The sequence below is a fragment of the Arthrobacter hankyongi genome (assembly GCF_022012395.1).
Classification (GTDB): domain Bacteria; phylum Actinomycetota; class Actinomycetes; order Actinomycetales; family Micrococcaceae; genus Crystallibacter; species Crystallibacter hankyongi.
Genome location: NZ_JAKLTQ010000021.1, coordinates 1 through 88,932, shown reverse-complemented (window position 1 = coordinate 88,932; position 88,932 = coordinate 1). Strand labels below are relative to the sequence as shown.

At 69.5% G+C, this 88,932-nt stretch carries 76 protein-coding genes; 40 read left to right on the top strand and 36 right to left on the bottom strand.

What is annotated here, in order from left to right; translation table 11 throughout:
* A partial coding sequence (lipB, locus tag LVY72_RS20165; RefSeq protein ID WP_237825856.1) for a lipoyl(octanoyl) transferase LipB occupies positions 1 to 655 on the bottom strand: 655 nt, incomplete at its 3' end.
* A 127-nt stretch (positions 656 to 782) separates the two neighbouring features.
* Between lipB and LVY72_RS20160 the strand changes: the two genes are divergently transcribed.
* Positions 783 to 2,336, top strand: coding sequence for a protein kinase domain-containing protein (locus tag LVY72_RS20160; protein WP_237825855.1), 1,554 nt, complete (start codon positions 783 to 785; stop codon positions 2,334 to 2,336).
* A 23-nt stretch (positions 2,337 to 2,359) separates the two neighbouring features.
* Here the strand turns inward: LVY72_RS20160 and LVY72_RS20155 are convergent, their stop codons facing one another.
* The gene (locus LVY72_RS20155; protein WP_237825852.1) at positions 2,360 to 3,250 is read right to left on the bottom strand and encodes a TIGR01777 family oxidoreductase; all 891 of its coding nucleotides are present in this window, start codon (positions 3,248 to 3,250) and stop codon (positions 2,360 to 2,362) included.
* A 75-nt stretch (positions 3,251 to 3,325) separates the two neighbouring features.
* Here LVY72_RS20155 and LVY72_RS20150 point away from each other — a divergent pair, with 75 nt between their 5' ends.
* Positions 3,326 to 6,823, top strand: coding sequence for a S41 family peptidase (locus LVY72_RS20150; RefSeq protein ID WP_237825850.1), 3,498 nt, complete (start codon positions 3,326 to 3,328; stop codon positions 6,821 to 6,823).
* 77 nt (positions 6,824 to 6,900) lie between these two features.
* On the opposite strand, the gene LVY72_RS20145 is transcribed toward LVY72_RS20150, so the two are convergent.
* From LVY72_RS20145 to LVY72_RS20125, 5 genes are all read right to left on the bottom strand, one after another.
* Entirely contained in the window at positions 6,901 to 7,332 is a 432-nt protein-coding gene (locus LVY72_RS20145) for an OsmC family protein (RefSeq protein ID WP_237825842.1), read from the bottom strand.
* Positions 7,333 to 7,486: 154 nt separating this feature from the next.
* On the bottom strand, positions 7,487 to 7,840 hold the full coding sequence (locus LVY72_RS20140) for a hypothetical protein (protein ID WP_237825840.1): 354 nt from the start codon (positions 7,838 to 7,840) through the stop codon (positions 7,487 to 7,489).
* A gap of 152 nt (positions 7,841 to 7,992) precedes the next feature.
* Positions 7,993 to 9,747, bottom strand: coding sequence for a 2-oxoglutarate dehydrogenase, E2 component, dihydrolipoamide succinyltransferase (gene sucB / locus LVY72_RS20135; protein WP_237825838.1), 1,755 nt, complete (start codon positions 9,745 to 9,747; stop codon positions 7,993 to 7,995).
* A 114-nt stretch (positions 9,748 to 9,861) separates the two neighbouring features.
* The gene (gene lpdA / locus LVY72_RS20130) at positions 9,862 to 11,244 is read right to left on the bottom strand and encodes a dihydrolipoyl dehydrogenase (RefSeq protein ID WP_237825836.1); all 1,383 of its coding nucleotides are present in this window, start codon (positions 11,242 to 11,244) and stop codon (positions 9,862 to 9,864) included.
* A 231-nt stretch (positions 11,245 to 11,475) separates the two neighbouring features.
* Positions 11,476 to 12,999, bottom strand: a complete 1,524-nt coding sequence (locus LVY72_RS20125) for a leucyl aminopeptidase (RefSeq protein ID WP_237825834.1) — start codon at positions 12,997 to 12,999, stop codon at positions 11,476 to 11,478.
* A gap of 245 nt (positions 13,000 to 13,244) precedes the next feature.
* Between LVY72_RS20125 and LVY72_RS20120 the strand changes: the two genes are divergently transcribed.
* The 5 genes from LVY72_RS20120 (at position 13,245) to LVY72_RS20100 (ending at position 19,208) form a co-directional block, all read left to right on the top strand.
* Positions 13,245 to 14,177 (top strand): proteasome assembly chaperone family protein, encoded by a 933-nt coding sequence (locus LVY72_RS20120; RefSeq protein ID WP_237825832.1) that lies wholly within the window; start codon positions 13,245 to 13,247, stop codon positions 14,175 to 14,177.
* Between the two features lie 52 nt (positions 14,178 to 14,229).
* On the top strand, positions 14,230 to 15,603 hold the full coding sequence (locus LVY72_RS20115) for an MFS transporter (protein ID WP_237825831.1): 1,374 nt from the start codon (positions 14,230 to 14,232) through the stop codon (positions 15,601 to 15,603).
* Between the two features lie 92 nt (positions 15,604 to 15,695).
* Entirely contained in the window at positions 15,696 to 16,928 is a 1,233-nt protein-coding gene (locus LVY72_RS20110; protein ID WP_237825830.1) for a DUF4192 family protein, read from the top strand.
* A 54-nt stretch (positions 16,929 to 16,982) separates the two neighbouring features.
* Positions 16,983 to 17,645 (top strand): pentapeptide repeat-containing protein, encoded by a 663-nt coding sequence (locus LVY72_RS20105; RefSeq protein ID WP_237825829.1) that lies wholly within the window; start codon positions 16,983 to 16,985, stop codon positions 17,643 to 17,645.
* A gap of 243 nt (positions 17,646 to 17,888) precedes the next feature.
* On the top strand, positions 17,889 to 19,208 hold the full coding sequence (locus LVY72_RS20100) for an RNA polymerase sigma factor (RefSeq protein WP_237825828.1): 1,320 nt from the start codon (positions 17,889 to 17,891) through the stop codon (positions 19,206 to 19,208).
* 228 nt (positions 19,209 to 19,436) lie between these two features.
* On the opposite strand, the gene LVY72_RS20095 is transcribed toward LVY72_RS20100, so the two are convergent.
* On the bottom strand, positions 19,437 to 19,655 hold the full coding sequence (locus tag LVY72_RS20095) for a DUF7455 domain-containing protein (protein WP_237825827.1): 219 nt from the start codon (positions 19,653 to 19,655) through the stop codon (positions 19,437 to 19,439).
* Between the two features lie 257 nt (positions 19,656 to 19,912).
* On the opposite strand from LVY72_RS20095, the gene LVY72_RS20090 reads away from it, so the two are divergent.
* Positions 19,913 to 22,024: a DNA gyrase/topoisomerase IV subunit B gene (locus tag LVY72_RS20090; protein WP_237825825.1), complete on the top strand. Its 2,112-nt coding sequence runs from the start codon at positions 19,913 to 19,915 to the stop codon at positions 22,022 to 22,024.
* Between the two features lie 129 nt (positions 22,025 to 22,153).
* Here the strand turns inward: LVY72_RS20090 and rlmC are convergent, their stop codons facing one another.
* From rlmC to LVY72_RS20075, 3 genes are read right to left on the bottom strand one after another with little or no spacing between them, the layout of a single operon-like run.
* On the bottom strand, positions 22,154 to 23,278 hold the full coding sequence (gene rlmC, locus LVY72_RS20085; RefSeq protein ID WP_237825823.1) for a 23S rRNA (uracil(747)-C(5))-methyltransferase RlmC: 1,125 nt from the start codon (positions 23,276 to 23,278) through the stop codon (positions 22,154 to 22,156).
* A gap of 47 nt (positions 23,279 to 23,325) precedes the next feature.
* Complete coding sequence (locus tag LVY72_RS20080) at positions 23,326 to 24,285, bottom strand: M56 family metallopeptidase (RefSeq protein WP_237825822.1); 960 nt, start codon at positions 24,283 to 24,285, stop codon at positions 23,326 to 23,328.
* A gap of 7 nt (positions 24,286 to 24,292) precedes the next feature.
* Entirely contained in the window at positions 24,293 to 24,679 is a 387-nt protein-coding gene (locus tag LVY72_RS20075) for a BlaI/MecI/CopY family transcriptional regulator (protein WP_237825821.1), read from the bottom strand.
* Positions 24,680 to 24,885: 206 nt separating this feature from the next.
* Between LVY72_RS20075 and LVY72_RS20070 the strand changes: the two genes are divergently transcribed.
* Genes LVY72_RS20070 through LVY72_RS20055 form a run of 4 tightly spaced genes read left to right on the top strand, consistent with a single transcriptional unit; the run spans position 24,886 to position 31,982 of the window.
* Positions 24,886 to 26,481 (top strand): cytochrome ubiquinol oxidase subunit I, encoded by a 1,596-nt coding sequence (locus tag LVY72_RS20070; protein ID WP_237825820.1) that lies wholly within the window; start codon positions 24,886 to 24,888, stop codon positions 26,479 to 26,481.
* A 56-nt stretch (positions 26,482 to 26,537) separates the two neighbouring features.
* The gene (gene cydB, locus LVY72_RS20065) at positions 26,538 to 27,557 is read left to right on the top strand and encodes a cytochrome d ubiquinol oxidase subunit II (protein ID WP_237825819.1); all 1,020 of its coding nucleotides are present in this window, start codon (positions 26,538 to 26,540) and stop codon (positions 27,555 to 27,557) included.
* Positions 27,554 to 30,982 carry a thiol reductant ABC exporter subunit CydD gene (gene cydD / locus LVY72_RS20060; RefSeq protein ID WP_237825818.1) on the top strand — a complete coding sequence of 1,143 codons (3,429 nt, stop codon included), beginning with the start codon at positions 27,554 to 27,556 and terminating at the stop codon, positions 30,980 to 30,982. Before cydB ends, cydD begins: the two co-directional genes overlap by 4 nt.
* Before the next feature lie 4 nt (positions 30,983 to 30,986).
* Positions 30,987 to 31,982 (top strand): GNAT family N-acetyltransferase, encoded by a 996-nt coding sequence (locus LVY72_RS20055; RefSeq protein ID WP_237825816.1) that lies wholly within the window; start codon positions 30,987 to 30,989, stop codon positions 31,980 to 31,982.
* A gap of 81 nt (positions 31,983 to 32,063) precedes the next feature.
* Here the strand turns inward: LVY72_RS20055 and LVY72_RS20050 are convergent, their stop codons facing one another.
* The 4 genes from LVY72_RS20050 to LVY72_RS20035 form a co-directional block, all read right to left on the bottom strand.
* Positions 32,064 to 33,578 (bottom strand): DHA2 family efflux MFS transporter permease subunit, encoded by a 1,515-nt coding sequence (locus tag LVY72_RS20050; RefSeq protein WP_237825801.1) that lies wholly within the window; start codon positions 33,576 to 33,578, stop codon positions 32,064 to 32,066.
* Between the two features lie 58 nt (positions 33,579 to 33,636).
* Entirely contained in the window at positions 33,637 to 34,200 is a 564-nt protein-coding gene (locus LVY72_RS20045; RefSeq protein WP_237825796.1) for a PadR family transcriptional regulator, read from the bottom strand.
* A gap of 164 nt (positions 34,201 to 34,364) precedes the next feature.
* Positions 34,365 to 34,883, bottom strand: a complete 519-nt coding sequence (locus LVY72_RS20040; RefSeq protein WP_237825794.1) for a DinB family protein — start codon at positions 34,881 to 34,883, stop codon at positions 34,365 to 34,367.
* A 137-nt stretch (positions 34,884 to 35,020) separates the two neighbouring features.
* The gene (locus tag LVY72_RS20035) at positions 35,021 to 37,519 is read right to left on the bottom strand and encodes a DNA gyrase/topoisomerase IV subunit A (protein ID WP_237825793.1); all 2,499 of its coding nucleotides are present in this window, start codon (positions 37,517 to 37,519) and stop codon (positions 35,021 to 35,023) included.
* Positions 37,520 to 37,567: 48 nt separating this feature from the next.
* Between LVY72_RS20035 and LVY72_RS20030 the strand changes: the two genes are divergently transcribed.
* The 4 genes from LVY72_RS20030 to LVY72_RS20015 all read left to right on the top strand — a co-directional run bounded on the left by LVY72_RS20030 (position 37,568) and on the right by LVY72_RS20015 (position 42,959).
* Positions 37,568 to 40,273 carry a bifunctional acetate--CoA ligase family protein/GNAT family N-acetyltransferase gene (locus LVY72_RS20030; RefSeq protein WP_237825792.1) on the top strand — a complete coding sequence of 902 codons (2,706 nt, stop codon included), beginning with the start codon at positions 37,568 to 37,570 and terminating at the stop codon, positions 40,271 to 40,273.
* 116 nt (positions 40,274 to 40,389) lie between these two features.
* Complete coding sequence (locus tag LVY72_RS20025; protein WP_237825791.1) at positions 40,390 to 41,001, top strand: TIGR00645 family protein; 612 nt, start codon at positions 40,390 to 40,392, stop codon at positions 40,999 to 41,001.
* A 63-nt stretch (positions 41,002 to 41,064) separates the two neighbouring features.
* On the top strand, positions 41,065 to 41,730 hold the full coding sequence (locus LVY72_RS20020) for a DUF5998 family protein (protein ID WP_237825790.1): 666 nt from the start codon (positions 41,065 to 41,067) through the stop codon (positions 41,728 to 41,730).
* The gene (locus LVY72_RS20015; protein WP_237825785.1) at positions 41,730 to 42,959 is read left to right on the top strand and encodes an alkaline phosphatase family protein; all 1,230 of its coding nucleotides are present in this window, start codon (positions 41,730 to 41,732) and stop codon (positions 42,957 to 42,959) included. The genes LVY72_RS20020 and LVY72_RS20015 overlap by 1 nt, the downstream gene beginning before the upstream one ends.
* A gap of 21 nt (positions 42,960 to 42,980) precedes the next feature.
* On the opposite strand, the gene sepH is transcribed toward LVY72_RS20015, so the two are convergent.
* Positions 42,981 to 44,324, bottom strand: a complete 1,344-nt coding sequence (sepH, locus tag LVY72_RS20010; RefSeq protein WP_237825783.1) for a septation protein SepH — start codon at positions 44,322 to 44,324, stop codon at positions 42,981 to 42,983.
* A gap of 313 nt (positions 44,325 to 44,637) precedes the next feature.
* On the opposite strand from sepH, the gene LVY72_RS20005 reads away from it, so the two are divergent.
* Positions 44,638 to 44,937 (top strand): DUF4193 domain-containing protein, encoded by a 300-nt coding sequence (locus LVY72_RS20005; RefSeq protein WP_237825782.1) that lies wholly within the window; start codon positions 44,638 to 44,640, stop codon positions 44,935 to 44,937.
* Between the two features lie 68 nt (positions 44,938 to 45,005).
* On the opposite strand, the gene LVY72_RS20000 is transcribed toward LVY72_RS20005, so the two are convergent.
* Complete coding sequence (locus LVY72_RS20000; protein WP_237825781.1) at positions 45,006 to 45,509, bottom strand: DUF3093 domain-containing protein; 504 nt, start codon at positions 45,507 to 45,509, stop codon at positions 45,006 to 45,008.
* Between the two features lie 166 nt (positions 45,510 to 45,675).
* Here LVY72_RS20000 and dut point away from each other — a divergent pair, with 166 nt between their 5' ends.
* From dut to LVY72_RS19980, 4 genes are all read left to right on the top strand, one after another.
* Entirely contained in the window at positions 45,676 to 46,143 is a 468-nt protein-coding gene (gene dut / locus LVY72_RS19995; RefSeq protein WP_308190851.1) for a dUTP diphosphatase, read from the top strand.
* Positions 46,144 to 46,204: 61 nt separating this feature from the next.
* On the top strand, positions 46,205 to 46,927 hold the full coding sequence (locus LVY72_RS19990; RefSeq protein WP_237825780.1) for a DUF3710 domain-containing protein: 723 nt from the start codon (positions 46,205 to 46,207) through the stop codon (positions 46,925 to 46,927).
* Positions 46,928 to 47,012: 85 nt separating this feature from the next.
* Positions 47,013 to 47,255: a PIN domain-containing protein gene (locus LVY72_RS19985; RefSeq protein WP_237825779.1), complete on the top strand. Its 243-nt coding sequence runs from the start codon at positions 47,013 to 47,015 to the stop codon at positions 47,253 to 47,255.
* A 4-nt stretch (positions 47,256 to 47,259) separates the two neighbouring features.
* A complete protein-coding gene (locus LVY72_RS19980) occupies positions 47,260 to 48,012 on the top strand; it encodes a DUF3159 domain-containing protein (RefSeq protein WP_237825778.1) in 753 nt (250 codons plus the stop codon).
* On the opposite strand, the gene LVY72_RS19975 is transcribed toward LVY72_RS19980, so the two are convergent.
* Positions 47,932 to 48,651, bottom strand: coding sequence for a potassium channel family protein (locus LVY72_RS19975; RefSeq protein ID WP_237825777.1), 720 nt, complete (start codon positions 48,649 to 48,651; stop codon positions 47,932 to 47,934). The genes LVY72_RS19980 and LVY72_RS19975 overlap by 81 nt on opposite strands.
* Positions 48,648 to 49,322, bottom strand: a complete 675-nt coding sequence (locus tag LVY72_RS19970) for a potassium channel family protein (protein WP_237825775.1) — start codon at positions 49,320 to 49,322, stop codon at positions 48,648 to 48,650. Before LVY72_RS19970 ends, LVY72_RS19975 begins: the two co-directional genes overlap by 4 nt.
* 220 nt (positions 49,323 to 49,542) lie before the next feature.
* Between LVY72_RS19970 and LVY72_RS19965 the strand changes: the two genes are divergently transcribed.
* The 5 genes from LVY72_RS19965 to LVY72_RS19945 all read left to right on the top strand — a co-directional run bounded on the left by LVY72_RS19965 (position 49,543) and on the right by LVY72_RS19945 (position 58,631).
* Entirely contained in the window at positions 49,543 to 51,516 is a 1,974-nt protein-coding gene (locus LVY72_RS19965; RefSeq protein ID WP_237825774.1) for an APC family permease, read from the top strand.
* Positions 51,517 to 52,908 (top strand): class I SAM-dependent RNA methyltransferase, encoded by a 1,392-nt coding sequence (locus tag LVY72_RS19960; protein ID WP_237825772.1) that lies wholly within the window; start codon positions 51,517 to 51,519, stop codon positions 52,906 to 52,908.
* 202 nt (positions 52,909 to 53,110) lie between these two features.
* Positions 53,111 to 55,900 carry an aconitate hydratase AcnA gene (gene acnA / locus LVY72_RS19955; protein WP_237825768.1) on the top strand — a complete coding sequence of 930 codons (2,790 nt, stop codon included), beginning with the start codon at positions 53,111 to 53,113 and terminating at the stop codon, positions 55,898 to 55,900.
* Positions 55,901 to 56,085: 185 nt separating this feature from the next.
* The gene (dxs, locus tag LVY72_RS19950) at positions 56,086 to 58,071 is read left to right on the top strand and encodes a 1-deoxy-D-xylulose-5-phosphate synthase (RefSeq protein ID WP_237825765.1); all 1,986 of its coding nucleotides are present in this window, start codon (positions 56,086 to 56,088) and stop codon (positions 58,069 to 58,071) included.
* Positions 58,068 to 58,631, top strand: a complete 564-nt coding sequence (locus LVY72_RS19945) for a hypothetical protein (RefSeq protein WP_237825759.1) — start codon at positions 58,068 to 58,070, stop codon at positions 58,629 to 58,631. The genes dxs and LVY72_RS19945 overlap by 4 nt, the downstream gene beginning before the upstream one ends.
* A gap of 32 nt (positions 58,632 to 58,663) precedes the next feature.
* On the opposite strand, the gene mug is transcribed toward LVY72_RS19945, so the two are convergent.
* Positions 58,664 to 59,242, bottom strand: a complete 579-nt coding sequence (gene mug / locus LVY72_RS19940; RefSeq protein WP_237825757.1) for a G/U mismatch-specific DNA glycosylase — start codon at positions 59,240 to 59,242, stop codon at positions 58,664 to 58,666.
* A gap of 118 nt (positions 59,243 to 59,360) precedes the next feature.
* Positions 59,361 to 60,788, bottom strand: a complete 1,428-nt coding sequence (argG, locus tag LVY72_RS19935; protein WP_237825755.1) for an argininosuccinate synthase — start codon at positions 60,786 to 60,788, stop codon at positions 59,361 to 59,363.
* 119 nt (positions 60,789 to 60,907) lie between these two features.
* Here argG and LVY72_RS19930 point away from each other — a divergent pair, with 119 nt between their 5' ends.
* The 5 genes from LVY72_RS19930 to LVY72_RS19910 all read left to right on the top strand — a co-directional run bounded on the left by LVY72_RS19930 (position 60,908) and on the right by LVY72_RS19910 (position 66,074).
* Positions 60,908 to 61,882 carry an aldo/keto reductase gene (locus LVY72_RS19930; protein WP_237825745.1) on the top strand — a complete coding sequence of 325 codons (975 nt, stop codon included), beginning with the start codon at positions 60,908 to 60,910 and terminating at the stop codon, positions 61,880 to 61,882.
* A gap of 2 nt (positions 61,883 to 61,884) precedes the next feature.
* Positions 61,885 to 62,910, top strand: a complete 1,026-nt coding sequence (locus LVY72_RS19925) for a nucleoside hydrolase (RefSeq protein ID WP_237825741.1) — start codon at positions 61,885 to 61,887, stop codon at positions 62,908 to 62,910.
* 113 nt (positions 62,911 to 63,023) lie between these two features.
* A complete protein-coding gene (locus LVY72_RS19920) occupies positions 63,024 to 63,821 on the top strand; it encodes an ECF transporter S component (RefSeq protein ID WP_237825738.1) in 798 nt (265 codons plus the stop codon).
* A gap of 13 nt (positions 63,822 to 63,834) precedes the next feature.
* Positions 63,835 to 64,572: an energy-coupling factor transporter transmembrane component T family protein gene (locus tag LVY72_RS19915; protein WP_237825735.1), complete on the top strand. Its 738-nt coding sequence runs from the start codon at positions 63,835 to 63,837 to the stop codon at positions 64,570 to 64,572.
* A complete protein-coding gene (locus LVY72_RS19910) occupies positions 64,572 to 66,074 on the top strand; it encodes an ABC transporter ATP-binding protein (RefSeq protein WP_237825733.1) in 1,503 nt (500 codons plus the stop codon). The genes LVY72_RS19915 and LVY72_RS19910 overlap by 1 nt, the downstream gene beginning before the upstream one ends.
* 354 nt (positions 66,075 to 66,428) lie before the next feature.
* Here the strand turns inward: LVY72_RS19910 and LVY72_RS19905 are convergent, their stop codons facing one another.
* The 4 genes from LVY72_RS19905 to LVY72_RS19890 all read right to left on the bottom strand — a co-directional run bounded on the left by LVY72_RS19905 (position 66,429) and on the right by LVY72_RS19890 (position 69,334).
* Positions 66,429 to 66,821: a hypothetical protein gene (locus LVY72_RS19905; protein WP_237825731.1), complete on the bottom strand. Its 393-nt coding sequence runs from the start codon at positions 66,819 to 66,821 to the stop codon at positions 66,429 to 66,431.
* Complete coding sequence (locus LVY72_RS19900; RefSeq protein WP_237825730.1) at positions 66,814 to 66,972, bottom strand: hypothetical protein; 159 nt, start codon at positions 66,970 to 66,972, stop codon at positions 66,814 to 66,816. Before LVY72_RS19900 ends, LVY72_RS19905 begins: the two co-directional genes overlap by 8 nt.
* A gap of 245 nt (positions 66,973 to 67,217) precedes the next feature.
* The gene (locus LVY72_RS19895; RefSeq protein WP_237825728.1) at positions 67,218 to 67,754 is read right to left on the bottom strand and encodes a DoxX family protein; all 537 of its coding nucleotides are present in this window, start codon (positions 67,752 to 67,754) and stop codon (positions 67,218 to 67,220) included.
* Between the two features lie 221 nt (positions 67,755 to 67,975).
* Positions 67,976 to 69,334 (bottom strand): MFS transporter, encoded by a 1,359-nt coding sequence (locus LVY72_RS19890; RefSeq protein ID WP_237825726.1) that lies wholly within the window; start codon positions 69,332 to 69,334, stop codon positions 67,976 to 67,978.
* A gap of 151 nt (positions 69,335 to 69,485) precedes the next feature.
* Here LVY72_RS19890 and LVY72_RS19885 point away from each other — a divergent pair, with 151 nt between their 5' ends.
* The 5 genes from LVY72_RS19885 to LVY72_RS19865 all read left to right on the top strand — a co-directional run bounded on the left by LVY72_RS19885 (position 69,486) and on the right by LVY72_RS19865 (position 75,059).
* Positions 69,486 to 71,201 (top strand): thiamine pyrophosphate-binding protein, encoded by a 1,716-nt coding sequence (locus LVY72_RS19885; RefSeq protein WP_237825724.1) that lies wholly within the window; start codon positions 69,486 to 69,488, stop codon positions 71,199 to 71,201.
* A 150-nt stretch (positions 71,202 to 71,351) separates the two neighbouring features.
* Positions 71,352 to 72,182, top strand: coding sequence for a cyclase family protein (locus LVY72_RS19880; RefSeq protein WP_237825722.1), 831 nt, complete (start codon positions 71,352 to 71,354; stop codon positions 72,180 to 72,182).
* 181 nt (positions 72,183 to 72,363) lie between these two features.
* Positions 72,364 to 72,846, top strand: coding sequence for a flavin reductase family protein (locus LVY72_RS19875; RefSeq protein WP_237825720.1), 483 nt, complete (start codon positions 72,364 to 72,366; stop codon positions 72,844 to 72,846).
* A gap of 39 nt (positions 72,847 to 72,885) precedes the next feature.
* Positions 72,886 to 73,989, top strand: a complete 1,104-nt coding sequence (locus LVY72_RS19870; protein ID WP_237825719.1) for an LLM class flavin-dependent oxidoreductase — start codon at positions 72,886 to 72,888, stop codon at positions 73,987 to 73,989.
* Between the two features lie 68 nt (positions 73,990 to 74,057).
* On the top strand, positions 74,058 to 75,059 hold the full coding sequence (locus tag LVY72_RS19865; RefSeq protein ID WP_237825717.1) for an AraC family transcriptional regulator: 1,002 nt from the start codon (positions 74,058 to 74,060) through the stop codon (positions 75,057 to 75,059).
* Between the two features lie 156 nt (positions 75,060 to 75,215).
* Here the strand turns inward: LVY72_RS19865 and LVY72_RS19860 are convergent, their stop codons facing one another.
* Together LVY72_RS19860 and LVY72_RS19855 are read right to left on the bottom strand one after the other, a co-directional pair.
* A complete protein-coding gene (locus LVY72_RS19860; protein WP_237825716.1) occupies positions 75,216 to 75,617 on the bottom strand; it encodes a type II toxin-antitoxin system VapC family toxin in 402 nt (133 codons plus the stop codon).
* Between the two features lie 100 nt (positions 75,618 to 75,717).
* Entirely contained in the window at positions 75,718 to 75,864 is a 147-nt protein-coding gene (locus tag LVY72_RS19855; protein WP_237825714.1) for a type II toxin-antitoxin system Phd/YefM family antitoxin, read from the bottom strand.
* A gap of 196 nt (positions 75,865 to 76,060) precedes the next feature.
* Between LVY72_RS19855 and LVY72_RS19850 the strand changes: the two genes are divergently transcribed.
* Positions 76,061 to 77,386: an ammonium transporter gene (locus LVY72_RS19850; protein ID WP_237825712.1), complete on the top strand. Its 1,326-nt coding sequence runs from the start codon at positions 76,061 to 76,063 to the stop codon at positions 77,384 to 77,386.
* A 17-nt stretch (positions 77,387 to 77,403) separates the two neighbouring features.
* Here the strand turns inward: LVY72_RS19850 and LVY72_RS19845 are convergent, their stop codons facing one another.
* Both LVY72_RS19845 and LVY72_RS19840 read right to left on the bottom strand, forming a co-directional pair.
* Positions 77,404 to 77,691: a hypothetical protein gene (locus LVY72_RS19845; protein WP_237825710.1), complete on the bottom strand. Its 288-nt coding sequence runs from the start codon at positions 77,689 to 77,691 to the stop codon at positions 77,404 to 77,406.
* A gap of 149 nt (positions 77,692 to 77,840) precedes the next feature.
* A complete protein-coding gene (locus LVY72_RS19840; protein ID WP_237825708.1) occupies positions 77,841 to 78,140 on the bottom strand; it encodes a DUF4193 domain-containing protein in 300 nt (99 codons plus the stop codon).
* A gap of 256 nt (positions 78,141 to 78,396) precedes the next feature.
* Here LVY72_RS19840 and LVY72_RS19835 point away from each other — a divergent pair, with 256 nt between their 5' ends.
* Positions 78,397 to 80,193, top strand: a complete 1,797-nt coding sequence (locus LVY72_RS19835) for an alpha-amylase family glycosyl hydrolase (protein WP_237825706.1) — start codon at positions 78,397 to 78,399, stop codon at positions 80,191 to 80,193.
* Between the two features lie 46 nt (positions 80,194 to 80,239).
* Here the strand turns inward: LVY72_RS19835 and LVY72_RS19830 are convergent, their stop codons facing one another.
* Positions 80,240 to 81,577 (bottom strand): HRDC domain-containing protein, encoded by a 1,338-nt coding sequence (locus LVY72_RS19830; RefSeq protein WP_237825698.1) that lies wholly within the window; start codon positions 81,575 to 81,577, stop codon positions 80,240 to 80,242.
* 92 nt (positions 81,578 to 81,669) lie between these two features.
* Between LVY72_RS19830 and LVY72_RS19825 the strand changes: the two genes are divergently transcribed.
* Positions 81,670 to 82,137: an SRPBCC family protein gene (locus LVY72_RS19825; RefSeq protein ID WP_237825691.1), complete on the top strand. Its 468-nt coding sequence runs from the start codon at positions 81,670 to 81,672 to the stop codon at positions 82,135 to 82,137.
* Here the strand turns inward: LVY72_RS19825 and LVY72_RS19820 are convergent.
* The 6 genes from LVY72_RS19820 to LVY72_RS19795 form a co-directional block, all read right to left on the bottom strand.
* Positions 82,134 to 82,736, bottom strand: a complete 603-nt coding sequence (locus LVY72_RS19820; RefSeq protein WP_237825689.1) for a DUF3000 domain-containing protein — start codon at positions 82,734 to 82,736, stop codon at positions 82,134 to 82,136. The genes LVY72_RS19825 and LVY72_RS19820 overlap by 4 nt on opposite strands.
* A 74-nt stretch (positions 82,737 to 82,810) precedes the next feature.
* Positions 82,811 to 83,875 (bottom strand): threonine aldolase family protein, encoded by a 1,065-nt coding sequence (locus tag LVY72_RS19815; RefSeq protein WP_237825860.1) that lies wholly within the window; start codon positions 83,873 to 83,875, stop codon positions 82,811 to 82,813.
* 38 nt (positions 83,876 to 83,913) lie between these two features.
* Positions 83,914 to 84,663 carry an SDR family NAD(P)-dependent oxidoreductase gene (locus tag LVY72_RS19810; RefSeq protein ID WP_237825687.1) on the bottom strand — a complete coding sequence of 250 codons (750 nt, stop codon included), beginning with the start codon at positions 84,661 to 84,663 and terminating at the stop codon, positions 83,914 to 83,916.
* Positions 84,660 to 86,108, bottom strand: a complete 1,449-nt coding sequence (locus LVY72_RS19805) for a DUF6421 family protein (RefSeq protein WP_237825680.1) — start codon at positions 86,106 to 86,108, stop codon at positions 84,660 to 84,662. The genes LVY72_RS19810 and LVY72_RS19805 overlap by 4 nt, the downstream gene beginning before the upstream one ends.
* Before the next feature lie 197 nt (positions 86,109 to 86,305).
* The gene (gene msrB / locus LVY72_RS19800) at positions 86,306 to 86,737 is read right to left on the bottom strand and encodes a peptide-methionine (R)-S-oxide reductase MsrB (RefSeq protein ID WP_237825859.1); all 432 of its coding nucleotides are present in this window, start codon (positions 86,735 to 86,737) and stop codon (positions 86,306 to 86,308) included.
* Positions 86,738 to 86,751: 14 nt separating this feature from the next.
* Complete coding sequence (locus LVY72_RS19795) at positions 86,752 to 87,240, bottom strand: hypothetical protein (RefSeq protein ID WP_237825672.1); 489 nt, start codon at positions 87,238 to 87,240, stop codon at positions 86,752 to 86,754.
* 97 nt (positions 87,241 to 87,337) lie between these two features.
* Here LVY72_RS19795 and LVY72_RS19790 point away from each other — a divergent pair, with 97 nt between their 5' ends.
* Positions 87,338 to 88,585: an alpha/beta hydrolase family protein gene (locus LVY72_RS19790; protein WP_237825670.1), complete on the top strand. Its 1,248-nt coding sequence runs from the start codon at positions 87,338 to 87,340 to the stop codon at positions 88,583 to 88,585.
* Positions 88,586 to 88,932 lie beyond the last annotated feature (347 nt).

The following is an 88,932-nucleotide window of genomic DNA, read 5'->3' as shown; positions in this document are numbered from 1 at the left end:
TGGGGGCTGCCTTGGCCAGGCGGTCCTCGAATTTGCGTAGTTCTTCTTCCACCCGGTCGGCGATGGCCTCAGGCCGTACCGTGGTGCCGGTCTCGGCCTCGATGGTGGTGGTGCCGGCATCGGTGATGCCGCAGGCGATGATTTGGGAGTAGGGGGACAGATCGTTGCTGCAGTTCAGGGCGAAGCCGTGCATGGTCACACGCTTCTTCACCCGGATGCCGATGGCGGCGATCTTGCGGTCCGGGCCCTTGGCGTCGGCCTCGATCCAGACGCCGGCCCGGCCTTCGATCCGGGTGGCTGTGATGCCGTAGTCGGCCAGAACGTTGATCAGCACCTGTTCGAGGATGTCCACGTAGTCGGCAACGCGGGTGGGGTCCGGCAGCGCGACAATCGGATAGCCGACGAGCTGGCCCGGTCCGTGCCACGTCAACTTGCCACCGCGGTCCACATCGACGACGGGTGTGCCGTCCAGCGGACGTTCGTGGTCCTCGGTCCGCTTGCCGGCCGTGTAGACCGACGCGTGTTCGAGCAGCAGGACCGTGCTGGGTGCCATGCCGGCCACCACGTCCTCGTGGATGCGGCGCTGCAGGGCCCATGCCTCCTCATAGTCGACGTAATCGGGGGCAAATCCAACCCGGGAAAACTCAAGAGTCATGCGCCAAGCCTACGCCTCGGCATCCCGCCGTCTCCATTCGAGCCGGCGAATGTGTACAACCGCACTCTTCCGCCGGCCTGTGGATAACTTCTGCGCCGCGGCCGCAGCCGGTGTAGAACAAAGGTCCATGAACACCGAACAGTCCTGGTCCCGGTCCGCGGGTGCACCGGATGGCCCGGAACCGCCGCGTCCTGTGGTCGAAGGCCTGCAGATCGTGCGCTGGCTGGGCAGTGGAGCGACGGCGTCGGTCTGGCTGGCGGTGGCCGCCGACGGCACGGAGTACGCCCTGAAGGTCTTTCCGCCCGCTCCAGCTGCGGCCAGTCTGGATGGGTCCAGCACGGGTGCGGCCGATGCCGGCAGCCCGGCCCGGGAACTGGGGCTGCTGGCAGGCGTCGAGCACGAGCATCTGGTGCGGGCCTACCGCCGCGTGGCCACCAGTCTGGGTCCGGGCCTGCTGCTGACCTTTGCGGCCGGCGGCTCGCTGGCCGCCCTGCTGGCGGCCCGCGGTCCGCTTTCGGCCGGTGAGGCGGTCACGGTCCTGACGCCGCTGGGGCAGGTGCTGGCCTTCCTGCACGGCCAAGGCGTCATCCACGGGGATCTCGCGCCGGGCAACGTGCTCTTCACCGCTGCGGGCAAGCCGTTGCTGGCAGACCTGGGCGGCGCCTGGGTGGCCGGCACGGCGCCGGCCGGTCAGGCCGCCACGCCCGGGTTCGGGCCGCCCGCGGCCGAATCCTCCGGACCGGAGACGGACGTCTACGCGCTGTCCGCGTTGGGCTGGTTCGCGCTGACCGGACGGGTCCCGGCGGCGGCCGAGGCCAGGCCGCCGCTGAACCTATTGAGTCCTGCGGTGCCGGCCGAACTGGTCCAACTGCTGGAGGAAGGACTGGACGAGGATCCGGTCCGGCGCCCGTCCGCCGCGGACTTTGCCCGGCGGGCCTACCAGGCCGCTGCCGCCGAGCCGCTGGACCTGGCTGCGGCGGTCCATCCCAGCGTGGTGCCGCAGCTGCTGACCCGGCGGCCGCCGCCCCGGCGGCAGGCTCGGACCGGGCGCCGGGTACGGGCCGGGACCGCCCGGCCGGGATTCCTGCGGCGGCTGGATCCGGCCCGGCTGCTGCTGGCCGGTACGGCCCTGACCGCCGCGCTTGGACTCGTCATCGCCTTGGCGGGGATGCTGGCCGGCCCGCCGGTTCCGCAGGGCAGGGCTGCCGCGGTGGCTCCGGCGGCTGCCGCCTCCGCCCCAGCGGCTCCGCCCACCCAGCGGCCGGTGCCGGGACGGATCACGGCTGCGCTCGGTTCCGGGGATCCGATGGCGGCGCTGCCTGGTCTGGCCTGGCTGCGCACCGAAGCCCTGCGGACCCGCAACCCGGCGCTGCTTGCGGACGTCAACGCACACGGTTCTGCCGCCATGGCAGCGGACCGGAAGATTATCGGCACCCTGCGGGAGCAGGACCACTGGTTCGCCGGCCTGGAGGCCACCGTGGCGGAACCGGAGCTGGCGGCGGAAGCCGGCGCCGAGGCCGTTGTGTCGGCTGTGGTGACCACCTCCGGGTTCCGGCAGTACAGCCGGACGGCGGGCCTCGTCCGCGAGGTGGCCGGCGCGAAGACGCAGCGGCTGCGGTTCCGGCTGGAGCAGGAGGGTGGACGGTGGCGGATCAGCGAAATCCTGGCGCCGGAGGGTTGAGCGGCCGGATGAGCAGCCGGAGGTCAGTGGAGTTGCTGCGCCACCCAGCGGGCCATCTCCCGCACCGTGGGTTGGCCGAATGCGAACCCGGCCTCCTCCAGCCGCCGCGGCAGCATCCGGTCGCTGACCAGGACCATGTTCGTCGCCAGATCGCCCAGCACGGCCTTCAGCAGCTGCTCCGGCACGCGGAACCGGGCCGGTTTGCCCAGTTCCTCGGCCAGCGCCGCAATCAGGTCCCCGGCCGTCGCCGGTTCCGGGGCGCACAGGTTGACCGGGCCGGACAGGTCGGATTCCAGCAGGAACGCCAGCGCCGCGGCTTCATCCTCCAGCGTGATCCATGGCCACCACTGCTTGCCGCTGCCCAGCGGGCCGCCGACGCCGAGCCGGAGCGGGACCAGCAGCCGCGGCAGGGCACCGGCACGCGGAGTCATGACTATCCCGGTGCGGGTGATGATGGTCCGGCAGGGAGCACCAAGGGCCGCCTGCTCCCATTTCCGGCAGACGTCCGCCATGAAGATGTCTCCAGTGGAGGACTCTTCGGTGAGCAATTCATCGCCGCGGTTGCCGTAGTACGCGGAACCGGACTGGCTGACAAAGACGCCGGGCGGCTGTTCGGCGGCGGCAATGGCTGTGGCCAGCGTCCGCGTGCTCGCGATCCGGGAGGAGGCCAGGTTCTCCTTGAAGGACCGGGTCCATGGCCGCAGTCTCAATGCGGAGCCGGAGAGGTTGACCACAGCGTCCTGGCCGCTCACCGCCTGCGGGTCCAGGATGCCGGCCGCCGGGTCCCAGGCATACTCGCCGGCGGCCCGTGCCGGACGCCGGACCAGCCGGGCGACGTCGTGGCCGCGGGAGCGCAGCAGTTGGGACAAGGCGCTGCCGATCAGCCCGGAGGCGCCGGCGATGAGGATCTTCATGGCACCATCCCACCATGCAACGCGCAGCGAGGGAACAGAGGCCGTCGACTGCCGGGGCGTGGCTAAGATCGATCCATGACCTTTTCGAGCTACTTCCGCTATCCGCATTTGCATGAGGACCTGCTCACGTTTGTTGCCGAGGACGACGTCTGGGTGGCGCCGCTGGCCGGCGGCCGGGCCTGGCGGATTTCCTCGCTGCAACTGCCGGTACGAAATCCGAGGTTCTCCCCGGACGGGCGGAACCTGGTTTGGAGCGTGGTGCAAGGCAGTGCTCCCGAAGCCGTGACGGCGGCCGTCGACGGCGGCGGTTTCCGCAGGCTGACGTACTTCGGCCACCCGTCCACGCGGGTGAAAGGATTTACCCCGGCCGGCGAGGTGATGGTCACCAGCGCGTTCCAGCGTGAGGAATCCCGCCACACCTGGGCGCATGCGGTCCCGCTGGACGGTTCACCGGCCCGCGTGCTGCCGTTCGGTCCGGTGGATACGATCGCCTTCGGCCCGACCGTGGGGGACGAGCGCCCGGTGGCCATCGGCAGCGTGTTCTCCCGCGAACCGGCCTGGTGGAAACGCTACCGGGGCGGAACTGCGGGCAAGCTGTGGCTGGACCGGGACGGCTCGGGGGATTTCGAGCGGCTGGTCCCGGAGCTGGCCGGAAACCTCACCGATCCGATGTGGATCGACGGGCGGATCGGCTTCCTGAGCGACCACGAAGGCTACGGAAACCTCTACTCGGTGGCCCCGGACGGCAGCGGCCTGCGCCGCCATTCGGACCATGAGGACTTCTACGTCCGCCATGCTGCCAGCGACGGCCGCCGTGTGGTCTTCGAGTCGGCCGGTCAGCTGTGGCTGCTCGAGGACCTCGACGCCGAGCCTCGGCCGCTGGAGCTCACCCTCGGTTCGGCCTCCACGGCCCGGCGGCCGGCGCCGCTGAACGCCGCCCGGCACCTGGCCGCGGCGGTCCCGAATGACGATGGCACCGCCTCCGTCGTCGAAACCCATGGCACCGTGCATTGGCTGACCCATCGGGACGGGCCCTCCCGCTCGGTGGAATCCACCCCCGGCGTGCGGGCACGGCTGGCCAGGCCGCTGGGGGCGGACAAGGTCGTTTACGTTGCGGACCACGGCGGCGAGGAAGCGCTGTATATCCGCAATGTCTTCGACGCGCTCGGCTGGCTGCCAGCCGCCCCGGGCCCGACCCGGCCTGCAATCGAACCGGCCGGCGACGGCGGCCTGCCGCGGCCGGTGTCCGCGACCGCCGTCGTGGCGGCCGACGGCGTGCCGGCCCGTCCCGTAGCGAAGGCCGCCGGTCAGGAACCTGCCGCCGACAGCACCGGGGACGCGCGGGAAGCCGAGCCGTCCGGCACCGCCCCGCTGCGGCGGGTGGACTTTCCCGCCGCCACCCGCGCCAGCGCGATCTGCCCCAGCCCGGATGGCACGTTCGCCGCCGTCGCCACCGAGTTCGGCCAGGTTTTCGTCGTGGCCGCCGGGACCGGCAAGCTGACCCAAATCGCTGCCACGGACCACGGAGCCATCGAGGAGCTGGCAGTCTCCCCGGATTCGCGCTGGGTGCTGTGGGCCGAACCTGTCACCACCGAGGGGACCCGCACCCGGCTGCGCCTGGCTCCGGTGTCGGGCGGGAACGGTGCCGTGGACCTGACGGACGGCCGCTTCCGCGACCATGGTCCGGCCTTCACCCCGGACGGGAAGTTCGTTGCCTTCCTGTCCGACCGCAGCTTCGACCCGGTCTATGACACGCACCGTTTCGATCTGAGCTTCCCGCAGTCCACCAAGCCGTTCCTGGTGGCGCTGGCGGCCGGCACGCCGTCGCCGTTCGGCCCGGCCGTGCACGGCACGGCACCGGCCGCGGCCAGTGGCACGGCCATTGGCGCGGGCGACGGCGGGGACGCCGGCGGTGCGGCGCCGGACGTCGTCGTGGACGCTGAGCGGATCGTCGAGCGGATCATCCCGGTTCCCGTCCCGCAGGGCCGCTACAGCCGGCTCCGGGCGGTGGACGGGGCGCTGCTGTGGCTGGCGGCAGACACGGCCGGGGTCACCGGCGAAGGCCGTGCCAGTGCCGAGGATCCGGCCCAGCCGTTCCGACTGGAGCGGTTCGACCTCACCCGTCGCGAGGTGTCCATCCTGGTGCCCGCGCTGACCTCCTACGAGGTGTCCGGGGACGGCAAGCGCCTGGTCCATATCAACAAGCAGCAGATGCGTTCCATCCCTGTCGGCGGAAAGGCCGAGGACGATTCGCCCGACAGCGTCGCGGTGGACCTGGGCCGGATCCGGGTGATGCTGGATCCGCTGAAGGTCTGGGAACAGGCTTTCGACGAAACCTGGCGCCTGCAGCGGGACTTCTACTGGGATCCGGACATGGCCGGGCTGGACTGGGAAGGCGTCCGCCGGCGGTACCGGCCGCTGGTGCAGCGGCTGGGCTCGCACGACGATCTGGTGGACCTGCTTTGGGAAGTGCACGGGGAGCTGGGCACGTCCCACGCCTACGTCACGCCGTCCGCCGACGTCGAGCCGGGTGCCGGCAGGCAGGGGCTGCTGGGCGCGGACCTGGAACGCACTGCGGAAGGCTGGGCGGTGCGGAAGATCCTGCCCGGGGAGTCTTCGGATCCGCTGGCCCGTTCGCCGCTGGCCGCGCCGGGCGCTGCGGTGCGCGCCGGGGACATCATCGCCGCCGTCGACGGGCTGCCGGTGGATCCGGCCGCAGGTCCCGGGCCGCTGCTGGTCGGCGCCGCCGGCCGGACCGTGGAGCTGACCATCATCAACGGGCCGGGCGAGCAACAGGGCCTGCAGCGCCGGATCGCGGTGGTGCCGATCGCCGATGAAGAGCGGCTGCGCTACCAGAACTGGGTCGCGGTCAACCGCCGGGCGGTGCGCACCGCGTCCGAGGACAGGTTCGGCTACCTGCATATTCCGGACATGGTCGCCCGGGGCTGGTCCCAGCTGCACCGGGACCTGGACGTCGAAACCACCAAGGACGCGCTCATCGTCGACGTCCGGCGCAACCGTGGCGGCCACACCTCGCAGCTGGTCGCGGAGCTGATCGGCCGGAAGGTCACCGCCTGGAACCTGGCCCGCGGCGAACAGCCCGGAACGTACCCGGCCCACGCACCGCGCGGGCCCATCGTCGTCCTGACGGACGAATATGCCGGCTCCGACGGGGACATTATCACCCAGGTCTGCAAGCTGCGCGGGATCGGGCCGGTGATCGGCGTGCGCACCTGGGGAGGCGTGGTCGGTATCGACAACAAGTTCAAGCTGGCGGACGGAACATCGGTGACGCAGCCCCGGTATGCCTTCTGGTTTACCCGGGGGATCGGCTGGTCCGTGGAGAACTACGGCGTGGAGCCGGACATCGAGGTGCCCTTTCCGCCCCACGCCTACGCAGCCGGTGCGGACCCCCAGCTGGAGCACGGCGTCGGCATCCTGAAGGAAATGCTCCAGGAGCTGCCTACGGACCGTCCGCCGCGGCTGGCCGGCCATCCCTCGCTGCGGCCGGCACCTTTGCCGGAGCGGCCGCAGGCGTCCGGCCTGCAGCGGACCGGGCAGGCCGGAGCATAACCGAAGGTTAAACGGCAGCTGCCGGGGCCCGCGGGACGGGCCCCGGCAGCTGCCGCACTCTTAAGCCGTGCAGGCCGTCAGCTGTTCAGCGTGGCCTGCAGGGTGATGCTCGGGACCGAGGCCAGGGCCTGGGAAACCGGGCAGCCCTTCTTGGCATCCTCGGCCAGGCGCTGGAAGTCCTCCTCGCCGATACCGGGGACCGAAGCGTTGACGTTGAGCCGGATCTCGGTAATGCCCTGGCCCGGCACGAAGTCCACCTCGGCGCGGGTCTCGATGGTGTCCGCGACGTGGCCGGCATCCTTGAGCATGTTGCTGAAGGCCATGGAGTAGCAGGCCGAATGCGCGGCGCCGATCAGTTCCTCGGGGCTGGTCTTGCCCTCGGCCTGCTCCGCGCGGGCCTTCCAAGTCACGTCGTAGGTACCGAGGCCGGAGGTGTCCAGTGTGGTCTGGCCGCTGCCGGTGAACAGGTCGCCCTTCCAGACGGTGTGGGCCGAGCGTGTGGTGGCCATGCGTACTCCTTTGGTGCAGGGAATGTGATGGTTGCGGGTACCCGGCGGTGCCGGGGCCTCCGGGTTCATCCTAGGCGGGCTCCGGCGTGCTGGCCACCGGACGCCCAGCGGCCGGCCTCCCTGGCGGGAAGCCGGCCGCTGGGTTCCCGGAGGATTAGTGCCAGAGGGTGGCGACGGCAACGTTGATCAGCGCCATGCCGCCGACGGCGTGGGCCAGCCCGGTGCTGACCGGCTCGCCCTTCTTCTGCTTTCGGTAGCCGATGAAGGCGGCGATGAACACGATCAGGGCGATGATCAGCTTGACGGCGATCTTGATGTTGTTGACCTGGCCCAGATCGCCCATCTCGATAATCCCGACCAGCAGCAGGCCCGTCACCAGCTGGACCCAGGCGCCGTGGAACTGCCAAGGACTCACACTGGGCTTGCGGAAGTTGGCGAACCACACGCCGACGATGGCGGCCACGCCGAGGATGTGGAAGAAAAGAAGCACGTACCGAAAGAATTCCATACGCTTGATCCTATCGACTCGGCCCCGCCGTCCCGGGCCGTCCCGACGGGAGCACGGGTAACTTTTCTACAACACGTAGTAGTGTTTCGGCCGGAAACAGCAACGGCGGGCGGGCACCCGAGGTGTCCGCCCGCCGCCGTACCCGCGGCCGGTCAGAGGCCGAGGTCCGCCTCGAAGGCGCCTTCTTCCAGCCGTGCCTTCAGCGTCTGCAGGAAGCGTCCGGCATCCGCACCATCGACCAGACGGTGGTCGTAGGTCAGCGACAGGTAGACCATCGAGCGGATGGCGATCGTGTCGTCGCCGTCCTCGTTGGTGACCACCACGGGCCGCTTGACGATGGCGCCGGTGCCCAGGATGCCCACCTGCGGCTGGTTGATGATCGGAGTGTCGAACAGGGCGCCGACGCTGCCGATGTTGGTGATGCTGAACGTGCCGCCCGAGAGCTCGTCCGGGGCGATCTTGTTGCTGCGCGTGCGCGCGGCGACGTCCGCGATCCGGGCGGCGAGGCCAGCCAGGTTCAGGTTGCCGGCATCGCTGATCACCGGGACCAGCAGGCCCTTGTCGGTGTCCACCGCAATCGCCAGGTGCTCGGCGTTGTGGTACGTGATTTCTTGCGTGGACTCGTCGTAGGACGCGTTCAGCTTCGGGTGCTGCTTCAGCGCCTCGGCCACGGCCTTGGCAAAGAAGGGCAGGAAGGTCAGCTTGACGCCGTTCTGGGCCAGGAACTTGTCCTTGGCGGCCGTCCGCAGCTTGGCGACCCGGGTCATGTCCACCTCGATGACCTGGGTCAGCTGGGTGGAGATGTCCAGGGACTCGCGCATGCGGCGGGCGATAACCTGGCGGATGCGCGAGGCCTTCTCCACGGTGCCGCGCTTGCCGTGCTCCACCACGGCGGGGGCACCGGCCGACGGCGCTGCGGCGGGGGCCGCCGCAGCGGTTGCCTTGGCCGCGGCGTCCAGGACGTCCTGCTTGCGGATGCGTCCGCCGACGCCGGTGCCGGCCAGCGTGGCCAGATCGACGCCGTGCTGGTTGGCCAGCTTGCGCACCAGTGGGGTGACGTAGCCGGCTTCGGCCGACTCGGCCGGTGCGGCGGCGGAAGAGGCGGCAGCCACGGGGGCTGCGGCCGGAGCCGGAGCCGGGGCTGCGGGTGCCGGTGCGGCGGCCGGGGCCGGTGCCGCGGCCGGCTGCTGCACAGGTGCTTCGCGCTCTTCCGACGGCGCGGCGGCTACCGGTTCGGCCTGTGCCGGTGCGGCGGGGGCGGTGGGGGCCGCCGCCGGTGCGGCACCGGAGCCGACCACGGCCAGGACGGAGCCGACCTCGGCCGTCTCGTCTTCCTGGACACGGATCTCCAGCACGGTGCCGGCAACGGGGGACGGGATCTCGGTATCGACCTTGTCCGTGGAGACCTCCAGCAGGGGCTCGTCCACGGCAACTTCCTCCCCGACCTGCTTCAGCCAGCGGGTGACGGTGCCTTCGGTGACGCTCTCGCCCAGGGCCGGCAGGGTGACCTCGGTGCCTTGGGCTGCGCGTGCCTGCGGGGCCGGTGCGGCCGGAGCCTCTGCGGCGGGCGCTGCGGCCGCCGGGGCCGCCGGGGCTTCCTCGGCCGGGGCCGGTGCAGTGGGGGCCGCCTCTGCGGCGGGGGCAGCCTGCGGGGCCGGTGCGGCGCTGTCACCGGTGCCGATCCGGACCAGCGGGGCTCCGACGTCGGCAGTCTCGTCCTCCGCGACCAGGATTTCCTCGATCACGCCGGCAACCGGGGACGGGATTTCCGTGTCGACCTTGTCGGTCGATACCTCCAGCAGCGGTTCGTCTACTGCCACCCGGTCACCGACCTGCTTCAGCCAGCGGGTAACGGTACCTTCGGTGACGCTCTCACCGAGGGCGGGCAAGTTCACGGTTTCAGACATTTCGTCCCCGTTCTCCTTTTCGTGTGTTCTCCAAGCAGCGCGCGGCTGCGGAATCTTTTGGGCCTGTTGCGCCCGGCCCGGGACGGGACGGGCGCAACAGGCGGGGATCGGATGCTAGCCGTGCAGCGGGCGGCCGGCGAGGGCCATGGCGGCCTCGCCGAGGGCTTCGTTCTGCGTCGGGTGCGCGTGGATCAGGGCGGCGACGTCTTCCGGGTAGGCTTCCCAGCTGACGATCAGCTGCGCCTCGCCGATCTGCTCGCCGATGCGGCCGCCGATCATGTGCATGCCGACGATGGGGCCGTCCTTCTGGCGGACCATCTTGATGATGCCGCTGGTGCCCAGAATCGAGCTCTTGCCGTTGCCGGCCAGATTGTACTCGGCGGTCTCCACGTTTTCCTTGCCGAACTTCTCCTCGGCCTGGGGCTGGTTCAGGCCCACCGAGGCGATCTCGGGCTCGCAGTAGGTAACCTTGGGGATGTTGATGTCTTCGATCACCTTCGGGTTCTGGCCGGCGATTTCGTCGGCGACGAAGATGCCCTGCTGGAAGCCGCGGTGCGCCAGCTGCACGCCCGGGACGATGTCGCCCACGGCGTAGATGTTGCCCACGCCGGTGTGGCAGCGCTCGTTGGTGATGACGAAGCCGCGGTCGACGGTGACGCCGGCTTCCTCGAAGCCCAGCCCGGCGGTGACCGGGCCGCGGCCCACGGCCACCAGCAGCAGGTCGGCCTCGAAGGTCTTGCCGTCGGCCAGGGTGACGACGACGCCGGAGTCGGACTGCTCGACCTTCTGGAAGAAGACGCCGGTGTTGAACTTGATGCCGCGCTTCTTGAAGGCACGCTCGAGGTTCTTGATGATGGCCGGGTCCTCGTTCGGAACCAGCGAGGGCAGGCCCTCGACGATGGTCACGTCCACGCCGAAGGACTTCCAAACGGAGGCGAACTCGACGCCGATGACGCCGCCGCCGAGGATGATGGCGCTCTTGGGCAGCTCGGTCATCTCCAGTGCGGCATCGGAGGTGATGACCCGGCCGCCGATTTCCAGACCCGGCAGCGTCTTGGAGTAGGAGCCGGTGGCCAGGATGATGTTCTTGCCCTTGTAAGCGGTGCCGTTGACCTCGATGGTGTCCTGGCCGACCAGCTTGCCTTCACCCTCGATGACGGTGATGCCCTTGGCTTTGATCAGGCCGGACAGGCCCTTGAACTTTCCGGCGACGATGCCGTCCTTGTAGGCCTTGACCGCATTCATGTCGATCGAGTCCAGCGTGACGTTGACACCGTATTTGGCGGAGTCACGCGCGTGGTCGGCCAGTTCGGCCGAGTGCAGCAGTGCCTTGGTGGGAATACAGCCGTTGTGCAGGCAGGTGCCGCCCAGCTTGCCCTTCTCGACCAGGCCCACGGTAAAGCCCAGCTGCACGGCACGCAGGGCTGCAGCGTATCCACCGCTGCCGCCGCCGAGTACCAGGATGTCGAATTCTTGCGCAGTTGCCGAATCGGCCACTTGGACGCTCCCTCGCGTAATCAGGACGTGCCTCTCGCACGCCGCCTGTTGGGCAGAAGAGATCTTCTGGTGCTAACTGATCACCTTAGCCCCACCCTTCCACCATCATCCACTTGGTTAAGGCCCCTCGGGAGCGGATGTGCCCGGTTTCACGCTGCCGGCGGACTGCCGCGGAGCCGGGTGGCTCCCGGGCCCCACGCCTGCACCTGCGGCGGGGACGGGCGGGCGCACCTAGCGGGCCCGGGCGGCCACGTCCTCGGCATAGGCCAGCAGCGTCCGGACCGCCATGCCGGTGCCGTCCTTGGGGGTGTAGCCGTAGGCCTGGCCCTCGTTGAAGGCCGGTCCGGCAATGTCCAGATGGGCCCAGGGAATCCGTTCGCCGCGGACTTCGCCCACGAACTCGCGCAGGAACACGGCGGCGGTCATCATGCCGCCGAACTTTTCGCCCATGTTGGCCAGATCCGCCACCTGGGAGTCCAGGCTCGGGCGCAGCTCCTCCGGCAGCGGCATCGGCCAGAACAGTTCGCCGGCGCGGTCCGCGGCGGCCTTGACCGCATCCCGCACGCCGTCGTCGCCCATCACCGCGCCCATCCGGCTGCCCAAGGCCACCATCTGGGCGCCGGTCAAGGTGGCGACGTCAATCAGCACGTCCGGTGCCTCTTCGCTGGCCGCGGCCAGACCGTCGGCCATCACGAGCCGGCCCTCGGCGTCGGTGTTGAGCACCTCCACGGTTTTGCCGCCGTAGACGGTCAGCACATCGGAGGGGCGCTGGGCCGTGCCGGAGGGCATGTTCTCGGCCAGGCACAGCCAGCCGGTGGCCTTGACCGGCAGGCCTAGTTCGGCGATCGCCAGGATCGTGTTCAGCACGACGGCGGCGCCGGCCATGTCGGACTTCATGGTGACCATGCCGGTCGGCGGCTTCAGCGACAGGCCGCCTGAATCGAAGGTGATGCCCTTGCCGACGAAGGCGAGCTTGGCCTTGGGCCGGGTGGGGGAGTACTCGAGCTTGACCAGCCGCGGCGGCCGGGTGGATCCCTTGCCGACGCCGACCAGGCCGCCGTAGCCGTCGGCTGCCAGGCGCTTTTCGTCCAGCACCGTGAGCTTGACCGGCAGGCTGCCGGCCAGTTCCTTCGCAGCCTCCGCGAAGGACTCCGGATACAGATGGCTGGGCGGACGGTTGACCAGCGTACGGGTGGCATTGACGGCCCGTCCGATCAGCCGGGCCCGGTCCAGGGCGGCCGGCAGGGACTTTTCCGCCGCCGCCGGGGTCAGGACGGTGACTTCCGCGACCACGGGGCGGTCCTTGGCGCCGGGGCGGCTGCGGTGTTCGGTGTAGGCGTAGGCGCCCAGGGCCGCGCCTTCGGCCACGGCGGCCGCCGCATCGACGGTGGCCGCCGGCAGGGCCAGGGTGACCTTGCCGAGTCCGGCCAGCTGGCGCACGGCCGAGCCGGCGGCGCGGCGCAGGTCTTCCGCAGCGGCGGACCCGTTGGCGGCGGCCTTGCCCAGTCCGGTGAGGACCAACACGTCGGCATTCATCTCGGGCAGACCCGGGAGCCGGCGTACTTCATCGCGGGCGCCGGTGATGCCCAGGGCGCCGAGCGAGTCGTTCAGCGCCTTGGCGGAGCCGGCCGCCAGCGGACTGTCGAGCAGGACAGGTCCGTTGGCTCCCTCCGCGACACCGACGACCAGCGCATCCGACCGGACCTTCCTGTCCTTGGCAGCGGCGCTGATTTTGAGCTCAGGGGTTATGGCCACGCAGATCTGTCCTCACTTCGTTCCGTCCGGGGCGGCAGCCGTCCGATACATACCCCGGCAACAGCCGTCCAATAATTACCGCGGCAACAGCCGTCCAATAATGTTGTCTACAGTAGTGCCGACGAAGATGCTTCGGAATTATTTCGGACCCCCGGGCGCTATGCGGGAACAGAAATCGTCATCGCGGCCGGCGAGCGCCCGGATCCAGGGTCCGGGCCGTCCCGGCTGCCGGAATGGAGAAAGTGATGCTGGACCCCCTATCGCTGGTCAGTACCAACCCGGAGCTCATCGACGCGGACGAGCTGCGCGGCCTGGACATGATCATGGGGTTCACCGGCGTCGCCGAGGCCGGCCATGTGGTGTCGCAGATCCGCAGCGAGCTGCTGGACCAGCTGGACGCGGACCGGGTGGCACGCTTCGACACGGACCAGCTGGTCGACTACCGCGGCAACCGACCGCGGATCGCTTTCGCCGGGGACCATTTCGGGGACTACCAGGCCCCGGAGATCGACTTGTACCGGCTCCGGGACGGCCTGGGCAGGCCCTTCCTGCTGTTGACCGGAGTGGAGCCGGACTACCAGTGGGAGCGGTTCTGCCGTGCGGTGCTGCGCCTGGTGGAGCGGCTGGACGTGCGCCTGGTGGCCTGGACACAGTCCCTGCCGCTGCCGGTGCCGCATACCCGCCCGATCGGTGTCACCGCGCACGGCAACCGGCGTGACCTGATCGAGGGGATCACCACCTGGCAGCCGACGGCGGAACTGCAGGCAGCCATCGCGCCCCTGCTCGAACTGCGGCTGGCGGAGGCCGGACGCGACGTCGTCGGCTATTCGATGCACGTGCCGCACTACCTGGCGGACTCGGTGTACCCGCAGGCGGCCGTGGCGGCGCTGGAATACCTTGGCGCGGCGATGTCGCTGGTGCTGCCCACCGACCGGCTGCGCGAAGCCGGCCGCGACGTCGGCGTCCAGATTGCCGAACAGGTCAGGGATTCGGCGGAAGTGGCCCGGATCGTGGGCAAGCTGGAACAGCGCTACGACGAGCATGCGGAGACGACCTCCCGCCGTTCCCTGCTGACCAAGGAAAACGACCAACTGCCGGACGCGGACGAGATCAGCGCTGCCGTCGAGGCTTTCCTGGCCGCCCAGCCGCTGCATCCGGAAGACGGGCCCGGAACCTAGCCCGATCCGGCCGTTTTCCGTTCGGCGGCCACCGCTGCCGATAATGGAGCCTATGGATACGCGGCGCGCATGGTGGATTTGGGGAATCGCAGTCTTCGCGTACCTGGTGGCCATCACGCAGCGGACCTCCTTCGGTGTGGCCGGTCTGGCAGCCACCGAGCGGTTCGATGCCTCCGCCGCCGCGCTGTCGGCCTTCACCGTGGTCCAGCTGCTGGTCTATGCCGGCCTGCAGATTCCCGTGGGCGTGCTCGTTGACCGGTTCGGATCGCGCTTCATGATTACCGGCGGGGCGGTGCTGATGTGCCTGGGCCAGGCGCAGCTGGCTTTCGCCGCCTCGGTGCCCGAAGGCCTCGTCGGGCGTCTGCTCGTCGGGGCAGGCGATGCGATGACCTTCGTCTCCGTCATGCGCCTGCTGCCCACCTGGTTCCGGCCGCTGCGGATTCCGCTGCTGACGCAGCTGACGGGCATCTTCGGGATGCTGGGCCAGATCCTCAGTGCGGTGCCGTTCGTCGCGGTGCTGCACCTGAAGGGCTGGACGAGCGCCTTCCTTTCCGCCGCCGCCCTGTCCATACTGGCGGCGGTGCTGGCCGGGATCGTCATCCGGGATGTTCCCGCCGGTGTTGTCCGGCCGGTGCCGCCGACGCTGCGGCAGACCGGCCAGTCCCTTTCGGGAGCCTGGCAGCAGGCCGGCACCCGGCTGGGGCTGTGGTCCCACTTCACCGTCCAGTTCGCGGGCAATGTCTTCGTCCTGGCCTGGGGGTATCCGTTCCTGGCCTCGGCTCAGGGCCTGGACCCGGCCATGGCCTCGGCGCTGATGACGCTCTTTGTACTGGTGGCGCTGGTGTGCGGGCCGTTCGTGGGTACCTTCGTCTCGCGCCATCCGATGCGCCGGTCCAGCATGGTGCTGCTCATTACTGCCGCCACGGCCGCGGTGTGGCTGGCCGTGATCCTGTATCCGGGCCGGGCTCCGCTGTGGCTGCTGGTGGTACTGGTGATGGTGCTCGCGGTCGGCGGTCCGGGCTCGATGATCGCCTTCGACTTCGCGCGCACCTTCAATCCGGTCAGCCGGGTGGGCACGGCCACCGGCATCGTCAACGTCGGTGGTTTCGTTTCCGCACTGCTGGTGATGTTCGGGATCGGCGTGATCCTGGACGCGCTCAAATCCAGCGGTTTCTCGGGCGGAAACCTGTATGACCTGCAGGCTTTCAAGCTGGCCCTGTGCCTGCAGTTCATCTTCCTCGCCGGCGGTGCCGTGGCGCTGCTGGCCACACGGCGGCAGGTCCGGGACGAGATGGCCGTGCAGGGTGTGGTCGTGCAGCCGCTGTGGCGGGCCGTGCTGCAGCGCAGGCGCACTGCACGGGTGGAACCCGGCACCGGGCCGCACAGCCATACCAATGATGCGGGGGACCAGGCCGGACGCGGCTGACTGGTCCTCCACAGCCGGATGCGGGACCGGAACAGTGCACAGCAAGGCCCGGCGGCCTGTCCCGGCCCGGTGGCCGCGGCCAGACTCGGTGCATGGACACCACACCGCTTGAGCCGGCCCCCGCTCCGCCACCGGTCCCGTTCAAGGCCAGGCAGGCCCGGGACATCCTCGGCTACGTGCCCCATGCCCTGGGCTTTGTCCCGGAGGAAAGCGCAGTGCTGCTCTCGCTGAGCGGCCGGCAGCTTGGCGCCACCCTCCGCCTGGACCTGCCGCAGTGCCGGGACGCCGCCGGGCTTGCCGCATTCGCGGACGCCGCGGTCGGCTACCTGCGCAGGCACCGGGCCGCGGATGCATCATTGCTGGTGATCTACACGGCGCACGGTTGGGACAGCAGGCCTCCGGCCTACGCGGCCCTGGCCCGCCCGCTGTGCGCGGCACTGGCCGCTGCCGGCCTTCCGGTCCGGGACGGCTGGGTGGTGGGGCGGCGGCACTGGCGCGGGCTGTACTGCACCGACCCTGCGTGCTGCCCGGACCCGGGCCATAGCATCGAGCGGATCGCCGACAGCGTGCTCAATGCCGAGCTGGTCTATCGCGGCAGCAAGGTGGCCGCCTCTCCGGAGGCGGCGCTCTGCCTGCCGGAGCCGGCACCGGGCTGGGACGTGGACCGGCTGCGGGCTGCGGCGGCGAGGTTTGGCGGGGCTTTTTCCCGATGCTGGACGCATCCTGAAACCTTCCGGCGGACCTTGTCCTGTTGGGAAGGAGCCATCACCGGCCCCGGCCTGCCGGGCCAGGAGCTGGCGGCCTTCCTGCTGGCCAGCCTGGGCTGCACCTCCGTCCGCGATGCACTGGTGGCACAGATCTGCTTGGGGCAGGATGCGGCCTACGGCGGCGCCCTCAGCTGCGGCCTGCTCACGGCGCCCGGACCCGGCGGGGACTTTCCCGGCGAGGCGCCGTCCGGGCTGCCGCCGTGGGAGCCGGCCCGGTCCCGGCAGGCCTATGGCCGGGACTTTGCCCGGATCCTGTCCGGCGGCAGCGCCTCGCCCCCGGACTGGCCCCGGGTGGATACGGCGGCCAGGTTGCTCGGCACCCTCTACGCCGCCGCCGAGGACTCGCCACGGGCCGCCTGTGGAACCGTGCTCGCCTGGCTCGAGTGGGCACGGGCACGCGGATCGAGGGCGCAGTCGATGATCAACGCCGTGCTGGCCGAATCCGCCGGCTACCGGCTCGCCGTGCTGGTCGAGGGCCTGCTGGCCACCGGAATCCTGCCCGAATGGTCCTTCGATCCGGCCACGGCCTGGCCGGGCACCGGCCCGCGGGCGGCCTGATGCTGCCGGCCGTGTCGGGCGGGAGCCTCCGGCGGCGTGCAGCATACTGGAGCCATGCCTGCATCATCTTCGGAACCGGCGGCGCCCCGGATAGGAATCCCGGAACTGCCGGATCTGGCGGACGCCCTGGGGAACCCCGAACCGAGGCAGGAGTACGAGGCCGTGCGGTTCGGGGGCATTAGCGGTACGTTTCTCGACGCCACGCGGTGCGCGTTCTATGAATGCAGCATCGAGCACCTCAGCGTCGGGACCCTGGTGACCGCGCCTGCGGCGTTCGTCGACGTCGCGGTGGCCGGTCCGGACGCTATCTCCTGGACCGCCCCGTCCTCGCGCTGGCGCCGGGCGGAGATCACCCAGGGCAGGATCGGGTCGTTGGATTTTGCCGGGGCCACCCTCGACAGCGTCCGATTCGCCGGCGTCAGGTTCGGGCACGCGAATTTCCGTGCGGCCACGCTGACCGACGTCGAATTCCTCGACTGCACCTTCGAGTCCCTGGACCTGGCCGGCGCGGTCCCGGCCAGGGTTGGCTTTCGCTCCTGCCGGGCCGGCGAGGCGGAGCTGAGCGGCTGCAGCGGGGCGGACCTGGACCTGCGGGGATTGGATTTCGAGGCCGTGGAGGGTCTTGCCACGGCCCGCGGCGCCACCATATCCGCCGTCCAGCTCGCCCTGGCGGCACCGGTGCTGGCACGCGCGGCCGGGCTGCGGGTGCTGGACTAGCCCCGGGGCCATTCACCGGGGGCAGGAAATCGTGAGACAATGGGAACCGAGACCCGGTCGGGTTCGTGTTTCAGATAGTATTTCCCCAATCTTCACGGATACGGGAATACCTGTACCGCGGCACAGGTTCTGCATTGCAGACCCTGCGTCCGCGGAACGATTTTGAATCAAACACGGACTTGACAGGGTCATAGTGGTGTTACCCGCAGGTAGCTCCACAGAACGCCGTATGAAAGGTTCTCTGTGTCACCCGACAAGAAGACTGCAGCAGCTCCTGCTGAGGAGACTGCAACCTCTGCGACAACGTCGTCGACCCAGACCGCGGGCGCCAAGCAGACCGCCCGGTCCGGAGCCAAGGGCCGTGCGGCCGCTGGACCGGAGGAGGCTCCCAAGCGCCGCGGGCGCAAGCCTGGTGCCGCCGCCGCCAAGAAGGGCTCGTCCAAGGCTGCCGAAACCGAAGAGGAAGCCGATGAGCTCGAGGACGAGAATCTGGACGCAGAGCCGGATCTGAGCGAAGTCGAGGAAGTCGAGGTAGCCGAGGACACCGAGGAGGAGACCCCGGCCAAGAAGGCTTCCGAGACCGGCACCGGCTTCGTCTACTCCGATGCCAGCGACGACGACGCTCCCGCCCAGCAGGTCGTCTCGGCCGGTGCTACCGCGGACCCGGTCAAGGACTACCTGAAGCAGATCGGCAAGGTCGCGCTGCTCAACGCCGAGCAGGAAGTGGACCTGGCCCTGAAGATCGAGGCCGGCCTGTTCGCCGAGGAGAAGCTGGCCAAGGACGACGGCAGCATGGAAACCCGGATGCGCCGGGACCTGGAGCAGATCGTCCACGAGGGCAAGCGGGCCAAGAACCACCTGCTCGAGGCCAACCTGCGCCTGGTCGTCTCGCTGGCCAAGCGGTACACCGGCCGCGGCATGCTCTTCCTGGACCTGATCCAGGAAGGCAACCTGGGCCTGATCCGCGCGGTCGAAAAGTTTGACTACACCAAGGGCTTCAAGTTCTCCACCTACGCCACCTGGTGGATCCGCCAGGCCATCACCCGCGCCATGGCGGACCAGGCCCGCACCATCCGCATCCCGGTGCACATGGTCGAGGTCATCAACAAGCTGGCCCGCGTCCAGCGCCAGATGCTCCAGGACCTGGGCCGCGAGCCCACCCCGGAGGAGCTGGCCCTGGAGCTGGACATGACTCCCGAGAAGGTTGTCGAGGTCCAGAAGTACGGCCGCGAGCCGATTTCGCTGCACACTCCGCTGGGCGAAGACGGTGATTCCGAGTTCGGTGATCTGATCGAGGACTCGGAGGCTGTTGTCCCGGCGGACGCGGTCAGCTTCACCCTGCTGCAGGAGCAGCTGCACTCGGTGCTGGACACCCTCTCCGAACGCGAGGCCGGGGTGGTGGCCATGCGCTTCGGGCTGACCGACGGACAGCCGAAGACTTTAGACGAAATCGGCAAGGTCTACGGCGTGACCCGCGAACGCATCCGCCAGATCGAATCCAAGACCATGTCCAAGCTGCGCCACCCTTCGCGGTCGCAGGTGCTCCGGGACTACCTGGACTAGGCAGGCCAGCGGCTCCGGTAGCCGGCCGCACCTTGGACAAGGCGGTGCCCCTTTCCCCGCTGGGAGGAAGGGGCACCGCCTTTTTGCTGCCGGTGGTCCCGGAGGACAGGTGCGTGCCCGGAACACGTGTGAAGGAGGGGACCGGATCTCCGGTCCCCTCCTTCACAGGCTTGTTATTTGGCTATCCCGCGGCGATCGTCCGCAGGGTGGGGCGGAAGCCCCCGGACCCTAGTCGTCGGCCAGCGCCGGGCTCTTCTCCTGCAGCCGGCCGGTCTCGTCCTGCCATTCGGCGGCAATTGGGCGCAGCTGCGCTTCGTGCTGGCGGGCGTGGTGGCCGCAGAAGAGCAGTTCCCCGGAGCCCAGCACAACGCGGACGTAGGCCTGGGCTCCACAGCGGTCGCAACGGTCCATAGCGCTTAGTTCGCGGGTGGCTACTGCTGTTGTCATGACGACCTCCTTCAAGTGCGTATGCCTATATAACCACCCGGAGGCCGGAAACCTTCACGGGAACGGCCCCACTTTCGCTCTACGCGTATTCGCCGTCAGCCCCGGGCCGCGGAACTGTGACCGACGCGCTGGACCGCCTGTGCATCCGGGCGCGGCAAGGGGGACTAGCCTAGTAGTGGCCTGCTGTCCGTTTCAGCACGCCGCCCCGGGGCCTGCCATTGCGGTCCCCACACCCGCTATAAGGAGCAGCTTTACCCGTGACGCCACCGAGTTCCGACTACACTGCCCGGCACCTGTCCGTTCTGGAAGGCCTGGAGGCCGTGCGCAAACGGCCCGGCATGTACATCGGGTCCACGGATTCGCGCGGCCTGATGCACTGCCTGTGGGAAATCATCGACAACTCGGTCGATGAGGCCCTGGCCGGCTTCGGGCAGAACATCAAGATCATCCTGCACCCGGACGGCTCGGTGGAGATCCACGACGACGGCCGCGGCATTCCCGTCGACGTCGAGCCGAAGACCGGGCTGAGCGGCGTCGAGGTGGTCTTTACCAAACTGCACGCCGGCGGCAAATTCGGCGGCGGCTCCTACACGGCCTCCGGCGGTCTGCACGGCGTGGGCGCCAGCGTGGTCAACGCGCTCTCGGCCAGGCTTGACGTACAGGTGGACCGCGGCGGGAAGACCTACCAGATGAGCTTCCGGCGCGGCGAGCCGGGCAACTTCGCCGATCCCGGCAAGAACCTCAGCCCGGAGTCGTCCTTCGAGCCGTTCGTGGACAGCTCGCGGCTCGCCGTCGTCGGAACCGCCAAGCGCGGGGTGACCGGGACGCGGATCCGGTACTGGGCGGACCGGCAGATCTTCACCCAGGATGCCAAGTTTTCCTACGAGGAACTGCAGGCCCGCGCACGGCAGACGTCCTTCCTGGTGCCGGGCCTGCGCCTGACGCTGCGGGACGAGCGGCGGCTGCCCGGAACCGCCGGCGAAGAGGGGCCGGTGGAGGAGGTCTTCCACCACGACGGCGGGATCTCCGAGTTCGTCGAATTCCTCGCCGCGGACAGCGCGGTCACCGATGTCTGGCGCCTGCACGGTGCGGGCAAGTTCAAGGAGACCGTGCCGGTGCTGGACGAGAAGGGCCACAGCCGGATTGCCGAGGTGGAGCGCGACTGCGAGGTCGACGTGGCGCTGCGATGGGGCGTGGGCTATGACACCAACGTGCGCAGCTTCGTGAACATCATCGCCACGCCCAAGGGCGGCACGCACCAGAGCGGCTTCGAACAGGCGCTGCTGAAGACGTTCCGCAAGGTCATCGAGGCCAATGCCCGCAAGCTGAAGGCAGGCAACGACAAGATCGAGAAGGACGATGTGTTCGCGGGGCTGACCGCCGTGCTCACGGTGCGCCTGGCCGAGCCGCAGTTCGAGGGCCAGACCAAGGAGATCCTCGGGACCTCCGCGGTCCGCGCCATCGTCTCCCGCGTGGTGGAGAAGGAGATCACCGCGAAGCTGAACTCCACGGCGCGCTCGGACAAGGCCCAGTCCGCGCTGCTGCTGGAGAAGGTCGTCAACGAGATGAAGTCCCGCATCTCCGCCCGCGTGCACAAGGAGACGCAGCGCCGGAAGAACGCGCTGGAAACCTCGACCATGCCGGCCAAGCTGCTGGACTGCCGCACCAACGAGGTGGGACGTTCCGAGCTGTTCATCGTCGAGGGCGACAGCGCGCTCGGCACCGCACGGCTGGCCCGGTCCTCGGAGAACCAGGCCCTGTTGCCGATCCGCGGCAAGATCCTCAACGTGCAGAAGGCATCGGTGGGGGACATGCTCTCCAATGCCGAGTGCGCCGCGCTGATCCAGGTGGTCGGGGCCGGGTCGGGGCGCAGCTTCCAGCTGGACGCGGCCCGTTACGGCAAGGTGATCCTGATGACGGACGCCGACGTCGACGGCGCGCACATCCGCACGCTGCTGCTGACGCTGTTCTTCCGCTACATGCGTCCGATGGTCGAGGCCGGCCGGGTGTACGCTGCCGTTCCGCCGCTGCACCGGGTGGAAGTGATCAATCCCGGTGCCAAGGCCAACGAGATGATCTATACCTATTCCGACGCCGAACTGGTGCAGCTGCTGGCCACGCTCGAAAAGGACGGGCGCAGGTACAAGGAACCGATCCAGCGTTACAAGGGCCTGGGCGAGATGGACGCGGACCAGCTGGCGGAGACGACCATGGAACCGCGCCACCGGACACTGCGCCGGGTGCGGATCGAGGATGCCGAGGCTGCCGAGCGTGCCTTCGACCTGTTGATGGGGTCGGACGTGGCCCCGCGCAAGGAGTTCATCATCGCCGGCGCCGCCATGCTGGACCGGGAGCGGATCGACGCCTGACGCCCCCACCCCACCCCGATCGACTGGACCGATAACTCCCTTTTCACCACTGGGAAGGGCGTTATTTGTCGAGTCGATGCGGGGTGGGTGGGGAGGCTGGATGGGGTGGTTGGGCGCGGGCGGGCCCGGTCAGGTGCGTTCGAGCAGGACCATGACCTCGTAGTGTGCGGACTGCGGGAACATGTCCAGCACCCGGGCGCGCTGCGCGGTGAATGAGGGCATGGCTGCCAGATCGCGGGCCAGGGACACCGCGTTGCAGCTGGAATAGACCACGTGCTGCACGGAGGAGGACTCCAGCCAGCCGCTCAGCTCGCGGCCGATGCCCCGCCGCGGCGGATTGACGATCACCAGGTCCGGTTCCGCCTCCGCCGCCAGGGCGAACGCGGTGGCGTCGCCGGTCTGGAAACGTACCCGGTCCAAGCCTGCCTCCCGGCTGCTCAGTTCGGCGCTGGCCACGGCCTCCGGGCTGGTTTCGATGCCGACGACGTCCCGCGACCCGGCAGCGCAGTGCAGGGCGAAGCCGCCCACCCCGCAGTACAGGTCCCAGACCGACGACGGCGCGAGCTCCTCGACCCACGCCCGCCCCTGGCGGTAGAGCTCGGCAGCAATGGCGGTGTTGGTCTGGAAAAAGCTCTGCGGGCGCAGATGCAGGTCCAGTCCGTTGAGTCCCATCCGCAGCGTGGATTGTTCGGTGAGCAGGATTTCGCGCTCGCCTTCGACCACTGCCTTGTGCTCGGGATGCAGGTTGACCGAGACCACCTTCAGCTGCGGCAGCGCCTGCAGCAGTGCAGGCAGGTGGCCGCGGATGCGCCCAACGAGCTGCTCGGAGCGCAGCACCAGGCGCAGCATCAGTTCGCCATCCGGCGATTCGGTCACGATCAGGTACTTGAGCTCGCCGCTGCGCCGCGGGACGTCGTAGGGCGTGAGCCGGGCCTGCCGGATGAACGCAGCCAGTACCGGGAAGACGGCCTGCAGCCCCGGCGCGCACAGGCCGCAGCCGCTGAGGTCCACGCCCCGGCCCTGGTCATCGAGAATGCCGATGGTCGGGTTCCGGCTGGTGCCGCCGACCACCATCTTGGCCTTGTTGCGGAAGCCCGCCTCGCGGCTGGCAGCCGGCGGCAGCCACTGCAGGTCCGGGTAGCCGGCCAGCAGCGTGCGGCAGTGCAGCTCTTTCCCGGCCAGCTGCTCAGGATAGGGACGGTCGAGCAGTGTGCAGGAGCGGCAGCGGCCGGCATCGAAATAGGAACATTGCATGACCGGTCAATTCTACCGGGCCGTCACCGCGCTGCCGCGGGCGGGCCTTAGCCGGCCAGGCCGGGGGCGATGAGCAGGATGGTGGGCACCGAGAGCAGCAGCAGAGCGACGAGCGCCACCAAATATTGAGCGGCAGTGGACAGTGCCGGCTGCGGCGTGAGCAGGCGGCGCAGCCGGTGGGCGGTGCTCAGCGCGTCGCTTTCCGCGCCGCCGGGCAGGCCCGCGCCCGCGGGATCGGCGGTTCCGGCGGGCCGCTCGCCGGAGGCGACGACGGCGATGGCGCGGATCAGGGTCTCCCGCCGGGCGGTGTGCAGGGCGGCGTCGTCGGCCAGCATTTCGGTCAGCTCGCTGACCGCGCGCTGGGCGAGCTGGGAAGTGGGCAGCCACGGCAGCGCGGTCCGCCAGGCGGCGAAGGCCAGCAGCAGCAGGTCGTGGCGCTGGGCCAGATGCGCACGCTCGTGCGTCATGACCGCGTCCAGTTCCGCCGGCGAGAGCAGCTCGAGCAGGCCCTCGGAGAGCACCGTCACCGACCCCTCGCCGCCGGGCAGGCAATAGGCTACGGGCGCCGGATGGCTGATCACCAAGGTGGCCGGGGAATGCTCTGCGGGTGAGCTGAGCAGGTTGAGCAGGTCCCGGTGCCGGTTGCGCTGCTTGCGGATGCGCAGGTAGGTCAGCAGCAGGGTGAAGACCAGGTGGACGGTCAGCAGCAGGGCGGCGCTGAGCGCGAACACGTGGACGGGATCCAGCCCGCTATCGGCGGGGTTGTTGTCGAATATCAGCGCGGCCAGGCCGCGCAGGCCTGCCAGCAGGTTGTCCCCGAGCGGGACCAGCCCCCAGGTCAGCATGGCCCCGATCATGGACAGCCCGCCGGCCAGCGCGATCGCCTGCCAGAGCAGCAGCGCCGCCCCGGGGGCGCGCGCGGTCCACCGGGCCTTGGAGAGCATGACCGGCACCGGCCAGGCCAGGATGACGGCCAGTGCGGCCAACAGGTAGGAGGCCCAGAACATCCGGAGGCTAGCCGGCGAGGAGCTTGCGCAGTGTCTCGGCTTCCTGCTCGGTGACGGTGCCGATGAAGCGGGCCAGCACGGCCTCGCGGTCCGGGGCGGCGCCCAGCACCTCATGCATCAGTTCGACCGTGTGTTCCTCGCGGCTGGTCACAGCCCGGTAGCGGTGCGGGCGGATGTCGCGCTCGCGGCGGACCAGGCCCTTCTTTTCCAGGCGGGAGAGCACCGTGAGCACGGTGGTGACCGCCAGTTCCTTGCCGTCGGCGGAGTTGCCGCTGCGGGCCAGCCGGTCACGCAGGGTGTTTGCCGTGATCGCGGCATCCTCTGCAGTGGCGGTGTCGATCTGGGTCCACAGCAACTCCATGACTGCGCGCTCCAGTTCGCCGAGAGTGGCCATGTATTTCCTCCGTCTACCCCAAGTGCTTGTTTGCATTATTGCGTGGCTCAACGGCGGCACCTACCCCTGGCCCCGCCGTCACTATCCAATTTACAGCCTCCGGGGAAATTGTTCTACAGTACGTAGAAGTAAATGTTTCTACATGCTGTAGAAATCGGATTGGGGTGGCCGTACCGTTCCGGACGGCCCGACTGAAGGGCAGTTGAGTGGAAGCTCTCGAGATTGCTCGGTGGCAGTTCGGCATCACCACCGTGTACCACTTCCTGATGGTGCCGCTGACCATTGGACTAGGGCTTGTCGTGGCCTCGCTGCAGACGATGTGGTTCGTCACCGGGCGCGAACAGTACCTGCGCATGACCAAGTTCTGGGGCAAGCTGTTCCTGATCAACTTCATCATGGGCGTGGCCACCGGCCTGGTCCAGGAATTCCAGTTCGGCATGGCCTGGAGCGAATACAGCCGCTTCGTCGGCGATGTCTTCGGCGCCCCGCTGGCGATGGAGTCCCTGCTGGCCTTCTTCACCGAATCCATCTTCCTGGGCCTGTGGATCTTCGGCTGGAAGCGGCTGCCCAAGCCCGTGCACCTGCTGAGCATCTGGGCCGCGACCCTGGCCTCGCTCGCCTCGGCCTACTTCATCCTCGCGGCCAACTCGTGGATGCAGCACCCGGTGGGCGTGGAGCTGGTCGACGGTAGGGCGGTGATGACCGATGTCTGGGCGGTGCTGACGAACAACACCCTGCTGGTGGCCTTCCCGCACACCCTCTTCGGCGCCTTCTCGGTGGCCGGCGGCTTCCTGCTCGGCATCGCCTGGTACCACCTGTACAAGCGGCGCCGCGACGGCATCGACACCGTGGATGCCGCCGGCAAGGTGGTCGTCGGCTCGAACCCGGCCATCGGCCGGGACCGCACGGACCACAAAGTCTGGCTGCAGTCGCTGCGGATCGGCGCCGTCGTCGCGCTGATCTCCTTCGCCGGGGTCTCGCTCACCGGCGACCTGCAGGCCAAGCTGATGTTCCAGCAGCAGCCGATGAAGATGGCCGCGGCCGAAGCCGCCTGCCACGACGGCACCGGTTTCTCGGTGCTCTCCATCGGCGACATCGGCTCGCGCAACTGCGACGACGTCAAGGCCGTCGTCGAACTGCCCGGCCTGCTGTCGTTCCTCGCCAACGGCGACTTCCACACCGACGTCAAGGGCGTCAATACGCTCATTCCGGAATACCAGCAGAAGTACGGATCCGTCCTGCCGGACGACCCCGCCTACGGCGAGCGCGCCGGACAGCCGGTCCAGTACGTGCCGGTCATGGCGGTGACTTACTGGGGCTTCCGGATCATGATCACCTTCGGCATGCTCGCGGCCGCCGCGGCAGCGGTGGCTCTGTGGCTGGTGCGCAAGGGCACGGTGCCCGAATCGAAGTGGCTGATGCGGCTGGCCGTGTTCGGGATCCTCGCTCCGTTCGGAGCGAACTCGGCCGGCTGGATCTTCACCGAAATGGGCCGCCAGCCGTTCGTGGTGGCACCGAATCCGGACTTCAGCGGAATCGACAACGTGTTTATGTTCACCGCCGCCGCGGTGTCCCCGGGGGTTTCGCTGGGCGAGCTGGTCTTTTCGGTCAGCGCGTTCACCCTGGTCTACCTGACGCTGCTGGTGGTGGAGGTGCGGCTGCTGGCCGTCTACTGCCGCGGTGGCGTGCCGTCGGCGATGCCGGAGCTGCTGCACCGGGACCGTGAGGACAGTGAAGACCGGGACAGCGACGGCGGCACCGGCGGGAAGGACGACGGCGATGTGCTCGCTTTCGCCTACTGAGGCCGGCCCGGCCCCGACGCTGCCCGCATCCGCCCCGGAACAACTGGAGAACTGACGTGGAATCCCTGCCCACTTTGTGGTTTGTCATCATCGCCTTCTTCTTCACCGGCTACCTCTTCCTCGAAGGCTTCGACCTGGGGGTGGGGATGCTGATGAGGCTGTTCGCCCGCAACGACACCGAGCGCCGCGTGCTGCTGAACACCGTCGGACCGGTGTGGGACGGCAACGAAGTCTGGCTGATTACCGCCGGAGCCATGGTGTTCGCGGCCTTCCCACACTGGTACGCCTCGCTGTTTGCCGGCCTGTACCTGCCGCTGGTACTGGTGCTGCTGGCACTGATCTTCCGCGCCGTCGGCTTCGAGTACCGCGGCAAGGTCCATTCGGACCGCTGGCGGGCCGGCTGGGACTGGGCGATCGCCCTCGGTTCGCTGGTCTCGGCCTTCGGCATCGGCGCCATGCTGGCGCTGACCACCACCGGGCTGCCGCTGAACGCCAATGGCGACCGGGTGGGCGGACCCTTCGCCTGGCTCAACGGCTACGCCGTGCTCGGCGGGCTGGCGGTGGTGGCCTTCTGCCTGGTCCATGCGCTGGCGTTCCTGATGCTCAAGACCGACGGCGAGGTGCGCCACCGGGCGCGCCGGGCCCTGCGGCGCTGGCTGCCCATCGGTCTGGCGCCGTTGGCGCTCTGGGCCATCCTCGTGGTCATGTCCCACGGCAAGACCGGCAGCTGGCTCCTGCTCGCCGTGGCCGTCGCCGGGGCCGTGGCTGCCTGGCTGCTGGCTGGCCGCGGCAAGGAAGGCCCGGCCTTCCTCGGCCTGGGGGTGTTCCTGGTCGCCGGCGCCGGGGCGATCTTCTCCTCGGTGTACCCCACGGTGCTGCCGTCCACGATCGACCCGGCCTTCAACCTGACGGTCGCCAACGCGTCCTCTTCCGACTACACGCTGGGCGTGATGAGCGTGGTCGCGCTGTTCGGCATCCCCGCCGTGCTGGCCTACCAGCTGTACACCTACTGGGTCTTCCGCAAGCGGGTCAGCAGCGTGCACATTCCCGCCGCCCACGCGGTCCTGCCGCAGTGAAACGCGGCCTGGCGGTCAGCCCGGCTGGCAAACGGGCGCTGTACCTGCTCGGTGTACTGGCCGCGGCGAAGGCGGCCGGCCTGGTGCTGCTGGCCGGGGCCGTGGCGGCCGGCATCGCGGGCCTGGCCGCGGGCGGGCCCGACTGGCAGCAGGTGCTGGCCGCCGGCGCGGCCGGAGCCTTGCTGCGCTCGCTCTCGGCCTGGGGCCAGGAGACCGTTGCCCAGCGTGCGGCGGCCAGCGTCAAGCACGAACTGCGGGCCGCGCTCACGGACAAGGTGCTCGACGGCGGCGGAACGGCCGGCGGTTCCGCCGGCCACGGGGCGCTGAGCGTGCTGGCCACCCGGGGCTTGGACGCACTGGACGACTACTACACCAAGTACCTGCCGGCCTTGGTTACCTGCGCCGTCGTGCCGCTGCTGGTGGGGCTGCGGATCCTGGCCGCGGACTGGCTGAGCGCGCTGATCGTGGTGCTGACCATCCCGCTGGTGCCGGTGTTCATGATCCTGATCGGCCTGCACACCGAGGACAAGGCTCGCGAGGCCGCCGCGGCCCTGCACCGGCTCTCCGACCATCTGCTCGAGCTGGCCCGGGGCCTGCCGGTGCTGGTGGGCCTGGGCCGGGCCGAGGCGCAGACCCGCGCGCTGGCCGACGTGGCCCGGGCCTACCGGACGCGCACCATGGCCACCCTGCGCGTGGCCTTTATGTCTTCGCTGGCGCTGGAACTGATCGCGACCCTCTCCGTGGCGCTGGTGGCGGTCTTCATCGGAGTGCGCCTGGTGTACGGGGAGATGGGACTGGAAGCGGGCCTGCTGGCGCTGATCCTGGCCCCTGAGTGCTACCAGCCGCTGCGCGACCTCGGGACCGCCCACCATGCCAGTGAGGACGGGATCGAGGCGCTGCAGCGTACCGGCGAGGTGCTGCGGACCCCGTCCGGACGCGCCCTGGTGCCCACCGGTGCGGACGCCAAGGCCGCGGAGGCACCTGCGGGGGGCACCGCCGTCGTCGTCCGGTCCCTGACGGTCGGCTTCCCGGGGCGCGCCGAACCGGTGGTCCGCGACCTGGACTTCACCGTGCCGGCCGGCAGCATCACCGCACTGGCCGGCCCCAGCGGCACGGGCAAGAGCACCGTGCTGGAAATCCTCGCCGGACTCCGGCGTGCCGGCGACGACGCCGCGATCACCGGCACCGTCAGCGGGATCAGCGCCGGGTCGGTGGCCTGGGTGCCCCAGCATCCCGTCCCGGTGGCGGATACCGTGGCCGCCGAAATTGCCCTGTACGCCGGGCTGGCGGAAGGCCCGCAGGCGCGCGCCGCCGCCGCCCGCGCCCTGGCCCAGGTCAACGCGGCCGGGCTGCTCGACGCGGACACCGGGGCATTGAGCCCGGGGGAGCTGCGCCGGGTGGCCGTGGCCCGGGCCCTGGCCCGCCTGGAGCAGGTGCCCGGCGTCCGGGTGCTGCTGGCGGACGAGCCCACCGCCCACGTGGACGCCGCCTCCGCGCGGGCCATCGAGCGTGCGCTGGCCGGTGTGCGCGGCCGGGCGACCCTCATCCTGGTGGCCCACGACCCGGCCACCGCCGCGCTCGCGGACCAACTGGTCCCGATGGCCGGCCCCCAGACCCCCACCCCGGTTACCCCGGCCGCCCCAGCCACCCCGGCCCCACCCTCCATACCTTTCATCGATTTGCCAGATAACGACCTTTCCAGCCCTGAAAAGGGCGTTATCCGTCAAGTCGATCAGAGTGGGGGCGGCGGGGCGGGGGCCGGGCATTTGAGCCTGTGGCGCAACCTGTCCATGCTGCGGCCGTGGACCTCCCGGTTCGTTGCCGCGTTGTGCTTCGGCCTGGGCGCCACCCTGTTCGCCATCGCGCTGTCCGGGCTGTCCGGCTGGCTGATTGTCGCCGCCAGCGAACAGCCGCCCATCCTGCACCTGATGACGGCGATCGTCGGCGTGCGCTTCTTCGGTATCGGCCGGGCGGTGCTGCGCTACCGCGAGCGGCTGAGCCTGCACGACGCCGTCTTCGAAAGCACCGACCGGCTGCGGGTCCGGCTGTGGAACGGACTGCTGCAGCGGCCCGAGGGCTGGCGGCGGCTGGCCCGCGGCGGCGGTGCCCTGGCGAAGCTGGTTGGCGACGTGGACGAACTGCGCGACGTTGCCCCCCGGGCGGTCTTCGCCCCGCTGGTCGGTGTGCTCACCGCGGCCGCCTCCTGCGCCGCCACGGCGCTGCTGCTGCCGGCCGGACTGGGCTGGCAGCTGCTGCTCGCTCTCGTCGGGGTGCTCGCTGCACCGGCGCTGGCCCGCCGGGCGGACCGGTCCGCACAGGCCGCTGTCGTCGGGCTGAAGGCGCGGTCGCTGACGGCGATGGCCCGGCTGCTGTCCGCGGCTCCGGACCTGGCCGCCAACTCGGCGGCGGGCCCGGTCCGGGACGAGGTGCTCAGGCTGGGGCAGCGCACTACGGCGCTGCTGCGGCGCAGCGCCTGGGCCCAGGGACTGGGGCAGGGGGTGACGGTGCTGGCCTGTTCGCTGTCCGCGCTGGCGATGACGGTCATCGCTGCGGCCGAGGGGACGGCACCGGGGCCGGCCGCCGTCGTCATCCTGATGCAGTTGGCGCTGATCGAACCGTATGCGGCGGTGAACACGGCGGTCCAGCAGTGGGGTGCCTGGCGAGCGCTGGGGGACCGGGCGCTGCCCGAGCTCGGCACCGAGCAGGCCAGCGGATCCGGCGGACCCTCCGGCACAGTGCCCGCCGCTGCCGGCCAGGCCGAACCAGTCGACTCGCTGGCGCTGCACGGGACCACCTACCGCTACCCGGGCCAGCCGGAGCCGGTCTTTGCCGGCCTGGACCTGCAGGTCCGGCGCGGACAGTGGCTCGCGGTGACCGGTCCCTCCGGCAGCGGCAAGTCCACCGTGCTGGGCGTGCTGCTGGGCTTCCTGCTGCCGGAAACCGGCAGCTACCTGGTCAACGGCAGGCCCGGCAGCGCTGCCGGCCGGCTGGCCTGGACCCCGCAGGAGGCCCATCTGTTCAATTCCACGCTCCGGGCGAACCTGCTGCTGGCCCAGAGCCGGCAGGATCCCCCGACGGAGCAGGAACTGCTGGACGCGCTCGAAGCGGTGGGTCTGGGGCCGTTCGTGGCGTCCCTGCCCGAGGGGCTGCAGACGCGGATCGGTCCGGGCGGGCATCACCTCTCCGGCGGGCAGCGCCAGCGGGTGGCCGTGGCGCGAGCCTTGCTCACCCGCGCGGACGTGGTGCTGCTGGACGAGCCGACGGCCCACCTGGACCGTGAGGCCGCCGCCGACCTGCTGGCGGACCTGCACCGGGCGCTTGCCGACAAGGCGGTGGTCCTGGTCACCCACGATCCGCAGGAGGCTGCCGGCTGCACCGGGCAGCTGCGGCTGGGGTCCGCATCCCGGGCGGCTGCACTAGCCTAGGGGCATGACCGACCCGATGCCTCCGGACTACCCGGACCGGGCCCGCACCGGACTGTGCTGGCGCGCGCTGACCCCGGCCGACGTCGAGGCCTGGTACGCGCTGGTCCGCCGCATGGCGGAGGCCGACCAGCCGGTCTGGTCCGAAACCCGCGAGGATCTGGCCGAGTACCTCTCATCCCCGGCCAATGACCCGGCGCTCACCACCGTGGCCGGGTTCGACGGCGCCGGCACGCTGCGCGCCGCCGGCCGCGTCTCGGCCCGCCCGGGATCCGCCGTCGCGCACACCTGGGGCGGCGTGGATCCCGCTTGGCGGCGCCGGGGGATCGGCCGCGCCGTCTACCGCTGGCAGCGCGACTGCCAGCACCGCCGGTTCGCGGCCGCCTGCATCAGCGGCGGCGTGCTGCGCACGATGGCGGAGGAACGGGCCCAGCCGCACAATGCGCTGCTGCGCGCGGCCGGTGCCGGTGTGGTCCGCTACTTCACCGAGATGACCCGCCCGCTCAGCCAGCCGATTCCCGACCTGCCGTTGCCGGCCGGCTTCGTCTTCGCCACGCTGGACCCGGAGGACAGCGAGCCGGTGCGGCTGGCCCACAACGAGGCCTTCGCCGGCCACTGGGGCAGCGAGCCGCGGGATCCGGCGCGGTGGGACTTCACCGTCCGGCATCCGCAGCTGGTGCCGGCGTGGAGCATGTCCGTGCTGGACACCACCACCGGCGAAACGGTTGCCTATCAGCTGGCCAGCTTCGATCCGGAATACCGCCTGCAGTCCGGCTACGACGAGGGCTTCACCGACCTGCTCGGGGTTCGGCCGGCCTGGCGCGGCCGCGGCCTCGCCTCGTCGCTGCTGGCCGAGGCGATGCGGCGTTTCAAGGCCGGCGGCATGGCGCATGCGGGCCTCGGCGTGGACACGGAGAATGCCAGCGGGGCGCTGGCCCTGTACCAGCGGATGGGCTACACACCGACCATCCGGAGCCGGGCCTGGGACTTTCCGCTGGGCTGAGAGCCGAGACGGGGCTGGGGCAGTTCCTGAGATCGTCGCGGACCGGGCCGGCGGACTTTACGCCCCCGCCGGGACGTAAGGTTACCGGCCCGCCGGCCGTTCCGCCGCCGTCGGCATGGCGGCAGCCGCCTGCCAGCCGGTGGCAGGCCTGGGCTTGGCGAAGAAGACCACGATGGCGGCGCCGAGGACGGCGACGGCGGCAGGCAGCAGCAGCGACTGTGCCATCGCTGCCGCGAACCCGTCGTGCAGCACGGCCGGCAGCGTGCCGCCGCCGAAATCGGCCGAACCCCCGGAGCCGGACGGGCCGCCCCCGGACGGGAGCTCGGCCGTCAGCCGGGCCTGCATGAGCACGGCGATCGAGGCGCTGCCGAGGACCGCCCCGACCTGGCGCGTGGTGTTGTAGACGCCGGATCCGGCGCCGGCCTGGCGCGGATCGAGGTTGCGGGTGGCTGTGGTGGAGATCGGGCCCCAGATCCCGGCGTTGGCCAGGCCGAGCACCGCGCTGGGCAGCAGCAGCCAGCCGACACCGGTGTCCGGGGTCATCAGGGCCGTGTACCAGAACAGGCCCGCGGCCAGCAGCAGCATGCCGGCCACCGCGATGTAGCGCGGGTTGACCCGGTCGATCAGCCGGCCGGCGACGGGGGCCAGCGCGCCGGAAATGACGGCCATGGGCACCAGCATCAGCGCCGACTGGGTCGGGGTGAGGCCGCGCACTGTCTGGAAGTAGAAAACCAAAGGCAGCGACATGCCGGTGATGACAAACCCCACGGTGGTGATGGCACCGTTGGCCAGCGAGAAGTTGCGGTCGCGGAACAGGCCCAGCGGCAGCAGGGGCTCCTTCTTGTTGAACGCCTGCCAGAGGACGAACGCGGCGAGCACCGCGAGTCCGGCGATGATCAGGCCCCAGACGCTGACCACGCCGGTGATGGTGCCCCAGTTGTACTTCTGCCCTTCCTGCAGCCCGAAGACCAGCAGGAACATGCCCAGGGCGCTCAGCACGACGCCGGGCAGGTCGAAGCTGTGGCTGTGCGTGGGCAGCGCCGGCACCAGCCGCCAGGCCAGGATGAAGCCCACGAGGCCGACGGGCACATTGATGAAGAAGATCCATTCCCAGCCCAGGCCGTCCACCAGCAGACCGCCGAGGATGGGGCCCACCAGGGTGGCGACGCCGGCCACGGCCCCCCACAGGCCCATGGCAGCCCCGCGCCGGTCCGGCGGGAAGATCCGGGTGATCACCGCCATCGTCTGCGGCGTCATCAGCGACGCGCCGAGGCCCTGGAAAACGCGGGCGGTGATCAGCATGGCGATGTCGGTGGAGAACCCGCACCAGGCCGAAGCGGCGGTGAAGGCCACCAGGCCGGTCAGGTACAGGTTCTTCGGGCCGAACCTGTCGCCCAGCCTCCCGGTGATCAGCAGCGGCACCGCGTAGGCGAGCAGATAGGCGCTGGTGACCCAGATGACCGAGTTGATGTCGGTGTGCAGGCCCTCCAGGATTGCAGGGTTGGCAACCGAGACAATGGTGGTGTCGATCAGGATCATGAAGAATCCGATGACGAGCGACCAGAGCGCCGGCCACGGCTTGAGGGTGTTGTCCACGTGCTGTCCTTCAAAGGTTGGGGGTTGCTGTGCCGGGGTCCAGCGGATGCCGGGAGGCCTACCAGGCCAGGCGGCCGCTGGCGAGGTCCGCGAGGAATGCCTCCAGCCATTCGGTCTCGGCGGCGAGCATGGCCTGCTGGTAACGCATCTCGATCCAATACTTGGCGTCGATGCCGGCGGCCTCAACGCCTGCGATGCCGGCGTCGAAATCCTCCGCCTCGGCCCGCAGCCGGTCCAAGCGGCGGCTGCACAGTTCCACTACCGTGTCCCGGGACAGGTTGTGCGCCTCGCTGAGGGCCTGCGGGAACCGCGGGTACTCGTTGGCCGGGACCGCGAGCAGGGTCCGGAGCTGTTCGTCCAGCAGGGCCCGGCCGGCGGCCGTGATCTCGTAGGTGGTGCGCTCGGGCCGGTTGCCGGCCCGCTGCGTTCCTGTGGCACGCAGGAAGCCCTGCCCGGCGAGGCGGCCGACCGTGTGGTACAGGGAGCCGGGCCGCACCTTCACCACACGCTCCTGGTTTCGCTCCACGAGCAACTGGTACATCTCGTAGGGATGCATCGGCCGCTCGGCCAGCAGCGCCAGTGCCGAGAGGCCCAGCGGGGTCAGCGTCGGGATGGCCGGCACGATGATTCCTCTCCGAATATTCCAGATGGAATATACCTGCCGGGAAGAGCAAGCGGCAACTTGGCTTGTGGGGGACCGTGGGTGCCGGAGGCATCGAGGAGCCGGCGCAAGCGGCAGCCGGCCGCAGTGCGGCGTCCCGGAACCGGCCGGTCCCGGGACGCCGTTCAGGCGCCGACGTCGTACATATGGTGTACCACCTCGTGCAGGAAATACGACCCCAGCGTCGTCACGGTGAATGTGGTCCCGTTGCCGCGCAGTCCCGGCCGCTGCCACTGTCCCGGGGCAACCGTTTCGAAGGCGGCCGCCGCCGCTGTGGCCGCCGCACCGAACTGCCCGGCGACTACCGCGGGATCCTGCTCGCCATAGCGTCCCTGGACCGCCGCGGCGTCCGCATCCCAGTCGCTGAAACCCGGGTTGTCCTGTTCCAGCATCAGGCCCAGCCGGGTACGGAACAGGTCGCAGACATCCCGGACGTGGCAGGCATACTCCAGTGCGGACCAGGTGGCATCATCGGGCCGCTCGCGAGCCTGCGGCCGGGCCAGCACCTGTTGCCAGCGGGGCACCGCCGCGCGCAGGGCCGGGCCCACCGTGGCCGGGGTGACTCCGGCCGGGTCGAACCCGCAGTCGGGGCAGCTGCGCCCGGTCACCCACAGCCAGTCCTTCGTCTCCGGGATGATCCCCACACCGCCAGTCTAGGCCTGGTCCGGCGGCGCGTCCCGGCCTCCTTGCCGGTGTCCCCTCCCGGGCATTTCGTTGCGGGAGGGGACATCGGCCGACCGCTGAGCGGCGGCGACGGGACAAGGGCAGGACGTGTCCCGGGCTACGAGAGGCTGGGACCGATGGCGTGCACGGCCTGGGCCAGGGCGACGCCGGAGCCGTCGCGCCGTCCGTGCTCGGTGGGCAGCGCCCGGGCGGCGCCGTTCTCCGCTGCGGCCTTCGCCGGTCCATGGCCGGCCCAGCCGAGGCTGAGCACGTCTTCGCCCTTGAGGAAGCGGTGGGCCCGCACACCGCCGGTGGCGCGGCCCTTCACCGGGTACTCGGCCAGGGCCGTGACCTTGGCGGAGCCGGCGGCCACGCCGGGCAGGGACTCCGAGCCCGAGGCGATGGTGACCAGCACGGCGGCGGCGTCGTCCCCGGCCACGGGACCGAAGAAGATCACCGAGTCCCCGGCCGCCAGCTTGATCCCGGCCATGCCCGCGGCGGTCCGGCCTTGCGCGCGCACCGCGCTGGCCGGGAAGCGCAGCAGCTGGGCCTGGCCGGTGAGGAAGACCAGGTCATCCTCCTCGGCGGCCGCGGCGGCGCCGACCACCTGGTCCTTGTCCTTGAGCGTGATGATCTCCCAGTCCTCGCGGTTGAGCGGGTAGTCGGGGCTGACCCGCTTGACCACGCCCTGGGCGGTGCCGACGGCCAGCACGGTGTTCAGCGGCACCAGCGAGACCAGGGATTCGCCCTTGGCCAGCGTGATGAATTCCTTCACCGGGACCCCGCCGGCAAGGTTGGGCACGCCGGCGGTATGGGGCAGCACCGGCATGTCCATCACCTGCAGCCGCAGCATCCGTCCGGCCGAGGTGACCGCGCCAATTTCACCGCGGGCGGAGCTGCGGACCACGGAGGCGAAGACATCGTGGCGGACCCGCTGGCCGCCGTCGGCGAACTGATCCTGGTTCACCGTGCGGGCCAGCTGGCCGGAGGCGGACAGGATGACCCAGCAGGGATCGTCCGGGATTTCCAGCGGCAGCGGCACCTGGGCCGCCTTGCCGGTGCCCGCGGCCTTTGCCCCCGCGGCCAGGGCGGTGAGCGGGCCGACCGCCTCCGATTCGAGCAGCACGGTGCGCCGGGGCGTGGCGTACCGTTCGGCCACCTCGCCCAGCTCGTCCGAGACCAGCCGGCGCAGCTTGGTATCCGAGTCCAGGATCTCCTGCAGCGCGGCGATCTCGCGGCGCAGTTCCTCCTGCTCCTTCTCCAGCTCGATCCGGGAGAACTTGGTCAGCTGGCGCAGGCGCAGTTCCAGGATGTAGTTGGCCTGGACCTCGGTCAGGTCGTAGATCGACATCAGCCGCTGGCGGGCCTCGGCGGCCTCGTCGGAGGAGCGGATGATCTGGATGACCTCGTCGATGTCCACGATGGCCACCAGCAGGCCGTCGACCAGGTGCAGCCGGTCCTTCTTCTTGCCCAGCCGGAAGGCGGTGCGCCGGCGCACCACGGACAGGCGGTGGCCTACATAGACCTGCAGCAGCTCAAGCAGCCCCAGGGTCCGGGGCTGGCCGTCCACCAGCGTGACGTTGTTGATGCCGAAGGAATCCTCCATCGGCGTGTAGCGGTAGAGCTGGGCCAGCACTGCCTTGGGGTTGAAGCCGTTCTTCAGCTCGATCACCAGGCGCAGCCCGTGGTTGCGGTCCGTCAGGTCGACGACGTCGGAGATCCCGGACAGTTTCTTGGCGGTGACCGCATCCTTGATCTTCTCGATCACCTTTTCCGGGCCCACCATGTACGGCAGCTCGGTGACCACCAGGCCGGTGCGCCGGGCCGTGAGCTGCTCGACCTCCACTGTGGCGCGGGTCTTGAACGAGCCGCGGCCGGTGGCGTAGGCATCGCGGATGCCATCCAGGCCCACGATCCGCCCGCCACTGGGCAGATCCGGTCCCGGGATGAAATCCATCACGTCCGCGAGTGCGGCGTCCGGGTGCTGGATCAGGTGCCGGGCGGCGGCAATGACCTCGCCGAGGTTGTGCGGAGCCATGTTGGTGGCCATGCCGACGGCGATGCCGGAGGAGCCGTTGACCAGGAGGTTCGGGAAGGCGGCCGGCAGCACCTCCGGCTGCATCAGCTGGTTGTCGTAGTTGGGGACGAAGTCCACCACGTCTTCGTCCAGGTGGTCCGTCAGCGCCAGGGCCGGGGCGGCCAGCCGGGCCTCGGTGTAGCGCGGGGCGGCGGGCCCGTCGTCGAGCGAACCGAAGTTGCCGTGGCCGTCGATCAGCGGGATGCGCAGCGAGAAGTCCTGTGCCATGCGCACCATCGCGTCATAGATGGCCGCGTCGCCGTGCGGGTGCAGCTTGCCCATCACCTCGCCCACCACGCGGGCGGACTTGACGTGGCCGCGGTCCGGGCGCAGGCCCATCTCGCTCATCATGAACAGGATGCGGCGCTGGACCGGCTTCAGCCCGTCACGGGCATCGGGCAGGGCCCGGGAATAGATGACCGAGTAGGCGTATTCGAGGAAGGACCCTTCCATCTCGGAAGTGACGTCGATGTCGACGATGTTTTCGATGAAGTCCTGGGGGGAGTCCTTGTCCGATGCGGGTTTCTGTCGGCGGGCCATGGGGAAAGCGCGGGTCCTTTACTTAATGATTGCGGATACAGTGAGTCTATGTCTCAAGAGGCCCAATCCCCGGATTATCCCGAATACTGGGAGGCCGACGTGGTCCTGCGGGACGGCGGAACGGCCCATCTGCGGCCCATTACCCCGGCCGACGCGGACGCGCTGCAGGCCTTCCACGCGGGCCAGTCGGAGAGCTCGATCTACCTGCGGTTCTTCACCTTCAAGTCCCGGCTGAGCCCCCGCGAGCTGGAGCGGTTCACCACGGTGGACTACAACAACCGGGTGGCTTTCGTCATCACCATCGGCGGGGAGATCGTGGGTGTGGGCCGCTACGACCGCCTGGACGATCCGACCGACGCCGAGGTCGCGTTCAACATCTCCGACGCGCACCAGGGCCGCGGGCTCGGGTCGATCCTGCTCGAGCACCTGGCCGCTGCCGCCCGGGAGCACGGCATCCGCAGGTTCTCCGCCGAGGTACTGCCGGAGAACCGCAAAATGATCACCGTCTTCAACGACGCCGGCTACGAGGTCCGGCGGCACTTCGAAGACGGTGTGGTCATGCTCGAATTCAACATCGACCCCACCGAGCGTTCGCGCGCCGTGATGGAGTCCCGCGAACACCGGGCCGAGGCCCGCAGCGTGGCCTCGCTGCTGGCCCCGGAGTCGGTGGCGGTGATCAGTGCCGGCCGCGCGCCTGGCAGCATCGGCCAGGCCCTGCTCGAACACCTGGTGGAAGGTAAGTTCAAGGGCCGCCTCTTCGCGGTCAATCCCGACGTCGTGGAACCGGGCGGCATGGCCTCGTTCCCGACCATTGCCCAGGTGCCCGAACCGGTGCAGCTGGCCGTCGTCGCGGTGCCCTACGAGCAGGTGCCGCAGGCCGTCGCGGACTGCGCGGCCGCCGGCGTGCGCGGCGTGGTGGTCGCCACCTCCGGCTTTGCCGACGACGGCGCGCGCGGGCTGGCGCGGCAGCGGGAGCTGGTGCGCCATGCCCGGGCCTACGGGATGCGGGTGATCGGCCCGGCCTCGCTGGGTATTGTCAACACCAACCCGGAGGTGTCGCTGAACGCCTCGATGGCCCCGGAACTGCCGCAGACCGGGCCGCTGGGACTGTTCAGCCAGTCCTCGGCCATCGGCACCATGCTGAACTCCGCCGCCTGCCGGCGCGGGCTGGGGATCTCCTCGGCAGTCTCCGCCGGCAACCGCGCCGACGTCTCCGGCAACGACCTGATGCAGTACTGGGAGGATGACCCGGACACCCTCGCCGTCGGGCTGTACCTCGAATCGTTCGGCAACCCGCGCAAGTTCTCCCGGATCGCCCGCCGGCTCTCGCGCAGCAAGCCGGTCATCGTGGCCAAATCCGAGCTGATGGGGCTGCAGCTGCCCCCGGGCCACGCGGTGCGCACCAGCCAGGCTCCGGCCGGGGCCTTGGATGCGATGCTGCGCCAATCCGGGGTGATCCGGGTAGCCACCAACGAACAGCTGATGGATGTCGCGCAGATCCTGGTCAGCCAGCCGCTGCCCGCCGGTCCGGGCGTGGCCGTGCTCAGCAATTCCGGTGCGCTCGGCCGGGTGGTGGCCGATGCGGTCATCACCCACGAGCTCACTGTGGCCCAGCTGGATACCGGGCTGCAGTTCGACGGCGGGCCGCAGGCGCTGCCGCTGCTGCGCAGCCGGCTGGCCGCCGTCCTGGCCCGGGACGAAGTGCACTCCGGGGTGGTGGCCCTGCTGCCGGTGCCCGGGGTGGCAGCGGCGGAACTGACGCTTATCCTGCAGGAAGCCGCGGCCGCTGCCGGCAAGCCCGTGGTCCTGTCCATGGTCGGGACGCTGGACGCGGCCGAGGCCAGCGACGGGCTGCGCGGGAACGGCGCCGCGGCGGAAGCCGGGCAGCGCCAGCACGCCCTGCCCGGCTACGCCAGCCCCGCCGGGGCCGTCGCGGCGCTGGCCGACGTCGTGCGCTACACCGAGTGGGCCCGCCGGGACCAGGGCGAGCCGGCCATGGCCACCGGGCTGCAGACGCACCGCGCCGAGGAACTGATCGACGAACTGGCCCGCGGCATCCAGGGAACCGAGCTGCTGCGGCCCTCGTCGGCCGAGATCGGCGACCTGCTTGCCTGCTACGGCATCAGCGTGCTGCCCTCGGCCGGTTTCACCACGGCGGACGAGGCGGTTGCGGCCGCCGACCGGCTGGGCTGGCCGGTGGCGCTGAAGACCACCGACGAGCGGCTGCGCCAGCGGCTGGACCTCGGCGGGGTGCGGCTGAACATCGTGGATGCGGAATCGCTGCGGCGCAATATCGAGCAGATGCGCCGGCTGCTGCGGCCGTTCGGCGACGTGCCGCTGGAGGTTCAGTCGATGGCTCCCGGCGGGCAGGCCTGCACGCTGCGCGCCATCGAGGACCCGCTGCTGGGACCGGTGGTCTCCTTCGGCCTGGCGGGAGATGCGGTGAACCTGCTGGGGGACTGGGCGCACCGGATTCCGCCGCTGACCACCGTAGATGTGGCGGAACTGGTCCGCGGGCCGCGGGCGGCCAGCAAGCTGTTCGGCTACCAAGGGCTGCCGCCGGTGGACGTGGCCGCGCTGGAGGACCTGATTGCGCGGGTGGCCGTGATGAAGGACGAGCATCCGGAAATCGTGCTGCTGGAGTTCAACCCGGTGCTGGTGGCCGAGCAGTCGCTGACCGTGCTCAGCGTGGACCTGCGGCTGGGCAACCATGCCCAGCGCACGGACAGCGCGCGGCGGGCGATGCGGGACTAGCCGCTGTGTTGTTCGGCACACTGCAGGGCAGCGGCTGGCGGCCGATAGTCAGAAGCGGCCGGCAGCCGCAGCCGGCCGAGACGGCTGTCCAGTACCGCAGTGAGGAGAACCATCCAGTGAGCCTGCTTACCGAGCACGAACCCCGGCAGGACCAAGAGCGCACGGTACCGCCGGAACCGCCGGCGCGGATTTCGGCCTCCGGCACGCTGGGTGCGCTGATCTTCGCCAGCCGCTGGCTGCAGGCACCGCTGTACCTGGGGCTGATCGTCGCCCAGCTGTTCTACGTCTACACCTTCATGAAGGAACTGCTGCATCTCGGCGTCCGGCTCACCACCCTGTCCGAGACCGAAATGATGCTGATGGTGCTGGGCCTGGTGGATGTGGTCATGGTCGCCAACCTGCTGATCATGGTGATAATCGGCGGTTACGAGACCTTCGTATCCAAACTCTCGGTGCAGGGGCACCGCGACCAGCCGGAATGGCTCTCGCATGTGAACGCGAACATCCTCAAGGTGAAGCTGGCCATGGCGATCGTCGGAATTTCCTCGGTGCACCTGCTCAAGTCCTTCGTCGAGGCCAAAGGCTATTACACCAACCCGGAGCTGGCGCCGCACGCGGACAGCCTGCTGCTGTGGCAGACGATCATCCACATTGCGTTCATCCTCTCGGCGATGGCGCTGGCCTGGATCGAGAAGATCGGGTCCGAGTCCCACGCCCGGGGCGCCTGATCCGCCGGTGACGGAAGCCCTGCCGGTTCGCGTTCGGCCCGCGGTCTGGGCCAGAATGAAAACATGACTTCTTCCGCGACTTCCGCACGACGCAGCCTTGACGAGGACCTGAACCGGGCAGGCTTCTACCCGCTGCTGGTCGCCGACGTGGTGCACGATGCGCTGGATGAGCGGGTCCCGCTGTCCCACCTGGTCCACCTGGAGACCCACTTCGACCGCACCGAGGTGCACCGGCACATCACCGTGCTGGTGCTGACCGAGGACATGCTGGTGGTCACCCACGTGGACGACCAGCAGCTGGACGATGCCGGTCACCAGGTCATGGCCCAGATCTCCACCGAATCGGTACCGGTAAGCCAGATCAACTCCGTGGTGCTCAGCTATGTCTACGCGCAGCCGCAGGACTACCAGCCCTCGGACCTGGCCCGGGAGCTGACTTTGTCGATCGCCTGGTCCGGCGGCCAGCGGCTGGATATGGGCCCGGCCGGCTGCGGGGACCCGCAGTGCGATGCGGACCACGGCTACACCGGCACGATAGTCCAGGACGACATCGTGATCCGCGTCAGCGCCGAGGCGGACGGGTCCCAGGCCGTGCAGAACGCCAAGGCGTTCGCCCGCGCGCTGCGCAAGGTCAACACCGCCGTGCCGGTCCTGGCGCGCAGCACGGAGCTGCCCGGATCCCGGCCGCGGCTGGCCGGCCGGCTCACGCGCAGCCACCACCAGCGCTGATGACGGCGCACGTGGAATCCGTGCGGGAGCCGCTGCCCGCACCACCGGGCTACGGCCGGAACAGCATCGCAGACGTCTTCACCAGCGCCGCGGCCGCCCTGGGCCTGGAGGGCTTCGACAACGCCTTGGGCCTGCCGGTTGCCCGCCGGATCTGCGTGGTGATGGTCGACGGGCTGGGCAAGGCGCTGCTGAAACAGCGCGGCGGCCACGCACCGTTCCTGCGCCAGTACCTGGAAAATTCACGCACCCTCGGCAGCGCGTTCCCCTCCACGACCGTGGCCTCGCTGGCCAGCCTGGGCACCGGCTTGGAACCGGGCCGGCACGGCATGGTCGGCTACGACGTGCTGGACCCGCTGCAGGACAAGGTGGTGAACCAGCTGGGCAACTGGGACGAGGGCGTGGATCCGCTGCTCTGGCAGCCGAATCCCACGGTGCTGGAGCAGGTGGCGGCCGAATTGCCGGTGGTCACCGTCAGCCTGCCGAAATTTGCTGCTTCGGGGATGACCCGGGCCGCCCTGCGGGGCGGGACCTTCGTGCCCGCGGTCACCGGCCACGCACGGACCCAGGCGGCAGCCGAGCACCTGGCTGCGCACGACAAGGTGCTGATGTATCTGTACTTCAATGAACTGGACAAGGCCGGCCACCGCTACGGCTGCGGCTCGGCGCAGTGGGGGAATGCGCTGGAAGAGCTGGATTCGGCGATGCGCCGGCTGTCCGCCGCCCTGCCGTCGGACACGCTGCTGCTGCTCACTGCGGACCACGGCATGCTGGACGTGGCGCCGGAACAGCGGATCGACTACTCGGCAGATCCACTGCTGACCGCCGGGGTGCGGCACACGGCGGGGGAGCCGCGGATGGTGCATCTGTACTTTGAGCCGGACGCCGGCCCGGCCCATCGGGAGCAGCTGCTGCAGTCCTGGCGGCAGGCCTTCGGGCGGCAGGCCTGGGTACTGACCCGGGAGGAAGCGGTCTCCCATGGTCTGTTCGGCCAGGTGGAGGCGGCGGTGCTGCCGCGGATCGGTGACGTGCTGGTGGCCGCCCGTGAGCCGCTCGCGCTCTACGACCTGCGCCGGGTCGCTCCGGCGGCAATGGAACAGATCGGGCAGCACGGGTCGCTGACTCGGGCCGAGCGCGAGGTGCCGCTGCTGACCTTGGCCAATACGGCCGGCGGCGCCGGTGCCAGGGTCTCTGCGGGAACGGCGGGCAGGGGACGGCGCCGGCGCGGCTGAGCTGGTCCCTGCCCCAGGCGGTTATTCGCTCTTGGTGCCGAAGACGATTTCGTCCCAGCTTGGGATGGAGGAGCGCTTGGCCTTGACCGGGCGCTTTGCCGGGGACTCGTCGCGCTGGGCCGGGGCGGTTTCAGGTTCGCCGGACTGGACGTCCGCCTCGTACGATTCTTCTGTTTCTACGGCGTCTGCGGTTTCCGGCGCCTCCGGATCATCCTGCGCCGCGGGCGCGGTCCCGTCCGGCGCGCCGTCGGCCGGGACGTCGGCCGGCTCGCCGGAGAGGGTGATTTCGCGTGTGATCGTGCTGATGCCGCCGGGCAGGTCCAGCGGGGCCGGAGCCGGCGCGGTGTCCCGCACGGAGGCCAGGCTCAGCGGCGGGAAGAACGGGTGCCGGGCACCGGCGTCGTCCGCGCCGTCGTTCCCGGTGTCGTCGCCCGCATTGTTGGCAGAGGCGTAGCCCAGGGCGGGCAGGCTGCCGGTGGAGGGATGCGCATCGGACGGGACGCCGCGCGGATGCGCGGCAGGAATATGGCCGCGGTTCAGCATCAGGGCCAGCGCATCGTCCGCATCCTCGTCGACGCCCAGCCGGTGGCCGCGGCGCGAGCGCAGCACCTCCAGCAGGTTATCCGAGGCTTCCTGCTCCTCTACGGCGGCGGCCGGGTCTGCTTCCGGATCCTGGGCGTCCTCGGCCTCGAAGTCGAAGACCCGGTCCGCCACAGCCGTGAGCCGGCGTGCGGGCAGCGCACCTTCCACGGGTTCCAGTTCGCTCAGCTGCTGCGCCCAGCGGTTGGCATTGCGGATGGTCTTGCGCGCGGGGCTGTAGATCCACCGGGCCGGCGGCTCTTCGCCGACGCTGGGGATGCCCTCCTCGGGCAATGCAAAGGCGGCGACCACCTCCCAGGTCCCGTCCTGCAGGCGCCAGGCGTCCCACACGAGGGTGGCGGTGTCGACGCCGAATTCCCGCAGGCGGAAGGTGGCCATGTCGCCCAGCGCGGCCGGTTCGTCGTCGAAGGCGGAGCGGCCGTCGGTGGCCGGCAGCGCAGCCGAGACCTCCACCTGCCGGGCCATGCTGGCCATGTAGTCGCGTTCGGCGCGCACCGGACCTTCGAAGCGCAGGATCCGCTCCAGGTCCTCGCCGGACTCCGCGGCCACCTCTTCCACGGTAGCGCCGGCGCGGATGCGGGCCTGGATTTCCCGCGGCGACATGGCCGTCTCGGAATCCGTCCCGCCGGGCTGCACGCGGGGCGCGGGCCTGGCGGCGACGCGGAGAGCTTCGTCAATCGCCAGCCGGTAGCTGGCGCCGCTTCCACTGCTCAACAGCAGATGTTCACCGTCCTCATGGACGCCCACCAGCCGCAGATCTTGCATGAAAACCCTCCACTGAACGACATTTCCTGCCTGAAACTCTGCCATTGACTTTGCCACCCATAGGGGCCAATTCCTATTGTTTTCGGCGGTGTGGCGCGTAGATAATGTGCGTCTCATACCCGTCCGGACGCGTTGGTTTGGCAATCGTGCGGCCGATGCGCCAGAATCTTCGCGTTACGGGCACAAAATCGGGCATGAATACGTTGTGCTGTGACAGATCTGCGGGCTCCACCGGCGCAGGCCCCGGGGCAGCGGATCATCCGAAGCAGCACTGCTTCATAACTGCGAACGACCGGAGCGTGAACAAACAATTATGGCGACTGACTACGATGCGCCGCGTAAGACTGAGGAAGACCTCAATGAGGAATCCATCGAGGAACTGAAGACCCACCGTTCCAACAAGCAGTCTGCCGTCGTAGATGAGGATGAGGCCGAAGCGGCCGAAGGCTTCGAACTGCCGGGCGCGGATCTTTCCGGCGAAGAGCTGATGGTCCGCGTGCTGCCTGCCCAGGCCGACGAGTTCACCTGTGCCTCCTGCTTCCTGGTCCGCCACCGCTCCCAGGTGGCACGGGAGAAGGACGGACTGCTGTACTGCAAGGACTGCGAAGGCTGACTGCCCCGGGACCCAACGGCCGGCAGGTGGCACCCGAATGGAACTGCGTAGCTAAAGGGCGCCCGGGATCAGGCGGGGGCGGGGGCGGTCAAGGCGGCAACAAGTTGCGCCGGCCGCCTCGTCGATGCCAGCCAGTAAGGGGTCCGGTCCGCCTCGTCGGTGATCTCGATCTTGACCACCGGGTCGATCCAGCCGCGGATGCACAGGTACGCGGTGCCGTTCAGTTCGGGGCCGCGCTGGCGGGTGGCGTCCTCGCCGCGGAAGTCTTCCACGCTGCCGATGTAGCGGCGTTCGATCTGGGCCCGGCCCACCTGCAGCAGTCCCGCGGTGACGGTGATCCGCGGCGTCGAAGTGACCAGCAGCACTGCGAGGATGACGGCGACGATGCCGGCAGCCACATAGCCGATGACCACGTCGATGGGTGCGAAGATCAGGATCACCGCGCCGGAGATGCCCGCGGCCACCAGCCAGATCCAGAACGATGGCCAGAGCCGCTCCTCGAAGAGGACCGGGTCGGCGGTTCCTGCGGCTGCTCCGGGGCCGTCTGCGGCGGGGGATGGTTCTGCACTCATAGCTTCAGCTTTCCACCTTTTCGGGGGCATTTCATCTTCGTAGGAGGCGCCCCGGCAAACACGCTAGAGTGATGAGCGGATGAATCTGCCCGCAGAGCGGGGCCACACGGGACCAGGGCGGATCAGGCCCGGTCACCCGATCATAGGAACGGAAACGGCAACAGACGTGCAACAAGTACCTCCCACGCTCAGCGTCCAGCTGAAAATGCTCGACGACGGCCTGGAACCGCCAGCCTACGCACACCCGGGCGACGCCGGTGCGGATCTGCGCACGCGGATCGATTTCCGGCTCCGGCCGGGCGAGCGCATCCTGGTCCCCACGGGTGTCTCCCTGGCCCTGCCGCACGGATACGTTGCCCTGATCCATCCGCGTTCCGGCCTCGCCACCAAGCATGGGCTGACCATTGTCAACGCACCGGGCACGGTGGACGCCGGGTACCGCGGGGAAATCGCCGTGACGCTGCTGAATACTGACAGCGCCGAGACCCTTAGCTTCAAGCGCGGGGACCGGATTGCCCAGCTGGTCATCCAGCGGGTGGAGACCGCCGCCTTCGAACTGGTGGAGGAACTGCCCGAGTCCGTACGGGGCGCCGGCGGCTTCGGTTCCACCGGCGGCTTCGGCCCCCCGGCCTAGCTCCGGCCGCAGCCCCGGACAATCAAGCACACCGGTGAGGAACCGGAGAGAGGGATCCGCGATGGTTTTTGGCCGCCGGAAGAAGAATTCAGAAAACACCCGGCCGCAGCCCGGGGCGGACGGCAGCGAAGCCGGTGCGGCGGAGCAGCCCGCAGAAGTCGAGGGCCTGCGCAGCAACGGCCCGTTCGACAGTGACGAAGCTGCCGGCCTGGACGGCTACCTGGATCTCGGCGCGCTGCGGCTCATGCCGCGGGAAGGCCTGCAGCTGCGGCTCGAGGTCGAGGAAAGCACCCAGCGGGTTGTGGCCGTGACGCTGGACTTCGGCGGTTCCAGCCTGCAGCTGCAGGCCTTCGCTGCGCCGAAGTCGGAGGGCCTGTGGGAGGAAATCCGCAACCAGATCGCCTCTTCGGTGTCCTCCGAGGGCGGCACTGTCGAGGAGCTCGAGGGTGCGCTCGGCACCGAGGTCGTGGCCAAGCTTCCGGTGCAGATGCCGGACGGCCAGCGCGGCTACCGGGTGGCGCGGTTCCTGGGTGTGGACGGGCCTCGCTGGTTCCTGCGCGGCGTGATTGGCGGACCGGCGGCCCTGGACCGCGAGCAGGCGGCGGCCCTGGAGGAAATGTTCCGTTCCACCGTGGTGGTCCGCGGCGACGCGCCGATGCCGCCGCGGGACCTGCTCACGCTGCGGCTGCCCAAGGACGCCACCCGCGAAGGCCCGGCGGTGCCGGCTCCCGGTCCCGGCCTGACCGCTCCGGAGCGCGGGCCGGAAATCACCGAGATTGGCTGAACTGCCGCGGCCGGGCGGTCGTTCGGCAGGCCGGGTCGGACTGGACCGATTACCGGTCCGGGGACGGGCCGCATCCAGCGGCTATGTGGACGCCATCACCATTTTGCCTGCCGGCCAGGCACCGAAATTCATCGCCGTGGTGACGGACCCGGACCAGGTCGGGGCCGCACCGCCGGTCCGGGTCCGACTGGTCTGGCTGGGCCAGCACCGGGTGCCCGGCATCGAGGCCGGCATCCAGCTGGGCTTCGAGGGCATGGTGTGCACGGTGGACGGCATGCCGACCATCTATAACCCGCGATATGAAATCCTCAGCCAGACGGAGGCCTGACACCATGGCAGAACAGCAGCACCCGGACAGCGAGCCGCCGGAGGGCCAGCCGTCCCTCGGCGACCTGGCCGGGGCCTACGCCGCCAAGGCGGGGGTCAGCCGCGGCGAGGACGGCCGGATCGACGTGATGCAGTCCATCGGCGGTGTCCGTGGCCTGGCCGAAAGCATCCTGCCCGGCCTGGTGTTCCTCGTGGCGTTCACCGTTTTCGGCCAGTTGGGGCCGGCCTTGATCGGTTCGGTGGCGGTGGCGGCGGTCTTTACCCTCGTCCGGCTGATCCAGCGAGGCTCCGCGGCACAGGCCTTCTCCGGGCTGGTCGGCGTGGCTATCTGTGCCTTCGTGGCCAACAGTACGGGCCAGCCCAAGGACTACTTCCTCTGGGGATTCTTTACCAATGCCGCCTACATCGCAGCGATGGCTGTCTCGGTCTTCATCAAATGGCCGCTGGCGGGCCTGCTCTTCGGTTTCGTCCGCGGTGAAGGACTGGACTGGCGCCGGGACCGCCGCCGGCTCCGCCGCTACAACGCGGCCACCTGGATCCTGGTCGCGGTGATGGCGCTGCGGCTGGTGGTGCAGGTGCCGCTGTACCTGGCTGACAATGTGGTGGCCCTGGGCACCACCCGCCTGGTCATGGGCCTGCCGCTGTACGCGCTGGCGCTGTGGTTCGCCTGGCTGGTCTCACGCCCCGCCGGCGCCGGCACCGGCGGTACCGTCGGCGGCGGAGCCGGCAGCGGTCCCGGACCCCGGAACGAGGACTAGGCGCAGTTCGTCCTCGGCCGGGATGGTGGTGATGAAGAACAGCTCGTCCCGGGCCTCGATGACATCGTCGGGGCCGGGGGTGATCGGGACGTCGTCGCGCAGGATCGCCACCACCGTGCTGTCGTGCGGCCAGTCGATCGAGCTGAGCATGCGGCCGATCAGCGGCGAGTCCTGCGGCACCGTGAATTCGACCAGCGAGGCGACTCCGGTCTGCAGCGTGAGCAGGCGCACCAGGTCCCCGATTTCCACCGCCTCTTCCACCAGCGCCGTCATCAACCGCGGGGTGTTCACCGCCACGTCCACGCCCCATGAATCGTCGAACATCCAGTCGTTCTTCGGGTTGTTCACCCGGCCCACCGTCCGGCCCACGCCGAATTCGCTTTTGGCCAGCAGCGAGACCACCAAGTTGACCTTGTCGTCTCCGGTGGCGGAGACGACAACGTCGGCCTCCTCCAGTTTGGCGTCGCGCAGCGTGGTAATTTCACACGCATCGCCGATCAGCCAGCGCGCACCCTTGAGCCCGCTGCGGCCGATCACCTCGGGCTTTTCGTCGATCAGCAGGATGTCGTGGTTGTTGGACAGCAGTTCGCGGGCGATCGAGGATCCGACGCTGCCCGCACCGGCAATGACGACTTTCATTCCGACTCCTTTACTGGCGGCTTGGCCAGCACGCGGCTGATCTCGGCGGTGCTGTCCACGGCCATCATGGCGTGCACGATGTCGCCCTGCTGGTAGCGCGTGTCCTCGGCCGGCAGCATTCCCTCGCCGAAGCGCGTCAGGTACGCCACCCGTACCCCGGTGGCGGCCTCGAGATCGGCGAAATTGTGTCCCACCCAGCCTTCGTGCAGTGAAAGCTCGCCCAGGATCAGGCGTCCGGACGCCTCCCGGTAGTCCCCGTTGATGCTTTGTTCGGGCAGGATCCGGCGCAGCACCTGGTCCGCGCTCCAGCGCACGGCGGCCACCGTCGGGATGCCCAGGCGCTGGTAGATCTCGGCCCGGCCGGGATCGTAGATCCGTGCCACGACATGCGGGACATGGAACGTTTCGCGGGCCACCCGGGTGGCCAGGATGTTGGAGTTGTCGCCGCTGGAGACCGCAGCGAAGGCATAGGCATGCTCGATGTCGGCGTACCGGAGCGTGTCCCGGTCGAAGCCGACGCCGGTGACCTTGCGCCCGGAAAAGTCGCGGCGCAGCCGGCGGAAGGCCCGGTCATCCTGGTCGATCACGGCCACGCTGTGGCCGGACTCGTCGAGTGTATGGGCCAGCGTGACGCCCACGCGCCCGCATCCCATGATCACGAAGTGCGCCATTGAAGCGACCGTTCCTCCATCCGCGGCTGTAGCAATCACCTTTACAACTGCAACAATATCCCCCCTGATCGACTTGACGGATAGCGCCCTTTTCACCGGTGAAAAGGGCGCTATCCGTCAAGTCGATGGGAGGAGGCTAGACTCGGTTCCTGATGGACCCGATGGATACGAATGCGCGCGCGGCGGACCGGCCAGGCGCCGGCGCGGGGGAGTGCGCCACGTGCTGACCTTCCTTGACGCGCTCAAGCGGCTGCTGGTGGGCAGGCCGTTCCGCAGCGAACGGCTGAAGCCGCAGTCGCTGCCCAAACGCGAGGCATTTGGCCTGTTCTCGGCCAGCGCGCTGTCCTCGGTGGCCTATTCCCCGGACGAAATCCTGCTGACCCTGGCCCTGGCCGGGACTGCGGCGCTGGCGCTCTCGCCGTGGGTGGGGCTGGCCGTCATCGTCGTGCTGCTGGTGATCGTGGCATCGTACCGGCAGAGCGTGCACGCCTACCCCTCCGGCGGGGACTACCAGATCGCCAGCGAGAACCTGGGCAGCAAGGCCGGCATCGTCGTTGGCTCGGCCCTGATGCTGGACTACGTCCTGACCGTGGCCGTGTCGATGTCGTCGGCCGCGCACTACGTGGTTTCGGCGATTCCCGTGCTGCACGGCTGGCAGCCGGCGGTCGCCGCCGCCGGCGTCTGTGGCCTGGCGCTGATGAGCCTGCGCGGGGTGCGCCAGAGCGGCCGCGCCATCGCCGCGCCCACCTATATCTTTATGGCGGCCGTGCTGCTGATGTGCGCCGTCGGCTTCGTCCAGAGCATTACCGGCCGGCTGGGCCTGGCGCCCAGCGCAGGATTCGAGATCGTCCCCGAGCCGGGGCTGGACGCCGGGTTGGCAGGGCTGGCCGGCGCGCTGCTGGTGCTCAGGGCGTTTTCCACCGGCGCCGCGGCGCTCACCGGGGTGGAGACGCCCGCCAGCAACGTGCCGTCGTTCCAGGCGCCCCGGTCCCGGAACGCCGCGGCCACCCTGGTGGCGCTGGGCGTGGCCGCGTCGGTGATGACCATCTCCGTGATCTACCTGGCCCGGCTCACCCAGGTGCATGTGGTGCAGTCCCCGGCCGAGCAGCTGCGGCTGGACGGCGAACCGTTGCCGGCCGGCTACTTCCAGATGCCGGTGCTCAGCCAGCTGGCCGGCACGGTCTTCAACGTGGGCCATCCGCTCTTCTACCTGGTCATGGCCGCCACCGTACTGGTGCTGGCCCTGGCCGGCCACATGGCCTTCGGCTCCTTCCCGGCCCTGGCCTCGATCCTGGCCATCGACGGCTTCCTGCCCCGGCAGCTGCGCACCCGCGGGGACCGGCTTGGCTACAGCAACGGCGTGCTGACCCTGGCCGGTGCCGCGCTGGTGCTGGTGCTGCTCTTTGGCGCCGACGTCACCCGGCTGATCCAGCTGTACGTGGTGGGTGTCTTCGTCTCCTTTACGGTCAGCCAGCTGGGCATGATCCGGCACTGGACCCGCCAAATGCGTGCCACCCCGCACCGCCGGGTGCGCTACCAGATGGGCCGGTCGCGGCTGATGAACCTGATCGGCTTCGTACTCACCGCCACCGTGCTGGTCGTGGTGCTGGCGAGCAAGTTCATCTTCGGCGCCTGGCTGGTGGTGCTCGGGATCACCGTGCTGTCCCTGGTCATGTACAGCATCAACCGCCACTATGAGCGGCTGGGCCGGGAGCTGGCGGTGGACCCGGCCCACCCGGCCACCGCGCTGCCGTCCCGGGTCCACGCCGTCATCCTGGTCTCGCACGTACGCAAGCCGGTGCTGCGGGCGCTGGCCTTCGCACGCGCCTCGCGGCCGTCCCGGCTGGACGCCGTGGTGGTGGACATCGATCCGGCCGAAACGGCGGCCACCCTGGCGGACTGGGAACGGCTGAAGATTCCGGTGCCGATCACCGTGCTGGCCTCGCCGTATCGGGAAACCACCACGCCCATCCTTGACTACATCAAGAACATCCGGCGGGACTCGCCCCGCGACCTCGTAGTGGTCTACATCCCCGAATACGTGGTGGGCCGCTGGTGGGAGCAGCTGGTGCACAACCAGACAGCGCTGCGGATCAAGACGCGGCTGCACTTCGAACCGGGTGTCATGGTCGCCAGCGTGCCGTGGCAGCTGGCCTCTTCCGACGCCGTCAGCAGATACCAGGAGCTTGGCTGAATGGCAGAACCGACAACCCCCGCCGATACCACCGGGCAGGTGCTCGAGCTGAACATCGGCAATCCCGCGCACGGCGGACACTTCGTGGCCCGGCATGAGGGCCGGGTGGTCTTTGTCCGCCATGCCCTGCCGGGCGAGCGCGTGCTGGCCCGGGTCACCGACGGCGGCACCGACGCCGGCTTCTGGCGTGCGGACACCGTCCAGGTGCTGGAGCCTTCGGAGCACCGGGTGGCGCATCCGTGGCAGCCGGCGGACGCGCTGCTGGCTGCCGGCGCCGGCGGCGTACCGGTGGGTGGTGCGGAATTCGGGCACATAGCGCTGGCCGAGCAGCGCCGGCTCAAGGCCGCCGTCTTCGCCGAGCAGCTGCAGCGGCTGGCCCGCATCGACCGCGATGTCGAGGTGGAGCCGGCCGGCGAGGAGCACGACGGCGGCCTGGGTTGGCGCACCCGGACGGCCTTCGCCGTGGACGCCTCCGGACGGCTGGCGATGCACGCGCACCGTTCCGAGGAACTCATCCCGGTGCAGCAGATGCCGCTGGCCGTCGATGCCATCAATGCGTTGGCCCTCTGGGACGTTGACCTGGCCGGGGTGGCCCGGGTGGAAGTGGCCGCCCCGGCCAACGGTTCGGTTCCGCTGGTGCTGCTGATCCCCGAGACCGGCACCAGCCCGGGCCGGCTGGCCGAGGTGGCCGCGGCGGTCGCAGCCGGCGCGGACCGGCCGGTCTCGGTGGCGGTCTGGGAGCCGGAGCAGCAGCAGCTGACCAGGCTGCGCGGACGCAGCTGGGTGCTGGAGAGCTGCGGCAAGCATGAGTTCCGGGTCACCGGGGACGGGTTCTGGCAGATCCACCGCCAGGCGCCGCAAATCCTCACCGGTGCCGTGCTCGACGGCGTGCGACCGCAGCCGGGCGAGCGGGTGGCGGACCTGTACGCCGGAGCCGGCCTGTTCACCGCACCGCTGGCCGCGGCCGTGGGCGGATCCGGCCGCGTGCTGTCCGTGGAAGGGGCCGCCGGCACCAGCCGGGATGCGCGCAAGAACCTGCACGCCGTCCCGCAGGTGGAGATTGTCCAAGGCAGGGTGGACCGCGTGCTCCGCTCGCAGTATCCGCCGCGGCGGGGCCGGTCCGGCCGGCAGCCCGCCGGCCGGCTCGATGCGGTGGTGCTGGACCCGCCGCGGGCCGGGGCCGGCCGGACGGTGGTCCGCCAGCTGGACGAGCTGCGCCCGCGGGTGGTCGGCTACGTCGCGTGCGACCCGGCGTCGTTCGCCCGGGACCTGGGCTATTTCCTGTCGCTGGGCTGGGAGCTGGACACGCTGCGCGTTTTCGACCTGTACCCGCACACACACCACATGGAATCGTTCGCCAGCCTCCGGCCGCCGGCTCCCGTCGGTCGGTAGGATGGGTTGGAGTTGTTCCGGGCGCGTCCGCTGCGCGTAGACCGGTTTTTGGCCTGGCCGGATAGCGCCGGCGCAGGCTGGCTGCAAAGTATGCGATGTGAAGCTGCGGACCCTGTCTGGCCGGCCGTCATAGTTAGGAAAGCCTAACTAGCGGGTGGATTAGGCCCGGACAAAGATAAAGTGTGGCGAGAGGAGTCCTATTATGAGTAATGTGGACAGCTTCGGTTCCAAAGGCGTCTTGAACGTCGGCGGCACCGAGTACGAAATTTTCCGGCTGAATTCCGTTGAAGGCGCACAGAGCCTTCCGTTCAGCCTCAAGGTCCTGCTGGAGAACCTGCTGCGGACCGAAGACGGTGCGAACATCACCGCGGACCACGTCCGCGCCCTGGCCGGCTGGGATCCGAATGCCCAGCCTTCGACCGAAATCCAGTTCACCCCGGCCCGCGTGATCATGCAGGACTTCACCGGTGTTCCCTGCGTGGTGGACCTGGCGACCATGCGCGAAGCGGTCAAGGACCTTGGCGGCGACCCGAAGCGCGTCAACCCGCTGGCGCCGGCCGAGATGGTCATTGACCACTCGGTGCAGATCGACGTCTTCGGCAACGCCGGGGCGCTCGAGCGCAACATGGAGATCGAGTACCAGCGCAACGGGGAGCGGTACCAGTTCCTGCGCTGGGGCCAGACCGCGTTCGACGACTTCAAGGTGGTCCCCCCGGGAACCGGCATCGTGCACCAGGTCAACATCGAGTACCTGGCGCGCACCATCATGACCCGCGAGATCGAGGGCAAGCTGCGTGCCTACCCGGATACCTGCGTGGGTACCGACTCGCACACCACCATGGTCAACGGCCTGGGCGTGCTCGGCTGGGGCGTGGGCGGCATCGAGGCCGAGGCCGCCATGCTGGGCCAGCCGGTGTCCATGCTGATCCCGCGCGTGGTCGGCTTCAAGCTCACCGGTTCCATCCCCGCCGGCGCGACCGCCACCGACGTGGTGCTGACCATCACCGAGATGCTGCGCAAGCACGGCGTGGTGGGCAAGTTCGTGGAATTCTACGGCGAGGGCGTGGCCCAGGTACCGCTGGCCAACCGCGCCACCATCGGCAACATGAGCCCGGAGTTCGGCTCCACCGCCGCGATGTTCCCGATCGACGACGTGACCCTGGAGTACCTGCGCCTGACCGGCCGCTCCGAGGAGAACGTCGCCCTGGTCGAGGCCTACACCAAGGAACAGGGTCTCTGGCACGATCCCTCGCGTGAACTGAAGTTCTCCGAGTACCTGGAGCTGGACCTGTCCACCGTGGTCCCCTCGATCGCCGGCCCGAAGCGTCCGCAGGACCGGATCGAGCTGACCCACGCCAAGGATCAGTTCCGCAAGGACCTGGGCAACTACGTCACGGCCGCCAACGAGGATGCGCTGGACGAGGCCTTGGAGGAGTCCTTCCCGGCTTCCGATTCCCCGGCCATGACGTCCACCGTCCGCCACTCGGCCGCCGCCAACTCGAATGGCCGCCAGAGCAAGCCGGTGCCGGTGAAGACGGCCGACGGCCGGGAGTTCGTGCTGGACCACGGCGCGGTTTCGATCGCGTCCATCACCTCCTGCACCAACACCTCCAACCCCTCGGTGATGCTGGCCGCCGCGCTGCTGGCCCGCAACGCCGTGGACAAGGGCCTGACCTCCAAGCCGTGGGTCAAGACCTCGGTGGCGCCGGGCTCGAAGGTGGTCACGGACTACTACGAGAAGTCCGGCCTGACCCCGTACCTGGAGAAGCTCGGCTTCTACATCGTCGGCTACGGCTGCGCCACCTGCATCGGCAACTCCGGCCCGCTCGAGACCGAGATCTCGGAGGCCGTCCAGGCCAACGACCTCTCCGTCACCGCGGTGCTCTCCGGTAACCGCAACTTCGAGGGCCGGATCAATCCGGACGTGAAGATGAACTACCTGGCCTCCCCGCCGCTGGTCATCGCCTATGCCCTGGCCGGCTCGATGGACTTCGACTTCGAGAAGGACGCGCTGGGCCAGGACTCCGAGGGCAACGATGTGTTCCTGCGCGACATCTGGCCGAACCCGGTCGAGGTCCAGCAGGTCATCGATTCGTCCATCGACGAGGAAATGTTCGCCAAGGGCTACGAGGGCGTCTTCGACGGCGACGACCGCTGGAAGTCGCTCAATACCCCCGAGGGTGACACCTTCGCCTGGGATTCGCAGTCCACCTACGTGCGCAAGCCGCCGTACTTCGAGGGCATGAAGGCCCAGCCCGAGCCGGTTGCCGACATCACCGGTGCCCGTGTGCTGGCCAAGCTGGGCGATTCGGTCACCACCGACCACATCAGCCCGGCCGGTTCCTTCAAGTCCGACACCCCGGCGGGCCGCTACCTGCTGGAGCACGGCGTGGAGCGCAAGGACTTCAACTCCTACGGCTCGCGCCGCGGCAACCACGAGGTGATGATCCGCGGCACGTTCGCGAATATCCGAATCAAGAACCAGCTGCTGGACGGCGTGGAGGGCGGCTTCACCCGCGACTTCACCCAGACCGGCGGCCCGCAGGCGTACATCTACGACGCGGCGATGAACTACCAGGCCGCCGGCACCCCGCTGGTGGTGCTGGCCGGCAAGGAGTACGGTTCGGGGTCCTCGCGCGACTGGGCCGCCAAGGGCACCGCGCTGCTGGGTGTCAAGGCCGTCGTTGCCGAGAGCTTCGAGCGGATCCACCGCTCGAACCTGATCGGCATGGGCGTGCTGCCGCTGCAGTTCCCGGCCGGGCAGAACGCCAATTCGCTGGGCCTGACCGGCGAGGAGACCTTCTCCGTCGAGGGTGTGACCGAACTCAACAACGGCACCACGCCGAAGACGCTGAAGGTCACCGCCACCGCCGGGGACGGCTCCACCACGAGCTTCGACGCCGTGGTGCGCATCGACACCCCGGGCGAGGCCGACTACTACCGCAACGGAGGCATCCTGCAGTACGTGCTGCGGCAGATCTCCGGTAAGTAACCGGTAGCCAATAAGCGGCCACCGTTGCCCCGCAGGGGCACCCCGAAGGCCCCCGGACTCCGCCGCACGGCGGGCCGGGGGCCTTCGGCGCGCTATGGTTAAGTGTTTGGCCCGGCGTGTGCAGGCGAACATGGGCGGCGGGCCGTCCCGGGGGGCAAGATGCAACAGACGTTAGGAAGGCTTCCATGGGTCTACTCGAGACAATCCACAGTCCGCAGGACCTCAGCAAGCTCAGCAGCCATCAGCTGGCCGCCCTTGCGGCGGAGATCCGCCGGTTCCTGATCACCAAGGTGTCCCGGACCGGCGGCCACCTCGGTCCGAACCTGGGCGTGGTGGAGCTGACTCTGGGCATCCACCGGGTGTTCGATTCGCCGCGCGACAGCATTGTCTTCGATACCGGCCACCAGGCCTATGTGCACAAGCTGGTCACCGGACGGCAGGATTTCGACACCCTGCGCCAGCAGGGCGGCCTGGCCGGCTACCCGGACCGCTCCGAGTCCGTGCACGACATCGTCGAAAGCTCGCACGCCTCCTCCTCGCTGTCCTGGGCGGACGGCATCTCGCGCGCCCGCCAGCTGACCGGCGAGGGGGACCGGTACGTCGTCGCCGTCGTCGGCGACGGTGCGCTGACCGGCGGCATGGCCTGGGAAGCTGTGAACAACATCGCCGCGGACAAGAAGCGCCGCGTGGTGATCGTGGTCAACGACAACGGCCGTTCCTACGCCCCGACCATCGGCGGCCTGGCGGACCAACTGGCCGCGCTGCGCTCGACCATCGACAGGTTCCGCACCCACACGGCCTACGAGGACACGCTGGACTGGTGGAAGCGCAAGCTGCAGAACGGCGGGATCGTCGGCCAGTTCGCCTACAAGAGCCTGCACGCTGCCAAGAAGGGCATCAAGGACTGGTGGGCCCCGCAGGGACTCTTCGAGGACCTGGGCATGAAGTACATCGGCCCCATCGACGGCCATGACCAGCTGGCCATCGAGGACGCGCTGCGCCAGGCCAGGAACTACGGCGGGCCGGTGATCGTGCACGCCATGACCGAGAAGGGCCGCGGCTATGCCCCGGCGCGGGCCCACGAGGCGGACCAGTTCCACGCCGTCGGGGTGATCGATCCGGAAACCGGCGAACCGGTCGAAGCCGGCGGCGCCCAGTCCTGGACCTCGGTGTTCGCCAGCGAGATCGCCGACATCGCCGACGAGCGCGAGGACATCGTGGGCATCACCGGCGCCATGCTCATCCCGGTGGGCCTGCACAAGTTCGCCGCCAAGCATCCGGACCGGGTATTCGACGTCGGCATCGCCGAACAGCACGCGCTGGCCAGCGCCGCCGGCATGGCCTTCGGCGGCCTGCACCCGGTAGTGGCGCTGTACGCGACCTTCCTGAACCGCGCGCTGGACCAGCTGCTGATGGACGTGGCGCTGCACAAGGCCGGCGTCACCGTGGTGCTGGACCGCGCCGGGGTGACCGGCCCGGACGGGCCCAGCCACCACGGCATGTGGGACCTGTCCATGCTGCAGATCATCCCCGGCCTGCACCTGGCCGCACCGCGGGATGCCACCCGGCTGCGCGAGGAGCTGCGCGAGGCCGTGGCCATCGACGACGCCCCCAGCGTGGTGCGTTTCTCCAAAGGCTCGGTGGGCCGGGAAATCCAGGCCGTCGAGCGGCTGCACGACGGCGTGGACGTGCTGGCGCGGCGCCCGTCCGGAGCGGACTCGGACGCCGGTGACAATGATGTGCTGATCGTCAGCGTGGGTGCGATGAGCGAGCTGGCGCTGGATGTCTCCGGCCGGCTCGGCGCGCAGGGGATCACCTCCACCGTGGTGGATCCGCGCTGGGTCCTGCCGGTGCCGCGGTCGATCATTGCCCTGGCTGCCCGGCACCGGATCGTGATCGTGATCGAGGACGGCGTGCGGGCCGGCGGCGTCGGTTCGCGGATCCGGCAGGAAATGCGCGCCGCCGGCGTGGACACGGCCCTGAACGAGGTGGGTCTGCCGGTCGAGTTCCTGGCCCACGGCACGCGCGCCGAGGTATTCGAACGTGTGGGCCTGACCGCACAGCAGGTGACGCACGACGTCGTCGCCCAGGTTCTGGGCACCAAGGTGCCTTTCGCCCGGCCCCTGCCGGGCCAGGACCTGCCCACCGGCCAGTTGCCGAAGATCCAGTGAACGACTTCCTGCGCGTGTACCGGCGCGGCGAAGACGGTACCTTGACCTTCCGCGAGGCCTGGTATGACGCGGCCGACGGGCAGTTCGTGGTCAACCACGGCACCGTGGGGCACCGGAGCACCACCCAGGAGACCGGCGGTTTCGGCCCCGAGGAGGCGCCCGGGCTGCTGGCCGCCTTCGCCGAACAGTGCGCCGCCGACGGCTATGTGGAACTGGAACCGGGGGAGCAGTCCTGGGTGGTGGCCCAGTACACGCTCAAGAGTGCGGACGGGACGGACCGGGACCGCTACCTGGAGGGTAAAGCCAAGGAGGTGCTCGCCGAGCACCTGGCCTGGCGCGGGCTGGGCACCGTGGAGCGCTCCGAATTCGTCCCGCACCGGCTGAACATCTACCTGCTGTCGCCGGACCCGGTGAAAGCCGTGGGTGCCGTCAAAACCTGCCTGCGCGAGGCGAAGCTGGACTTCACCAAGCTCAGCATCGGGGTGGCGCCCTACGCGGAGCTGTCCGCCATCCGGCAGAAGCATCCGATGCCGGCCAAGGGCACGTTCAGCCTGGACTAACGGGATCCCGCAGCACGCAACTCCCGCCGGCGCTATGCCGGCTGTGCCAAGTCAAGGCCTGCCGCAAGGGCTGCCTCGCGGTAGGCGGCGGCCAGTGTGGCCACATTGTGGTGGGCATTGAGGCCGCTCGGATTCGGCACCGCCCAGAGTTCGGCTCCGGCGATCCGCTCCGGCTGGCGGCCCAGCTGCGCCGACGGCCGTCCGAACGCCACTCGGTAGGCGCTGATGCCCGCCACTGCCACTGCCTGCGGCGCGAGCGCCTCGACTTTTCCGGCCAGTTTCCGGCCACCGGCCTTGAGCTCCTCCCGGGTCAGCTCGTCGGCCCGTGCCGTGGCCCGCGGGACAATGTTGGTGATGCCGACGCCGCGCGAGACCAGGTGCCTGCGGTCCTGCTCGGCCATGCCGTCCGCCGCGCGAATCACATGGTCGGTGATGCCGGCGGCGGCCAGCGCCGGATAGAAGCGGTTGCCCGGCCGGGCGAAATGCGAGCCGGTGGCGGCGGACCACAGGCCGGGATTGATGCCGACGAACAGCAGGCGCAGGCCCGGACCCAGGAGATCGGGGACGAGCGCATCCTGGAACGCGAGCAGTTCGGTGCGGGTGAAGGCCACGCCACCACTCTGCCACACGCGAAGCCTCCCGCAGACGCGCTGCAAGAAGGCCGAGGCCCGGCACCCCTGAGGGGCGCCGGGCCTCGGCGGTTGCTCCGCCCGGGCGGGGTCGGAGGGATCAGTCGGTTCCGGCGTCGAACGCTGCGCGGTCCAGCGCTTCGTCCGCGGCGCGGCTGGCCGCGTCCTGCCCGACGGTATCCGCGATCTGGTTGGCACCGCCGGCTTCCAACGCACCCACCAGTTCGGCGGTCGGACCACCCACCAGGCCCTGGGCGGCGTACTGTTCCAGCCTGGACCGGGAATCGGCGATGTCCAGGTTGCGCATGGTCAGCTGGCCGATGCGGTCCAGCGGGCCGAAGGCGGCGTCGCCTACGCGTTCCATGGACAGCTTGTCCGGGTGGTAGCTCAGCCCCGGCCCGGTGGTGTCCAGGATGGTGTAGTCCTCGCCGCGGCGCAGGCGCAGGGTGACCTCGCCGGTTACGGCCGAGCCCACCCACTTCTGCAGCGACTCGCGCAGCATCAGGGACTGCGGGTCCAGCCAGCGGCCTTCGTACATCAGGCGGCCCAGCCGGCGGCCTTCGGCGTGGTAGTTGGCCACGGTGTCTTCGTTGTGGATGGCGTTCAGCAGCCGCTCATAGGCAATGTGCAGCAGAGCCATGCCGGGCGCTTCGTAGATGCCGCGGGACTTGGCCTCGATGATGCGGTTCTCGATCTGGTCGGACATGCCCAGGCCGTGCCGGCCGCCGATGGCGTTGGCTTCCTGGACCAGGGCGACGGCGTCGGGGAACTCGGTGCCATTGATCGCCACCGGCCGGCCCGCCTCGAAGCGGATGGTCACATCCTCGGTGCGGATCTCCACGTCGTCGCGCCAGAACGCCACGCCCATGATCGGCTCGACCGTCTCCAGGCTGGTGTCCAGGTGTTCGAGGGTCTTGGCCTCGTGCGTAGCACCCCAGATGTTGGCGTCGGTGCTGTAGGCCTTTTCGGCGGAGTCGCGGTAGGGGAAGTTGTGCGCGGTGAGCCATTCGGACATCTCCTTGCGCCCACCCAGTTCGGTGACGAAGTGCGGGTCCAGCCACGGCTTGTAGATGCGCAGCCGCGGGTGGGCCAGCAGCCCGTAGCGGTAGAAGCGCTCGATGTCGTTGCCCTTGTAGGTGGAGCCGTCACCCCAGATGTCCACGCCGTCCTCGCGCATGGCCCGCACCAGCAGGGTGCCGGTCACCGCGCGGCCCAGCGGGGTGGTGTTGAAGTAGGCGCGGCCGGCGCTGCGGATGTGGAACGCACCGCAGGCCAGCGCGGCCAGGCCTTCCTCCACCAGCGCGGGCTTGCAGTCCACCAGACGGGCGATCTCGGCGCCGTACTCGGCGGCCCGCCCCGGGACCGCGTCGATGTCCGGTTCGTCGTACTGGCCGAGGTCGGCAGTGTAGGTGCAGGGGACGGCGCCGCCGTCGCGCATCCACGCGACCGCGACGGAGGTATCAAGTCCACCGGAGAAGGCGATGCCGACGCGCTCGCCGGCGGGAAGGGAAGTCAGAACTTTGGCCATGCTAAGGATGGTATGCGCTGTGGGCGGGTTTGTCCGAAGCGGCCGCGGCCGCAGGCTCCATGACGTGACGGATGTCATGCCCGTACGGCGTCCGGCAGCCGCGGGGTAGGATGCGTGCCATGGACTACCGCCGCCTCGGAACCTCCGGCCTGACCGTCTCCGCTGTCGGCCTGGGCTGCAACAACCTCGGCCGCCCCGGAACCGCCACCGAGACGCAGGAAGGCACCGACGCCGTCGTGCACGCCGCGGTCGACGCCGGGATTACGCTTTTCGACGTCGCGGACACCTACGGCCGGGAGCCGGGCCTGAGCGAGCAGTTCCTCGGCAAGGCGCTGGGGAGCCGGCGCGGGGACGTGGTGGTGGCGACCAAGTTCGGCATGGATATGCGCGGGGCCAACGGCCGCGACTTCGGCGCCCGCGGTTCCCGGCGCTACATCATCAAGGCGGTCGAAGCCTCGCTGCGCCGGCTGGGCACGGACTGGATCGACCTTTACCAGTTCCACACACCCGACCCACTGACCCCGATCGACGAAACCCTCTCCGCGCTGGATGACCTCGTCCGTGCCGGCAAGGTGCGCTACATCGGCCATTCCAATCGGGCCGGCTGGCAGATCGCCGAGGCCGAGTTCGCCGCCCGGATCGGCGGCTACACCCCCTTCATCTCCAGCCAGAGCCACTACAACCTGCTGGACCGCCGCGCCGAACTGGAGGTCATCCCGGCCGCCGAGGCGTACGGGCTCGGCGTGCTGCCGTACTTCCCGCTGGCCAACGGGCTGCTCACCGGCAAGTACAAGGCAGGCCAGACGCCCGAGGGCAGCCGGCTGACGCATTCGCGCACCAACCTGCTCACCGAGGCGGACTGGGTCCAGCTCGGGCAGTTCTCCCGCTTTGCCGAAAAGCGCCGGCTCACCGAGGTCCAGGTGGCCTTTTCCTGGCTTGCGGCCCAGCCCGCCGTCGGTTCGGTGATCGCCGGGGCCACCCGGGTGGAGCAGGTGAAGCAGAACGCCGAGGCGGTCTCCTGGGTGCCCGGCGAGGCGGACCTGGCCGAACTGGACGAACTCTTCCCGCGCGAGCCCAAGGTCGCCCTGTTCTAGCCGTGGCCGAGCGCATCCTGTTCGACAACGACACCGGCATCGACGACGCGCTGGCCCTGGTCTACCTGCTCAGCCAGGACCAGGTGGACCTGGTGTCCATCGCCAGCACTCCCGGGAACGTGTCCGCCGAACAGGTGGCGCGCAACAACCTGGCCCTGCTGCAGCTGTGCGGCCGGCCCAGGGTGCCGGTGGCCATCGGCGCCGACGGGCCGCTGGAAATACCCTTGGTCACCACGCCGGAGACCCATGGGCCGCAGGGCCTGGGCTACGCAGAGCTGCCGGCCCCGGGACAGGCGCCGCAGACCGGCGCCGTCGACCGCTGGGTCGAGGCCGCCCGGCGGAACCCGGGCGAGCTGACCGCCCTGATCACCGCCCCGCTGACCAACTTCGCGCTCGCCCTGCGCCAGGAGCCGCGCCTGCCGGAACTGCTCAAGCGGACCGTGATCATGGGCGGCAGCTATTTTTACCAGGGCAACACCACCCCCACGGCCGAGTGGAACACGCACGTGGACCCGCATGCGGCCGCCGAGGTGTTCGCCGCCTTCGAGGGCCAGCCTGAGGAGCGGCTGCCGATCGTGTGCGCGCTGGAGATGACCGAGCGGATCGAGCTGCAGCCCGGCCACGTGGAGCGGCTGGCCCGCGAGGCCGGCTGCGCGGAGCCGGAGCTGGTATGGCCCGAAGATCCGGAGGGCACGCGCAGCACGGCGTCGGTGCCGCTGGTCCGGGCTCTGTCCGATGCCCTGCGCTTCTACTTCGAGTTCCACCGGCGCTACGACCAGGGCTACATCGCCCACGTCCACGACGTCTTCGCCGCGGCCGTCGCCGCCGGGACCGTGGACTACCGGACCCGGACCGCCACCGTGCACGTGGAAACCCGGCCGGGACCGCTGGTCGGCACCACGGTCGCGGACTACCGCGGGCTCTGGGGCCGGAAGCCGAATGCGAAGATCGTGTGCTGGAACGATCCGCCGGCGGTGTTCGACGAGATGGTCGGCTCCATCGCCGCGCTGGCCCGACGGCAGGCCTGAGCTCCGCCCAATTTTCCCGGCGGAGTAGTCGGGCAGGCCGGTTCGGTAAACTGGTTCTTCGGGTCGAGGTGACATAGGCCTAGCCAAAGCTTCCCTGATTTCGAGGAATTCCTGTGTCCACTTCGCTGACCCTGCCCGCCACCGGCGGCGCCACCCCGCTGCGGGCGCGCCTGCTGCCGCTGCTCGGCGCCGCCCTGATCGCCGCCACCTACCTGATGCTGGTGCTGCTCCAACCCACCGAGGCCGCGGCCGGGCTGGCCAGCTGGCCGGCCGTCACCGCCTTCGCCGGCTACCTTGCCGGCGCGGTGCTGCTGCTGGCCGGCGTCCTGCCGCAGCTGCCCACCACCGTCGTGGCGCTCATCCCGGTGGGCCTGGTGCTGAACATCGTGCTCGGCCAGTTCGTCGGCAGCACGCTGGTGCCGCTGTACCTGGACTCGATCGGCACGGTGCTGGTCGGTTTCCTGGCCGGCCGCTCCGCCGGTGCCGCCACCGGCGTGCTCGGCTCGCTGGTCTGGTCCCTGTTCAACCCTACGGTGCTGCCCTTCGCCGCCGGCGCCGCGGTGATCGGCCTGCTGGCCGGCAGCGCCGCGCGGCTCGGTGCGCTGCGGCCCTACGTCGCCGTCGTCGCCGGGATCATCACCGGCATTGTGGCCGGCGTGGTCTCCGCCCCGGTGGCGGCCTTCGTCTACGGCGGGACCTCAGGCGCCGCGACCGGAGCCATCGTGGCCATGTTCCGGGCCATGGGGGACTCGCTGCTGGCCTCGGTGACCAAGCAGGCGCTGATCTCGGACCCGGCCGACAAGGCCGTGGCTTTCCTGGTGGCATCGCTGTTGGTGCTGGCCCTGCCGCGCCGGATCCGCCTGCAGTTCCCACTGCCGGCCCGGGCCGCCGCCCGGCGCGCCAAGGCCTGACCCAGGCACACCCATGACGGCACTGCACCCCTTCACCGGGCTGGCCCTGGCGGCATCCACCGTGGCGGTCACCCTCGCGGCCAACCGCTGGTGGCTGAGCCTGGCCGTGGCGGCCGCCGCGCTGGCAGCGGCGGCGCTGGCCGGGACGGCCCGGCGGCTGGCCGCGCTCGCGGCAGCGGTACTGGCGCCGTTGTGGCTGTCCCAGCTGATGGTCCACGCCCTGTTCGACCGGGCCGGCAGCCGGGAGCTCTTCGCCGCCGGTCCGGTCCGGCTCACCGCCGAAGGGCTGGCCGCGGCCGGCGGCCTGGGCCTGCGCACGGCAGCCTTCGTGCTGGTGGTGCTGCTGTATTCGCTCACCGTGGACCGCGCCGCCCTGATCCGTGCCCTGGACGCTGCCGGGGTCCCCGCCCAGTTCGGCTACATCGTCGCCGCCACCCTGGCCCTGGTGCCCGCCACCGCGGACCGGCTCCGGGCGATCGGCCAGGCCCAGGCCATCCGCGGGACCGGCGGCAGGGGAGCGGCCGCCCGCTTGCGCTCGGCCCGGCTCCGGGCCGTCCCGCTGGTGCTGGCCAGCATCCAGGACGCCGCCGAGCGGTCCGTGCACCTGCAACTGCGCGGTTTCCCCGGCGGCCGGAACCGGACGCAGTACCGCAGCGTGGCCTTCCCCCGCAGTGAACGGGTCCTGTGTGTGTTGGTGCTGAGCGCCGCGGCAGCCGCCGTGGTGTTCCTGGCCCTGCCATGGGGCGCCTGATGGAACTGCGGATCAACAGCTACCGCTATCCGGACGCCGCCCGGCTGGCGCTGTCCGGTCTGCGGCTGTCCGTGCCGCCGGGCTCGCTGACCGTGGTCGCCGGCGGTGCGGGCAGCGGCAAGAGCACCCTGGCCGGCATCATGGCAGGTTACCTGCCGGGCAGGACCGGAGGCCGGCTGGACGGGAGCATCCGGCTGGCGGGCCAGAGCGTGGAGTACGACGGCGGCGGCGAACCTCCCGTTGTCGACCTGCGGCAGTGGACGCGGCACGTGGCGTACGTGCCGCAGGACGCACGCAGCTACCTGTCCATGATCCGCTCCACCGTGGCGGAGGAACTGGCCTTCGGTCTCGAGAACGCCGGCGTGCCGCAGCCGCAGATGGAGGCCCGGATAGCCGACGCCGCCGCCCGGCTGCAGCTGGGCAGCCTGCTGCAGCGCGATCCGGCCCGGCTCTCCGGCGGGCAGGAGCGGCTGGTGGCGATCGCCGCCGCGGCCGTGTGCGGCGCGGGCGTGCTGGTACTGGACGAACCCCTCGCCGGGCTGGACGCCGCGGCCGCAGCACGCGTCGCCGGCACCATCGGCAGGCTGCGCGCGGCCGGCACCGCCGTCGTCGTGCTCACCCATACCCTGGTGGACGCGCTGGCGGCCGACGCCGGCCAGGCGCTGCTGCTGCGGGACGGCGTGCCAGTGGCCGACGGTCCGGACGCCGTCCACAGGCACGCGGCCAAAGCCGGCGTCGTGGTTCCCGGCGCCGGCCCGGAGGCTGCCCTGCCGGCCCCGCGTGCCGCGGCCGCGCTCGAATACCGCGGCGTCCGGTACAGCTATCCGGAACCCGCCCGCCGGCCCCGCCGAAGGCTGCGTGGCCGCCGGGATGCGGCACAGGACGGCGGCCAGCCGCTGCTGGCCGATGTCAGCTTCACCGTGGCAGCGGGCGAATGCGTCGCGCTCACCGGACCGAACGGGACCGGCAAGACCACGCTGCTCAAAATGGCCCTGGGCCTGATCCGCCCGGATGGCGGCATCGTCCGGGTCGCCGGGCTGGACGCCGCGGCCGCTGCCGTGGGCGAGCTGGCGTCCGTGGCCGGGCTGCTGTTCCAGAACCCGGCGGACCAACTGTTCGAACGCACCGTGCGGCGCGAGGTCTCCTTCGGCCCGCCGCGCTCGCGGCCGGCACCGGACGCCGTCGGCGAGGCGCTCGAGGCCTGCGGTCTGTCGGCCGTGGCAGACGTCCATCCGTACGAGCTGCCCGCATCGCAGCGGCGGCTGGTGGCGCTGGCCACCGTGCTGGCCCGCCGTCCCCGGGTGCTGGTGCTGGACGAACCCACGGTGTCGCTGGACGGGCACGGCCGCGCCCTGCTGGGCCGGATCCTTGCCGACGCCGTGGCTCGCGGGGCCGGGGTGCTGCTGTCCACGCACGACCTGGAGTTCGCCCGCAGCCACTGCCACCGGGCGGTGGCGCTCGGGGCCGGGGTGCCGGCCGCCGGATCCGGCGGCGGACGGTAAGGTCTGGCCGCACCGCGTGGTTACGGAGACATGCAGGTGCCGGGCCGGCTGATGGTCGGTGCGGCAAGCAAGCATACGGGATGGGCCAGCTGCCGATCCGGCTCTCTTCGGGCAGGCCGTGATGCTTCGGTCGAGCAGTCCGTTGCCAGTTCTTCTGGCTATCAGCTAGGGAGCGGCCAGGAGGCCTGTCGGCTTGCCCAGGACCAGCCTGGCGAGGATGCCAGCGTCACGGTGTCCGTCATGGCCGGGGCGAAGCCGGCTGTACAACTTTCCATGGTCGATTTCCGCATGGCCCGCTTCGGGTGCGCGGCTGCCGGACGGTGCGGGACGGCGGCGGCCGCGGGCAGCGGGACGTCAGCCGGCTGCGCCGGCCGCTACGGTTTTCGTTCCGGCCGAGAGGCTGCGGATCCAACGGCGGATCTTCGTTCCGCGGCCCTTCCACCAGTTGTCCTCGTCCTTGATCGTCAGCCAGTAGCGCAGGATGAAGTAGGCAATGATGGCGTTGAATGTGCCGGTGAACAGCCTTGCCCCTGCCATGTTGATCGCCGCAGCGAAGAGGTAGGCGGACGCCAGCGATAGTCCCAGAGCGTTGAGCATGGAGGCGGTCATGTAGGAGCGGCGGGTACCCCTGACCGACATCCGGTAAGTGACCAGGAGCGTGAAGTACACCAGGTATGACAGCACCATGGCCCAGGTGATGCCGGTCCAGAGCGGCGACTCCCTGAACTGGGCCCAGAACTCAAGCACCAGCGGGCTCCGAAACGTGCAGCTCCAGCTCGGCATGGATCCGGGCCACGTACCGGCCGTAGACGGCCATGTGGCGTTCGGCGGTCTCCAGCACATCGGAGAGGACTTGCCTGGACTGGTGCCAGCGGCGGGTTCCAGTGCTCTCTGCCATTGTCCAGCCCTCCGCTAGGTCGGTGCGGCAGCAGCCGCAGTGGGTCTTCATCCTAAGTATCGAGGTGCTGACCGAGGATGACCTTGGGAAGTGCTCGCCGTTGAAGGTGGGCTCGTCCCCGGGCCGATGCCGTGATGTTATGTCCAGGCCGACCAGGAAGTCTAGGTCACTATGCTGGAGGAGCCATCCGCGGACACCTCGCGTAAACGGCCCTGCTGCGGCCGCTGAAAGACGTTGGTATGTGGTCACGGCTGTGTGCTACCGACCGTGACGGTTGGCGGGTGCCGCGGCGAATCAAGGCCTGGCTTGGGCTGTACTTGGGCCGGAACTGACGCTTTCCATTGCTGCCGGTCCCAACGGATCCGGTCCAGCGAGCAGGGACCCGGTCCCTTTAGGGCGATCGCCAGCGATGCGGCCGAGAGGATCAGTACTTGAGAGAAGCCGTTTACCTCCACGAATAAGCCGGCGGGCAGGTGTACGAGTAACAACGCTCCGGTCATGTCGCAGACGAACAGCAGTGCCACGGGCCGGGTCAGCAGCCCGAGGAACAGTACGATGCCCCCAAGGAACTCCAGATAGGCGATCAGAGGTGCCATTAGCCCGGACAGGGGCACGCTGAGGTAGGTGAAGTAGCCGGTCACGCCGGGATCGATATTAGTGCTGATCTTCTGCCAGCCGTAGGCGACGAAGATGATGCCGGTGCCAACGCGCAGGACGGTGACTGCCGTGCGCCGCAGGGCGGCGTCGTTGCCCGTGTAGCTGAAGCCGGCTGGAGCGGACATAAGACTCTCCTCTGGACGAGGTTGCCTGGCGCCATCAATATTGACACATCCATCATCGGTAGCTGTCCTTGCAGAATCCTTGGGTGCGCAAGGGCATACCTCGTAGCAGCCGCGGTGACCCGGAGGCAGCGACTGCCGCAGCACGACGCCAGCGCCTTCGGTTCCGCAGCAGCGGATCCAAAGGCGCCGGCGCGCGTGCGGAGTACGCGGAGTGAGGGGCCTCAGGTCCGCGCGGGCGCGGCTTCCTGTTCCCCGGCCGGCTGGACGGCGTCGGCCGCGGGCCTGGTCTTCGGGATCAGTGCCACGGCGGCGGCGGCCAGGATGCCGACCAGCGCGAAGACCATGAAGTTCCATTCGAACGGCAGGTTGGCCGACCCGATCCAGCCGCCGATCAGCGGGCCGGAGATGGCACCGATGCGGGCGAAGCTCAGCGCCCAGCCGGTGGCGGTGGCACGGGCATTGGCCGGGTAGTAGTCCGCGATGTAGCCGGTGAGCACCAGCGACGTCGAAATGGAGCCGATGCCGGCGAAGGCTACGAACAGCAGGTTCACCAGCAGGTTGTTGGGGAACATCAGCAGCAGGATGCCGCCGGCGCCGAGCAGGTAGAACAGGACCAGGATCAGCTTCTGGCCGTAGCGGTCGGCCGCGCGGCCCAGCACCAGGCCGCCGATGGCCGAGGCGAGGCTGAAGACCAGCAGGAAGGTCAGCGAGGAGCCGAGATCGTAGCCGGCCTTGCGCATGATGGCCGGCAGCCAGGTGTTTAGTCCGTAGACCAGCACCATGCCGCAGAACAGCGAGATCCAGAAAAACACGGTGGAGCGCAGGAACCGGGGCGAGAACATGGCGGCCAGAACCTGCTTCCAGGAGGAAGAAGGTTCCTGGATCTGCTCCACCGGCGCCATGGCCTGCGCGTCGAAACCGCTGATGCCCAGGCGCGAGGCCAGCCGATCGGCTTCGCGGTAGCGCCGCTTGGCCACCAGGTATTCGAGGGATTCGGGCAGGATCAGCATGATCACCGGCAGCACCATCAGCGGCAGGGCGCCGGCGCCGATCACCCAGCGCCAGCCCAGCGCCGGCAGCAGTGCCATGGCCACCAGCGCCGAGGCGACGATGCCCAGCGAGTACCCGGAGTACATCAGGCCATAGTTGAACGAGCGCTTCTTCGGTGCCGAATACTCGATGGTCAGGGCCGCGGCCACCGGGATGACACCGCCCATGCCCAGCCCGCCGAGCAGGCGGAAGAGCCCGAAGAGCTCGGGGGTGGGAGCCAGCGCGGCACCGAGCTGGGTGAGGGTGAAGATCAGCATCGAGGCCAGCAGCATCTTCTTGCGGCCGACGAGGTCGCTGAGCGTGCCGATGAACAGCGCGCCGAAGAGCATGCCGATCAGGGCGTAGGCCCCCAGCCCGCCCAGCTGCAGCGGAGTCAGGTCCCAGGCTTTGTGTTCGGCCAGGGCCGGCAGGACCGCGCCGAGCACGCCGACGTCGTACCCTTCGGCGAGGATCGCGAGCCAGCAGGCGAACAGTACGGTAGAGGTGGTGCGGCGCGGAATGTTCCACTCCGGTGAGCTCGTGTGAGCCATCAAATTCCTTACTCGTGGGGAACAGGAGACTATTTGTGATCCGCGTCATATTATGTACAGGTATTGACGGCCGTTACAACTGATCGATAGAAATGATCCGGTCGACTTTCCCGGCACCCTTCTGCCGGCGGAACCCAACCCAGAGGACACCATGACAGAATCCCATGGCACCGCCCCAGCTGGCAGCGTTGCCCTCCTTGTCGGACAAACTCTCGCCGCGCTCGGCGCCGGCCATGCCTTCGGGGTGGTCGGCAGCGGCAATTTCGAGGTCACCAATGCCCTGCGCGCGGCCGGGGTGCCGTTCACCGCGGCGCGCCACGAGGGCGGTGCCGCGACCATGGCGGACGCCTATTCCCGGATGTCCGGCCGGCTGGGCATTGTCTCCGTGCACCAGGGCTGCGGGCTGACCAATGCCGCCACCGGGATCGGCGAGGCGGCCAAGAGCCGCACGCCGTTGCTGGTGCTGGCTGCCGAGACCGCCGGGGCCGCGGTCCGGTCCAACTTCGCCATGGACCAGCTGGGCCTGGCCCGCAGCGTCGGCGCGGTCGCCGAGCGGGTGCACTCGGCCGCCAGCGCCGTCGACGACGTCGTGCGCGCCTACCGCACCGCGGTCAACGAACGGCGCACGGTGGTGCTGAACCTGCCGCTGGACGTCCAGGCGGCCGCCGCCCCCGCCGCTTTCGACGGCGTAGGGCTGCGCCCGGTGGCCGGACCGGCACCGGTGCGTCCCAGCCAGGCGTCGGTGCTGGCGCTGGCCGACCTCATTGCCGCCGCCGAGCGTCCGGTCTTCGTGGCCGGCCGCGGCGGGCGCGGCGCCCGGGAGCAGTTGCTGGAACTGGCTGCCCAGTCGGGCGCGCTGGTGGCCACCTCGGCCGTGGCCAAGGGCCTGTTCAACGGCGAGGAATTCAACCTCGGCATTTCCGGCGGCTTCTCCTCGCCGCTGGCGGCCGAACTGATCGCCGGGGCGGACCTGGTGGTGGGCTTCGGCTGCGCGCTGAACATGTGGACCATGCGCCACGGCCGGCTGATCGGCCCGTCGGCCAAGGTGGTGCAGGTGGATCTGGAGGATTCTGCCCTGGGCGCCAACCGTCCGGTGGACCTGGGCGTGCTCGGCGACAGCACGGAGACGGCCACGGCGGTGCTGGAGGTGCTGCGCGGCCGGGGGGCTGCCGCAACCAAGTACCGCACCGAGGAGGTGCGCCGGCGGATCAAGGCCGAGGCCCGCTGGCAGGACGTACGCACCGAGGACCTGTCCACGGCCAATGACGAGGGGCGCGGGCGGATCGACCCGCGGCTGCTCAGCAAGCGGCTGGATGCGCTGCTTCCCGCGGAACGGATCGTCTCGGTGGACTCGGGCAATTTCATGGGCTATCCGAGCCAGTACCTGGAGGTGCCGGACGAGTTCGGTTTCTGCTTCACCCAGGCCTTCCAATCCATCGGCCTCGGGCTGTACACCGCGATCGGCGCGGCCATTGCGCGCCCGGACCGGCTCCCGGTCCTGGGCACCGGCGACGGCGGCTTCCTGATGGGCATCTCCGAGCTGGAAACCGCGGTGCGGCTGGGCCTGCCGCTGGTGTGCATCGTCTACAACGACGCCGCCTACGGCGCCGAGGTACACCACTTCGGTGAAGCCGGCCACGACGGGCCGGATCCGGCGGATCTGTCCACGGTCACCTTCCCGGACACCGATATCGCCGCGATTGCCCGCGGCTACGGGGCCGACGGCGTCACCGTGCGCTCCGAGGCGGACCTGGCCGGGGTGCGTGCCTGGCTGGAGGGGCCGCGGACGGCGCCGCTGGTGATCGATGCGAAGATCGCTTCCGACGGCGGCGCCTGGTGGCTGGCGGAGGCGTTCAAGGGGCACTGAGCCTGCGCCATCTGCGCCCAGCGGGCGCAAGGCCGCTCAAGACTGCGCAAAGCGGCTACAACACGGCGCGGATCGGCTAGCCTGCCGGTCCGCGCCGTTGCAAGAATCGATGCACCTGGACCGCAGCACAACCGACGAAAGTTGATTGAGATGACCCAAGACACCGTACGGACCCCCGCCGTCGACCCGGCCGATCAGCAGGCCGGTCCCGTCGCCGGTTTCCTCGCCGCACTGTCCACCGGCGAGGTGGAGATCGTCGACCTGACGAACCGCCTCAGCAGCAGCACCCCGACCTTGGAACTGCCGGCGCCGTTTGCCAACCTGATCGACTTCAGCCTGGAAACGGTCAGCGAGTACAACGATCCCGGTCCGTTCTGGAAGCACGCCAACATCCACACCGGCGAGCACATCGGCACCCACCTCGACGCGCCGATCCACTGGATCACCGGGCGCGGCAGCCACGACGTCGCCGACATCCCGCTGCCGCGCCTGGCCGGCCCGGCCGTGGTCCTGGACTTTGCTGCCGAGGCCGCCGCGGACCCGGACTTCCTCCTGGATATCGGCCATATCGAAGCCTGGGAAGCCGAACACGGTCCGCTGCCGGACGGCGGCTGGGTTCTCTTCCGCACCGGCTGGGACCAGTACGCGGCCGACCGGGAGAAGTTCCTCAATGCCGATGACTCCGGTTCGCATACCCCGGGCGTGACGGCCGCGTGTGCCCGATGGCTGGCCGAGGACACCGGCATCGCCGGCTTCGGCGTGGAGACCGTGGGCATCGATGCCGGCAATGCGGCCCTGCTGGATCCGCCCTTCCCGATGCACCATTTCCTGCTCGGGGCGGACAAATACGGCATTACCTCGCTGCAGAACCTGGCCCAGCTGCCGGTCCGGGGCGCCATGATCGTGGTCGCGCCGCTGCCGATCGTCGGTGGGACCGGCAGCCCGGCGCGGGTGCTGGCGTTCGTGCCGAAGCAGCCGTAGCGCCGCGCCCGGACCAGTGACGACGGCGCCCGGAGTTCCCTAACAGCGGAACCCCGGGCGTCGTCGTCGTTCTGTGACGCCAATCACGCAAAGCGGATAGGAGTCTGCCGGGATCGGATAGGCGCAGCAGCCGCCGCTCGGAAGAATTTAAGCCATACCCCGCTTCCCCCAGGAGGACGACATGGCAACGCTCAGCCCAGACACCATCGCCCCAGGCACCCTGCGCGGCGTGATGCGCCGTTGGATGACCGGGGTTACCGTCGTCACCGCAGCCGGAACCGACGGGCGGCCGGCGGGCCTGGTCAGCAACAGCTTCACCTCCGTCTCGCTGCAGCCCCCGCTGGTGTCCTGGTGCGCGGACCGGGGATCGAGGGCGATTGCCACCTGGAGCACTACCGAGGCGTTCGCGGTACACGTGCTCGCCGAGTCGGACGCCCATCTGGTGCCGCGCTTCGCCTCACGCGGCGGGGACAAGTTCGCCGGCCTGGCCACCGGGCAGAGCGCCGTCGGGGCACCGTCGCTGGCGATCGCCGGCATCCGCCTCGACTGCAGGCTCTGGGCCCGGTACGACGGCGGGGACCACCTGATCCTGGTCGGGCAGGTCCTGGCGATCGACGGCGCGGACGAGTTCGACCCCCTGACCCTCGAACACCTGAACCGCTGATACACCACCCACAGCCCAACCACTGTCAAAGGAGACACCATGACCCGCTCCATCCTCGACCGCCGCGGCTTCAAGCTCGGACTCTTCTCGGCCAACTGCTCCGGCGGACTGGCCGTCACCAAGATCGACAAGCGCTGGAGCGCCAGCTGGGAGGACAACCTGCGCATGGCCCGCATCGCCGATGAGGCCGGCATCGACTTCCTGCTGCCGATCGCCCGCTGGATCGGCTACAAGGGGGACACCAACTTCCACGGCCACGTGCTCGACCCGATTGTCTGGGCTGCCGGGCTGCTGGCCTCCACGCAGCGGATCTCGGTGTTCTCCACCATCCACACCGCGTTCAACCACCCGCTGGTGACCGCCAAGCAAATGGCCACCCTGGACCAGCTCGGCGGCGGTGGCCGCGCCGGTCTGAACATCGTGGCCGGCTGGAACCAGCCCGAATACAACGCCATGGGCGTGGACATGCCGCAGGAACACGATGCGCGCTACGCCTTCGCCCAGGAATGGTGGGACGTGGTCCGCGAGGCCTGGTCCGAGCAGGGCATCTTCGACCACGATGGCGAGTACTTCCACCTGAAGAACGTCGAGTCGGAACCCAAGCCGGCCGGCGGCCGCGTCCCGGTGCTCAACGCCGGCTCGTCCGGGCAGGGCCGTTCCTTCGCCGCGAAGAACTCGGACTTCGTCTTCACGATCATCCCGGACGCCGAAACCGGCAGCGGCATTGCCGCTGGGCTGAAGCAGCAGGCCCGCACCGAGCACGGCCGGGAGGTCGGGGTCTTCACGCTCGGGCACGTGGTGTGCCGGCCCACCCGGGCCGAGGCCGAGGAGTTCGTGCACTACTACGCGGAAGAGAACGCGGATTGGGGAGCGGTGGACTACCTGATGGGCCTGCAGGGCCTGCACGCCCAGTCCTTCACCCCCGAGATGCTGGCCACGATGCGCTCGCGGTTCGCCTCCGGCCACGGCTCGCTGCCCATCTTCGGCACACCCGACGACGTCGCCGAGGGCATTGCCGCGGTGCACCGGGCAGGCTTCGACGGGATGACGGTGGCGTTCGTGGACTACGCGGATGAATTGCCGTACTTCGCCGAAGAAGTGCTGCCGCGGCTCGAGGCGATGGGCGTGCGGCCCAAGGCCTGAGCTGGAGCACTAGTGACGTCCGTCACGAGACGGTATAGTTGATCGATGCTGCTTGCCGGGAGATCCACATGAGCGTTGTTGCCGAGCACGTCGGGGCGCAGCCGCCGGCCCACCTGCTGGCCGCGCACCCGCTGGCCCGCAGCGCCGATCCGCAGGAAATCCGTGACGCGGTCAATGACCTGACCGCGGAGCACCACCAGCTGATCCTGCACGATGGCCGGCGCCTGGACGGGACCGTCAACGGGCTGCGGCTGGGGGAGCTGAGCCTGGTGCTGGTGGCCTACGGAGCGCAGCTGACCGTGGCCAGCCCGCCCTCGGGCCGTCGCGCGCTGATCGTGTTCCCGCTCGGGCCGATGCTGGTCGAATGCGGCGGGCACAGCTGGATGGCCACCACGCCGTTCGCACTCAGCTCCGACCGGCCCACCCGGATGGAGCCGGACCCGGAATCCGGCGCCTTGGTGGGTGCGGCCGACGTCGGTGTCCTGGAGGCGAGCGTGGCCGGTATCCTCGGGGTCCCGCTGGACGGGCCGCTGGCGCTCTCCGGCGACCGGCCGCTGCAGCTGGCGGCGCCGGACTACGTCACCGCCAGCTGGGTGGGAGCCTGCCGGCAGTTCGACAGCGGCCTGGACGCCGATCCGCTGACGGTCAGGGCGCTGTCCGAATCCCTGCTGGCCTCCGCCGTCGTCGGTCTGGCCCCGCACCTGCAGTTGGCGGTGCGGGGCCATCAGGTCCCGGGCCCGGACTACCTGCGCCAAGCCCGCCGGTACATGGAGCAGCACCACACCGAGCCATTGTCCGTGGAGCAGATCGCCGCCGCCGTCCGGATCAGTCCGCGGCAGCTGCAGGCGGTCTTCACCGAACACTTGGGCACCACGCCGTCGCTGCTGTTGCGGAACATCCGCCTGGACCGCGCACACACGCTGCTGTCCGAACGTTCGACGGCGGAGCGGACAACGGTCGCGGCGGTGGCCACCGGGGTTGGCTTCACCCATCTGGGACGCTTCGCTGCCTACTACACCCAGCAGTTCGGCGAAACCCCGTCGGTGACACTGGCCCGGGCCCGCGGCTAGGCTCTGTGCGCAGCGGGCGAATCCGTCCTTGCATGTCGAGGCCTTCAGGGCTGCTGACCCGGATTAAGCGCCGGCTTTTCCTGCTGGCCGGCGACCTCCGTCTGGCCCCCAGCGTCGAATGACGGCGAAGACGGTTGCGCCTGCAGGAGGTTTGGTTCAGAGGTGGAGGACGTCCGGGCCGCCCAAACCTTCCAGTACGTCGTAGTCGCGATCTCGAGTGGCGACTGGCAGATCGCGGGCCAACGCGGTTGATGCGATCCAGAGGTCGTTCACATTGATGCGGCGTCCTGCCTCCGCCAGCCGGTAGCGCAGCCTTGTCCAATGGCGTGCCGCTTCAGCCGTAACCGGAAGGGTCTGGAACCTGGCGAGGAATTCCCTCGTTTGCAGCCTACGGGCCCGCGTGTCGGTGTCCTTGGCAGCGAGGACTCCGGTATGCAGCTCTCCGAGCGCAATGACGCTGACGTACATTTCTTCGGGCAACGGGGAGGCGTCGAGCCGACGCCCGCTCTCGAGGGCGGCGAACACGCTGGTGTCCAGCAGCGCCCGGTCAGCTGTCACCGGATGGGGCCGAGATCGTCGGTGGTATCGCCGACGAGTTCCTCAAGATCCCGCTTCATGCCCGGATCGGCCAATGGCAACGAGAGCAGCTCTTCCTTGGTCAGGAACGGCTGCAGTTCCGGCCCGGCGGTTCCAGTTTGGCTATGGGGACGCCGTGGCGGGCAATGACGATAACCTCGCCGGCTTGGGCGCGCGCCAGCAGCGATGAGGTCATGTTCCGCAACTCCCGAATTCCCACGGTCGTCATGCTCTGATCGTAGGTCCGATGTGGACTTTCGGGCCGCACCTCGTTTACCTGGCCGAAACAATGCGGTGATGCGGTCTTTACAAACCCGGATTTTCTGTGACCTGCCCGTAACTTTCCACCTCACAGCCTGAAACATGGGTGCGCGAACCTTGATGGACAGCACGGGCAGGGAGGCCGCCCCGGTGCGGTGGGACTGATGGGAAGGGACGCACGGGTGGAGATCACGGCCGGAAACGTCTGGATGATGGTGTCGGCCGGACTGGCCTTGTTCATGACGCCGGGACTGGCCGTCTTCTACGGCGGCATGACCCGGATGAAGGCCGCACTCAACATGATCATGATGAGCGTCGTCTCCGCCGGTATCGTCGGCGTCCTCTGGATCCTGTGGGGCAACTCCATGGCCACCGGCGACGGCGTCGACGGGCTGTTCGGCAATCCGTTCACCAGCTTCGGGCTGGCCAACCTCTCCGGCACCGAGCTGATCCAGGCCGGTTTTGGCGCCACGTTCGCGATCGTCACCGTGGCCCTGATCAGCGGTGCCATTGCCGACCGGGCCAAATTCAGCGCCTGGGCCGCCTTCGTCCCGATCTGGGTCACCCTGGTCTACTGCCCGCTCGCGTACATGGTCTGGGGCGGCGGCCTGCTCAGCCCCGGCGGCGCCCTCAGTTCCATCTTCGGCCAGGTGATCGACTTCGCCGGCGGCACCGTCGTCGAAATCAGCGCAGGCGTCGCCGGGCTGGTCCTGGCCCTGATCGTGGGCCCGCGCCACGGCTTCGGCAAGGATCCGGGGCACCGTCCGCACAACCTTCCGCTGGTCATGATCGGCGCGGCGATCCTGTGGTTTGGCTGGTTCGGCTTCAACGGCGGTGCGGCGACGACGGCCGGGCAGGCCGGACTGATCTGGATCAATACCTTGGCCGCGCCGGCTGCCGCCATGCTCGGCTGGCTGGTCTTGGAGAAGTTCCGCGACGGCCATCCCACCTCCCTGGGGGCCGTCTCCGGCGTCGTTGCCGGTTTGGTCGCGATCACTCCGTCCTGCGCCAATGTCAGCCCGCTGGGTGCGGTGGCCCTGGGGCTGGCCGCCGGAGCCGTGTGCGCCTGGGCCGTGGGCCTGAAGTACAAGTTCGGTTTTGATGATTCGCTTGACGTTGTCGGCGTCCATCTGGTGGCCGGTCTGATCGGCACGTTGGCGCTGGGCTTCATCGCACTGCCGGTGAACGGCGAGGGTGGCGGGCTCTTCTATGGCGGGGGGTTCCAGCAACTGCTGGCGCAGGTTGTCGCCGTCCTCGTCACCGTGGCGCTGACCGCCCTGGTGACCGCCGCCGTCGGCCTGGCCATCCACCGCACCATCGGCTTCCGGGTAAGCCTCGACGACGAAATCGCCGGCGTGGACGTGTCCGAACATGCCGAGACCGCCTACGAATTCGACGGGCTGGGCCAAGGCCATGTGCATCCGGCCTCCCACCAGCTGCAGCGCCCGGAGGGCGTCCAGCAGCGGGAGCAGGAGATGGCTGGCGTCTAAAGCGCTGGTAATGTCCGCTACTGCCCGGTGCCTGACCGCGCCTCGGCCGGCTGCGGGCCGGCCGTGCCGTCAGCCGGATTCTTTCGGGCTTTCGCGGCCCTGCCAAGGTGGTCGTGCCAGGCACGGGCGAGAATGATGAGGTGGGCTCCGGCGAGGGTAATCGCCGGTCCGCCGATGAGCGGGGCCCAGGTACTGCCGTTCGCATGGGCGATCATTTCGACGCCGATGGTCAGGACGAGTGCGGCACCGGCCGTCTCGAGGACAAGGCGGACGGCGGGATAGTGCAGGAGGGTGCGAAAGGGCATCACGGAGAAACTGGATCCTAGAGGGTAGCTGAGCCGCCGGCGTGGCGAAGCGGGGCCCGCCGTGCACACTGCGGGCCCCGCTTCGTCTTCAGGTTATCGCTCTCGAGGGTTCCTGCCGTGAATCCGGCAACTGCTTCAGCGAGTCGCTGTCAGCCTTCGCAGTCCCGGCAGTATTTGGCGCCGTCCTTTTCGCGGGCGACCTGGGACTGGTGGCGGACCAGGAAGCAGGATGCGCAGGTGAATTCGTCCTGCTGCGGCGGGACGATCTGGACGATCAGTTCCTCGCCGGAGAGGTCGGCGCCGGGCAGGTCGATGCCTTCGGCGGTATCGGCGTCCTCGACGTCGATCTGTGCGGTCTGCGCGCCGTGCCGCTGCGACTTCAGTGCCTCGAGCGATTCGTGTCCCTGGTCTTCGTCCTTGGTGCGGGGAGCGTCGTAATCGGTGGCCATCGGTGGGTCTCAAACTCCTGTGGGGTTGTGCCGGACGGTTTGTAAGTGTCCGATCCTAGCTGCCCAACACGGCCAGGCACAGGCTTATTCCCGCTCCGAGCGGGCTGCTCCGGTTATTTGCGCCTGCGGCGCCTCGTGATGACCGCGACCTGTTTCCCGCGACAGTACCGGCCGTAACGGTCCAATAACGCGGGGACCTTAGGGTTCAGGCGTTGGGACGCCGTCTCCGGCACAGCCCCGAACGCAAGGACGGATCATGACCACATCGGTTTTCGGCCCCGAGGTCGACGACGCCTTCAGGCAATCACATACAGCCCGGCAGCACAGCGTTGCGGCCGCCGGCGGGCACCGGCAGATACCGGTGCCGTTCCCCTCGCCGCAGGACTGGCGGGATGTCTGGATCTACCAGATACTGACCGACCGCTTCCACAACCCCCAGGCCCAGCCGCGTCGGAACTGGGACGACACCACCGAAGACTTCCAGGGCGGAACGCTGAACGGGGTCCGCGACAAGCTCGACTACCTGCAGGAACTGGGCGTCGGGGCACTGTGGCTCTCGCCGGTCCAGATGAACTGCCGCTACCGCCGGACGTACCACGGGTACGGGATCCAGAACTTCCTCCAGATCGATCCGCGCCTGGCGTCCGACCCCGTTGCCGCCCAGCATGACCCCGGTCTGGCCGAGCGCGAGTTGGGCGAGCTGGTGGATGCAGCCCATGCCCGCGGCCTGTATGTCATTTTCGACGTGGTACTCAACCATGCGGGCGACGTCTTCGAATACGTCCGGGACGGCAACAGCGGCACGTCGGAGGCGCCCTTCAGCGATGTTCCCTATCCGGTCCGGTGGCGGGACGAAAACGGGCAGGGCCGGGCCGACTGGCCGGATGCCGCCGGAGCCACCGGTGCCTCTCCCGCCGGACTGGTGTGGCCGCACGAACTGCAGGGCAACAACTACTTCCGCCGGCAGGGTCTGATGAAGGGAGAGGGCGACGGCGACTTCGCATCCTTGAAGGAGTTCGCCACCGAGCGCTCGGAGTTCCTCCGCAATGTCCTGATCCGGGCCCACCAATACCTGATCGCCAAGTTCGACGCCGACGGGTTCCGGATCGACACCCTCAAGTTCATCGAACCGGAATTCGCACGGGTATTCGGCAACGCCATCCGGGAATATGCACTGAGCATCGGCAAGCAGAACTTCTTCACCTTCGGCGAGATCTGGGACAGCGAGGAAAAGATCGCCGCGTACATCGGCCGGAATACCGCCAGCGATTCGTCGGATCTCATCGGCGTCGACGCCGCCCTGGATTTCCCGCTGTTCTACGCGCTGCCGTGGGTGGCCAAGGGGCTGCAGCCGCCCTCCGCGCTCGCAGACCTGTATGCGCACCGAAAGGAGGTGCAGCGCGGGATCCTGAGCTCGCACGGCGATGCCGGGAGGTTCTTCGTGACTTTCCTGGACAACCACGACCAGCACCAGCGGCTGTATTTCACCGGTCCCGGCGATCCGCACCGGTTCGATGACCAGCTCACCCTGGCCGTCGGCTGCCTGTTCGCCCTGCAGGGGATTCCCTGCCTCTATTACGGGACCGAGCAGGGGCTGAACGGGGCCGGCGGTGTCCTGGAGGCCGTGCGGGAAGCCCTCTGGGGAAGGCCCGGTGCGTTCGACCCCGGTCATGCCTTCTACCAGAGCATCCGGCGGCTGGCCCTGGTCCGCCGGGCCCAACCGGCACTGCGGTATGGACGGCAGTATTTCCGTCCCGTGTCCGGCAACGGCCGGGATTTCGGCATCTCGGAGTTCGCCGGCGGCATTGTCTCCTTTTCGCGGATCCTCAACGACACGGAGATCGTTGTGGCGGCCAATACCAACACCTCGGAGGCCTGGACCGGGCACGTGCTGGTCGACAGCACGCTGAATCCGGCGGGCAGTACCTTCGCGGACCTGTTCACGAACAAGCCGGCGCCCGGCGCACCGGCACAGGTGGCGGTCAGCGGCGGACTGGCGTCGGTGCCCCTGCGGTTGCAGCCGATGGAAATCCGGCTGCTGGCGCGCGCCTAAGCAGCAGGCCGCAGATACGGGCCCGGACCAGGGCAGACCGAGTCAGCTACTGGGCCGACGCCCTGCCGTTGCGGTGCCGCCCGTTGTCCTTCTTCTCCTCCAGCGGTTCCGGGTGCGCGAAGGCCTCGGCCAGGACCGGCGCGGTCAGTTCCACCTGCCAGTGCCGTGCGCCCAGCTCTGCCAGGCTGGCGGCCACCGATTCCACCGTGATGTCGGCCGGGGGCCGCCAGGCGGCCCGGCGCAGGTAGTCCGGGGTCAGCAGGTTCTCCACCGGCATGCCCAGCTGCTCGGCCAAGGCGGCCATCCGCGGCCTGGCGGTCTGCAGGCGCGCAGCTGCCTCGGGGTCCTTCTCCGCCCAGACACGCGGCGGTGGCGGGGCGTTGGTGGCCGTCTGCAGCGGCGGCAGGTCGGTGCTCAGGCGGGCGGCGGCGATGCAGCGCAGCCAGCGCGGGGCCTCACGCTTGGCGGCACGGCCGTGGAATCCGTTGGTGGCCAGCAGTTGCGGCACCGTCTGGGGCATCGCCCGTGCGGCGGCCACGATGGCGGAGTCCGGAATGAGGCGGCCCGGGGCGACGTCGCGCTTTTCGGCCAGCTGCTCGCGTTCGATCCACAGTTCGCGGGCCGCGGCCAGCTGGCGCTGGTCGCGGATCTGGTGCAGGCCGGAGGTGCGCCGCCACGGATCGGTACGGGATGGTGCCGGGGGAGCGGTGCGCAGGGCATCGAATTCCTCTTCGGCGTAGCCGAGCTTGCCGTCCGCTTCCAGTTTGGCGATCAAGGCTTCGCGCAGTTCGGCCAGCACCTCGACGTCGAGGGCGGCGTAGCGCAGCCACGGTTCGGGCAGCGGCCGGGTGGACCAGTCCGCCGCCGAGTGCTCCTTGGCCAGGGTGAAACCGAGCAGGTTCTCGATCACAGCGGCCAGCCCCACTCGCGGCAGGCCGGCCAGGCGCGCGGCCAGTTCGGTGTCGAAAAGCTTGTCCGGGTTCATCCCGAGCTCGCGCAGGCAGGGCAGATCCTGGGTGGCCGCATGCAGGATCCATTCGACGCCGCGCAGGGCTTCATCAATGATCGCAAGGTTTCCGAACGGCTCGGGATCGATCAGCCAGGTGCCTGCACCTTCGCGCCGGATCTGGACCAGGAAGGCCCGCTGTCCGTAGCGGAACCCGGAGGCGCGCTCGGCGTCCAGGGCTGCCGGACCGGTGCCTGCGGCCAGCGCGGCGGCGGCGCGCTCAAGGCCGCTCGGCGTGTTGATTACCAGTGGGACACCGTCCCGCGGTTCGGCGAGCAGGACCAGGGCCGGCTCCGACGCCGGATCCGCGGCCTGGGCGCTTTCACCCGCTCCGCCGTTGGTGCTGTGGGCAGGAGAATCCGAAGTCAGAGAGGTCATGGTCCCTCCAGTTTAAGCCCTTTGGCCACCGATACCCGCGCGGGCCGCACCGCTGACTTCCGCAACCGGCCGCCAAGTGCCAGAGTCGGATTATGGACGGGCAACACGGGCAACACGGGCGGCTGCAGCTGACGCTGACCTGCCTTGTCGAGGCGCCGCGGGAGCGCGTCTTCGCCATGCTGACAACACCGGCCGGGCTGGCGGAATGGTGGGGGCCGCACGGCTTCAGCACACCGGAAATCGAGCTGGAGCTGAAAGTTGGCGGCCACTTCCGGTTGGCGATGCAGCCGCCCGAGGGCGAGCTGTTCCACCTCTCGGGTGAATTCATCGAGCTGGTCCCGCCGCGGCGCCTAGGCTACACGTTCCGCTGGGACGAACCCACGCCCGATGACCGGGAAACGGTGGTCACGCTCGTCCTGGACGCCGTCGGCGGTTCAACGCGAATCAGCTTGGTGCAGGGTGCGTTTGCCAGCGAGGAACGGCTCGCGCTGCACCGCGACGGCTGGACGGAGAGCTTCGACAAGCTGCGCCGGGCCCTCGCGGCCGGGCCGCGAGGCTAGTTCCGCCGCCGATTGGGCAGGGACAGCACGCCGTCCGGCAGCGGCGGCAGCCCGGCGAAGGTGCACACCATCTCGGACCAGGCCTCCAAATGGGCCTGGACGTCCGCCGAATCCGGGGTCCAGGATGCCCGCAGTTCGATATTGACCGCGTCCTGGCTGCCGGCCATGGTGCCAAAGCTCTGGGACAGAATGCGGGTGGCCGTGCCACCGGCATTGTGGTAGCCGGTGCAGTGGTTTTCCAGCGCTTCCACCAGCCACGCCCAGGCCACCGAACCGAGCAGTTCATCCTTGCCGATGTCCGCCTCGAGTTCGGCCCGGATGTAGGTGACGATCCGGAAGTCGCCGCCCCAGACCTCCTGGCCCTGCGGGTCATAGAGCAGGATAAACCGCCCGGTGGCAAGCTCCGTGTCCGGGTCCCCGGCCAGCCCGGTGGCGCTGCCGGTGACCACGGCTTCGAGTGCCACCGCATATGGGGCGAGCTTGGACGGCGCCGGCAATTCGGCGAGATTGAGCTCCGGGCGGCACTGCGCCCGGCGCAGTGCCGCCAATGCTGTCAGGAAGGCTGCGGGGGCCGCGCTCAGGTCACCGGTCGAACTCACTGAGCCAGCTTAGGCTGGGGGCCGCGGACACGGCGGCAGGCTCGCCGGTCACGGCCGGGGCATTCCCGGACGGCTCACCGGGCACCCCCGGCAAGCTCTTCGCGGATGGCTGCGGCGAACGCGTCCACGTCCGCTTCGGTGGTGTCGAAGGAGCACATCCAGCGGACCTCGCCCGTGGCCGCGTTCCAGTCATAGAACCGGAACTTTCCGCGCAGCCGGTCCGCGCAGCCGGGCGGCAGCGCGGCAAAGACGGCATTGGACTCGGTGGCCTGGGTCAGGGTGACGCCGTCGATATCCTCCACTGCGGCGCGCAGCCGGGACGCCATGGCGTTGGCGTGCGAGGCCGAGCGCAGCCACAGGTCGCCCTCATAGAGGGCCACCAGCTGGGCCGAGACGAAACGCATCTTCGAGGCCAGCTGCATGTTCATCTTGCGCAGGTACTTCAGCGACTCGGCGGTCTGCGGGTCGAAGACCACAACGGCTTCACCGAACATCAGCCCGTTCTTGGTGCCGCCCAGGCTGACCACATCCACTCCCGCGTCCCGGGTGAACGCGTGCAGCGGCACACCAAGGGCGGCCGCGGCGTTGGACAGGCGGGCGCCGTCCATGTGTAGTTTCATGCCGCGGCCGTGGACGTGGTCGGCAATGGCCCGGATCTCCTCGACCGTGTACAGGGTTCCCAGCTCGGTGCTCTGGGTGATCGAGACCGCCAGCGGCTGGGCGCGGTGTTCGTCGCCCCAGCCCCAGGCCTCGCGGTCGATCAGCCCGGGCGTGAGCTTGCCGTCCCCGGTGGGCACGGCCAGCAGCTTGATGCCGCCTACGCGCTCCGGGGCGCCGTTCTCGTCCACATTGATGTGGGCGGTGGCGGCGCAGACCACGGCTCCCCAACGTGGCAGCAGGGACATCAGGGCGGTCACGTTTGCCCCGGTGCCGTTGAATACCGGGAAGGCCTGCGCCCCGGTGCCGAAGTGGCCGGTCACGACTTCCTGCAGCCGGGCGGTGTAGTCGTCCTCGCCGTAGGAGATCTGGTGTCCGCCATTGGCGGCGGCAAGGGCCTGCAGGATTTCCGGGTGCACGCCGGAGTAGTTATCCGAGGCGAAGCCGCGCCGGCCGGTATCGTGCAGTGGGGCAGATGTCATCGAAGTCACGGTTGGATTGGTCACGGTCCCAGTATTCCTCAGGCCAGCTTACGCCGGCTTCCGTTCAGCTCGGCGGCGTCGGTGGTGAACAGGTCCCGGACCGCCGCGGCCAGGGTTTCGACGTCGGTAAAGCCGGCGAAGCTGCGCTCCGGTTCGGCGGCCCGCATGCCGTCGTCCACCAGTGCCTTGACCACAAAGACGACGGCGGCCGAGTGCAGGGCGCCCGGCTCGGCGGCTTCCCCGGCTTTGGTCTGGTCCTGGCGGAAGCCCTGCGCGACGGCGCGCATCCAAGTCTCCGCCGCCGCCTTCACCGCGGCGTAGTTGGCGCCGCCGGCGGTGGGCGAATCCACCGCGGTGGCGGAGACGATCGCGGCCCGTCCGCGCGGCGAGGCAGCCAGGTCCGGATAGAAGGTCCGGGTGGTATTGCGCAGGGTGGTCATGATGCCGTGGTGCAGGAAGTCCCAGTCCTGGTCGGATTGGCCGCCCAGTCCGCCGCCGCCGCGCCAGCCGCCGACCAGGTGGATCAGCCCGTCCACCGGGCCCTGCTCGGCGCGCACGGCCGTCGCCAGGGCCGACACCGCGCCGGGATCGGCCAGGTCGCAGGTGTAGGTGGCCACGGCAGGATCTGCCGTGCCGGCGGGGGCAAAGGCCTTCGCGAGGCGTTCCGGATTGCTGCCGACGGCGACGACGGCGGCACCGGCTGCGGTGAGCGCTCCCGCCACCGCCTGGCCGGAGGCACTGGCCGCGCCGGCCACGACTACGCGCAGCCCGTCCAGCGGCCCGTTCATGCGGCCGCGCCCGTACCGGCGGTACCCATGCCGTTGCCGGCTGTCCTGCCGGCTGTCCTGCCGGTGATGCCGGCGGTGGACTCGATCACCGGGCGCAGCTTCTTCGCCAGCGCTTCGTAGAACATGGACAGCGGGAACTCGTCATCCAGGACCAGGTCCGTCAGCTCGCGGGGCGGGCCAGCCAGCGGCAGGGCATCGGGCCCCTTGGCCCAGACCGAGGCCGGGTGCGGGGTGAGCGTCCGCGTGAGCAGCTGGTAGGCGGCCAGCCAGTGGGCCGTCTTCGGCCGGTCGATCGAGCGCCAGTAGAGCTCCTCGATTTCGTGGCCGAGGGCAACCACGACGTCCGGCACGGATTCCCAGTCGAGGCTGAGCTTGCCGTCTGTCCAGTGCAGCACATGGTGCTGGTGCAGCCAGGCGAACAGCAGCTGCCCGCCGAGGCCGTCGTAATTGCGCACCCGCTTGCCGGTGACGGCGAAACGGAAAATGCGGTCGAAGATCACCGCATACTGGACCAGTACGGCGTGCCGGCGGGCCGCCTCCGGGGCGCCGGCGTCGTGCTGGATGCGCACGGACTCGCGGAACGCCGTCAGGTCGCAGCGCAACTCTTCCAAGGAGTAGAGGAAGTATGGCATGCGCTGCCTGATCATGAACGGATCGAAGGGCAGGTCCCCGCGCATGTGGGTGCGGTCGTGGATCAGGTCCCACATCACGAAGGTTTCCTCGGCCAGCTGCTGGTCCTCCAGCAGTGCGGCGGCCTCCTCCGGCAGTTCGAGCGAGGTGATCTGTGCGGCGGCACGCAGCACCCGGCGGAAGCGGGCAGCCTCCCGGTCGGCGAAAATGGCGCCCCAGGTGAAGGCAGGCGTTTCGCGCATGGCCACGGTCTCCGGGAACAGCACCGCGGAGTTGGTGTCGTAGCCGGCGGTGAAGTCGAGGAAGCGGATGGGCACGAAAAGCTTGTTCGAGTAGTCTCCGGCCTCCAGCCCGGCGACGAACTCCGGCCAGATGACCTCCACCAGCACGGCTTCCAGGAGCCGGTCCGGGCTGCCGTTCTGGGTGTACATCGGGAAGACCACCAGGTGTACCAGGCCGTCCTGCCGGACCAGCTGGGGCTGGAACGCGTTGAGCGAGTCCAGGAAGTCCGGGACGCCGAACCCCGCTCCGGCCCAGCGGCGGAAGTCTGCCGCCAGCGCGGCCAGGTAGGCCGCGTCGTGCGGCAGCAGGGGGGCGAACTCCTCGACCGCGGCGACGATGGTGCCCGCATGTCCGGCGGCGGCAGGACGGTTTGCCGGATCCGGCACGGAGCCGTCGGCGGCCTGCAGCAGCCGCAGGGCGGTGGCGGCGGCCTTCAAGCGCAGCCACGCCGGATGCGCGGCCAGGCTGGCGGTTGCGGGAACAAACCGGGAGCGTGCGTCGGCGGTGCCGGAACCGTCGGCGGTGATGGTCATTGTGTCCTGCCTTTCATAGGCGCAGCGGTGGACTTGCTGATGCTGCGAGCGTAGCAATACAAAAGGACTGCTTATTCCAAATGACCTGTTTCATTAGCAAGTCTAATGCTTCGGGCGAACGGCGGTGGAGATGGCGAAGCCCGGCTCGCGGTGGCCGGGCTTCGCTGTCCTGCGCAGGAGCTTCTGCTGTCGGGGTCCTATTCGTCGGCGGGGACCAGGGTCAACGAGACGGAGTTGATGCAATAGCGCTGGTCCGTGGGGGTGGGGTAGCCCTCGCCCTCAAAGACGTGGCCCAGGTGCGAATCACACGCGGCGCAGCGGACCTCGATGCGTTCCATCCCCAGGGTGCCGTCCCGCAGGTAGCGGACCCGGCCCTCGGCCAGCGGGGCGAAAAAGGAGGGCCAGCCGCAGTGCGAGTCGAACTTTTCCTTGCTGGTGAACAGTTCGGCGCCGCAGGCCCGGCACTTATAGACACCGGCCGCATGGCTGTCCCAGTACTTGCCGGTGTAGGGGCGTTCGGTGCCGGCCTGGCGCAGCACGTGGTACTCCTCGGGAGTCAGCTCGCGGCGCCATTCCTCGTCGCTCTTGGTGACGGTGGCCGGGGTGCTTGCTTCGCTCTTCTCGCTCATGCTCTCTTCAACGCTCACGAGTCCCCAATGTATCCCGTGCCGGAATACAGATGCAGCACCGGGACCCCCAGCTTCTCCTGGGCACGGTTGGCCCAATCCCGGTGGAAGGTGTCCTCCATCGCGTGCGGCGTGGTGATGACCACCGCACGGTCGACGTTATGGTTCTTGACGTAGTCCACCAGGGCGGTGACGCCGTCGTCGTCCACCACCTCCACGGTGCCGGACAGGCCGGCCTGGGCCAGCACGTCCACGGACAGCCGCTGTGCCTCATCCGCCGCCAGCTGAGCCTCTGCCGGCTTGGGCTGGCCATGGAGCAGGTCCCGGAACGCCCTGCCCACCTCCAGCAGGCTCAGCCGGTCCAGGAAGTCCAGCAGCAGGTTGCGCCGGGTGTCGGCAGGGATCAGAACCGTGAACACCGTATCGTCGGCTGCCAGCAGCCGCAGGTTCTGTGTATCGGCATCGTTCAGCGGCTCTTCGGTGAGGACCACGACCGTTTCGCTCATGCGCTCAGATTAGCCAGCAGGATCGTCCCGGGACAACAGGCGCGGCCTGCCGGGCACCGGCAGAAGGCGGGCACCGTGATGGGGTATGAATAGTCCTATGGACGTCTTGCGTGCACCTTCAGCAGAGGCCGGAACGGCGGCGGACGGCGGAACCCGGACGGTGCCATGGGCCCGGTGGGCGCTGCTCGGCGCCGCCGGCGGGGCGGCCGCAGGCTCGCTGGTGGCTGGGGCCACCTCCGGACTCGCCTCCTATTTCGCCCGCCAGGTGCTCACTCCGGTCCGGGAGCGGCCGCAGGATCTGGCCATCCTCGCCGTCGTCGGCTCCGGGCCGGACCGGGAAATCATCCTGCCCGCCACCGCGGAAACCACCGCGCCCGGGGTCTACAGCGTGTATTTCGACGCCGGCGCGGGGCACGCCCGGGTCGGTGAAGTGACCTCCTACTCGCCGCGCGAGGGCACGGTGCAGCGCAAGGTCGAGCGTGTCTACTCCGGCGATCTGGCCCGCGCCGTACGCGGCTGGTGGGGCGGCTCGGCCTACCCGGATCCCGCAGCCCTCGGCCTGGCCGCCGACGAGGTGCGGATCGCAGTCGAAGGCGGCGACGCGCCGGCATGGCTGGTCCCGGCGGCCCAGGAGGCGCGCACCTGGGCGATCATGGTCCACGGACGCGGGGCCACCCGGACCGAGGGCCTGCGCGCCGTGCATACTGCCCGCAGCCTGGGCCTGGCCTCCCTGCTCATTTCCTACCGCAACGACGGCGAGGCCCCGCACGCGCCGGACCGGCGCTACGGGCTGGGACTGACCGAGTGGCGCGACGTGGAGGCGGCCATCGGCTACGCATTGGCGCAGGGGACCGAGGACGTGGTGCTGTTCGGCTGGTCGATGGGGGCCGCGGTGAGCCTGCAGGCGGCGGACCAGTCCGTCTACCGGGACAGGATCCGGGCGCTGGTGCTGGATGCGCCGGTGATCAACTGGGTGGACGTGCTGGCGTACCAGGCGAAGCTGAACCGGATTCCGGAGACCGTCGGCCGCTTCTCTCAGTGGCTGATTTCCAACCGGGCCGGCCGGGTGGTGACCGGGCTGGCCGCGCCGGTGGACCTGAAACTGCTGGACTGGGTTGCCCGGTCGGACCACTTGGCCGTGCCGACCCTGATCCTGCACAGCGAGCATGACGATTTTGTTCCGTACGGGCCGTCCGCGGAACTGGCCGAACGCAATCCCGGGCTGGTCACCTTCGAGCGGTTCTCCAGCCCGGGGCACACCAAGGAGTGGAATGCCGAGCCGGAGCACTGGGAGCGTGCGGTGACCGGCTGGCTGTCCCGGGTGCTGGCACTGCCGGCCGGTTAGGTCCGCCCGCCCGGCCCGGCGCGAAGCCTCCCGGTCCGGCCCTGCCCGGTGCCAGCCCCCGCCCCCGCCCCGCCCGGCCCGGCGGTTCCCCCGCCCCCACGTTTACGCTTCAACTTCTGCAAATCCCCAAGTCAACGGGATGCTTGAAGTGTAAAGCTGTACACGGAGGTCCGAGAGTGGGCACGGAGGCACGGGGGCACCGGGCCGGCCCAAGGACCGGGCGTCCGGCCATCGCGGAAGCGGCCTGGGCGGGCCCCGCCGCTGGATCCGGATCGGCTCGTTTCCGCCGCCCGGCCCGGACCGGCGCGGCCGGCCGGCCACCCATGTTTACCCTTCAACCTTTGCAT

Excerpts from the sequence above, each read along its gene's own strand:
- LVY72_RS20035 (WP_237825793.1), bottom strand. The coding sequence starts at position 37,519 with ATGGCCCGCCGACAGAAACCCGCATCGGACAAGGACTCCCCCCAGGAC.
- LVY72_RS19825 (WP_237825691.1), top strand. The coding sequence starts at position 81,670 with ATGGACGGGCAACACGGGCAACACGGGCGGCTGCAGCTGACGCTGACC.
- LVY72_RS20015 (WP_237825785.1), top strand. The coding sequence starts at position 41,730 with ATGACGGCGCACGTGGAATCCGTGCGGGAGCCGCTGCCCGCACCACCG.
- LVY72_RS19885 (WP_237825724.1), top strand. The coding sequence starts at position 69,486 with ATGACAGAATCCCATGGCACCGCCCCAGCTGGCAGCGTTGCCCTCCTT.
- LVY72_RS19795 (WP_237825672.1), bottom strand. The coding sequence starts at position 87,240 with ATGAGCGAAACGGTCGTGGTCCTCACCGAAGAGCCGCTGAACGATGCC.
- LVY72_RS20095 (WP_237825827.1), bottom strand. The coding sequence starts at position 19,655 with ATGACAACAGCAGTAGCCACCCGCGAACTAAGCGCTATGGACCGTTGC.
- LVY72_RS19890 (WP_237825726.1), bottom strand. The coding sequence starts at position 69,334 with ATGGCTCACACGAGCTCACCGGAGTGGAACATTCCGCGCCGCACCACC.
- LVY72_RS20000 (WP_237825781.1), bottom strand. The coding sequence starts at position 45,509 with ATGAGTGCAGAACCATCCCCCGCCGCAGACGGCCCCGGAGCAGCCGCA.
- LVY72_RS19930 (WP_237825745.1), top strand. The coding sequence starts at position 60,908 with ATGGACTACCGCCGCCTCGGAACCTCCGGCCTGACCGTCTCCGCTGTC.
- dxs (WP_237825765.1), top strand. The coding sequence starts at position 56,086 with ATGGGTCTACTCGAGACAATCCACAGTCCGCAGGACCTCAGCAAGCTC.
- sepH (WP_237825783.1), bottom strand. The coding sequence starts at position 44,324 with ATGCAAGATCTGCGGCTGGTGGGCGTCCATGAGGACGGTGAACATCTG.
- argG (WP_237825755.1), bottom strand. The coding sequence starts at position 60,788 with ATGGCCAAAGTTCTGACTTCCCTTCCCGCCGGCGAGCGCGTCGGCATC.
- LVY72_RS19830 (WP_237825698.1), bottom strand. The coding sequence starts at position 81,577 with ATGACCTCTCTGACTTCGGATTCTCCTGCCCACAGCACCAACGGCGGA.
- LVY72_RS19970 (WP_237825775.1), bottom strand. The coding sequence starts at position 49,322 with ATGGCGCACTTCGTGATCATGGGATGCGGGCGCGTGGGCGTCACGCTG.
- LVY72_RS20110 (WP_237825830.1), top strand. The coding sequence starts at position 15,696 with ATGGACACCACACCGCTTGAGCCGGCCCCCGCTCCGCCACCGGTCCCG.
- LVY72_RS20115 (WP_237825831.1), top strand. The coding sequence starts at position 14,230 with ATGGATACGCGGCGCGCATGGTGGATTTGGGGAATCGCAGTCTTCGCG.
- LVY72_RS19810 (WP_237825687.1), bottom strand. The coding sequence starts at position 84,663 with ATGAACGGGCCGCTGGACGGGCTGCGCGTAGTCGTGGCCGGCGCGGCC.
- LVY72_RS20080 (WP_237825822.1), bottom strand. The coding sequence starts at position 24,285 with ATGTTCTGGGCCTCCTACCTGTTGGCCGCACTGGCCGTCATCCTGGCC.
- LVY72_RS19910 (WP_237825733.1), top strand. The coding sequence starts at position 64,572 with ATGGAACTGCGGATCAACAGCTACCGCTATCCGGACGCCGCCCGGCTG.
- LVY72_RS20155 (WP_237825852.1), bottom strand. The coding sequence starts at position 3,250 with ATGAAGATCCTCATCGCCGGCGCCTCCGGGCTGATCGGCAGCGCCTTG.
- LVY72_RS20145 (WP_237825842.1), bottom strand. The coding sequence starts at position 7,332 with ATGGCCACCACACGCTCGGCCCACACCGTCTGGAAGGGCGACCTGTTC.
- LVY72_RS19975 (WP_237825777.1), bottom strand. The coding sequence starts at position 48,651 with ATGAAAGTCGTCATTGCCGGTGCGGGCAGCGTCGGATCCTCGATCGCC.
- LVY72_RS20150 (WP_237825850.1), top strand. The coding sequence starts at position 3,326 with ATGACCTTTTCGAGCTACTTCCGCTATCCGCATTTGCATGAGGACCTG.
- LVY72_RS19855 (WP_237825714.1), bottom strand. The coding sequence starts at position 75,864 with ATGACGACCGTGGGAATTCGGGAGTTGCGGAACATGACCTCATCGCTG.
- LVY72_RS20055 (WP_237825816.1), top strand. The coding sequence starts at position 30,987 with ATGACCGACCCGATGCCTCCGGACTACCCGGACCGGGCCCGCACCGGA.
- msrB (WP_237825859.1), bottom strand. The coding sequence starts at position 86,737 with ATGAGCGAGAAGAGCGAAGCAAGCACCCCGGCCACCGTCACCAAGAGC.
- LVY72_RS19960 (WP_237825772.1), top strand. The coding sequence starts at position 51,517 with ATGGCAGAACCGACAACCCCCGCCGATACCACCGGGCAGGTGCTCGAG.
- LVY72_RS20005 (WP_237825782.1), top strand. The coding sequence starts at position 44,638 with ATGGCGACTGACTACGATGCGCCGCGTAAGACTGAGGAAGACCTCAAT.
- LVY72_RS20105 (WP_237825829.1), top strand. The coding sequence starts at position 16,983 with ATGCCTGCATCATCTTCGGAACCGGCGGCGCCCCGGATAGGAATCCCG.
- LVY72_RS19990 (WP_237825780.1), top strand. The coding sequence starts at position 46,205 with ATGGTTTTTGGCCGCCGGAAGAAGAATTCAGAAAACACCCGGCCGCAG.
- LVY72_RS19850 (WP_237825712.1), top strand. The coding sequence starts at position 76,061 with ATGGGAAGGGACGCACGGGTGGAGATCACGGCCGGAAACGTCTGGATG.
- LVY72_RS20075 (WP_237825821.1), bottom strand. The coding sequence starts at position 24,679 with ATGGCCACTCTCGGCGAACTGGAGCGCGCAGTCATGGAGTTGCTGTGG.
- LVY72_RS19840 (WP_237825708.1), bottom strand. The coding sequence starts at position 78,140 with ATGGCCACCGATTACGACGCTCCCCGCACCAAGGACGAAGACCAGGGA.
- LVY72_RS19915 (WP_237825735.1), top strand. The coding sequence starts at position 63,835 with ATGACGGCACTGCACCCCTTCACCGGGCTGGCCCTGGCGGCATCCACC.
- LVY72_RS19880 (WP_237825722.1), top strand. The coding sequence starts at position 71,352 with ATGACCCAAGACACCGTACGGACCCCCGCCGTCGACCCGGCCGATCAG.
- LVY72_RS19875 (WP_237825720.1), top strand. The coding sequence starts at position 72,364 with ATGGCAACGCTCAGCCCAGACACCATCGCCCCAGGCACCCTGCGCGGC.
- LVY72_RS20020 (WP_237825790.1), top strand. The coding sequence starts at position 41,065 with ATGACTTCTTCCGCGACTTCCGCACGACGCAGCCTTGACGAGGACCTG.
- LVY72_RS19870 (WP_237825719.1), top strand. The coding sequence starts at position 72,886 with ATGACCCGCTCCATCCTCGACCGCCGCGGCTTCAAGCTCGGACTCTTC.
- LVY72_RS19805 (WP_237825680.1), bottom strand. The coding sequence starts at position 86,108 with ATGACCATCACCGCCGACGGTTCCGGCACCGCCGACGCACGCTCCCGG.
- LVY72_RS19900 (WP_237825730.1), bottom strand. The coding sequence starts at position 66,972 with ATGGCAGAGAGCACTGGAACCCGCCGCTGGCACCAGTCCAGGCAAGTC.
- LVY72_RS19980 (WP_237825778.1), top strand. The coding sequence starts at position 47,260 with ATGGCAGAACAGCAGCACCCGGACAGCGAGCCGCCGGAGGGCCAGCCG.
- LVY72_RS20160 (WP_237825855.1), top strand. The coding sequence starts at position 783 with ATGAACACCGAACAGTCCTGGTCCCGGTCCGCGGGTGCACCGGATGGC.
- LVY72_RS20140 (WP_237825840.1), bottom strand. The coding sequence starts at position 7,840 with ATGGAATTCTTTCGGTACGTGCTTCTTTTCTTCCACATCCTCGGCGTG.
- LVY72_RS19790 (WP_237825670.1), top strand. The coding sequence starts at position 87,338 with ATGGACGTCTTGCGTGCACCTTCAGCAGAGGCCGGAACGGCGGCGGAC.
- LVY72_RS19845 (WP_237825710.1), bottom strand. The coding sequence starts at position 77,691 with ATGCCCTTTCGCACCCTCCTGCACTATCCCGCCGTCCGCCTTGTCCTC.
- LVY72_RS19865 (WP_237825717.1), top strand. The coding sequence starts at position 74,058 with ATGAGCGTTGTTGCCGAGCACGTCGGGGCGCAGCCGCCGGCCCACCTG.
- LVY72_RS19835 (WP_237825706.1), top strand. The coding sequence starts at position 78,397 with ATGACCACATCGGTTTTCGGCCCCGAGGTCGACGACGCCTTCAGGCAA.
- acnA (WP_237825768.1), top strand. The coding sequence starts at position 53,111 with ATGAGTAATGTGGACAGCTTCGGTTCCAAAGGCGTCTTGAACGTCGGC.
- LVY72_RS19895 (WP_237825728.1), bottom strand. The coding sequence starts at position 67,754 with ATGTCCGCTCCAGCCGGCTTCAGCTACACGGGCAACGACGCCGCCCTG.
- LVY72_RS20120 (WP_237825832.1), top strand. The coding sequence starts at position 13,245 with ATGCTGGACCCCCTATCGCTGGTCAGTACCAACCCGGAGCTCATCGAC.
- LVY72_RS19815 (WP_237825860.1), bottom strand. The coding sequence starts at position 83,875 with ATGACATCTGCCCCACTGCACGATACCGGCCGGCGCGGCTTCGCCTCG.
- rlmC (WP_237825823.1), bottom strand. The coding sequence starts at position 23,278 with ATGCAATGTTCCTATTTCGATGCCGGCCGCTGCCGCTCCTGCACACTG.
- LVY72_RS20030 (WP_237825792.1), top strand. The coding sequence starts at position 37,568 with ATGTCTCAAGAGGCCCAATCCCCGGATTATCCCGAATACTGGGAGGCC.
- sucB (WP_237825838.1), bottom strand. The coding sequence starts at position 9,747 with ATGTCTGAAACCGTGAACTTGCCCGCCCTCGGTGAGAGCGTCACCGAA.